Annotated in this window: 111 protein-coding genes, 1 tRNA gene and 1 pseudogene (1 of these 113 running past the window's edge); 43 read left to right on the plus strand and 70 right to left on the minus strand. The window is 44.7% G+C overall.

The genetic code is table 11. The annotated features are described in order from the left end of the window. Positions 1–486: 486 nt before the first annotated feature. Both B158_RS0100005 and tyrS read right to left on the minus strand, forming a co-directional pair. Positions 487–1,860, minus strand: coding sequence for a S8 family peptidase (locus B158_RS0100005; protein ID WP_018623259.1), 1,374 nt, complete (start codon positions 1,858–1,860; stop codon positions 487–489). Positions 1,861–2,044: 184 nt separating this feature from the next. Then, complete coding sequence (gene tyrS, locus B158_RS0100010; RefSeq protein ID WP_018623260.1) at positions 2,045–3,241, minus strand: tyrosine--tRNA ligase; 1,197 nt, start codon at positions 3,239–3,241, stop codon at positions 2,045–2,047. A 367-nt stretch (positions 3,242–3,608) separates the two neighbouring features. Between tyrS and B158_RS0100015 the strand changes: the two genes are divergently transcribed. From B158_RS0100015 to B158_RS13195, 3 genes are all read left to right on the plus strand, one after another. After that, a complete protein-coding gene (locus tag B158_RS0100015) occupies positions 3,609–4,988 on the plus strand; it encodes a peptidoglycan DD-metalloendopeptidase family protein (RefSeq protein ID WP_228127046.1) in 1,380 nt (459 codons plus the stop codon). 6 nt (positions 4,989–4,994) lie between these two features. Then, positions 4,995–6,101 carry an anhydro-N-acetylmuramic acid kinase gene (locus B158_RS0100020; protein ID WP_018623262.1) on the plus strand — a complete coding sequence of 369 codons (1,107 nt, stop codon included), beginning with the start codon at positions 4,995–4,997 and terminating at the stop codon, positions 6,099–6,101. 80 nt (positions 6,102–6,181) lie between these two features. Continuing rightward, the gene (locus B158_RS13195; protein ID WP_018623263.1) at positions 6,182–7,309 is read left to right on the plus strand and encodes a GGDEF domain-containing protein; all 1,128 of its coding nucleotides are present in this window, start codon (positions 6,182–6,184) and stop codon (positions 7,307–7,309) included. Positions 7,310–7,344: 35 nt separating this feature from the next. Here B158_RS13195 and erpA read toward each other — a convergent pair whose 3' ends face one another. The 3 genes from erpA to B158_RS0100040 all read right to left on the minus strand — a co-directional run bounded on the left by erpA (position 7,345) and on the right by B158_RS0100040 (position 9,041). Continuing rightward, complete coding sequence (gene erpA, locus B158_RS0100030; protein ID WP_018623264.1) at positions 7,345–7,671, minus strand: iron-sulfur cluster insertion protein ErpA; 327 nt, start codon at positions 7,669–7,671, stop codon at positions 7,345–7,347. A gap of 142 nt (positions 7,672–7,813) precedes the next feature. Continuing rightward, the gene (locus tag B158_RS0100035; RefSeq protein ID WP_018623265.1) at positions 7,814–8,299 is read right to left on the minus strand and encodes a bactofilin family protein; all 486 of its coding nucleotides are present in this window, start codon (positions 8,297–8,299) and stop codon (positions 7,814–7,816) included. After that, a complete protein-coding gene (locus B158_RS0100040) occupies positions 8,289–9,041 on the minus strand; it encodes a DUF6776 family protein (protein ID WP_018623266.1) in 753 nt (250 codons plus the stop codon). Before B158_RS0100040 ends, B158_RS0100035 begins: the two co-directional genes overlap by 11 nt. Positions 9,042–9,204: 163 nt before the next feature. Here B158_RS0100040 and B158_RS12765 point away from each other — a divergent pair, with 163 nt between their 5' ends. Further along, the gene (locus B158_RS12765) at positions 9,205–10,980 is read left to right on the plus strand and encodes a chloride channel protein (RefSeq protein ID WP_018623267.1); all 1,776 of its coding nucleotides are present in this window, start codon (positions 9,205–9,207) and stop codon (positions 10,978–10,980) included. Positions 10,981–10,990: 10 nt separating this feature from the next. Next, positions 10,991–11,410, plus strand: a complete 420-nt coding sequence (locus tag B158_RS0100050; protein WP_026309152.1) for a CopD family protein — start codon at positions 10,991–10,993, stop codon at positions 11,408–11,410. Here the strand turns inward: B158_RS0100050 and B158_RS0100055 are convergent. From B158_RS0100055 to B158_RS0100075, 5 genes are all read right to left on the minus strand, one after another. Next, positions 11,346–12,191 (minus strand): DUF817 domain-containing protein, encoded by an 846-nt coding sequence (locus B158_RS0100055; RefSeq protein WP_018623268.1) that lies wholly within the window; start codon positions 12,189–12,191, stop codon positions 11,346–11,348. The genes B158_RS0100050 and B158_RS0100055 overlap by 65 nt on opposite strands. Before the next feature lie 90 nt (positions 12,192–12,281). After that, positions 12,282–13,613 (minus strand): peptide-methionine (S)-S-oxide reductase MsrA, encoded by a 1,332-nt coding sequence (gene msrA, locus B158_RS0100060; protein WP_018623269.1) that lies wholly within the window; start codon positions 13,611–13,613, stop codon positions 12,282–12,284. 161 nt (positions 13,614–13,774) lie between these two features. Beyond that, a complete protein-coding gene (locus B158_RS0100065) occupies positions 13,775–14,104 on the minus strand; it encodes a YbjQ family protein (RefSeq protein ID WP_018623270.1) in 330 nt (109 codons plus the stop codon). Positions 14,105–14,119: 15 nt separating this feature from the next. Next, entirely contained in the window at positions 14,120–14,557 is a 438-nt protein-coding gene (locus tag B158_RS0100070) for an anti-sigma factor family protein (protein ID WP_018623271.1), read from the minus strand. Continuing rightward, entirely contained in the window at positions 14,544–15,044 is a 501-nt protein-coding gene (locus tag B158_RS0100075; RefSeq protein ID WP_018623272.1) for an RNA polymerase sigma factor, read from the minus strand. The genes B158_RS0100070 and B158_RS0100075 overlap by 14 nt, the downstream gene beginning before the upstream one ends. 193 nt (positions 15,045–15,237) lie before the next feature. On the opposite strand from B158_RS0100075, the gene yghU reads away from it, so the two are divergent. The 4 genes from yghU to B158_RS12770 are packed head-to-tail and all read left to right on the plus strand — an operon-like array spanning position 15,238 to position 18,355. After that, positions 15,238–16,107, plus strand: coding sequence for a glutathione-dependent disulfide-bond oxidoreductase (yghU, locus tag B158_RS0100080; RefSeq protein WP_018623273.1), 870 nt, complete (start codon positions 15,238–15,240; stop codon positions 16,105–16,107). A 14-nt stretch (positions 16,108–16,121) separates the two neighbouring features. Continuing rightward, positions 16,122–16,745, plus strand: coding sequence for a DUF2238 domain-containing protein (locus tag B158_RS0100085; RefSeq protein ID WP_018623274.1), 624 nt, complete (start codon positions 16,122–16,124; stop codon positions 16,743–16,745). A gap of 51 nt (positions 16,746–16,796) precedes the next feature. Then, positions 16,797–17,519: a HipA family kinase gene (locus B158_RS0100090; protein WP_018623275.1), complete on the plus strand. Its 723-nt coding sequence runs from the start codon at positions 16,797–16,799 to the stop codon at positions 17,517–17,519. After that, positions 17,516–18,355 (plus strand): DUF3037 domain-containing protein, encoded by an 840-nt coding sequence (locus tag B158_RS12770; RefSeq protein WP_018623277.1) that lies wholly within the window; start codon positions 17,516–17,518, stop codon positions 18,353–18,355. Before B158_RS0100090 ends, B158_RS12770 begins: the two co-directional genes overlap by 4 nt. Before the next feature lie 66 nt (positions 18,356–18,421). Here B158_RS12770 and B158_RS0100100 read toward each other — a convergent pair whose 3' ends face one another. Then, on the minus strand, positions 18,422–18,610 hold the full coding sequence (locus tag B158_RS0100100) for a rubredoxin (protein ID WP_156823026.1): 189 nt from the start codon (positions 18,608–18,610) through the stop codon (positions 18,422–18,424). 123 nt (positions 18,611–18,733) lie between these two features. Between B158_RS0100100 and B158_RS0100105 the strand changes: the two genes are divergently transcribed. Further along, positions 18,734–19,795 (plus strand): aspartate carbamoyltransferase, encoded by a 1,062-nt coding sequence (locus B158_RS0100105; RefSeq protein ID WP_018623280.1) that lies wholly within the window; start codon positions 18,734–18,736, stop codon positions 19,793–19,795. Between the two features lie 35 nt (positions 19,796–19,830). Further along, on the plus strand, positions 19,831–21,105 hold the full coding sequence (hemL, locus tag B158_RS0100110) for a glutamate-1-semialdehyde 2,1-aminomutase (protein WP_018623281.1): 1,275 nt from the start codon (positions 19,831–19,833) through the stop codon (positions 21,103–21,105). A gap of 111 nt (positions 21,106–21,216) precedes the next feature. On the opposite strand, the gene B158_RS0100115 is transcribed toward hemL, so the two are convergent. Then, positions 21,217–22,176 carry a zinc ribbon domain-containing protein gene (locus tag B158_RS0100115; protein WP_018623283.1) on the minus strand — a complete coding sequence of 320 codons (960 nt, stop codon included), beginning with the start codon at positions 22,174–22,176 and terminating at the stop codon, positions 21,217–21,219. Positions 22,177–22,352: 176 nt separating this feature from the next. Between B158_RS0100115 and B158_RS0100120 the strand changes: the two genes are divergently transcribed. Together B158_RS0100120 and B158_RS0100125 are read left to right on the plus strand one after the other, a co-directional pair. Next, positions 22,353–23,144, plus strand: a complete 792-nt coding sequence (locus B158_RS0100120; RefSeq protein ID WP_018623284.1) for an SDR family oxidoreductase — start codon at positions 22,353–22,355, stop codon at positions 23,142–23,144. A gap of 19 nt (positions 23,145–23,163) precedes the next feature. Then, a complete protein-coding gene (locus B158_RS0100125) occupies positions 23,164–24,606 on the plus strand; it encodes an aldehyde dehydrogenase (RefSeq protein WP_018623285.1) in 1,443 nt (480 codons plus the stop codon). 80 nt (positions 24,607–24,686) lie between these two features. On the opposite strand, the gene B158_RS0100130 is transcribed toward B158_RS0100125, so the two are convergent. From B158_RS0100130 to B158_RS0100140, 3 genes are all read right to left on the minus strand, one after another. Beyond that, complete coding sequence (locus tag B158_RS0100130) at positions 24,687–25,796, minus strand: CARDB domain-containing protein (protein WP_018623286.1); 1,110 nt, start codon at positions 25,794–25,796, stop codon at positions 24,687–24,689. Positions 25,797–25,820: 24 nt separating this feature from the next. After that, positions 25,821–26,585, minus strand: a complete 765-nt coding sequence (locus B158_RS0100135) for a hypothetical protein (RefSeq protein ID WP_018623287.1) — start codon at positions 26,583–26,585, stop codon at positions 25,821–25,823. Between the two features lie 282 nt (positions 26,586–26,867). Then, positions 26,868–28,781 (minus strand): DUF885 domain-containing protein, encoded by a 1,914-nt coding sequence (locus B158_RS0100140; RefSeq protein WP_018623288.1) that lies wholly within the window; start codon positions 28,779–28,781, stop codon positions 26,868–26,870. A gap of 237 nt (positions 28,782–29,018) precedes the next feature. Between B158_RS0100140 and B158_RS0100145 the strand changes: the two genes are divergently transcribed. The 8 genes from B158_RS0100145 (at position 29,019) to B158_RS0100180 (ending at position 36,393) form a co-directional block, all read left to right on the plus strand. Then, entirely contained in the window at positions 29,019–29,504 is a 486-nt protein-coding gene (locus B158_RS0100145) for a YajQ family cyclic di-GMP-binding protein (protein WP_018623289.1), read from the plus strand. A 309-nt stretch (positions 29,505–29,813) separates the two neighbouring features. Next, positions 29,814–30,236 carry a RidA family protein gene (locus tag B158_RS0100150; RefSeq protein ID WP_018623290.1) on the plus strand — a complete coding sequence of 141 codons (423 nt, stop codon included), beginning with the start codon at positions 29,814–29,816 and terminating at the stop codon, positions 30,234–30,236. A gap of 11 nt (positions 30,237–30,247) precedes the next feature. Next, positions 30,248–30,790 carry a 3-hydroxyanthranilate 3,4-dioxygenase gene (locus B158_RS0100155; protein WP_018623291.1) on the plus strand — a complete coding sequence of 181 codons (543 nt, stop codon included), beginning with the start codon at positions 30,248–30,250 and terminating at the stop codon, positions 30,788–30,790. Positions 30,791–30,793: 3 nt separating this feature from the next. Next, positions 30,794–31,810, plus strand: coding sequence for an amidohydrolase family protein (locus B158_RS0100160; protein WP_018623292.1), 1,017 nt, complete (start codon positions 30,794–30,796; stop codon positions 31,808–31,810). Next, complete coding sequence (locus tag B158_RS0100165; protein ID WP_018623293.1) at positions 31,810–32,649, plus strand: cyclase family protein; 840 nt, start codon at positions 31,810–31,812, stop codon at positions 32,647–32,649. The genes B158_RS0100160 and B158_RS0100165 overlap by 1 nt, the downstream gene beginning before the upstream one ends. Positions 32,650–32,684: 35 nt before the next feature. Next, positions 32,685–33,962 (plus strand): kynureninase, encoded by a 1,278-nt coding sequence (gene kynU, locus B158_RS0100170; RefSeq protein ID WP_018623294.1) that lies wholly within the window; start codon positions 32,685–32,687, stop codon positions 33,960–33,962. Between the two features lie 8 nt (positions 33,963–33,970). Continuing rightward, entirely contained in the window at positions 33,971–35,350 is a 1,380-nt protein-coding gene (locus tag B158_RS0100175) for an FAD-dependent oxidoreductase (RefSeq protein WP_018623295.1), read from the plus strand. Next, complete coding sequence (locus tag B158_RS0100180; RefSeq protein ID WP_018623296.1) at positions 35,347–36,393, plus strand: M28 family peptidase; 1,047 nt, start codon at positions 35,347–35,349, stop codon at positions 36,391–36,393. The genes B158_RS0100175 and B158_RS0100180 overlap by 4 nt, the downstream gene beginning before the upstream one ends. Before the next feature lie 67 nt (positions 36,394–36,460). Here the strand turns inward: B158_RS0100180 and B158_RS0100185 are convergent, their stop codons facing one another. Together B158_RS0100185 and mrcB are read right to left on the minus strand one after the other, a co-directional pair. After that, positions 36,461–36,889: an HIT domain-containing protein gene (locus B158_RS0100185; protein WP_018623297.1), complete on the minus strand. Its 429-nt coding sequence runs from the start codon at positions 36,887–36,889 to the stop codon at positions 36,461–36,463. A gap of 23 nt (positions 36,890–36,912) precedes the next feature. Further along, complete coding sequence (mrcB, locus tag B158_RS0100190; protein ID WP_018623298.1) at positions 36,913–39,234, minus strand: penicillin-binding protein 1B; 2,322 nt, start codon at positions 39,232–39,234, stop codon at positions 36,913–36,915. Between the two features lie 61 nt (positions 39,235–39,295). Here mrcB and thpR point away from each other — a divergent pair, with 61 nt between their 5' ends. After that, the gene (gene thpR, locus B158_RS0100195) at positions 39,296–39,877 is read left to right on the plus strand and encodes an RNA 2',3'-cyclic phosphodiesterase (RefSeq protein WP_018623299.1); all 582 of its coding nucleotides are present in this window, start codon (positions 39,296–39,298) and stop codon (positions 39,875–39,877) included. Positions 39,878–39,906: 29 nt separating this feature from the next. Here the strand turns inward: thpR and B158_RS0100200 are convergent, their stop codons facing one another. The 4 genes from B158_RS0100200 to B158_RS0100215 are packed head-to-tail and all read right to left on the minus strand — an operon-like array spanning position 39,907 to position 43,235. Beyond that, positions 39,907–41,715: a tetratricopeptide repeat-containing diguanylate cyclase gene (locus tag B158_RS0100200; protein WP_018623300.1), complete on the minus strand. Its 1,809-nt coding sequence runs from the start codon at positions 41,713–41,715 to the stop codon at positions 39,907–39,909. Then, entirely contained in the window at positions 41,681–41,929 is a 249-nt protein-coding gene (locus B158_RS0100205; protein WP_018623301.1) for a hypothetical protein, read from the minus strand. Before B158_RS0100205 ends, B158_RS0100200 begins: the two co-directional genes overlap by 35 nt. Before the next feature lie 40 nt (positions 41,930–41,969). Beyond that, entirely contained in the window at positions 41,970–42,680 is a 711-nt protein-coding gene (locus B158_RS0100210) for an SAM-dependent methyltransferase (protein ID WP_228127084.1), read from the minus strand. 30 nt (positions 42,681–42,710) lie between these two features. Continuing rightward, positions 42,711–43,235, minus strand: a complete 525-nt coding sequence (locus B158_RS0100215) for a GNAT family N-acetyltransferase (protein ID WP_018623303.1) — start codon at positions 43,233–43,235, stop codon at positions 42,711–42,713. Between the two features lie 411 nt (positions 43,236–43,646). On the opposite strand from B158_RS0100215, the pseudogene B158_RS13660 reads away from it, so the two are divergent. Further along, positions 43,647–44,015: pseudogene (locus B158_RS13660) on the plus strand (GNAT family N-acetyltransferase); the annotation flags it as partial. A 17-nt stretch (positions 44,016–44,032) separates the two neighbouring features. Here the strand turns inward: B158_RS13660 and B158_RS0100230 are convergent. The 5 genes from B158_RS0100230 to ribA all read right to left on the minus strand — a co-directional run bounded on the left by B158_RS0100230 (position 44,033) and on the right by ribA (position 47,692). Continuing rightward, positions 44,033–44,236, minus strand: a complete 204-nt coding sequence (locus tag B158_RS0100230) for a hypothetical protein (RefSeq protein ID WP_018623306.1) — start codon at positions 44,234–44,236, stop codon at positions 44,033–44,035. Positions 44,237–44,295: 59 nt separating this feature from the next. Continuing rightward, on the minus strand, positions 44,296–45,111 hold the full coding sequence (locus B158_RS0100235) for an SAM-dependent methyltransferase (RefSeq protein ID WP_018623307.1): 816 nt from the start codon (positions 45,109–45,111) through the stop codon (positions 44,296–44,298). 44 nt (positions 45,112–45,155) lie between these two features. Then, entirely contained in the window at positions 45,156–45,695 is a 540-nt protein-coding gene (locus tag B158_RS0100240) for a GNAT family N-acetyltransferase (protein WP_018623308.1), read from the minus strand. Between the two features lie 82 nt (positions 45,696–45,777). Beyond that, a complete protein-coding gene (pepB, locus tag B158_RS0100245; protein ID WP_018623309.1) occupies positions 45,778–47,046 on the minus strand; it encodes an aminopeptidase PepB in 1,269 nt (422 codons plus the stop codon). Positions 47,047–47,110: 64 nt separating this feature from the next. After that, complete coding sequence (gene ribA / locus B158_RS0100250) at positions 47,111–47,692, minus strand: GTP cyclohydrolase II (protein ID WP_018623310.1); 582 nt, start codon at positions 47,690–47,692, stop codon at positions 47,111–47,113. A gap of 109 nt (positions 47,693–47,801) precedes the next feature. Here ribA and B158_RS0100255 point away from each other — a divergent pair, with 109 nt between their 5' ends. After that, positions 47,802–48,371, plus strand: coding sequence for a hypothetical protein (locus tag B158_RS0100255; protein ID WP_156823027.1), 570 nt, complete (start codon positions 47,802–47,804; stop codon positions 48,369–48,371). Positions 48,372–48,418: 47 nt separating this feature from the next. Then, positions 48,419–48,952, plus strand: coding sequence for a DUF2059 domain-containing protein (locus tag B158_RS0100260; protein ID WP_018623312.1), 534 nt, complete (start codon positions 48,419–48,421; stop codon positions 48,950–48,952). 42 nt (positions 48,953–48,994) lie between these two features. Here B158_RS0100260 and B158_RS0100265 read toward each other — a convergent pair whose 3' ends face one another. Continuing rightward, positions 48,995–49,813: an alpha/beta hydrolase gene (locus B158_RS0100265; protein ID WP_018623313.1), complete on the minus strand. Its 819-nt coding sequence runs from the start codon at positions 49,811–49,813 to the stop codon at positions 48,995–48,997. A 102-nt stretch (positions 49,814–49,915) separates the two neighbouring features. On the opposite strand from B158_RS0100265, the gene B158_RS0100270 reads away from it, so the two are divergent. From B158_RS0100270 to acs, 11 genes are all read left to right on the plus strand, one after another. Then, positions 49,916–50,233 (plus strand): Rieske (2Fe-2S) protein, encoded by a 318-nt coding sequence (locus B158_RS0100270; RefSeq protein ID WP_018623314.1) that lies wholly within the window; start codon positions 49,916–49,918, stop codon positions 50,231–50,233. 160 nt (positions 50,234–50,393) lie between these two features. Continuing rightward, positions 50,394–53,075 carry a sensor domain-containing phosphodiesterase gene (locus B158_RS0100275; protein ID WP_228127047.1) on the plus strand — a complete coding sequence of 894 codons (2,682 nt, stop codon included), beginning with the start codon at positions 50,394–50,396 and terminating at the stop codon, positions 53,073–53,075. A gap of 10 nt (positions 53,076–53,085) precedes the next feature. Then, a complete protein-coding gene (gene sfsA, locus B158_RS0100280) occupies positions 53,086–53,811 on the plus strand; it encodes a DNA/RNA nuclease SfsA (RefSeq protein WP_018623316.1) in 726 nt (241 codons plus the stop codon). 213 nt (positions 53,812–54,024) lie between these two features. After that, positions 54,025–54,471, plus strand: coding sequence for an RNA polymerase-binding protein DksA (gene dksA, locus B158_RS0100285; RefSeq protein WP_018623317.1), 447 nt, complete (start codon positions 54,025–54,027; stop codon positions 54,469–54,471). 59 nt (positions 54,472–54,530) lie between these two features. Further along, a complete protein-coding gene (gluQRS, locus tag B158_RS0100290) occupies positions 54,531–55,406 on the plus strand; it encodes a tRNA glutamyl-Q(34) synthetase GluQRS (protein ID WP_018623318.1) in 876 nt (291 codons plus the stop codon). Positions 55,407–55,457: 51 nt separating this feature from the next. Next, entirely contained in the window at positions 55,458–56,828 is a 1,371-nt protein-coding gene (pcnB, locus tag B158_RS0100295; protein ID WP_018623319.1) for a polynucleotide adenylyltransferase PcnB, read from the plus strand. Between the two features lie 11 nt (positions 56,829–56,839). Further along, complete coding sequence (gene folK / locus B158_RS12780) at positions 56,840–57,373, plus strand: 2-amino-4-hydroxy-6-hydroxymethyldihydropteridine diphosphokinase (RefSeq protein ID WP_018623320.1); 534 nt, start codon at positions 56,840–56,842, stop codon at positions 57,371–57,373. A 39-nt stretch (positions 57,374–57,412) separates the two neighbouring features. After that, a complete protein-coding gene (locus B158_RS0100305; RefSeq protein WP_018623321.1) occupies positions 57,413–58,066 on the plus strand; it encodes a deoxynucleoside kinase in 654 nt (217 codons plus the stop codon). A 14-nt stretch (positions 58,067–58,080) separates the two neighbouring features. Next, positions 58,081–58,875 (plus strand): 3-methyl-2-oxobutanoate hydroxymethyltransferase, encoded by a 795-nt coding sequence (gene panB, locus B158_RS0100310; RefSeq protein WP_018623322.1) that lies wholly within the window; start codon positions 58,081–58,083, stop codon positions 58,873–58,875. 15 nt (positions 58,876–58,890) lie between these two features. Then, entirely contained in the window at positions 58,891–59,736 is an 846-nt protein-coding gene (gene panC / locus B158_RS0100315) for a pantoate--beta-alanine ligase (RefSeq protein ID WP_018623323.1), read from the plus strand. Between the two features lie 143 nt (positions 59,737–59,879). Continuing rightward, the gene (acs, locus tag B158_RS0100320; RefSeq protein WP_018623324.1) at positions 59,880–61,814 is read left to right on the plus strand and encodes an acetate--CoA ligase; all 1,935 of its coding nucleotides are present in this window, start codon (positions 59,880–59,882) and stop codon (positions 61,812–61,814) included. Positions 61,815–61,878: 64 nt separating this feature from the next. Here the strand turns inward: acs and B158_RS0100325 are convergent, their stop codons facing one another. Both B158_RS0100325 and B158_RS0100330 read right to left on the minus strand, forming a co-directional pair. After that, complete coding sequence (locus B158_RS0100325; protein WP_018623325.1) at positions 61,879–62,751, minus strand: DUF1853 family protein; 873 nt, start codon at positions 62,749–62,751, stop codon at positions 61,879–61,881. Between the two features lie 164 nt (positions 62,752–62,915). After that, positions 62,916–63,422, minus strand: a complete 507-nt coding sequence (locus tag B158_RS0100330) for a Spy/CpxP family protein refolding chaperone (RefSeq protein ID WP_018623326.1) — start codon at positions 63,420–63,422, stop codon at positions 62,916–62,918. 223 nt (positions 63,423–63,645) lie between these two features. Between B158_RS0100330 and B158_RS0100335 the strand changes: the two genes are divergently transcribed. Next, on the plus strand, positions 63,646–64,344 hold the full coding sequence (locus B158_RS0100335) for a response regulator transcription factor (RefSeq protein WP_018623327.1): 699 nt from the start codon (positions 63,646–63,648) through the stop codon (positions 64,342–64,344). After that, positions 64,325–65,728 (plus strand): ATP-binding protein, encoded by a 1,404-nt coding sequence (locus B158_RS0100340; RefSeq protein ID WP_018623328.1) that lies wholly within the window; start codon positions 64,325–64,327, stop codon positions 65,726–65,728. The genes B158_RS0100335 and B158_RS0100340 overlap by 20 nt, the downstream gene beginning before the upstream one ends. On the opposite strand, the gene B158_RS0100345 is transcribed toward B158_RS0100340, so the two are convergent. Both B158_RS0100345 and B158_RS0100350 read right to left on the minus strand, forming a co-directional pair. Continuing rightward, positions 65,725–66,372, minus strand: coding sequence for a LysE family translocator (locus B158_RS0100345; protein WP_033413759.1), 648 nt, complete (start codon positions 66,370–66,372; stop codon positions 65,725–65,727). The two genes, B158_RS0100340 and B158_RS0100345, sit on opposite strands and share 4 nt — an antisense overlap. Before the next feature lie 17 nt (positions 66,373–66,389). Further along, positions 66,390–67,151, minus strand: a complete 762-nt coding sequence (locus B158_RS0100350) for a DedA family protein (protein WP_018623330.1) — start codon at positions 67,149–67,151, stop codon at positions 66,390–66,392. Positions 67,152–67,280: 129 nt separating this feature from the next. Between B158_RS0100350 and B158_RS0100355 the strand changes: the two genes are divergently transcribed. Beyond that, positions 67,281–67,727: a hypothetical protein gene (locus B158_RS0100355; RefSeq protein ID WP_018623331.1), complete on the plus strand. Its 447-nt coding sequence runs from the start codon at positions 67,281–67,283 to the stop codon at positions 67,725–67,727. 75 nt (positions 67,728–67,802) lie between these two features. Here B158_RS0100355 and B158_RS0100360 read toward each other — a convergent pair whose 3' ends face one another. Continuing rightward, positions 67,803–68,372: an ACT domain-containing protein gene (locus B158_RS0100360; RefSeq protein WP_018623332.1), complete on the minus strand. Its 570-nt coding sequence runs from the start codon at positions 68,370–68,372 to the stop codon at positions 67,803–67,805. Positions 68,373–68,558: 186 nt separating this feature from the next. On the opposite strand from B158_RS0100360, the gene B158_RS0100365 reads away from it, so the two are divergent. Further along, positions 68,559–69,359: a M48 family metallopeptidase gene (locus B158_RS0100365; protein WP_018623333.1), complete on the plus strand. Its 801-nt coding sequence runs from the start codon at positions 68,559–68,561 to the stop codon at positions 69,357–69,359. A gap of 33 nt (positions 69,360–69,392) precedes the next feature. Here the strand turns inward: B158_RS0100365 and B158_RS0100370 are convergent, their stop codons facing one another. The 25 genes from B158_RS0100370 to B158_RS0100505 form a co-directional block, all read right to left on the minus strand. Next, entirely contained in the window at positions 69,393–70,055 is a 663-nt protein-coding gene (locus B158_RS0100370) for a glutathione S-transferase family protein (RefSeq protein ID WP_018623334.1), read from the minus strand. Positions 70,056–70,188: 133 nt separating this feature from the next. Next, a complete protein-coding gene (locus B158_RS0100375; RefSeq protein ID WP_018623335.1) occupies positions 70,189–70,671 on the minus strand; it encodes an FKBP-type peptidyl-prolyl cis-trans isomerase in 483 nt (160 codons plus the stop codon). Between the two features lie 210 nt (positions 70,672–70,881). Further along, positions 70,882–71,802, minus strand: coding sequence for a lipoyl synthase (gene lipA, locus B158_RS0100380; RefSeq protein ID WP_051082503.1), 921 nt, complete (start codon positions 71,800–71,802; stop codon positions 70,882–70,884). Between the two features lie 111 nt (positions 71,803–71,913). Continuing rightward, positions 71,914–72,588, minus strand: a complete 675-nt coding sequence (gene lipB, locus B158_RS0100385; protein WP_018623337.1) for a lipoyl(octanoyl) transferase LipB — start codon at positions 72,586–72,588, stop codon at positions 71,914–71,916. A 15-nt stretch (positions 72,589–72,603) separates the two neighbouring features. Next, positions 72,604–72,873, minus strand: coding sequence for a YbeD family protein (locus B158_RS0100390; RefSeq protein WP_018623338.1), 270 nt, complete (start codon positions 72,871–72,873; stop codon positions 72,604–72,606). Continuing rightward, positions 72,870–73,769 carry a D-amino acid aminotransferase gene (locus B158_RS0100395; protein WP_018623339.1) on the minus strand — a complete coding sequence of 300 codons (900 nt, stop codon included), beginning with the start codon at positions 73,767–73,769 and terminating at the stop codon, positions 72,870–72,872. The genes B158_RS0100390 and B158_RS0100395 overlap by 4 nt, the downstream gene beginning before the upstream one ends. 35 nt (positions 73,770–73,804) lie before the next feature. Further along, positions 73,805–74,974: a D-alanyl-D-alanine carboxypeptidase family protein gene (locus tag B158_RS0100400; protein WP_018623340.1), complete on the minus strand. Its 1,170-nt coding sequence runs from the start codon at positions 74,972–74,974 to the stop codon at positions 73,805–73,807. Between the two features lie 27 nt (positions 74,975–75,001). Next, positions 75,002–75,904, minus strand: a complete 903-nt coding sequence (locus B158_RS0100405) for a septal ring lytic transglycosylase RlpA family protein (protein WP_026309160.1) — start codon at positions 75,902–75,904, stop codon at positions 75,002–75,004. A 43-nt stretch (positions 75,905–75,947) separates the two neighbouring features. Beyond that, positions 75,948–76,982, minus strand: a complete 1,035-nt coding sequence (gene mltB, locus B158_RS0100410; RefSeq protein WP_026309161.1) for a lytic murein transglycosylase B — start codon at positions 76,980–76,982, stop codon at positions 75,948–75,950. A gap of 428 nt (positions 76,983–77,410) precedes the next feature. Beyond that, positions 77,411–78,535 carry a rod shape-determining protein RodA gene (gene rodA, locus B158_RS0100415; protein ID WP_018623343.1) on the minus strand — a complete coding sequence of 375 codons (1,125 nt, stop codon included), beginning with the start codon at positions 78,533–78,535 and terminating at the stop codon, positions 77,411–77,413. Continuing rightward, positions 78,519–80,447: a penicillin-binding protein 2 gene (mrdA, locus tag B158_RS0100420; RefSeq protein WP_018623344.1), complete on the minus strand. Its 1,929-nt coding sequence runs from the start codon at positions 80,445–80,447 to the stop codon at positions 78,519–78,521. Before mrdA ends, rodA begins: the two co-directional genes overlap by 17 nt. Before the next feature lie 230 nt (positions 80,448–80,677). Then, positions 80,678–81,148, minus strand: coding sequence for a 23S rRNA (pseudouridine(1915)-N(3))-methyltransferase RlmH (gene rlmH, locus B158_RS0100430; protein ID WP_018623346.1), 471 nt, complete (start codon positions 81,146–81,148; stop codon positions 80,678–80,680). Between the two features lie 7 nt (positions 81,149–81,155). Then, positions 81,156–81,509 (minus strand): ribosome silencing factor, encoded by a 354-nt coding sequence (rsfS, locus tag B158_RS0100435; RefSeq protein WP_018623347.1) that lies wholly within the window; start codon positions 81,507–81,509, stop codon positions 81,156–81,158. Next, positions 81,509–82,183 carry a nicotinate-nucleotide adenylyltransferase gene (gene nadD / locus B158_RS0100440; RefSeq protein ID WP_018623348.1) on the minus strand — a complete coding sequence of 225 codons (675 nt, stop codon included), beginning with the start codon at positions 82,181–82,183 and terminating at the stop codon, positions 81,509–81,511. The genes rsfS and nadD overlap by 1 nt, the downstream gene beginning before the upstream one ends. A gap of 2 nt (positions 82,184–82,185) precedes the next feature. Further along, the gene (gene holA, locus B158_RS0100445; RefSeq protein ID WP_018623349.1) at positions 82,186–83,265 is read right to left on the minus strand and encodes a DNA polymerase III subunit delta; all 1,080 of its coding nucleotides are present in this window, start codon (positions 83,263–83,265) and stop codon (positions 82,186–82,188) included. A gap of 15 nt (positions 83,266–83,280) precedes the next feature. After that, on the minus strand, positions 83,281–83,784 hold the full coding sequence (locus B158_RS0100450) for an LPS-assembly lipoprotein LptE (RefSeq protein ID WP_018623350.1): 504 nt from the start codon (positions 83,782–83,784) through the stop codon (positions 83,281–83,283). 39 nt (positions 83,785–83,823) lie between these two features. Then, positions 83,824–86,457: a leucine--tRNA ligase gene (gene leuS, locus B158_RS0100455; RefSeq protein WP_018623351.1), complete on the minus strand. Its 2,634-nt coding sequence runs from the start codon at positions 86,455–86,457 to the stop codon at positions 83,824–83,826. Between the two features lie 243 nt (positions 86,458–86,700). Further along, a complete protein-coding gene (locus B158_RS0100460; RefSeq protein ID WP_018623352.1) occupies positions 86,701–87,213 on the minus strand; it encodes a hypothetical protein in 513 nt (170 codons plus the stop codon). Between the two features lie 283 nt (positions 87,214–87,496). Then, positions 87,497–87,988 (minus strand): hypothetical protein, encoded by a 492-nt coding sequence (locus B158_RS0100470; protein ID WP_156823028.1) that lies wholly within the window; start codon positions 87,986–87,988, stop codon positions 87,497–87,499. Positions 87,989–88,297: 309 nt separating this feature from the next. Beyond that, positions 88,298–89,815: an apolipoprotein N-acyltransferase gene (gene lnt / locus B158_RS0100475; protein ID WP_018623355.1), complete on the minus strand. Its 1,518-nt coding sequence runs from the start codon at positions 89,813–89,815 to the stop codon at positions 88,298–88,300. Between the two features lie 136 nt (positions 89,816–89,951). Further along, positions 89,952–90,809 carry an HlyC/CorC family transporter gene (locus B158_RS0100480; protein ID WP_018623356.1) on the minus strand — a complete coding sequence of 286 codons (858 nt, stop codon included), beginning with the start codon at positions 90,807–90,809 and terminating at the stop codon, positions 89,952–89,954. Between the two features lie 53 nt (positions 90,810–90,862). Continuing rightward, positions 90,863–91,369 carry an rRNA maturation RNase YbeY gene (gene ybeY, locus B158_RS0100485; protein ID WP_018623357.1) on the minus strand — a complete coding sequence of 169 codons (507 nt, stop codon included), beginning with the start codon at positions 91,367–91,369 and terminating at the stop codon, positions 90,863–90,865. An 8-nt stretch (positions 91,370–91,377) separates the two neighbouring features. Continuing rightward, entirely contained in the window at positions 91,378–92,418 is a 1,041-nt protein-coding gene (locus B158_RS0100490) for a PhoH family protein (protein ID WP_018623358.1), read from the minus strand. Positions 92,419–92,469: 51 nt separating this feature from the next. Beyond that, a complete protein-coding gene (gene miaB, locus B158_RS12785; protein ID WP_018623359.1) occupies positions 92,470–93,810 on the minus strand; it encodes a tRNA (N6-isopentenyl adenosine(37)-C2)-methylthiotransferase MiaB in 1,341 nt (446 codons plus the stop codon). 149 nt (positions 93,811–93,959) lie between these two features. Next, positions 93,960–95,360 (minus strand): sodium:solute symporter family protein, encoded by a 1,401-nt coding sequence (locus B158_RS0100505; RefSeq protein WP_018623360.1) that lies wholly within the window; start codon positions 95,358–95,360, stop codon positions 93,960–93,962. Between the two features lie 195 nt (positions 95,361–95,555). Here B158_RS0100505 and B158_RS0100510 point away from each other — a divergent pair, with 195 nt between their 5' ends. The 3 genes from B158_RS0100510 (at position 95,556) to B158_RS0100520 (ending at position 100,025) form a co-directional block, all read left to right on the plus strand. Beyond that, on the plus strand, positions 95,556–96,170 hold the full coding sequence (locus B158_RS0100510; RefSeq protein ID WP_018623361.1) for a YceI family protein: 615 nt from the start codon (positions 95,556–95,558) through the stop codon (positions 96,168–96,170). Between the two features lie 728 nt (positions 96,171–96,898). Further along, positions 96,899–97,384, plus strand: coding sequence for a hypothetical protein (locus B158_RS0100515; protein WP_018623362.1), 486 nt, complete (start codon positions 96,899–96,901; stop codon positions 97,382–97,384). A 436-nt stretch (positions 97,385–97,820) separates the two neighbouring features. Next, complete coding sequence (locus tag B158_RS0100520; RefSeq protein ID WP_018623363.1) at positions 97,821–100,025, plus strand: M4 family metallopeptidase; 2,205 nt, start codon at positions 97,821–97,823, stop codon at positions 100,023–100,025. Between the two features lie 72 nt (positions 100,026–100,097). Here the strand turns inward: B158_RS0100520 and pnp are convergent, their stop codons facing one another. The 13 genes from pnp to nuoK all read right to left on the minus strand — a co-directional run. Beyond that, the gene (gene pnp, locus B158_RS0100525) at positions 100,098–102,170 is read right to left on the minus strand and encodes a polyribonucleotide nucleotidyltransferase (RefSeq protein WP_051082504.1); all 2,073 of its coding nucleotides are present in this window, start codon (positions 102,168–102,170) and stop codon (positions 100,098–100,100) included. Between the two features lie 132 nt (positions 102,171–102,302). Next, positions 102,303–102,572: a 30S ribosomal protein S15 gene (rpsO, locus tag B158_RS0100530; RefSeq protein ID WP_018623365.1), complete on the minus strand. Its 270-nt coding sequence runs from the start codon at positions 102,570–102,572 to the stop codon at positions 102,303–102,305. Between the two features lie 153 nt (positions 102,573–102,725). Then, positions 102,726–103,280 (minus strand): alpha/beta hydrolase, encoded by a 555-nt coding sequence (locus tag B158_RS0100535; protein WP_018623366.1) that lies wholly within the window; start codon positions 103,278–103,280, stop codon positions 102,726–102,728. A gap of 26 nt (positions 103,281–103,306) precedes the next feature. Further along, positions 103,307–104,233, minus strand: a complete 927-nt coding sequence (truB, locus tag B158_RS0100540; protein ID WP_018623367.1) for a tRNA pseudouridine(55) synthase TruB — start codon at positions 104,231–104,233, stop codon at positions 103,307–103,309. 22 nt (positions 104,234–104,255) lie between these two features. Next, on the minus strand, positions 104,256–104,624 hold the full coding sequence (rbfA, locus tag B158_RS0100545; RefSeq protein ID WP_018623368.1) for a 30S ribosome-binding factor RbfA: 369 nt from the start codon (positions 104,622–104,624) through the stop codon (positions 104,256–104,258). Positions 104,625–104,645: 21 nt separating this feature from the next. Next, entirely contained in the window at positions 104,646–107,279 is a 2,634-nt protein-coding gene (infB, locus tag B158_RS0100550; RefSeq protein ID WP_018623369.1) for a translation initiation factor IF-2, read from the minus strand. 18 nt (positions 107,280–107,297) lie between these two features. After that, on the minus strand, positions 107,298–108,791 hold the full coding sequence (gene nusA, locus B158_RS0100555; RefSeq protein ID WP_018623370.1) for a transcription termination factor NusA: 1,494 nt from the start codon (positions 108,789–108,791) through the stop codon (positions 107,298–107,300). A 43-nt stretch (positions 108,792–108,834) separates the two neighbouring features. Then, positions 108,835–109,287, minus strand: coding sequence for a ribosome maturation factor RimP (gene rimP, locus B158_RS0100560; protein ID WP_018623371.1), 453 nt, complete (start codon positions 109,285–109,287; stop codon positions 108,835–108,837). Between the two features lie 462 nt (positions 109,288–109,749). Then, a tRNA-Met gene (locus B158_RS0100570) sits at positions 109,750–109,826 on the minus strand. Positions 109,827–110,150: 324 nt separating this feature from the next. Beyond that, positions 110,151–111,581 (minus strand): NADH-quinone oxidoreductase subunit NuoN, encoded by a 1,431-nt coding sequence (nuoN, locus tag B158_RS0100575; protein ID WP_018623373.1) that lies wholly within the window; start codon positions 111,579–111,581, stop codon positions 110,151–110,153. Continuing rightward, positions 111,578–113,095 (minus strand): NADH-quinone oxidoreductase subunit M, encoded by a 1,518-nt coding sequence (locus B158_RS0100580; protein WP_018623374.1) that lies wholly within the window; start codon positions 113,093–113,095, stop codon positions 111,578–111,580. The genes nuoN and B158_RS0100580 overlap by 4 nt, the downstream gene beginning before the upstream one ends. Before the next feature lie 67 nt (positions 113,096–113,162). Further along, positions 113,163–115,181 (minus strand): NADH-quinone oxidoreductase subunit L, encoded by a 2,019-nt coding sequence (gene nuoL / locus B158_RS0100585; protein ID WP_018623375.1) that lies wholly within the window; start codon positions 115,179–115,181, stop codon positions 113,163–113,165. Next, positions 115,181–115,343: the 3' portion of an NADH-quinone oxidoreductase subunit NuoK gene (nuoK, locus tag B158_RS0100590; RefSeq protein ID WP_018623376.1), read on the minus strand. It continues 140 nt past the right edge of the window; the window shows 163 of its 303 coding nt (coding positions 141–303); its start codon lies off the right edge, out of view — the gene reads right to left on this strand; its stop codon occupies positions 115,181–115,183. The genes nuoL and nuoK overlap by 1 nt, the downstream gene beginning before the upstream one ends.

Here is a 115,343-nt window from a genome sequence, read left to right on the forward strand (position 1 = left end):
ACAAATTGTCTTATCTTCTCTGTTAAAGAACGTCTTGGCGAAGAACCTGCTCCGCTCAAGTGGGCGCACATTATATATCGCCCCAACCTCCTGTCAACATCTTTTGATAATCTTTTTTAACTTTCTGTTAAACAAACAATTATCAACCATTTCGCTCCTTCGAAATGCCCCCGAGTTTCCTCAGAGCCGGCGCGCATTATAGAGCGCCATAACTTCCTGTCAACACCTTTTCAAAAACTTTTTTCTACGCTTCTGAAACCTTCCTTCCTGGACTTCCCTTCCGCGACTTCTGCCTCGAAAGTGGTGCGCATTATAAGCACCATTTCCCACTTCGCAAGCTCTTTTTGAATGTTTTTTTAAATTTATTTTTAAACGCCTGTTTTATGTTCAATATGTCTATAAATCAGACTGTTATCGTTTATTTTTAATACAATCATTAAAAAAGGCCACCGAAGTGGCCTCTATCATTAATTACTGACAACTATTTTAATAACCTGATGACGCTCTTCCGTGACCTGATTCATCGTCCTTACCTGGTTGATTGATGTCATCCGCTCGTTTCATAAGCTCACGCTCAACTTCCACAGGCGACATTTCACCGCCATTTTCACTGATGATTAACGCAGCAACTCCTGCAACGTGTGGCGATGCCATACTCGTTCCAGCATTCCACCCCCAGCCTGTTGGCGTTGTGCTCAGTACCATATCGTATACATAACATGGGAAGCCTGGTATTACTGGCCCATTACAAGGAGCCGTTCCGTATGTGAAGGCTAAATCATAGTTCCCACCAGGGCCTGCGATATCTATACCACTTTTACCATAGTTAGAGTAGCTAGCCATCACATCCAGGTTTGTAGAATTATCCAGGCCCCAACCAACCGGACCGAGAGATGAAACCGAGATTACATGATTACCTTCCGCTGGGAACGCCTTCAATGAAGCATCATGATTCAGATCGCGGGCGTCGTTACCTGCTGAGGAGATAATGACACTCCCTTTCTTATTCACATACTGAGTAACGCGATTTAAAGCGGTAAACAATTCAGCGCAATCTTTAGCAGGGAAATGGTCTTCACCAAAAGTACAGTTTCGTGGAATATCTGCACCCAGACTCATATTGATCACATCTGCATCAATGTCAGCGGCATAAACCATTCCTTGGAAGATAGAAGAGAATGGCCCGCTACCTGAAATACCTGATAAGACCTTCACCGTAACAATTTCCGCTTCAGGTGCAACTCCAATGGTACCAAATGCGTTATCGGCAGCAGCAATTGTCCCTGCTACATGGGTTCCGTGCGAACCGGCCGGACTGTTATAAGCTTCGCCATTAATAAACGAGGCGCTTAAAGCTGTATTCAGATTAGGGGCAAGATCAGGGTGCGTTGACATAATCCCACTATCTAATACCGCCACTCTTACGCCTTGGCCTTTAACACCCGCTTGCCATGCTTCTGGAGCATTTACAGCGTCGTGCCCCCATTGCAAATCAAAATAAAAGTCATCATCGCCAGACGTAGGTGGATTGATTGACTGATCTTCAAAACTAATTTCTGGCATACCTTGCTCATTTGGACTTACATATTGAAGCTCAATATCAGCGAAGGTACTTTGAATTTTTGCGTTACTACTAAGTCGCTCGCGTATATCTGTATTGTCACTTTCGATCATCAGCATGCCGACTTGAGGAAGCTGTCCGGTAACAGTCGCGCCCTGCGCTTCGATTTCCTGAATCAATACAGAATCCAGCTTATTTCCTTTGGTCATTACAATGTAGGACTGAGCTAATAGAGTCGAGGGTAAAGCAAGAGAGGCGCCCAACAGTGCCAGGCCAGAGAGTTTAAATTTATTTTTCATTGAATGTTCTCCAACATTATTATTTCCTTTAATCCGTGTTGCCCCATGCAACTCAGCTAGCCTATAAAATACTCATGTCTTATTGAATACTTGCTGTACCATTTTTGGGACACTAAATACAAAAAAGCCCGCTATTTGCGAGCTTCTTGTAAAAGTCTTTGACGGAAAACGATATAAATGTGAACTAGATCAAGGTTACATAGGCAATCTTTTTCTTGCCTGCCTGAATTAAGTATTTACCCGCCTTTAACATTAATGATGGTTCAACAACTTCCCAGTCCACTTTAACACGGCCATTCTTTAACATATCTTTGGCCTGCGCTGAATTTGCCGCCAGACCAGCTCGATTGATAATGGCACCAATAGGGAATTGTTCTGCACCATCCATATCAACCTCAACCTCAGGCGTTCCTTCCGGAACTTCGCCTTCCTTAATAATGTTACCAGCTGCATTATGTGCATTATCAGCGGCCTCTTTATCATGGAAGCGCTCGATAATTTCTTTTGCCAGCTCTATCTTAATATCTCGAGGATTAGCACCCTGCTCTACCTGCATCTTAAGTTCTTCTATTTCTGCCAGCGGACGGAATGACAATAATTCAAAGTAGCGCCACATCATGCTATCTGGAATGGACAGCAGTTTCTGATACATAACACCAGGCGCTTCAGTGATACCAACATAATTGCCCAGTGATTTGGACATCTTCTGCACACCATCAAGCCCTTCTAATAATGGCATCATCAGAACCGTTTGCGGGCGTTGTCCATAATGCTTCTGTAATTCACGCCCCATTAATAAATTGAAGCGCTGGTCTGTACCACCTAATTCAACATCTGACTCCAGGGCAACAGAGTCATATCCCTGAACTAATGGGTATAGGAATTCATGAATGGCGATAGGCTGCTCATTGCCATAGCGCTTTTTAAAATCATCACGCTCTAGCATTCTGGCAACAGTGGTATGAGAAGCCAGTTTAATCATGCCGGCAGCACCCAGCTTTTCACACCATTCAGAATTAAATGCAATGGTAGTTTTGTCTGGGTCAAGAATCTTAAAAACCTGCTCTTTGTACGTCTCAGCGTTAGCAAGTACTTCTTCACGGGTAAGAGGTTTACGAGTGGCATTTTTACCGGTTGGGTCACCGATCATGCCAGTGAAGTCTCCAATCAGAAAAATGATCTCATGGCCTAATTGCTGAAATTGACGCAACTTGTTAATTAAGACGGTATGCCCCAAATGCAGATCAGGTGCCGTCGGGTCAAATCCAGCCTTAATTTTCAATGGCTTGCCAGTTTTCAGCTTTTCAAGCAACTCGTCTTCTAACAGAATTTCTTCGGCGCCTCGCTTAATTTCAGCGAAAGCCGCTTGAACATCAGTCATTGTCTCGTATTTCCTCTATTTGCAATGGGCTCAAAGATACACGAAAACCTCAAGGATGCAACGAATTTGCGCTTTCAAGAACACGCGACCTGGTTCACAAAATATCGTCTTTTTCACAATTTTCGATCTTGGATCAAAAAAACAGGCCGTTTTTATCATTTTACATTGACCAAAACACCCATTATGGTTAAGGTTATTGCGCAAAATCTGTTCAACCAACTTCTTAACTAATGCGATGATTAACCGAGATTACAAAGGCTTTCAGAAAAGCAAACCACTCTTTTCCCGCAAAAAAACGCGTCGAAAGGGCATTTTGCTATTTTCTGCCACTTTTATCGCTCTTTTAGCAGTGACCAGCTATATTAAAATGACTCCAGGAGAAGAGTCAGAGCAACAAACCACTTCACAAGATACTGAAATCCTTCAATTAAACCTTTCATCGGATGAAACAGAAATTAACCAACCAGTAGAACTGGCTTCTGCTGGCGAACAGTCAGTGGGCGAGCTTTCACTGACCGAAGTGGCTTTAAAGGCCAGCCGTGAGAATCCGGCTTTAGCAAATCAAACGCAAGAAGAAGTTGTTGCACCTGAGCCACAGGAACCACAAATTAAGTGGGAATCTTTGACCGTAGAAAGCGGTGATAGTCTTGCCAAAATCTTTAAGCGCAAAGGCTATAGCCCCTCTGATTTGCACTATATGATGCAAAGTGACGAGCAAATCGAAATTCTTAAAAAGATACGTCCGGGCCATACCTTAGAGTTCGCCAGTAATGATGACAGCAGTTTCCTTGGACTTCGCTATCCTTATAGTGTTAGTGAAACCCTCCAGGTTACTAAACTAGCTGATAAAGAGTTTGATGTTGCCATCGACGAAAAAGAGATTGAATTCAAAACCCGTTTCGCCACAGCTACAATTACGAGTAGTTTTTATATGGCTGGTAAAGACGCAGGATTGCCTGATGGCGTGATTATGGAGCTGGCGGGCGTATTCGAATACGACATCGATTTTGCACTAGAAATACGTAAAGACGACAGCTTCTCAGTTCTTTACGAAGAAAAGTACGTAGATGGTGAGAAGGTTGGCTATGGCAATATTCTTTCAGCAGAGTTTACCAACCAGGGTGACAACTTTGCAGCTGTTCGCTATACCGACCTGAATGATCGTACTGCTTATTATACGCCGGAAGGTAAAGCACTGCGTAAGTCATTCTTGCGTGCTCCATTACAGTTCAATTATGTCAGCTCGAACTTCAACCCAAATCGTTTCCATCCAATTCAAAAGCGTGTAAAACCACACCGTGGTGTTGATTACCGCGCGCCTATTGGAACTCCTGTTCGAGCCTCTGGCGATGGCCGTGTTACCCATTCGGCTTATAATAAATACAATGGAAACTATGTGTTCATTAAGCACGGCAACAATATTACAACTAAATACTTACACTTCTCCAAACGTGCTGTTAAGCCCGGCGAGAGGGTAAAACAAGGCCAAATTATTGGCTACGTTGGTTCAACCGGTATGTCACAGGCACCACACTTGCATTATGAATTTGTGGTGAATGGTGTTCATCGTAATCCTCGAACCGTAAAGCTTCCGCATGCGGCTCCTGTACCTAGGGAAGAAATGGAACGCTTCAGAGAACAAAGCAAACCATTATTGGCGCAACTTGAAACCGAGCGTACAACCTATTTCGCACGCTTGAATGACGAGCCAGGCGCGAGCAACAACAACGGAAAACTTCAAAAGTAATTATTAATGGCCTTATATATTGGCTTGATGTCGGGCACCAGTGTCGACGCGATAGATGCGGTGCTCTGCGACATTGATAACTCCTCCGCAAATCCGATCCAGCTTCTTCATACTAAAAGCGTCCCTTTTCCTAAGGTTATTCAGCAGCAGATACATTCTTTAAGTAATGCAGAATACGCTCATGACCCGATTGAAGAAATGGCCTTGCTTGATCGAGAGCTGGGTGAGCTATTCGCTGAGTCTGTCGATGACCTGCTTAAAGATAGCGGTCATATAAAGAATGACATCCTAGCAATAGGCAGTCATGGACAAACCATTCGCCATCGTCCTGATGCCTATCACCCTTTTTCCATCCAGATCGGCAATCCTCATACCATTGCCGCTCGAACCGGCATAACGACAGTAGCTGATTTTCGCACTCGGGATATGGTGTATGGTGGTCAAGGTGCTCCCTTAGTCCCCGCTTTCCACCAGGCAATTTTTCATGAACCAGAGCAAGATAGAGTAATTGTTAATTTAGGCGGTATTGCTAATATCACTTATTTACCCGCTCAAGGAGAAGTTCTTGGTTATGATACAGGGCCTGCCAATACTGTAATGGATCAGTGGATTGGACTTCATCAGCATAAAAGCTTTGATGAAAATGGTCAGTGGGCTTCACAGGGAAAAGTTATACCGGAACTTTTGCAGGAATTACTAAGTGACGATTACTTTGCTCAGTCCTACCCAAAAAGTACCGGGCGAGAACACTTTAATTTAACTTGGCTTAAGCAGTTTGACGTAGATTCTTACGCGCCCGAGGATGTTCAGGCAACTTTACTGGAACTCACAGCAAAAACAGTTAGCCAGGCAATTCAGCAGCACACAACAGATGCCACTGTCATACTGTGTGGCGGCGGCGCTTATAACTCTGCTTTAGTAGACAATCTGCAACAGAATCTGAAAGGTTTTACTATCCAAACGTCTCAGGAATTTGGGATAGCTCCAGACTGGATTGAAGCCATGGCTTTTGCCTGGCTGGCGCACCGCTGCCTTAACCGGCTATCCGGCAATTTGCCTGCAGTCACCGGTGCAAAAAGGCCTACTATCCTTGGCGCGATATTCTCGCCTTAAACTATTCCCATAAAGTTTTATTTGCCTATTTATTAGTATTATTGCATATTGGTAATGCAAATTTGCATTAAGTGGCCAATATGTCAGACAAAAGCCTTTCTCCTATCGCCATCAAGTGGCAACTGATACTCGATCAATCCATGGATCGTCTGATCATTCTTTTGGCTTTATGCACAGTTCCCGCAGTTATCAGCTCCTTAGCTCGAATTCCTGAAATGGGCTTCCAACCCTCTATGCTGTTTCATATTGTCGTTGGACTACTGATGATAATCATCGCAGTGTTCCGCAATATCCTGTCATTTCATGTTAAAACCAACGTCGTTTTGACATTAAGCGTCACCATCAGTGTTGTAGGCTTATGGGACTGGGGGTTAGTGGGTAATGGATTCGTCTGGATGTTATTAAGTGCCAGCTTATTTGCATTAATTTATGGGAGTCGCGCAGTATTTATCTTTAATGCCTTGTTCATTGCTTACTCAGCAGTTGTAGCCTATCTGTATATCAATGGTAACTTGTCAGTACCAGTATCGCAGAGCCAGTATTCTCAATCTTTAAGCGCATGGAGTACCGCTATCATTGGCGCTGCAATGCCACTTATCATTGTAAGCTACGCAATTATCGCTCTTGTCAAAAAAGCAGGATTACTCATTATTGCACTTGAGGATCAAAAGCAGCAGGCCACTCATCTGGCGGAACGGGACCCATTGACAGGGCTGTATAATTTACGTGTTCTGAATAACCGCCTGGAGCACGCCATCAATCTGGCTCAAAGACAGCCCATGCAAATATATTTATTAAATATCGATTTGGATGACTTTAAACGGATAAATGATCAATATGGCCATGCCGCTGGCGATGTTGCTCTGGAGTATGTTGCGAAAACTCTGGTTAAAGTCACCAGAGAATCAGATACCGTTTGTCGAGTTGGCGGTGACGAGTTTTTGATACTGATTGATACAGCTCTAGAAGTCCCAGTCAAACAGATTGTATACCGAATTCGCCATGAACTATCGACACAGATTACTTTTGAGGGTCATACCTTTCCAATCGAGGCCAGTATCGGAGTTGCTGAGTATAACCATAACAGTCATGAGGAAATCAGTAGCGACCGCATGATACGTCTGGCAGATCAGGCTATGTATAAAGAAAAAGCTTCTCGAAAACTAAAAAAGCTGAGCCAGGGGAAACCTGATCCAGCTTTACAATAATCTAACTTTGATTATGAAATGATGTAGCTTATGAGCTACACGGAGAAAGAAGACCCGCAGCCGCAGGTTGTTTTTGCCTGAGGGTTGCTGATAATAAAACGAGAGCCCTGCAAACCTTCTGTATAGTCTACCTCTGAGCCCATTAAGTACTGAAAGCTCAACGCATCAATCAGAATTTTAACGCCATCCTGCTCGATCGCCATGTCGTTATCATTCTGCTTCTCGTCAAAAGTAAAGCCATATTGGAAGCCTGAACAGCCACCACCGGTGACAAACACTCGCAGTTTTAACTGATCGTTCTGCTCTTCCTCAATCAACTGCTTCACTTTACGACTTGCAGCTTCTGTAACTGTAATTGACATTCAAATTTACCTAAACACATTGATGTATCCATTATACCCGAATATGGGGGCCTTACTTCAAGATCTCAATAGAATAGCTGTTATGTAAAAATCAGACATAAAAAAACGCTCGCCATGGGCAAGCGTTTTATCGCTAACGAAATCAGGCTCTTACAGCTTCATTATCGTCAGAATGCATGGAATTTTCAGATTTTTCTTCATCTGAAGACTCTTTGCTGACCTTCGGTTTTGAAACTACTTCGCTATGATCAGGCTTGTGTTCCAATGCATGCGGTTCACCAAGATTGACCATCTTGCCATTCACGGTTGCACCCGCATTCATTTCCATAACCTTGTAGTACAGGTCACCATTCACTTTTGCGCCAGGTTTTAGCTCTACTTTCTGTGATACGCGAACATCACCGTCAACCTGCCCAAAAATAATCACATAAGGTGACTCAATATTACCCTCAATTCTGCCATGAACCCCTACCGACAAAACTGACTTCTCGTGATTTGTGCCGTGAATATCACCTTCAATCACTCCATCGACAAACAAAGCGCCCTCAAAAGTCAGGTCGCCCTTGATGCTGGTTCCTTCCGCGATCAGTGTATCCACATTGTGTGATTTACTTTTATTACCCCACATTATTGTCTTCTACCTCATTTGGAGATTGCTGTTGAGAATCGATTTGCCATGGATAATCCTGCAATACCGTTTCACCACCTCGTCCAGAAGACGTTACCTGCACCCGAACCAGCTCAGGTACAAAACCTTCCGGAATGTTAAAGGTTCCTCTGTGGCTGCCCACATAACGGAACTTAAATTCAGTATCTTGCTGAGACAGGGCTTCTAACTCCTTTAAACTGTAGCTCTTCTGCTCACCATTTTCTTTACCTACTAAGGTAATAGAGAAAGAACCAGATACGTCACGTTGCTGCTGTCCTGCCTGTATCAGCATCAATCGAAAGTTAAATTGATTAACGTTTCCTGCTACAGACTCCCACACAAAGCTGGCTATTTGCAAGCCACTTTCTACAGCATTGGGATCGAATATACGTAAAAAAGCCTGCTTCTCTTTTTCCAGGTTGTGGATCTGAGTATTCAGCTTCTGAATTTCTTTTTTCAGTTCTGCAGTAACCTGATGCTCAACCTGATACTGCTGTTGCCAATGTATCAGGCTGTTGTTGGATTCTTCGAGCTGAGCACGCATATTTCCAAGACGCTCATTAGCAGAACCGAAGCCTCTGTACTGGCGCTCGCTGAGCCAGTAACCGAGACCAATTGCACCTAATAAAATGATCAGCATAAAAGCCGACCAACTCCAGTACCAGCTGGCTTTGCGGCGTTTACGAATAATGTAGTCTGGCTGATGGGAATCTTTAGTCATAAATCGTTGAAATCATTTGTTCTTGCGGCTGCATTTTCTTATTATGTAACTAATTGAATACAATGGCTAATTTTTTTAGCCGAAGCCGAAGCGACGATAGTTTGCGATTAAAGCAAATTTATTCATCGCAGGAAACAAAACTTATCACAAACTCACAACGCCAATGACACTGATCGACCGCTTACGATTACGACTTGGGGGCTTTGACGCATTAGCCCTTATGGCGGTTATTGGTTTGATCTGCGGTCTTCTGGCTGGTGGTTCTAATATCCTGTTCCGTCTCTTCACAGAGAGTTCTTTAGTTCTTTGGGCAACCGACCCGGACACTAAAACTGATTACGAAACCATGGATTGGCTGTATCGACTGTTGCTACCAACTATTGGTGGCCTCATCGTGGGTATACTCCTTCAACAATTGAAACCTGAAAACCGTCAGGTTGGTGTTTCGCACGTTCTCGAACGCATGGCTTACCACCAGGGACACCTGCCACCGAAAAATGCCTTTGTACAATTCGCCCTGGGTGGATTGACTATTGCTTCAGGCCAGTCTGTAGGTCGTGAAGGCCCGGGGATTCACTTAGGTTCCGCCTCGGCCAGCTGGGTTGGACAAAAACTCAAGCTACCAAATAACAGCACCCGCATTCTGGTTGGCTGTGGTTGTGCCGCCGCCATCTCTGCAAACTTTAACACGCCACTTGCCGGGGTGATTTTCGCCATGGAAATCATCATCATGGAATACGCGGTGGCCAGCTTTATTCCTATTATTCTGGCTTCAGTTGCCGGCGCGATCTTAACCCGCCTGGTATTTGGTGATGGTGCTTCGTTTGACGTTCCTTCGAAACTTGATATCCAGTCGCTGTGGGAAATGCCCTACTTTCTGTTAGTAGGTTTTGCCGGTGGCGTATTAGCCAGTATTTTCATTATTGCGACCCGTAAAGTCAGGCAAGTGTCGCGCGAGTGGCCTGTATGGCTCAAAACAACCGTTGCGGGGACCAGTGTCGGCATCATCGCAATCGGCATACCGCAAGTCATGGGTATTGGCTATGACTCGGTTAACAGCGCCTTGCAAGGTGAGCTAGCGCTGACCATTCTCGTATTAGCTTTGGTTGGAAAACTTATTGCTACCATTATCTGTTCCGGTTTATCGCTACCGGGCGGTGTTATCGGCCCAGCTTTGTTTTTAGGCGCCATGCTCGGTGGCGTCATGGGTAACGTTGGTGGCGAGTTATTCCCAGACCACGCCAGTTATACCGGTTTCTACGCCATGATAGGTATGGCAACGGTTATGGGCGCAGTTCTACAGGCACCGCTAGCTGCCCTGATGGCATTATTGGAGTTGACCAATAACCCCAACATTATTTTCCCCGGCATGTTCTCAATCGTAATCGGCAACCTGGTCGTAACCCAGCTGTTCAAGCAGCAGTCATTCTGGGAAACCCAGATGACCGACCGAGGTCTCGACTTGCGCGTCAGCCCTATCAAGCAGGTATTACGCAGTATTGGTGTTGCCGGCGTGATGTCACGCAGTATGGCAACCCTTAACTTCCGCTCCACACCTGATGAAATTCAGGTAGCGCTCAAAGACAAGCCGCGCTGGGTTCTGGTTATGGAAGATGAGCATGTGACTTCGTTGATGGTAGCCAGTGATCTGGTTCGCTATATGATGGAGCGGGAAGAAAAACAGCGGGAAGAAACTCCAAAACCTGACTCAGAACAAAAACGTAAGGTGATTAATCTGTTAAAAATACCAGCCAATCGTCAGGATTTGGTTTCGGTAAACCTTCAGGCAACATTGGAAGAAGCTTTCGATAAGATGGAACAGGCAAAAATGTCAGCCGCTTATGTATACCGGATCACACACGACGGGCAAGAGCGTATTTATGGTGTTATTACTCGCGATATGATTACCGACCAATACGTTTATACACATAAACCTTAAGGCTTAACGCATGCTGTGGATTAAAACATTTCATATCTTTTTTATGGTCGCCTGGTTTGCAGGAATATTTTATCTTCCTAGAATTTTCGTTAATCTGGCTATGACAGAAAACGATGGCGCCTTCAATCAGCTCAATATCATGGCACGCAAGCTGTATCGGTTTATTACTCCCTTCATGGTATTAACAGTTATCTTCGGACTTTGGCTCGCTTCTTATAACTGGAGTTACTACATGAGTTCAGGCTGGTTCCACGCCAAGATGACTTTAATTGTCCTGCTGATTATCTATCATTTCATTTGCGGCATGTATCAAAAGCAATTTGCCGACGGCACCTGCAACAAAAGTCACACCTATTTTCGCGTCTTTAACGAGTTGCCGGTTCTGATTCTGCTAGGGGCTCTAATTCTGGCGATTGTAAAACCGTTTTAGCTAACGGTTGTTTTATACGATTCACCAAAGTTACCAAAACAAAACTCAATAACATCAATAAATACCATGAAGACAGCTTGGCAAGTGGCACCATTTGCCAAGCTTCTTTTTGATTTGGATAAAGCCAGATATTGGCATAAGTCGCGATATTTTCAGCAAACCAGATGAACAGTGCTACCAGAAACCAGCCAAATAGCAGCGGCATTTTGCGATGGGTTTTGATCACCTTGAAATGAATCTGAGTGGTTAAGAAAAGATAGAAAGTTATAGCGAGTATTAACCAACGTAAGTCATACCAATAGTGATGAGTAAAGAAGTTGATATAGACTGCCATGACCAAAATGACCGTTGTCCATTTTGGTGGATAATTACTGTATCGGAAATCAAAGATTCGCCATACGCGAGCCAAATAACTGCCCACCGCACTGTACATAAAGCCGGTAAATAGCGGCACATTGGCAATACCGAATATGAATTCTTCAGGATAGTGCCAGGACTGTATGGCATCGGAAGTTTTAAAAAGCTCCATCACCGTTGCTACCAGGTGAAAAACGATGATGACCAGGGCTTCTTTCCAGGTTTCGAGCTTAAATGCCAGCATAAACACTTGAAAAGCGATGGCAGCCAGAAATATAAAGTCGTAGCGATGCAGACCTTCGATGGGATACCAGTATTTGGTCACCAGCATCACCGCCAGCAGGAAACCACCGAACATACAGGCGTAGGCCTGCTTCAAGCCAAATACAAAGAACTCGTGTATAAATTGTTTAAACTTATTCATTCGATAGCTCATCCCCACGCTAATGGAATGATACTACCGAATTAAGACGACAAAATCCTGCGTAATTATGGCCAAATCTGTTAATAGCTGTTACAGCTCGGATCTTGGCACAAACTCCAGGACTGCGGCATTGATGCAGTATCGCTTCTTACCATTCGGGCCATCATCGAAGACATGCCCCAGGTGGATACCAGTTGAAGCAGAGCGTAGCTCTGTGCGTTGCATGCCAAAACTATTATCTTCATGGTAGGTCACCGAGCCATCAACCGGCTTGGTAAAGGATAACCAGCCGGTACCTGAATTAAATCGATCACGGGTATCGAATAATGGCTGCCCACTGAGCTTGTCGACAAAAACTCCATCCGGTGTATCTTTGAAAATCTCATATTGCTTACAGAAACGTCCATCAGTTCCTTTCTGGAAAGCCACATTAAAGGCTTCCGAATCACCTAGCTTGAAATAGCCAAGGGCCTTGTAGAACTCTTTAGCGGATAAATAGCCTTGGTAACCCAGCGCTTCTTTACCGTTTTCCAAAAACAGAATCGTCGGTGTTGCCCAGGTTGGCGTTTTGATCTCAAGTCCATCCAATTGCGAGGCATAACGAAACGTCATTGGAATGGTTCCCTGATAATCATTTGCCACGTCTTTTTTGAATTTCTCGCAATAAGGACAATAATCTTGCGAATCTACAATCACAATCTGTTTGCCTGTAAGCAATGAAGAATTATCCACTTTTTCAGATTCAGGCTTGCTATCGAATGTCACACCAGTAGAAAAATCCGGGCAATAACCATTGGGGTTTTTTCGTAAATAATCCTGATGATAGTCTTCAGCAGGATGGAACTGATCAAGTGGCTTAATCACCGTCACAATTTTTCCATAACCCGCTTTGCTCATCAGCACCTGAAATTCGTCTTTTAAGCGATTGGCAATTTTTGCCTGTTCAGGACTATTTGTCAGAATGGTTGAGCGGTACTGAGTGCCAACATCATTGCCTTGACGGTTTAACTGAGTCGGATCATGCGATTCAAAATAATCCTTAATAATGGTCTCTAGGCTAATTTGCTGCGGGTTAAAGGTCACTTTGACCACTTCGGCATAATTGTCGGGGTTAAATTTATGTTTTGCTTTGGTGATTTCTGCGTAGGTAGGCTCATGACCACGGCCATCGGCGTAACCAACTTCTGCATCGATAACACCCGGTAATGCTTCAAGACGCTTTTCCGCACCCCAGAAGCACCCTTCACCCAGCACAATGGTATCCACCTGCTTGGTAGCAGGCATATCTTGCTCAAGATTTGCAGGTTTTTCTTTATCAATGAAAGGTTGCTTGGATAAGCTTGCTGATTGAGCTCGCATCATCACAAAAGCCAGGCCAGCTACGACCAGCACCGTGATAATAAAAATTACAATATTTTTCATCTAACTCACACCATTATTCGGGGATGGATTTAGTATGCACAACAACTAATGAAAATTTAGTCAAAATTCTCAGCAGCCATCAGTACACAGTGAGTTAGATGAACTTAACGCGGAAATGTTACATAGAGTTTAGTTATGAATTCATGCCTATGCTCTATAGGCTACTCTTTCTCCATCACCACCGCGGTACCAAAAGCCAACAACTCTGCGGCCATGCTGGCGATCATTGAGGTTTCAAAGCGCACGCCGATCACTGCATTGGCACCCAACATTCTGGCTTCATCGCACATACGGTCGATGGCCTGTTCGCGGCTCTCTGCCATTAGCTTGGTATACTCCTGCACTTCACCACCAACCAGGTTACGCAGTCCTGCCATAATGTCTTTGCCGACATGTCTTGTACGTACTGAGTTTCCACGCGCTAAACCAATCACTTTAGTCACTTTATAGCCAGGAACCTGCTCTAATGTATAAACGTCGATATTACTCATAGTCTTGTCCTTCTTTTAAAATTTTACGTTTTTGTATTTGTCTGTTTTTAATGCAATCAATCGCTGGCGCAGAACACTGCCTAACAACAGCAATACTCCCGCCTCGATCAAAAAGACGCCTGCTTTAACCCAAAATGGCACTGACGGTTCAGTGTAAAAAGTAAATAACTGCCACACCATAAAACCGGCAAAGCCTAAAATTAAAATAAACCAGCCAATGATCGCCATGCCTTTTGCTACTGGCTCTTTCATAATCTTATCCAATTGTGCCTCCTCGCATTCAGGGTACTGCAAGTTACCCATCTCCTGCTTAATCGCCAATAAATCGTCATAGACAGCTCGGCATTGGTCGCATGACTCAAGATGCACGCGCACTCGTTGTCGATCCTGCTGGTTCAGTTCATGATCGATATAACCGCTGATAAGTTCCTGGGTTTTATCACACAGATTCATGATTCACCTCGTTTAATTCGTGTTTCAAAAGTTCGCGTAATGCCATTCGTGCCCGATGCAATCTCGACATCACAGTACCCGTTGGAATCGCCAGAATTTCTGCAATGTCTTCATAGCTATTACCGTGATAATCGCGCAAGACAATCAGTTCACGTTGCATGACCGGAAGTGCACTGAGCGCCTGCATCAATCGCGTTTTGATTTGCAACTGCTCAAGCTGCATTTCGGGTGATTGACTCGAGGTACTTTGCTGTTCAGTATCCAGCTCATCTTCTCGCGACAGCTGTCGAATGCGATCAATCGCAGCATTACGCACGACCCGGTAAAGCCATTTCTGCAAGTCGATACCGCCTTTAGGCGCCTTTGGATGAGCCAACGCCTTTTCAACACTGGCCTGCACCACATCTTCAGCATCACTCTGGTTACCCAAAAGCTGCACTGCAAAAATTAGGGCTTTGCGACTGTAATCAATCAATTCCTGCGACAATGACTTTACCCTCTTGTTGTCGTTCTCAGTGGTTTAACGAGGAACTATCTTTTTTATTCCATGATTTTTTCTCTTTTATACCATGACTGGCACGCATATCCATTATTTCAGGGACTTGTTTGGTATTAATGATATTGCAATGGCATTATGCTAGCTTTATACCAATACTGATAAATATTGTCTGGAGCATACTATGAGCAATACTTCCGACTATACCCCACCCAAAGTCTGGCAATGGGAAAAAGAAAGCGGCGGCAAATTTGCCAAGATCAATCGTCCAGTATCCGGGCCAACTCATGCTAAAGATTTACCGGTAGGCAAACATCCACTTCAGCTGTATTCATTGGCGACGCCCAACGGCGTTAAAATTACCATTATGCTGGAAGAGCTTCTCACCAAAGGCATCACAGAAGCAGAATACGATGCCCATTTGATTGATATCAGCGAAGGCGATCAGTTCAGCAGTGGTTTTGTGCAGGTTAATCCCAACTCGAAAATACCGGCGATGGTTGATCACAGTACAAACCCATCCACTCGAATTTTTGAATCAGGTGCGATTCTTTTATATCTGGCTGAAAAATTCGATGCCTTCCTACCGAGCAAACCCGAGCAACGAGCAGAACTACTCTCTTGGTTGTTCTGGCAAGTGGGAAGCGCGCCCTATCTCGGTGGCGGCTTTGGCCATTTCTACAAATACGCGCCAATAAAGATCGAATACTGTATCGATCGATTCACCATGGAGGTGAAACGCCAGTTAGATGTGCTGGATAAACGCCTGGCCAATAACGCCTATATTTGCGGTGATGAATACACGATTGCTGATATGGCGATCTGGCCCTGGTACGGCAGTCTGGTATTAAATGAAGTGTATGAAGCTGCCGAGTTTTTGCAGGCGGACACTTACAAACATGTCATGCGCTGGGCCAAAGAAATCGCCAAGCGCGATGCGGTTAAACGTGGTCGCATGGTCAATCGCACCTGGGGCGAACCGCACGAGCAGCTGCACGAGCGCCATGATGCTAAAGACTTTGATACCAATACCGAAGACAAGAAAAGCGATTAAGGAAGGAACCGGCCATGCAGAATAATAAATTAGCGATCAGCATCTGGATTAGTATCTTCATGGCCGTTCTCATTTGGTCAGGGATAGGCCCCAAGGATCGAGTGACCTGGATGATGGAAGTCGCGCCAGCAGTTATTGGTTTTATCGCATTGGCCATCACTTACAAACGATTTCCACTGACGCCTTTGCTGTATGTTTTAATTTTAATTCACAGCATCATACTTATTGTCGGTGGTCACTATACTTATGCGGAAGTGCCTTTGTTTGATGATATGAAGCAATGGTTCGGCTGGGAGCGCAACAACTACGACAAGCTCGGGCATTTTGTGCAAGGGTTTGTACCAGCCATCATTGCGCGCGAACTGATGATACGGCTTAATGTCTTTAATAGCGCCAAATGGCGAACCTTTTTTATCATCAGTTTCTGTCTCGGATTCAGCGCCTTTTACGAACTGATTGAATGGTGGGTCGCCCTGCTTTCCGATCAGGCCGCTGAAGCCTTCCTCGGCACTCAGGGCTACGTCTGGGATACCCAGTCTGATATGTGGTGGTGTTTACTCGGTGCCGTTGTGGCATTGGTCAGTTTAAGCAAGTGGCATGATAAACAGTTGGGAAGATTACTATCTTGTAAGGTTTAACTATAAGTGATAGCTTTATTTACAGTTTAACCTTTATATTAAGGATGCCCGTTGTTAGAAGTTGTTGAAATAATAAAACAAATGGAGCAGGGTTATACAAAACCTTATCTTTGCCAAGCTGACAACCAAGAAGAATATGTCGTTAAGGGAGCAAGTGCCAATGGGAAAGGTAGGATATGCGAATGGATTGCTGGTCACTTAGGAAAGAAGCTAGACCTTCCAATACCCGAATTTGAAATCATTGATGTTCCAGAGTATCTCATTAGTGGTGATACTGACTTAATTATTGAAATGGGCGTTGGACCGGCGTTTGCCTCAAAATACATCCCTTTTACCCAAGAAATAAACCATACGCTTTTGGCATCAATGCGCGCTGATCAGCTTAGAGATATATTTATATTTGATTATTGGATTAAAAATGAAGACCGTAAGTTTACTAGGCACGGAGGCAACCCCAATCTTCTGGTCGACCTTTCCAATCAAAGCCTAATAGTTTTTGACCATAATCATGCCTTTGACCCAGAATTCAACCTTGAGGACTTCAAATCCGAACACATTGGTCGAAATCACTGGTTTCAAGAGCAGATGGATTTACTTGTAATTGAAGAGTTAAAAGCTAAAATGCGTAGCGCTTTGACGCATTTAGATGATATTTTAGATAATATACCTCGGGAGTGGTTTAGTTGTAGTACTGTAACCTCCTCTTTACTTGACACGATTAGAGCAAACTTAGAATACTTTGAAGACAATCAATTTTGGGAGGCATTACAATGAGATACGCTTGCAAGTATGCCGTAATTAAATTCCAACCCTATGCAGAAACTGAAGAGTTTGCCAACGTGGGGATAGTGGTATTTTGTCCAAAAAACAACTACTTCGACTTCAAAATAGCGCCAAAGAAATTTTCTAGGGTTACAAATTTCTTTGAAGACTTAGAAGGTAAAGTCTTCAAGTACACATTAGACATGCTTAAAACTGAATTAGAGCATATTCAGAATTTCTTCTATTCTCTAGGTCAAAAGCGTAACGAGCAATTCTTTGATGAAGTTACTCGCTTAAGAGAATCTGTTGTTAGGTATAGCAACATAAAGGTTGTTGGGACAGATAACCCAGAGCTATTACTTAATAAGTTATATGATAGATATGTAGGTCGAAACTTCCTCACTAAAGAGTACCGAGAACAAATTATGGTAAAAACCATAAAGCAAGAGTTCAAATCTAAAAATATTGGTATTAATTACACTGAGAAGCTATTAACAACACAGCTACGTAATGTAAGACTGCCTTTAGTTGCAGAGTTAGAAGAAAAGCACTTTAAGGCCATTAAGCCTCTTGCATTTACAGAGAAAAAAACCACTCAAATAATTGAGCATGGTGAATTATGGTTCAACAAAATCAAGTGGCTTTTGAAAGAAGATGTTTTGAATCCAGATGATATACTTTTGCCTATTGAAGGCCCTCAAGAAAAAGGCCTTACCAAGAAAGCTTTCAATGAAATAGTCCAGGAATTGAAACAGTTAGATATTAATATTGTTAATTACTCAGATACAAAAGCTATTATTAACTTCGCGACCAGTCAGAAAAAACCCGCTCCCTATATCGTTCACTAGAATCTTCCACCATAAAAAAAGCCTCCGATTGGAGGCTTTTAAATTCATATTTGTCTAAAGGATCGCTTATAGACTTTTCTTGAACTCGTCGGTCATCAACTCAAAATCTTCTTTACCAACACCGCAATCCGGGCAGTACCAGTCCTCTGGCACATCTTCCCAACGGGTTCCAGGCGCAATGCCGTCTTCTTCCCAGCCAAGCTCTTCGTCATAAATAAAGTCACACACCAGGCAACGGTATTTTCTATATTCCACCAGCTAAACCTCTCGAATCTCTATCTGTATGGGGTTTTCAGGCCCACATTGTAAGCATTTTGCGCTGAATTGCTAGCAACTGAGGGGACAAATAGGCCAAAGATACACCAATTGGGTAACTTCATGTTAGAATTGCGCCAACTTAAAAGTCATAACAAACATTTGGGTGCACGCATGGTTTTTCAAGGCCAACATATTCTCTCCATTGACCAACTAGACCGCGAGGCGGTTGAGCGAATCCTTCAAGTTGCTGATTTAATGCACCCATACGTGGCTCGCGAAAAAAGCTGTCGTATTCTGGATGGTGCGGTTCTGGCCAACATGTTCTTCGAGCCAAGCACGCGCACCCGCATCAGCTTCGGTACAGCCTTTAATCTGCTGGGCGGCCATGTCCGCGAGACCGTGGGGATGTCGACTTCTTCACTGGCCAAAGGCGAATCGCTATATGACACAGCGCAAGTACTATCAACTTACGCCGACGTAGTTGCCATGCGCCACCCACAAGCTGGGTCAGTGTCAGAATTTGCCGCTGGCAGTAAAATCCCGGTGATTAATGGCGGTGACGGGCCGAATGAACATCCGACTCAGGCTCTACTTGATATTTACACCATTTTTAACGAGCTGAACCGCATTCAAAAAGGCACTGAAAATTTGCGCATCGCCATGATGGGCGACTTGAAAAACGGCCGCACGGTCCACTCACTGACCCAATTATTGTGCGTCTTCCCGAATGTCGATTTTACCTTCGTCGCACCTAATGCTTTAGCCATGCCAGAAAAAGTGTTGGCGGTTTGCGATAAGCATAATCATCGCGTCACCATCACTGAAAGCCTCGAAGACGGCCTGCAAGGTCAGGATGTGATTTATCAGACCCGCATTCAGGAAGAGCGCTTTGAAACGCAACGCGAAGCGGATTTGTATCGCGGCAAGTACCGCCTCAATCAATCTGCATACGAGCAGTTCTGCGATCCGAACACCATCATCATGCATCCTCTACCGCGCGACTCACGTCCGGAAGCCAATGAACTGAGCGATGACATGAATGATAATCCTAACCTGGCCATCTTCCGCCAGGCTTATTTTGGCGTCAAAGTGCGCATGGCTTTATTTGCCCTGGTACTGGGCGTCGAAGACAAGCTCAGCCAATTTGAAGCGCCAGTCACCTGGCACTCAAACAAGCTTTAGTCTTTTGTTTTTCATTTCTTATTATCGGAACGACTATGACCACATCAGATCAATTATTTAATCGCGCCAAGCAACACATTCCTGGCGGCGTCAACTCTCCTGTTCGTGCCTTCAACGGCGTTGGTGGCACTCCGATTTTCTTCAAGTCTGCGAACGGTGCTTACTTCACCTCTGCCGACAATAAACATTACGTTGATTACGTCGGCTCATGGGGGCCAATGATTCTAGGCCACAATCATCCAGCAATTTTAGAGGCGGTGATTAAAGCTGCCGAACGCGGCCTGAGCTATGGTGCGCCGACCGAAGTCGAAGCTGAAATGGCGGAAAAGATCTGCGAATTGATCCCATCGATTGAAATGGTACGCATGGTGAACTCTGGTACCGAAGCGACCATGAGTGCGATTCGTTTGGCGCGTGGTTATACCCGTCGCGACAAGATCATCAAATTTGAAGGCTGTTACCATGGCCATGCCGACTGTTTGCTGGTTAAAGCTGGTTCTGGCGCATTAACTCTTGGCGAACCAACCTCACCGGGTGTACCTGCTGATTTTGCCAAACACACGCTAACTGCTGAGTTCAATAATCTCGACAGCGTGAAAGCTCTATTGTCAGAGTTTGGCGACGACGTGGCCTGTATTATCGTTGAGCCAATCGCCGGTAACATGAACTGTATTCCGCCAGTACCCGGTTTCCTCGAAGGCCTACGCGAACTGTGTGACCAACACGGCGCCGTGCTGATTTTCGATGAAGTGATGACTGGATTCAGAATGGGCGTGGACGGCGCACAAGGTTATTACAACATCAAACCAGACATGACCTGCTTAGGCAAAGTCATAGGTGGCGGTATGCCCGTCGGCGCATTCGGCGGTAAACGCGAAATCTTTGAACAACTGGCACCACTCGGCCCTGTCTATCAGGCCGGTACCCTTTCCGGTAACCCAGTGGCCATGGCCGCAGGTCTTGCAGCCTTAAACGAATTATCAAAGCCAGACTTCTACCAGCCTCTGTTCAACTACACCGAACAACTGGTCGACGGCATGCGTTCAATCGCTCACGAAGCCAGCATCCCATTCACCACCAATCATGTTGGCTCCATGTTCGGCTTCTTCTTCAACGACGCAGAAACCGTCACCAGCTATCAACAAGTGGCCAACGGTGATCTGGAACGCTTCAAACAGTTCTACCACGCCATGCTAGACCAACACATCTACCTGGCTCCCTCCGCCTTCGAAGCCGGTTTCGTCTCCGCCGCACACGGCGAAAAAGAGCTCGACCTGACCTTGAGTGCCATGCGAAAAGCATTAGCTTAAGCCCATAAAAAATCCCGCAGCAATGCGGGATTTTTTTTACTCAATAATTTCCAATAAATGATTAACTGTAGAGTGCGTCGCGAAACAGCCTAAGTTAATTAACTTCACTAATCATAAGAGCATAAAAATTGCTATGAATAGAATTATTGTAAAAGCGATACTCCCATAAAGATCACTTCTATTTTTTTTCCCGTCTCCCTCTTTATTATCTTTTGAATTCAAATCTACACTTATTCTTCCAACACTCTGTACACCATCATCCTGAAAACTTTCGACCCAGTTTGGTTCGTAATCCCCAATGACGAATCTATTTATATTTTTTATATTTGGTTTTATGCCTATGGCTACTTCTTTAAATGTCCCATTTATTTCTTCATAATTAGTCCTATACTCCCAGTTATTATCTTCCCTTGGATCAATTGTTCTTGGCAACTTCTCCAAAGTTTCAAGAACTCTTTTCCGACTAAGGATTGGGCAAAGTTCATTTTCCTTTATCGCAGACTCTAGTTCATCTTTGATTCGATCTTTATCAATATGCCAAACACCTGATTTATCAAATTCACCATAATCAAGCCAGCCTCCTCCCCATTCATAGATTGGCATGTTTAATCTTTTACAGCCCCAAATATTAACCTCATAGTCCCTCTCTCCAAAACAATACTGTTGGGGGTTGTAGGCTTTCTGCCTGCTTCTAAAGCATCCAACGCCATAATATGTAAGTTCCTTCTTAGTTGCTGTGTGTCCATTGATCAACATCTTTGATGATTTCCATCCACCAACTAAGTCATATAAATTAATAATTAGGTCCACTTCAGTTATTGGTAATACGACACTGTGCATTGCAGACTTTCCATCTCCTTTTACAGAGTAAGATGGAATATTTTTACTAATACTAACTGCCTTGCTGAAATTCTGGGAAGAACTATATGCGAAAGAAATTTCAACATTTGCGATATTATTGTCTGTAACGGGTATATTAACTCTGTCAGCATCAGTCACAGGGTCTCCGCACTGAGGGCAGAACTTTGAACCTTCAGTTATTCCCGCACTACACTTATCACACACCAACATAAACACCCCTTAAGACATTAAGTACCTGTTCCTAATATTTCATAATAATTAGCTTATTATTAATTGCAATCACCAATACTTGCCATTATTGAAGGTCACTTGAGCCCACCAAACCGATTAAAATCCCCGGCGAAATATGCTTAAATGCTTCTTTTTACAGAATTCGATGATTTCCTATGATGAATTTAGATTTAACGGGTAAGAATGCTTTGGTCTGTGGCTCAAGTCAGGGCATGGGTAAGGCGATTGCGGAGCAGTTGGCATCGCAAGGTGCGTCGGTGATTCTTCTGGCACGCAATAAGGCGAAGCTTGAGGCGGTTCTTGAGGGATTGGATAAGTCCAAAGGTCAGAAGCACGTGGTGCTGGTGGCGGATTTTGCCTACCCTGAACAGGTTAAGGCGACGGTTTTTGAGTTTTTGAAGAGTGGGCGTCTGGTTGAGATTCTGGTCAACAATACTGGCGGACCGGCACCGGGTCCGGCTAACTCGGCGGAAACGGAAGATTTCCTGGCGGCGTTTAATCAGCACCTGATCTGTAATCATGAGTTGATGAAGCTACTAACGCCGGGCATGAAGGAAGCGCAATACGGTCGTATTATTAATGTGATTTCAACGTCGGTTAAGCAGCCTTTGCATGGTCTCGGCGTGTCGAACACGGTACGCGGTGCAGTGGCTAACTGGGCGAAGACGCTAGCCAACGAGCTGGGCCAATTCAATATCACGGTCAATAATGTATTGCCCGGCGCGACCAATACGGTTCGCCTGGAAGCGATAATCCAGAACAAGGCGAAGAAGCAAGGCGTTTCCATCGAAGAGATGGAAGAAGAAGAAAAGTCGATTATTCCGATGCGTCGTTTCGGCGAACCAGAAGAATTCGCCAATGCGGTTGCCTTTTTAGCGTCACCAGCTGCGGCTTATATCACGGGTATCAATTTGCCAGTTGATGGCGGACGCACCAGCTGTCTGTAATCAGCTCTAGAGAACCACTATGCAAATCATCAAGAACTACGTTAATGGCCAATTGCTCGATCCGTTTGCCGGTCAGTACATTGATAATGTTGAGCCGGCCACCGGGCAGGTTTATAGCAAAATCCCAAACTCGGATGAGCACGATTTAGAGCAGGCGGTTGTTGCCGCCGAACATGCTCAAAAAGACTGGGCCAATACCTCAGTTGAAAAGCGTGCAGCTATTTTGTGTCGCCTGGCGGATATCATCGACGCCAATGCTGATATGCTGGCGGAAGCTGAAGCAATCGATAACGGTAAGCCGATAACGCTGGCCAAAAATGTCGATATTTATCGTGCCTCGGCCAACATCCGTTTTTTTGCCCAGGCCATTACTCAGTTCTCCAGTGAAAGTCATGCCATGGAAGATGTTGCGATCAACTACACGCTGCGTGATCCGATTGGTGTGGTTGGTTGTATTTCTCCATGGAACTTACCACTGTATCTTTTCACCTGGAAAATCGCGCCAGCATTGGCCAGCGGCAATGCCGTGATTGCCAAGCCATCGGAAATCACACCGATGACGGCGTTCCTGTTTTCCAAGCTGTGCATCGAAGCAGGTTTGCCTGATGGAGTGTTAAATATTCTGCATGGCACTGGCCCTAGCATTGGCGGCCCGTTGACCACTCACCCGAAAATCAAGGCGCTCAGCTTTACTGGTGGTACAGCAACCGGTGCTCAGATTACCAAAGTGACGGCAGGTATGTTCAAGAAACTGTCTCTCGAACTGGGTGGCAAAAACCCAACCTTGGTGTTTGCCGACTGTGACTTTGAAGACACCGTAAATAATGTGGTCCGCGCGGCCTTTTCGAATCAAGGGCAGATTTGTTTGTGTGGTTCTCGAATTTATATTGAGCGCCCTATTTATGAAAAGTTTAAGCTGGCTTTCGTAGAGAAAGTCCAACAAATCAAAATTGGCGATCCGCTCCAAACTGATACTCAACACGGCGCTTTGGTTTCTAAAGCACACATGGAAAAAGTACTGTCTTATATTGAACTGGCGCAGGAAGAAGGCGGTACTATTTTGACGGGTGGCAACCAGGTGACATTAGAAGGTCGTTGCGAAAATGGTTTCTTTGTCGAGCCTACCGTCATTGAAGGCCTAACCAATCACTGTCGTACCAATCAAGAAGAAATCTTTGGTCCGGTATGCACCATCATGCCGTTTGATACTGACGACGAAGCGATCATACTCGCAAATGGTACAGAATATGGTTTGGCTTCGAGTGTCTGGACCAATGATTTAAAACGTGCCCATCGAGTGGCCAAGGAAATCGAAGCGGGCATTGTCTGGATCAACTGCTGGTTGCTACGCGATTTGCGCACTCCTTTTGGCGGCGTTAAAAGTTCAGGAGTCGGACGCGAGGGTGGATTAGAAGCCTTACGCTTTTTCACCGAAGCCAAGAATGTGTGCGTAAAGTATTAACTCTTTCAAGCCTCGTATAAAAACTTTGTTCCACAAAAAAGCCCCATTAATTGGGGCTTTTTCTTACCTGCAATAAACGATTAATTTACACGAATCGGAATGTAAGTTGCGTTATTGCTTTCTTCTACTTCCGCGATGGTGTTGTTCGGATCTAACAAACCACCTAAGAAGTAGTTTTGACCAGAATTCAACGTTGATGGGATGGTTACCGTTCTAGTTGAAGTATAAACACTACCTTCTGGTTGTAGTGCAAATGAGGTGCTTGCAATTAGCGTATCTGCAGTACTGATGAAATTATTGGTTGAAACATAATAGTAAATCGTTGGTGCCTGACCTGATTCTCCATTATTTTCATAGGTTAATTCCATACGAACCTGCTGGCCTTTGCTGACGTTGTAGCGACGTTCGCCATTTACGGTTGTGTAAGGCAGTTCAACACCCGAAGTGTTATACAACTTAGTACGAATGTGTGAGCTATAGGCACCGCTCGCACCACTGTATTTCCAATGGACTAAACCGACGTCCTGCACGTTACCTGCGTTATTACCATACAACTGACGTAGACCATAGTTAGCATCTTCGCCCATATAGGCTAACGCATACACATAGTTACGATGGATATGATCCCAGTCCTGACCCATGATGCTGTAGCGACCATTTTCATGGCCTAAGCCAGCGCCATGACCAAACTCATGCAACGCAGTGGTTTTGAATGGGCGTTCTGCACCACCATATGGAATCATATCTTCAGCACGACCACGAATACCGTATTCAACACCAGGAGTATAGTTCACGGTGTTTTTGAACACGATGTCAGCTTCGGTAATTTTATTGGTCCAGCCAAAGAACCAGCTGCATGAACTCCAGGTATAAGCTACTGCTGGCGCACTGATGCTGCTTGACCACCAGACTTCATTCTGGCCGTTATTCATGCCTACTGATGTATCATCATATTGCATTGAAAAACGGATTTTACTCGGGTTCTTGTTGAACTGAGTTATCACATGACCCAGCGCTGTGCGGTAGTCATTTCCTGATGGGAAACCTACTGAGCTGGCTCGGAAAGTAACACTGTTGGTGTTCCATTTTTTGTATACACCATTACATGAGGTGTCTAAAGTTGCTGCTTCAGTTTTCATACCAAGAAATGATGCAGCGATTACGCTAGAGATTAAAATTAATTTCTTCATTGTACTTCCTCCGTGAAGTCAAAATTATTGATGGTCAACATCGTCAATGATGTCTTGAGCTGACTGCTTTGCTCGAGCAGGGACCGCTGGCGCTGGCATTGCAACTGGCACCGCCGCTGAGAATCGCTGAGCAATACTTGCGCTCTTGATTTCTTTGGCTGGCTTGCCTTTCATCGCAGACTGAACGGCTTTCTTAAACTGCTGAACCGATGCACCTTTTGCCTGAGCTTGTGCAGGCAATGTCTTGCCGGCAATTTCGCCCTGCTGATCATCCATCGCTACTGGGCGCTGCGCCTTTTCAGCTGACTTTCCGATTTGCACAGGTTTGCCGCTTTCAGTAAAGACTTCACCACTTTTTACTTTGAAGAAACCTTCTGAACAGCGAACCAATGGACATTGGCCATCATCTTTCTCGGCTAGCATGAGAATGTTCTCTTCACCAAGATTGAACTCAGGAACATTGGATACTTCAAGCACATCATACTGAGTGTCACTGATTTTTTTGATGCCGCCAATAAAGCGTAGTGTTACCTGGCGACCATTTTGGCGACCTTGAAAATCATCTTCGATTTGATAGGTCACGAAGGTATGAGGAATGCCTTCCACAGAGTCCTTGTAGTCAATATTAACAACTTTTCCCTGAACAATGTGTTGAGCTTCTTTTGCGAGTGATTCAATTCCTTTCGAATCATTCATTGATGCCATGGTGGGTAGTGATGCCAATGTTAGAGCAGAAAAAACTGCACCTAGCACTGCACTTTTTTTTGTCATTAAGTGGTTTTGTTTCATAAAACATACTCCTTGTTGATTAATCGCTTATTCCATATAAGCAGGAGTTATATTATGAATTTTGCTGGCCTTGACAATATGCCAAAACCTGTAACTTATTGATTTTCATATTTGCATTGGATTTTTGATGGGTTTTCAGCGATTGCGGGTTCAATTGTGAGAAATCGCTTACACCAGAACGGCGGATTTGCTATGGGTTTATACTGACGGGTTATCCGTAAATATATTTATAGTAAAAAAAGGCGGCCACTTTGGGCCGCCCTTCCATCTGCTTAATACCGCTTAATACTTTGGCTTGTTGCTTTCAATCCAGGCATCTATTTTATCATTAAGTACCGACATCGGAACGGCACCACCGAGTAATACCAGATCATGGAACTCCTTGATGTCGAATGCTTCGCCAAGTTCTTCCTTAGCTCTTTCGCGTTGTTCAACGATATTCAACATCCCGAGTTTGTATCCTAAAGCCTGTCCGGGCCAAACCATATAGCGTTCAATTTCTGAGACAACACTCGATTGAGCGGTACCGGTTTTTTCAGCCATATACTGTATCGCTTGTTCACGAGTCCACTTCTTGTGGTGCAAACCAGTATCAACAACCAATCTTACGGCACGGAATAGTTCTGCCTTTAAACGCCCCAGATCGCCATAAGGGTCATCTTTATACATGCCCATTTCCCAGGCCACTAACTCAGAATACAAAGCCCAGCCTTCAACATAGGCATTATAAGGAGCAATGCGTCTAATCAGCGGTAGGCTTTCTTGCGCCATGTTCAATGCAATCTGCCAGTGATGTCCTGGGTTCGCTTCATGGTAGGTCAAGGTCTTAAGATCAAACTTAGGATTAGCTTTCATGTCCTTCAGGTTGATCCAGTAAATGCCAGGTTCGGAGCCATCTAATGGCGGCGGTGTATATTGGCCACCTGGCGCACCGTCCTGTCTTTCAACCGGTATACGGCGAATTTCAACGTCGTATGGAGGGATGGTCGCGAAACGTGTTGGCATCAGCTCGTTAATATCTGCCAACATACCGTTGAGGTCATCCAATAATTTCTGGCGGCCTTCATCCGAGTCTTCATAAATAAATCGATCTTCGTCATTGAGCGCCGCCATACGCTCGCCGACAGTACCCTGGTCATAGCCTTCTGATATTAGGATCGCATCCATTTCTGCACTGATGCGTTCGACTTCATCCAGACCAATTTGATGAACCTCCTCAGGTGTCAGCTCGGTATCGCCCAGCTCACTAACGGCATAACGATAAAACTCGGATCCATTCGGTTGAGCCCAGATGCCAGATTCTTCCGACGCCTTTTCCAGCAAACCTTCCATCACCATTGCTAGATTTTTGTAAGCTGGATAAATGGTCGTTTTAGTGATGCTGACCGCATCAAACATCATCTTTTCTTTTTGCTCAGCGGGGATATCCAGTTTGTCCAGCTTGTTCTGCAAATTGGTCACCAGGGCATGCTTTTCTGGTTCTGCGGCAACAAAGCCATTGAGGAAGTTTAGCGCACCATTGATGATGACTTTCGGCGGGATCCAGCCTTTCTCTGCATCGGCCAGTACTTTAGATTTGACACTTTCAATCATATCGCCGAACTGCTCCATTCTGGCGATATAGTCTTTGGCGTTTTGCTCATTCTTAATCGGATGATTGTTTTGCAGCAGATTCGGGACATCAATGGCTGGACCATTAATCTGGCTGACGATAAAGGGAGAGTGGCCCATCCAGCCATCAATAAAGCCAATATCAAATTGTTTTTCGCCTGAGTAATAATGCGCCAAATCGATAACGACCTTCCGGTTCTCTTCGCCCTGAATGGTGTCTGACTTAAGGTCGGCTAACTGATCGGCGTAATGGCGTAAGCTCTGGCGTAATGCCTTTTCGGCAGCAGGCGAGTAATCTGGTAACTTATCCTGATAGTAGCCACCAGCAACCTCCTGACTAACACCATACATGGTTGCATCCATGGGGCGAGCAGCAAATAGAGTAGTTGTAATTTTATCAAACAGCATCTCTGGCGAAGCTTCTGATTGCTTATGCGCCTGCTCCTTGGAAACGGCTGTATTGACCTGTTGTTGGTTCGCCTGTTCCTGTTGCTCTTCTTCCTGCTGGCATCCGACACTAAGCAAAGCGGCGCTGACCAACAGACTGGCCATAGTTTTACGATTGACTCGTTTCGTGAAAGACATAACCTACACCCTTTATATTGTTTGTGTGAGACGATTATTAACAATAATCCGACAAAAGTCACATCGAGCAGTTCAGGGTTTGAGCTTATCTTTTCTACATCCTGTAAAGCAGGTCACAGTTGACTGCCTATCTGTCCAAAAAGCATTTTGCACAGACTGGTCTGTTACAACCTCTGGCCTGCTACTGTTTTTGGCTTATAATAGCGGCTATTCTTTATTTGATAGACAGGATTAACCATGCCTTCCTTTGATATTGTTTCTGAAGTGGATAAACACGAAATTACCAATACCGTCGACAATGCAAACCGTGAGCTTTCAACCCGTTTTGATTTTCGTGGTGTTGATGCCAGCTTTGAGCAGACCGGTGATAGCATCAAAATCACTGCAGAAGCTGAATTTCAGGTCGAACAGATGATCGACATCTTATATAAGGCTTGTGTTAAGCGTGATATCGATACCAATGCGCTTGATATCAGTGAAGACGCCACTCACTCCGGTAAAACCTTCTATAAAACGGCCAGCTTTAAGCAGGGAATTGAGAAAGATGTGGCTAAGAAGATTGTTAAGCTGATTAAAGATTCTAAATTAAAGGTTCAGGCAGCGATTCAGGGTGAAGAGCTACGGGTTACCGGGAAAAAACGTGATGACCTGCAACAGGTTATGGCTCTGGTCAGACAGGCTGAGCTTGGCCAGCCGTTCCAGTTTAAGAATTTCAGAGATTAAAAGGCCTATAGGGCAGGTACAATCACCTGTCCAATGCCTTGCCTATTATGGCCTTTTCGGCTATAAAAGAGCCCATGCATTACTTCCCACATCAAAAAACATCAGGATTTATCTTTGCCCACCAGGGTGGTTGCAAATGGATCCTCGATTGAATACGCATTCCTTTCTTGCGCGGATTGCGCGCACCCGTATTTCCTAGTATTTTCGTTTAACTACATCACTATTATTTCTAGCTTTACTGTTACCAACTTGGTGTAACCTATTGAAAGTTTGTATAAGTCTAGCTAGCTATTGTCAGTTGAGGTTTTTATGAGTGAGAAATTTGTTTCTTCAACAGCCCCTGAACCTGTTGGTCTCTATCCCCATGCACGTCGCGTTGGGCATCTACTATTTTTGTCAGGCGTTGGACCGCGAAAAAAAGGCAGCAAAGATATACCCGGCGTCACCCTTGATGATGAAGGTAATATTGTTGACTACTGTATCGAAACTCAGTGTCGTAGCGTGTTTGAAAATGTTCGTGCTATTTTGCAGGACTCGGGCTCAAGCTGGGATCAGCTAGTAGATGTTCAGGTCTTTCTGACCAACATGAAAGACGACTTTAAAACCTACAATAAAGTCTACGCTGAATATTTTGCGGACAATCAACCTTGCCGTACGACTATTGAAATCAGTTCACTACCCACTCCGATTGCGATTGAGTTGAAATGCATCGCGACTATTTACGATGATTAAGGGGAATCGCTATGAGTGATAAAACTTTAACTCCGGTTCCGCCATTTAATTTTCAGAAATGGATTGATGAGAACCGCCATTTATTGCAGCCACCTGTTTGTAACAAGCAGGTTTTTGAGCAGGATGATTTTATTGTCATGGTCGTGGGCGGTCCTAATGGTCGTCGTGATTATCATTATGATGAGGGGCCAGAGTTTTTCTATCAGTTAGAGGGTGAGATGGAGTTGCGCACCATTCAAAATGGTGAGCGTGTCAATTATCCGATCAAGGCCGGTGAAATCTTTTTGTTACCACCGAAAGTACCACATTCTCCGGTTCGTTTTGAAAACTCAATTGGGCTGGTAGTAGAACGTAAAAGATTAGGCCATGAGAAAGATGGCTTGATGTGGTTCTGCGAAAACTGCGATACAAAATTGTATGAAGAGTATTTTCACCTAACCAATGTGGAAAAAGATTTTCTACCAGTCTTTGAGCGCTTCCTGGAAAGCGAAGAGCATCGTACCTGCAGCAACTGCGGTACGGTCATGCCAAAACAAAACAAACTGGATCTTTAATTTATGTCTGATTTGAAGATTGATATCCATACCCACATTCTTCCGAAAAATTGGCCGGACTTAAAAGAAAGATACGGCTATGGCGGCTTTGTGCAACTGGAACATCATAAGTGCGACTGTGCGCGGATGATGGTGGATGGAAAGTTCTTCCGTGAAGTTCAGGAAAACTGCTGGTCACCCGAAGTTCGTATGAAAGATTGTGATCATCATGGCGTGCATGTGCAGGTTCTTTCTACTGTGCCGATTATGTTTAACTACTGGGCCAAGCCAGAAGACACGCTCGACTTATCACGTTTTCTCAATGACCATATTGCAGAAGTCGTCGAGCGCTACCCTACCCGATTTGTCGGACTCGGCACACTGCCCATGCAGTCACCCAAGCTTGCAATTCAGGAGTTAGAACGTTGCGTTAAGGAACTTGGTTTAGCTGGTGTCCAGATTGGCTCACATATCAATGACTGGAACCTGAGCGACGAGAATCTGTTTGATGTTTTCGCTGCCGCGGAAGAATTAGGTGCTGCGGTATTCGTTCACCCATGGGATATGGTCGGCAAAGAGAAGATGCAGAAATATTGGATGCCCTGGTTAGTAGGCATGCCTGCAGAAAGTTCTCTGGCGATTTGCTCGATGATTTTTGGCGGTGTGTTAGAGCGCCTGCCAAACTTACGCATCGCTTTTGCACATGGCGGTGGCAGTTTCCCTGCAACTCTGGGTCGTATTGAACACGCCTACGATGTTCGCCCTGATCTGATGCGAGTTGATAACCCGCATCATCCACGGAAATACCTGGAACAAATTTATCTCGATACTTTAGTGCATGATCCAAAAATGCTGGAGTATCTGGTGGATTTAATGGGACCTCATAAACTCGCTTTGGGCACTGACTACCCATTCCCATTAGGTGAATTAGAACCTGGCAAACTGATCGAGTCCATGGAGTACGATAAAGCGATTTCTGATCGATTGCTTCATGGAACAGCGCTTGAGTGGCTCAACCTTGAGAAGGGGCGCTTCGTTTAATGAGCAAGTTTAATTTAACTACTGAGTTTCTTGGCAACCGCTATCGGGTGGACACTGAACATCCGCACTCGATTGCAATTGCCCTGAACTTTGATGGAAAGCAGCCCAATCACTTTGGTGCAGAATTAGCAAAGAGACAACCGCTTAAGGCGGGTAGTTTCATTGGTGACACCACCAAGGGTGGAAGTTGTAATGTTGACTCGATTCAATTGGTTCCGCATTGTAACGGTACCCATACAGAATCGGTTCACCATATCTGTGACCAGAAGGTTTCTGTGGGCACTATTTTCAACAATAGTTTAAGCATTGCCTGTTTGATCAGTATTGAACCCAAACTGGCAAAGGAAACAAACGATAGTTACCGACCGGCACTTGACGACACCGATAAAGTTATCGACAAATCATTGCTTCAATCAGCTTTAAGTAACGAGATGCTAAGCAATATTGAAAGCCTCGTTGTACGCTGCATGCCGAATCATGAAGTGAAAAAATCATGCCGTTACGACGAAACAAACCAGCCTCCTTTCTTTACACAGGAAGCGATGCAGTTATTAGCATCAAGTAACATTAAACACTTATTAGTTGATTTTCCTTCAGTGGATAAAATGTATGATGATGGGCATTTAACCAATCATCACATCTACTGGAATCTAGAAGCCGACAGCCATCAACTGACCGACCAAGCTCGTTGCGATAGAACGATTACCGAAATGGTCTTTGTACCTGATGAGGTTAACGATGGTATTTACTGTCTGAATTTGCAAATACCTGCATTTGAGTTGGATGCTGCACCAAGCCGTCCTATTCTTTACCCCTTGATTGATTGCTCGAACAATTAAATTTTGAGTAATAAAAGTATTAAGAAGAAAATATTATGACTGACATTTTTTCAATCGATTACGCGCGTCAACTGGATCAGCAAGATCCTATTAGTAGAATGCGCGAGCAGTTTCACATCCCAAAACAAGACAATGGTGATGATGAGATATATTTGTGTGGTAATTCTCTTGGCTTACAACCCAAGCGAACCCAGGAATACCTCAACTATGAATTAAGCCAGTGGCAAAAGCTTGGCGTTAAAGGGCACTTTTCCGGTGATTTTCCCTGGATGCCTTACCATGAATTTTTAACCGAAGAATCTGCGAAGTTGGTTGGTGCAAAAAACTCTGAAGTGGTTTGCATGAACTCATTAACTGCAAACCTGCATTTCATGATGGTTAGCTTTTATCGACCAACAGCCACTCGAAATAAGATTCTCATCGAGGACCATGCCTTTCCTTCTGATCATTATGCGGTTGAATCACAGGTTCGCTATCATGGCTTTGATCCAGACCAGGCGATGCTGTTAGCAAAACCACGCGAAGGTGAAGAGACATTACGCACTGAAGACCTACTAAACCTGATTGAACTGCATGGTGAAGAAATTGCTCTTATCATGCTGCCCGGAGTCCAGTATTACACCGGTCAGGTTCTGGATATGAAAGCCATTACTCAAGCTGGTCATGCTAAAGGCTGTAAAGTCGGTTTCGATTTAGCCCACGCTACCGGCAACATCCCAATGCACCTGCATGACTGGGATGTAGACTTCGCTGCCTGGTGTTCATATAAATACTTAAATTCAGGACCAGGCTCAGTCGCAGGCTGCTTTGTTCATGAAAAGCATCATACCAATATGGAACTGCCACGTTTTGCGGGCTGGTGGGGACATGACAAAGACTCACGCTTTAAAATGGAGAACCATTTTATTCCGATGAAAAGTGCCGAAGCCTGGCAACTTTCGAATCCTCCGATTCTGTCGTTAGCAGCCATTCGCGCCTCGTTAGATACGATTAAAGACGCAGGCGGCATTCAGGCATTGCGCGACAAGTCATTAAAGCTGTCTCGTTATTTGCGCGATCTTCTGGAGCAGGAATTGGCAGATGAAATTAATATTCTTACGCCAGCTGATGAGAAGGCTTCAGGATGCCAATTATCCTTAACAGTTAACCTTCACGGCTTAGATGGTAAAACCGTATTTGATCGTATCGAAGCGGCTGGCGTAACCTGTGACTTCAGACACCCCAATGTTATTCGTGTAGCGCCGGTACCATTGTACAATTCTTTTGAAGATGCTTACCGTTTTGTCACCATTTTAAAAGACAGTCTGAAGTGAGGCCTGCCATGAGTGCTAAACAAGATAAACATATTACATTAATTGGTGCGGGACTGGTTGGCTCATTGGCCAGTATTTATCTCGGACTGCGCGGCTATAAAGTCGATGTTTATGAGAAGTTGCCCGATATCCGCCTTGAAGATATTCCTGCCGGTCGCTCGATTAACCTGGCATTAGCCAATCGTGGCATTCGCCCTTTGCAGCAGGTTGGTATCATGGATAAGGTTGAAAAGTTACTTATCCCCATGAAAGGCCGTATGCTGCATGATGAGCAAGGTGAACTGCAATTTCAGTCCTATGGTCAGCGACCTGAAGAAGTCATCTATTCAGTTTCACGAGCCGGCCTGGTCAGTCTATTACGAGACGAGGCTGAAGCTACCGGCAATGTCACATTCCACTTTAAACATCCGCTGGTTGATATCGATTTCGACAAGCAGAGCTTTACTGTTGAAGATGCCATGACTGGCGAACAACAATCGTTAAATTATGATGTTCTGTTAGCCACCGATGGCGCGGGCTCCCCTGTTCGTCAGTTTATGGAAGCAGAGAAAGTCGGTCATTTCAGTTCAAAGTTGCTCGAGCATAACTACAAAGAGTTAACCATCCCCGCCGACCAGGCTGGTAACTTTCAAATTGAAAAAGAAGCACTGCACATCTGGCCGCGCGGCGGCTACATGGTTATTGCGCTGCCGAATCTTGATGGTTCATTTACGGTTACTCTGTTTATGCCAACCAACAATGGTGAAGCTAGCTTTGCTAACTTAAATACTCCTGAAAAGGTCGATAACTTCTTCAAACAGTACTTCAAAGATGCTTATGACCTCATTCCGAATTTAACCGAGCTGTTTTTTGAAAACCCAACAGGTGTGTTGGGTACGGTACGCAGCGATAAGTGGTTCCATGGTAATGCGCTAATTTTTGGTGATGCAGCCCATGCAATTGTGCCTTTCCATGGTCAGGGCATGAACTGTGGCTTCGAAGATTGCGCTGAGCTTAACTCATTACTAAATCAGTTTGATGATGATTGGCACAAAGTCTTCCCGGCATTTAATGAAGCACGTCGTGATAATGCCAATGCCATTGCGGATATGGCGCTCGATAATTACATCGAAATGCGTGATTCGGTACGTGACCCCAAGTTCCATCTCAAAAAGTCTATTGCCTTTGAATTAGAGAATCGCTTCCCTGAACAGTTTATTCCACGCTATTCAATGGTCATGTTCCACCATATCCCTTATGCTCAGGCGCAAAGCCGCGGAGTGATTCAGGCAAACATTTTGCAACAACTTGCTAAAGATACTGAAACCCTGGATAAGGTAGACTGGCAACTTGCAACTCAGCTGGTTGAAGACCAGTTAACCGTATTACCGAAGGATTATTTACAATGAAATCATTTCTAATACCCGGTCTGCTGGTGCTATCCGGCTTATCACTTTCTACCCATGTCGCTGCCAATAATGTCCCTCAGTCCGCTCAAGAGGCGCGCGTTGAGCATGCTCAGGAATGGATAAACTTTCTTGCCAGCGACGAGCTAAAGGGCCGAAAAACGGGTACCCCAGAAATGAAAAAGGTTCACGCTTGGCTTGAACAGCGTTTCACAGCGATTGGCCTGAAAACTCTACCTGATACTGATTCTTATCGTCAGGAGTTTTCCTTTGAGGTTAAAGGCGAGTCGATTGATGGTGTCAATTACATCGGTTACCTGGATTGCCAATGCGATAACGATAAATACATCATGATTGGTGCTCATTATGATCACGTCGGTCAGAACCCTGCTCTGGAAGGTGATATTACCTTTAATGGTGCGGATGACGATGCCAGTGGTGTCGTTGCCAGTTTGGTGATCGCCGAACTTCTTTCACAAAAAGAATCCCTGCCTTTTCATATTATTATCGCAGCATGGGATGCCGAAGAAATGGGACTCTTGGGATCAAAGCATTTTGCTGAAAATCCAATGGTTCCGTTGGATCAAATCGAAACAGGCATCATGTTTGAGTTGGTGGGCACCCCAGTTGAAGAGCACCCCAAAAGTGCTTGGATGACCGGTAATCAATATTCCAATCTACTGGAATTATTGCAGGATGAGTTCGCAAAGGCAGGCTGGTCGCTGGATGCCGATCCATTCGCTCAGATGGGCTTATTCATGCGCTCGGACAATGCTCCTTTTGCTCTGATGGACATGACTAGAGAAAAAGCAGAGCAGGTATTTAAGCACGGTCAGCAGGCTGATATTACCGGCATTCCTATGCATGCCATTTCGGTATGGAGAGGTCAGGATCATTATCATCAGGTGCATGACGAAGCTGAAATTATTGATGTGCCAAACCTGGTTGCTCTATCGGAAGTCATTGCTAAAGCAATTGCCAATCTACCATCGGACACCAAGGTCGTCTGGAAGGAGAATCCGCACTTTAAGTTTTCGAGACCTTAATTTCTTTCACTCAAATAGGTTGGGTTAGAGATTCCACATCGTAACCCAACCTCTATCTTTACTCGTTCTATACTTCCTTAAAACCAAAGTTTCCTTTCAATTCCGCCAATAGCGGACTGACTTCTTTTATCAATTCATTTTCACCATAATGAATGGGCTTTTTTACCCCCCAAATCGGTCCTGGCCAGGCAGGATCGTCCTTATAACGTGCAATGTGATGTATGTGCAATTGAGGAACCATGTTTCCCAGAGCTGCCACATTCATCTTGTCCGCTTTAAACATTTTTGTCATTGCTTCTGCCAAAAAGTTCGACTCTTCCATGGCATTGATTTGCTGCGCCACGGTCAATTGGTATAGCTCCCGAATATCATTAACACGGGGCACCAGTATTGCCCATGGGTACTGCTTGTCATTCATCCATAATAATTTACATAAATTGAAATTGCCCAGTTCAACTGTGTCCTGGGCTAATGTGTCATGCAAAATAAAGCTCATTAAAATTCCTTACTGTTGCGACCTTATTGTTGAGACAAAGTGGGCTGGCAGTCAGCAGTTGCTTTCGGGGCAGTACCTCGCAGATAAGGTACACTGACTGCATTTTGACAGTCATCCGTTGCTAACAAGCCGCTGCGATAATCCACCAGCTTCCACTCAATATTGTCGTGATAGCCTATATCAATTGGCGCTGTGTTAATGCCAGCAAACAGGTCTGTGAAAACCGGTAGAGCTGCTGTTGAACCAGTTATATTCGCATCCTTGTTATCATCTCGCCCTACCCAGACAACCGCCAGATGTTCGCCAGACAGGCCAACAAACCACGAGTCTTTCAAATCATTAGTGGTGCCGGTTTTTCCTGCAAACGAGGTGAATGGATTAGAACGACGAAGGTACTTAGCGGTACCCTCCTCTACAGCAAGTTGCATGGCTGCCTTGACCAGATAAACATTTAATTCGCTGGCAACTCTTTCAGCGGTAACCGGGTAACGCTCCAGCAATTGTCCACTATTATCGGTAACGGCAATGATTGATGATGGTTTAATACGCATCCCATTGCTGGCTATCGATTGGTAAAGCTGTAATAGCTCAAGAGGTGTTAGTTCAAGGACGCCAAGTGGTAAAGCATCCAATGGACGTACTTCTTTTTCAACACCGGACTTTTCCACAAAGTCAGCCAGTCTTTGAATCCCAACTTCCTGACCTAAGCGTGCCATCGCTACGTTATAGGATTCGCTCAGTGCACGATAAAGTGGCACCATGCCATGGAAATTACGATCAAAGTTTTGCGGCTCCCACATAGTCCCATCTCTTTGTTCCAAAGATAATGGGAAGTCACTGATATTCGATGAAAGATTGTAATCTGGATTCTGTTCCAGAGCCGCCAACATGACAAAGGGTTTAATCACCGAACCAATTTGGCGTCTGGCATCTATTGCTCGGTTATAACCGGCAAACCCTGCCTTGCGATCACCAATTACCGCCAGAATATGTCCGCTCTGACTGTCACTTATGATGGCTGCCGCCTGCAGAGTTCCTTCTTCCTGCTGTCTTTGTTTTTCAACTTGGTTAACGGACTCTTCAACCGTTTTCTCGCTGTACATCTGAATCACAGGGTCAAGTGTGGTAAAAACATTCAGCCCTTCTGAATTTAGCTCATCATCCGAGTAAGAGTCCTGCAATTGACGACGAACCAGGTCCATAAAGGCAGGCACGTTGGACAAATGAATACTCGGTTTTCTAACCAGTGAGAGAGTCGTCTGCTTTTCCTGCTTGAGTTCGCGCTCAGTTAAAGTACCGGACTGATGCATCAGTTCCAGCACCAGGTTGCGTCGTTTCATGGCATTTTCAGGATGGCGTCTTGGGTCATATACCGAAGGGCCTTTTAGGATTGCCACCAGTAGAGCCGATTGGGCAGGCGTTAAGTTCTCAACGTCTTTATCGAAAAAGAAACGACTGGCAAGACCAACCCCATGAATGGCTCGTGGGCCATCTTGACCGAAATACACCTCGTTGAAGTACGCTTCCAGAATTTCATCTTTCTCATAATGAACTTCCAGCAATACCGACATTACCGCTTCTCTGAACTTGCGCCACAAACTGCGCTCGTTAGTCAGGAAGTAATTTTTCACCAGCTGCTGAGTCAAGGTGCTGCCGCCCTGAGTCCCGCCATCTGAAGTGATGTTGTGCCATAACGCTCGAGCAATTGCTTTCGGCGATACACCACTGTGCTCATAGAAATCCCGATCTTCTGTAATGATCAGTGCCTTAATCAGATGTTCTGGGATTTGCTCCAACTTAACGAGGATACGATCCTCCAGTCGGTTAGGGTAAATCTGCCCTATCAATAAAGGATCAAGCCTTGCCATCTGTAATGGCTCACCCAATACGTGATCTTTCAGCTGGTTGACACGACCATTGCGCAGGCTAAAGGCAATCTGCCGAGCAGGTTGCGTCTCATCCCAAAAGACGAATGGACGAACATGAATATAGTAATAATCACCGTATTGCTCGTAATCCCCAGCGCGGGTTGCTTTAACTGCCTTACGATAGCCTAGAAGCTCCAATTCCTGTTCAAGGCGAGTTGGTGTCAATGACTTGCCATTCATCAATTCCAGTGGCTGAGCATAAACTTTAGCCGGTAATTGCCAGCGGTTGTCTTTAAATTGGCGCTGGATCACCATGTCGCAGTAAATCACAAAGGCAATAAACAGCGCCGTGAAGATCAGGCTTCCACGCCAAAACACCTTTTTCCAAGGTATTTTGCGCCAGAAACTTTGCTTTACTTGCTTTGACTGCTTCTTCTTAGAGGTTTTTGCGCTTTTCTTTACAGGTTTTTTAGCCATTTTACTTTATCGGTATTAATCTCGTGACTATGATAGTAACAAATTCAAGCCAACTAATGTTATGCCATCTATAGCAAAATCTGACAAAAATATGGCTCGTCTATTCTTTGCCATAGACCTACCCCAGGAACTGAAAAACCAGCTTGAGCTGCTACAGAAGATGTGTCCTTTTTCCGGACGCCCCGTCAGCCCTCATAATTTTCATATAACGCTACTGTTCTTAGGAGAGGTTTCTCGACACCAACTGGAGGATATTCTGGAGGCTATTGAAATCCCTGCCATTAAACCGTTCCAGATTGAATTAAACCAATTTGCCTACTTTCCAAAAGCCGAAGTAGGTTGCCTTGAAGTCGCTCCCAGCAAACAGCTAATAGAGTTGCATCAGCATATTAATCGCAACCTGAAACAGGCTGGTATTCATATTAAACAATCGAGCAAGCCTTTCAGGCCTCATATCACACTGTTCCGAGATGCTACAGTTCAGTCAGAAATTACGCAGACTGTAGATTTTGAGCTTGGAGTGGATCACTTCTGTCTAATGGAATCGCAATTTAATCAGAAAGGTGTTTATTACGAGGTTATTGAAGAGTGGCCGACTTATGAGCCGACCATCAAAGAGCAGTTTTTTGGTATTAAAGATTAATCAGTTTCACTCAGGACAAAATTGACACATCAAGATATCAACTGCTCAAACTCTTTAACAAAGCTATCCACCACCACAATTTGGTTACGACCTTTGCTTTTAGCGCTGTACATAGCCTTGTCGGCATCGGCAATTAATTCCATCAAATCATAACCGGATAATTGCGTGCTGGTGACCCCAAAGCTGGCTGAAATATCAAACCGATAACCGGTTTCTGTTGTATCTACCTGCGAGATTGCTTTACGGCAAATTTCTGCCAGTTGCTGAGCTTTTTTCAGATTACAGGCCGGCAGGAAAATCGCAAACTCTTCACCACCCAAACGACCCGCAAGATCATTCTGCCGACAACTGGTTTTGACCACTTCAGCGGTTTTCTGTAATACCCAATCGCCCACCAGGTGACCATACTTATCATTAATGGATTTAAAATAGTCCATGTCGAATAGTATAAAACCAACATCCTGCTTTTCCTGCTCACTTCTCTGCAGGATCGCTTTTGCCGTTTCATAAAAGTGGTGACGCGAACTGAGACCGGTTAATTGATCAGTTTGCGATTGTTTGCGTAAACGAATTTGATTTCTCTTTATGCGATAAGTCCAGAAAGCAAGCGTTCCAAGTAAAACCAGAGCCAAAGCCAGAACCAGACGATTATTAACCGCTTCTTTCTTAGCCAAGTCCTGTTCTAATTTAAGTAAAAGGTTTTGTTGATTTAATTGCTCAATTTTTTGCTGCTTGCTTTCTGTCTCATGCTCGACTAACTGGTATGCCAACTGTTTCGATGATTGATCATTCTTATATCGGTTAATTTTCACCAAATACTCTTCCAGAAACTCTAAGGCCTGATCCAGCTGACCTCTTTCTTTTAGCAACTGAGAGTTTAGATAATATGCTTCTAATAGCCAGGTTGTTACCGTATCTCTGTTATTTTTTTCAGCGGTTTCAATTGCCTTGTTAGCATAAAGTTGAGCTGCTGAGCGGTCCCCAAGGGCACTCAAACTTAAAGCATTTAAAGTGTAGTACCCTGTTGTTAGATAACTGTATCCCAATTCCTCAACAACTTTTAGCTGACTATTTATTTCTTCACTAGCCTCTTTATATTCCCCACTTCTGATCATGTCTGCTAACCAGTAAAACTTTGCAGAGAGGGCGTAGACCGGTTCCTTTTCAGAACAGTTTTGATACGAATACTCGAGAAAGTCAGCTTCTTGCGCATCTATTTTAGATAGTTCATACCAGGTTTGAGCCTTTACAGCAGCAAGCAAGCATTTGTCTTTTAAGCCCGCAACAGTATCATCAATCTGAGTTAAATGACTTAAAGTCTGCTCTGCCAGCTCGTACTGACCTACTTCATTATAAACAATAGCTGCCACCTGATAGATATGATTACGTAGTGAGTCTTCTTGATCATTAGCGCTAGCCAGCACATTTTTTATCAGCTCAAGCGCCGCAGCATAGTCCTTATTTAGCACTTGCAAGTTGGCCAAGGCTAACTTGGTTCTAATGACTAATGGGTTATGGGCTCTACTGGCAATGACCTTATGATAATATCCAATTGCCTGTTCTGAGTTCCCTTTTAATGCTGCTGCATATCCTAATAAATAATTTCTTAGTGCTTCATTTTCTTCATCGGGCAACTGAAGCCCTGCGACATAATCTATCTGCTCGAGGAACTGCTGAGGATTTGTAGTTCGTAAGTGGTTAGCAATTTTCAGTTCTTCAATATAAGTAATCTCAGTGGCCTTTAATAAACCACCGAGAATACCGACAAGAATTATGGAAAATTTTGAAATCGAACGTGTGATGCTACGCGATTTTAATTTCTTCTTCCCTGGAGTCATCCTCTGAAGTGTCCTCATCATCTTCTGCAGGTGCTAAAATCACTGCAACATTGGTATTAGCCCCTAATAAACTTTCCAGTTTAGTAATATCTCTTTGTGCAATTGCTTCTGCTAGTTCTTGCTCAAAGCCCAAAGCCGTTAATTCAGAAACTGATTGTGACTGTTCTGAAGTAAGGTTAGCAATAGTTTCGATAAGTTGTAAATTGTGGCTCATTTTAATCTCCTTTAAGTGTTGATAAGACCATTAGTTACAATCATTTATTCCTTACTGGTGGTATGACAAGCGTTGTTTCCAGGCTGGTCTCAACATTTGCTAATTGTTGTAATTGTAATTTTTCTATTCTTGATTCTTTAAATAATACTGCTGCTGATTCATAAAGAATAACTTCATGGCTTTCAGGGTAAATTGCAGTCAGTTTCTTTTTAAGTGCTTCTAGCTTTTCTTTTGTTGTCTCAAATTGAGTGAGTTCCTGATCCCCTGCAATCCCTATCTGCCAAAGTATTAAATACGCACTTGGCTCAATATTCTTATTATGAATCATATACTGCGTTGTTTCATAATGCTGACAGCCGAACTTGCCGGGGTCAATAGCTAAATCAGCATATAGGCAGTCTTCTGCCGATATTCCCGGCTCCATATGAGCTTCAAAGCCTTCTTTTCTAGCTGTTTCAATAACTCGATGGGGAGCAAGTGCAAATACCCCTGGATGTCCGTAAAAAGCCGCACAGACATTTTTGCCGGCTCTAACTTCCTGCATAATTGCAGCAATCATTTGTTTATAGGTTTCGAGACGTGACTTGCCCTGCTCATAATATTGCCCTAAGTCATGAATATTGGGGTTAAGCTCCTTTATCCAGCTTCCCATCAAGCTACTTGCAACGGCCATGAATACAATATCTGCCTGCTCAATTTGCTGTTTTGAAATGGGTGTCATGTGCACCATGAGCTTTATTCCCGTTCCCACACAAACCAGCCTACCTTTCTTATTCAAAACTCATCCCCAATTCTTATTCTCAAACACCCAGTAGCCATAGTCATCATCATTCTTATAATTCTCGAATCCCATACTTTTGACCATGTTGATACTGATATCGTTTTTATGTTTTATACGGCCATATAACTCATCGATTTGCAGCTGGTTTAAAATATCTTTCGTTAAACCCCTAATAGCTTCTTTTGCAATTCCCCGGGCGACAGCCTGTTTTGCTAAAATAACCCCCAGCTCCCAGTTACCATTAAAAATACTTCTTTGGCTAATTCCTATTAAACCCAGCTTTATATTCTGTGTTTTGTTTATGATAACCCACAACATGCTGTTTGATGGATTCTGACCTGAAGCAGCTATGTCCTTTTTGAATCTTTCCATAGCCTGGTTATCACTCAAAGCATCACCAATATGTTGCATCGTCTCCGAGTCTGTAAACAGTGAAACATAAAACTGCTGATCGGACTCGGTGACTAACCTCATACGTAACTGGGTGCTTTCAAATGATGCAATGCTACTTTCGCTACTAACCATTGGCTACGTGTATAGTTCTTATTTCCCCAAACACTCCTGATAATACCCATCAACTGTTTGAATAACCACCACTTTATTATGTTTAATTCGGTCACTATCTGAACATAAACAAACTTTTACATAAACAATGCTTGCTTCAGAAAAACTATTTACATTTTTACGGCTGTACCATAAAGTTTGCAGCCTATCCTATAGACCAGATTAGACACCCTCTTGATGGCGTTACAATTTGAAAGTAAGCATTTCGACTATAAACCAACATCTACTGATGATGGAGATTTATTTACGAAAATATACACTAACGCAGAACTTATGAAGTATGTTGCACCACCTCTTTCATATGAAGAGGTCACAAAACTTTATCAGGCAAGCCTTGTATAATGGTCCTTTCAATCAGGTAAATTACTTAATTTTGTTATCCATTGTAAGAAAACTGGCCATAAAATCGGTCTTTGCGGTGTAAAAACTTCGGATAGTTATACTAAGCAAGGACATATAGGAGTAATGTTACTTACACAGTACCAGTCTAAGGGCTTCGGAACAGAAATACTTATTGCTTTAAGTGCTTTTTGTTTTAACTCACTGGGCTATCATAAACTTCTAGGCCCACCAGTCCCCGGAAATACTAAGTCAATAAATATGCTGTTAAATGCAGGTTATCAGAAGGAAGCAGTTTTAAGAGATAATTGGTTCATAGATGGACAGTATATAGATACACCTCTATATACATTAATTGAAACAGATTTCAGGAAACAGTTTACCTCTGAGCTATTTAAATAACTCAGAGGTAAATATTATTAGGCTTCAGGTGTAAGCAGTAAAAGCTTATGATCTTGGCCATTTGTTGGCTCTAGCAGTAATAGCTTAGAGCAACTTTGCATTTCTTGTTCTTCAGTAACACCATATAGCTCAAGTACTGCTTCTGGGTTATTTTTATAAACTCTTTTTAGCTCAGAGTTAGTCGCTAAATCAGTTAACATCTTTACAATTTTAGTATCCATTTTATCCTCTCTTTTTTATAACCAGTCATTAATACTATATGTAAGTGACAGGTTGTCAATTAACACTCTGTAGTATTTTTGTAGCTCTCTACGGTCAATCCGAAGTGTTTTAAGCCCTCTTCATCCAACTCTAATTTATGCAAGGGAGGTATAACCATTGTGCTACTCATACTTAATTCTTTATCTGGTAAGCTACTTAGCGGGAATCGTTCAATTCTTGCTTCTTGGGTAGGTAAAAACGGAGCCTCATATATAATCACTTCGTGAGATAATGGATACCAGCGGTTCAAATAGGACACAGTTTTTTCAAGGTTGCTTCTTGAGGTACTAAAAGATTGTAGTGTCCACTCTCCTGCAAGACCAATTTGCCACAAAATCACATATGAATATAAGTCTAAGTCATGCTTATAAAATAGGAATTGAGTGGTCTCGTAACCCTGACAACCGCTCGCCCCTGGATCTATCCCTAAATCAGCAAATAAACAGTCTTCTGCTGATATACCAGGCTCCATAAAAGCATCATAACCTAGTGCTTGTAATTGCCTGATAGCTTCATGAGGTGCCCATGCAAATACTCCTGGATGTCCATAAAAAGCACCAACTACTTTTTTCCCCGACTTTACTTCATTGACGATAGCCGAGACCATATCTTTATATGTTTCTTTTCTCGACCTATCCTCTGAATATAAGTTTTGCAAACTTACAAAGTTAGAATTCAGCTCACTAATCCAGCTCTCTGCAATTGGATCTGGCAAAACACCGAATACAATATCAGCCTCTTCAATGTAGCTTTTTGCTATAAGCGTAATTTGCCCCGCCAATTGGATACCTGTTCCCACGCAAACTAAAGAGCCTCTGCTAGTTTCCTCTCTCATTATCTCCTACCCCCTTTATAAAAACACACTGTAAACAGCGAGCGTTAAAGCTTTATTGCATTATTTACAGATATCATTTTTTTGAATTTCGCTCTTTCTAAATACCAAATTTGATTATGCTGGTCTTTAGTGTTGCCAGCATACTCAAACCCTAATTTTAGAACAGATTTTTGACAAGGGATATTTCTTGCTGGAATTGTTCCTAATACTTTTTGGAGGGGGTAATGGTCAAAAACATTTGTTAACAAGTCCGACATAATTTTGGTTCCATAACCTTTTCCTATGCTAGGTAAAGATAAAACTGCTCCTATTTCCCATAAGCTATCTACCTTTGTCAAACCTACAAACCCAAGAGGCTCAATTGCATTCTCTACAAACCAAATATATCTCTTTTTTTCATCTTTAGCTCGCTCACTAATTTTATCTTCAAATAGCTCCTCCGCCTCTTCTTGTGAAAAAGGACGGCATATGTATCTCATAACTTCAGGGTTTGAATAGAGACTTACAAAAAATGATTTATCTACATCTTCAAGAAATCGGTACTTTAAATCTCTGCTCTCGAACTTTTCTAATGACTCGAACATTCGGATGGTTAATTTATTGTTTGATATAGCCTAGCACAAAAAAGGGAGCCAATGGCTCCCTTTTTCCCAAACACAATTTAGTTTATTTCAACAATTTGGCGGCGATGGTTCTAAAACCATGACCGGTTCCGCCTGCTGAGAAATAGGCGGTTGGATTGTCGTTATAGGCTCCAGCAAGATCAACATGAATCCAGCCTTTGCCATCATTCGGCACAAAGCGTGACAGGAAGCCAGCGGCATTGCTGGCACCACCCGGGCCACCACCTTTGACAGCGCGGCTGTTAGCTGTGTCAGCAAAATTGGATGGGCATTTAGCTGCATGGAACGGCTCCAAAGGTAATGGCCAGTGACGCTCATTTTCACTTTTTGCGACATTTAGATAGTCATTGCGCTCTTCATCGTCAAGAGCGAACACGGCATTATAGTCTTCGCCGACGGCGGTAACGGCTGCACCAGTAAGCGTTGCTGCATCAATAATCAGAGGCGCGCCAGTTTGACCGGCTAGCAATAAGCCATCCGCCAGAACCAATCGACCTTCCGCATCGGTGTTATGAATCTCAACCGAAATACCGTTAGGGTATGTAATGATGTCACCCAGCTTGTAAGCATGACCACTGATCAAGTTTTCCGCACAGCAAAGATACAGATGAACCGGCTTATCAAGACCACGCAAAATAGCTAACGCCAAACCAGCGGTGACCGTCGCTGCACCACCCATATCTGCTTTCATGTGCAGCATGCCGGCACTTTGCTTAATACTGTAACCGCCGCTGTCAAAAGTAATGCCTTTACCGACTAATGCCGCCACAGGAGCCGAACTGTCGTTCTTAGGATCAAACTCAAGCTTAAGGATTGCTGGTGGTCGGGTGCTGCCACGTCCTACTTCCCAGGTTCCTACATGACCTTGCTTTTCAAGATCCTGACCGGAGACAATTTGATAGCGCACATTGTCAGGTGCCAGACTTTGAATAAAGTCGGCAGCTTCCTGTGCCAGAACCTGTGGAGCTAGCACTTCTGGGGTCTCATTAACCATGGAGCGCATCCAGCGGCTGACCTGCATACGTGCTTCAAGTTCTTTATTGTCATCATCAGACAGCTCAGCAAAATCGATCTGGACATCAATTTTTGGATCATAAGCACCCTGGAAAAAAGCCCATTGCTGCTCAAGCTCCCACTCGCCTTCAAGAGTGAAGAAAGAAAGTCCCTGACTGACCAGTTTACGGGCTGCCATTTGTACCAGGTCAGAACCTTCCGCGTGAATGGTTACTGCATCTTCTTTGTAGCTTAATAATGCACCTTCGCCCCATTGCGCCGGCGCGCTATCTGTTGATAACAAAACTTTTAAAGTCATACCAATCCTTAATTAAGTTGTTTGTCTAGTGACACTGGCTGTTAGCAGTAGCTAAAGGAAGCGTCTAGAACAAATGCCCCAGTTTCGATTGCTTAGTTGAAAGGTAATCTTCGTTATGAGGGTTATGACCATATTTGAGTGGAACCCGCTCTACCACATCAATGCCAGCATCTATCATCGAGCTGACCTTACGCGGGTTATTGGTCATCAAACGAATTTTCTGTATACCCAACTTATCCAGCGCATCTGAAGCAACCTTAAAGTCGCGTTCATCAGCACCAAAGCCTAAATGCTCATTAGCCTGTACTGTGTCCATACCCTGATCTTGCAGAGAATAGGCACGAATCTTATTGGTCAAACCAATACCACGACCTTCCTGACGCAAATATAACAAGACACCTGCGCCCTCTTCCGCGATTTTCTGCAACGCCGCTTTTAACTGAAAACCACAGTCACAGCGCAGGCTGAATAGAGCGTCACCGGTTAAACACTCAGAGTGAATACGCGCTAACACTGGCTGCTTGGTTTCCCATTCGCCAAATGTCAGTGCAACATGCTCTTTACCATCTTCAGCCTCAAGCGCATGGATCGTGAAATCGCCCCAAGGGGTGGGTAAGCGTGCGCTCAGGCTATCTTTATGCGTCATTAAACCGTCTTCCGGGGTATTTAATTGAATGAAACCGCCATTTTACACCATGTTCAAAGCAGAAACAGCATGATAATATGTTATGTCGACTATAAAGGATGAAAATACAGTGAAATTAAAATATTTATTTTTGGTCAGCTTTTTTCTGACTGCTTGCGCTACCACTCAAAACCAGAGCGATACCAATTTTTCAAACTCATATAACGATTCTATTGAATTACCTCAGGACCCTCACTCTCAGGCCATTATTGATATCCTTAGAGTAATGAGTATTCCACAGATTGCCCGCGTTGCCATGAACAAAAAACTGGCTGAAGATGAAACTCAAAACCTATCTCCAGAATACATTCAATGCATTAATGAGCAACTGACTGACAATCAAGTATACGCTCTAATGCTCCCCGTTTATAAAAATAACATTGACCAGGAAAGCGCTATTAAATTAGCCGAGTTTTATACCGGAACCACTGGTCAGAAAATATCGACCATTCTCAAGATTAAGCTCGGAGAGTCCTTACCTCAGCCCAGCATCACGCAAGATGATGTCCTTGCCATGGCAAAGTATCGCCCTCTTCTTGAAGAGCTGAAAAAGCCCGAGCTGCAAGAGCAGGCAAGGGTTGCAGGCTATAACCTTGGAATACAAATGGGGCTGCAGTGTGCTGCCACAGGATCAATTTAGTTTTCTGCTCTAATATTAAATATTAATACCTTTACAGGGGACACTTTATGAAACTTACTCAAACTCTGGCTTTGCTTCTATTTTCTATTGTAACTTCGACGGCATCATTTGCTAATGACCGAGGTCAATCTGATGATGCTCATACTCAGGCCGTTATCGATATATTGGATGCTATAGATACTCCCAATATTACTCGCCGAGCCATGATGAGCTCATTCGCGCAGGATACATCAGGCGATATCACCGACGAGTTTGCTAATTGCGTTAATGATAATCTGACTGATGAAATGTTGTATGACATGTTTATTCCTGTCTATACATCAAATCTCGATCATAATACGGCGGTCAGACTGAGTGAATTTTTCAAAACTGAAACCGGCAAAAAATTCGGTATCATTGTTCGCATTCAGACAGGTGAAGACCTTCCAATGCCAAACATGACTGCTGAAGACATGAACGTTTACTCACAGTATGAAAACGATATTCTAAGCCTTGGCAACGAACAACTGGTCGCAGATGCGGAAGCAGCCGGTATGGAAATGGGTATGCAGCTTGGTCTGGATTGCGCTATGGGACAGTAGTCATCATCGCAACTTTTAAAAGCCGGGGTTACCCGGCTTTTTTTATTCTTTAAAAACTACTGATTTTAAGAACTGCTCCAACTCCTTCCAGAACTCGTCCCAATCCCCAGGTGTATCCGCATGTGCAGTCTCATACACTTTATGCGTGGCATCTTCCCTAACTGTCAGCAACTTATTTAAAGCATCAATTGGCACAGTTTTATCTGCCTTTCCGTGAATCAGATAGACCATCCCCTTGTATTCCGATAGCGCCTTCACGTTGTCAAACGGATGCTGAACCAGAAAAGCGGGTAGCAGGCGTTTGTAGGCAAGATCCACAATACTTGAGTATGTGGACATCAGGACAATGGCAATCGGGTTATGCTTTGGTACCAGGGTCAGCACCGCTCCCCCGCCCATCGAACGCCCCAACAGAACAATCCGATTTTTATCAAGCTGTTCCTGCTTTTCTACCCACTCATAGGCCAGATTCATGGTTTCTGAAATACTGTCAAAGCTGGGGCTTCCATCACAGCGCCCATAACCCGGATACTCCACCAGCACCACGGCATAACCATGCTCTCGCATGTAATCAACACGCGGCGCCCAGTCGTCGATGATATTACCATTGCCATGCGCCACCATTAGTACCGGAAAAGGCTGCTTAAAATTTTGTAGTGGTGGCAAATAAGCAACCTCAAATTCTCCCTGGGAAAATTCAAGACGATGAATCTCACCACCGGCATCTTCTATCAAAGCAGGATCAGAAGGTGGTAGTTCATGTACTGGGAATAACATTCTGTGCTGAATAAAGTAGAAAGCAAGCAGATACAGAAGGTAGGTAACAAGAGGGATTGTAATGAACCAGAGTAAGGTTGTCATAGAGCTCCAATAAGCTTTTTATTGCGTCTGTTTTTTATACTGTTAGAATCAAATCATTCTAACAGAGCCCAATCATTTTTTAACGCTTAGAGTAATACTAGTATGTCACACATTTGCTTAGTTACCGACATTAAAGACGGCCAGGCCAAAGCCTTTCCCTACAAAGATCGCGATTTGATCGTGGTGCGTCGAGGGCTCAATGTTTATGGTTACGTCAATCGCTGCCCACATGCCGGTACTGATTTGAATTGGCAGGATGACCAGTTTATGACAGACGACGAGCAATATCTGATGTGCTTTACTCATGGCGCTTTATTTGAGCCGGAAACTGGCAAGTGTGTTGCAGGCCCATGTGCCGGAGCCCATCTCGGAGAAGTTCCACTGGAAGTGGAAAACGGAAAAGTCTATCTGGCAGAATAGTCTCGGTACCTCACCCCAATCAATGAAGTGACTATCTCCACAACCTCTAATATGGGGCGGTTTCGTTGCAAAATGTAACAGCCCTATTGCAATCTTAATCAATATTTTTAATACTACTTTTTGTGAAACAATTCACAAAAGTTAATGGTAGGGGAATATATTGAGCATACACGCACTCATAGCGTTTACATCTAGCTTCTCTTCATCATGGCTACCACTCATATTAATCATGATGCTAGCAGCAGGTCTTGTTATATCCATTTTCTTATGGCGCAAGGCAAGTGACGAATCCATAGCGACAAAAAATCTACTTAATGCCCAATATCGAACCCTAAACTCAGTCGTAAAGTTTAAATCTCTTGAAGACAAGCTTGACGACATCTGCTCCCTCATAGAAAGTCAGATAGACGATGCACTCAGCTCTGTAATGCTTGCTGATGATGCTGGAGAAACTCTCAAACCTATTGCCTCGCCACAGCTTCCACAGAGCTTCTTGCAGGCACTGGACGGCTTGCCCATTTCTGAAAATATAGGAGCTTGTGGCTCGGCCGCGGCTACGGGCAAAGCAGTAATAGTAGATGACATGCTTAAAGATAGTCGCTTTGATGAGTTTCATGATCTTATTCATGGCTACGATTTAAGAGCCTGCTGGTCACATCCTATTTTTTCCAGTGAAAGTAAAAAACCAGTAGGCACTTTCGCTCTTTATTTCAGAAAGCCCCGCTCACCTAAAGAAGGTGAGCTTGACCTCATTCTTCGAAGTCGTGATCTTGCCGCATTGATCATTGAGCAGCATCAACAAAGATTAAAGCGCGAAAGATTTGAGCAACACAATCGCTCCCTTTTTACTCACAACCCTGAAGCAGTATTCACCTTCGACCTGGAAGGTCGCTTTACCAGTGTCAATAAAGCTGCTTGTGAATTAATGAAATGTAGCCAGGATGATTTACTTGGTCAGCATTATAGCGTGGCCGTGATTGAGCAAGATCTGGCTAGAACCAATGAGCATTTTTATGCCGCTAGACGCGGAATACCTCAGCGATACGAAATTTGCACCCCTGATATGCAGGGAAATATTCATTATCTTCACATTACCAATATGCCTATTATTATTGATGGTGAAGTGACCGGTGTTCACGGCATTGCTCTTGACATGACCCGAGAAAAGCAACATGAAGAACGAGCGAAAATACTTGAGCGCAGCGTTGAATCAAGTACCCATGGCCTCCTGATCAGTGACGCTCGAGCTGATGATTATCCCACGATATATGCCAATCAGGCATTTGAAGAAATCACAGGTTATAGTCAAGAAGATATACTGGGTAAAAACTGTCGAATGTTACAAGGTCCAGATACCGACCAAAAAACACGAAAAGCTATTAAAAAGGCATTGCAGAACAATGAGGAAATCTCCACTGTAATAAAGAACTATAAAAAAGATGGTACTCCTTTCTGGAACGAGCTGCTGATTTCCCCAGTTAAAGATGCTCACGGAAAAGTAACCCACTTTATTGGTCTGCAGAATGATATTACCGAGCGAATTCAGCGCCAGGAAGCATTAGAATTCAATGCTTCACACGATCCATTAACCCACCTTAAGAATCGTTCCGCTTTGGAACGATATTTGATGGAGTGGGTAAAGAGCAACGATAACTCCCACAATATCTATATTCTCTTTATTGACCTCGATGGTTTTAAGCCAATCAATGATAGCTTAGGACATGAGTTCGGAGATCAGGTGCTGGTTGAAACAGCTCAACGCCTCAATAACGAAATTGTTGAGCCAAACATGTTGGCCAGGTTTGGTGGTGATGAATTTGTTGCCGTGATTCAGGATCTAACTGACCACGAGCAAGTCGAAGTGTTAGCACGCAAACTATTAACGATAGTCGGTGAGTCCTACAAAGTTGATGATATTGAGGTTTCGCTATCAGCAGCAATTGGTATTGCCTCCAGTGAAGAAAGCTTCAAGCACCCTATGGAACTGATTCAGCGTGCTGACATTGCGATGTACGAAGCCAAGAAGCGTGGTGGCAGCTATATCTATTGGCACAGCGCTGAACTGAATACCAATATTGATCAGCAGGTTGCTATTCGAGCACAACTGCAGGACGCCATCCAAAACAATCAGTTTGAATTATTCTATCAACCGATCATGAGTCATGATAATAAAATAGGTGGCGTTGAGGCTCTAATTCGTTGGAAGCACCCGATTAAAGGCTATATTTCTCCAGCAGAGTTTATCCCCGTTGCAGAAAGAACAGGACAAATTATCCCTATCAGCGAATGGGTACTTAACCAGGCTTGCAAAGACGTTAAGGACTTGAAAACTCTCGGTGTGAACTCAGTCTCTGTAAACTTCTCACCGATCCAATTCTATCGTGAAGACTTCATCGAAAAGATTGCCGAGACCCTAAAAACACACTCCATACAGCCTGGTGACATCACTGTGGAAATCACCGAAAACGTCTTAGTCCACGATACGGCTCACATTACAGTTCTGCTCCAGGAATTACGCCATCTTGGGTTGGATGTGGCGATTGATGACTTTGGCAGCGGCTTTGCCAGTTTGCGTTATCTCAATATGCTGCCTGTCAATAAACTCAAGATTGATCGCTCCTTTACCGGCAACATTCATCAGAATGCTCATAACGCTGCAATTACTCGAGGCATCTTAGGCATGACCACTGAAATGAAGATCGAAGTGGTCGCTGAAGGCGTTGAAACTGACGAAGAGTATCAATACCTTCGCGAGCATAAATGTGACTTTATGCAGGGCTATTTATTCTGCCGCCCCATACCAATAAAAGAACTGATAGAATGGGTGCAAAATCGTCACTAATACTCTTGTAATGAAATTCTCTCCACCGCTTGAAAAAGCAACGCTAAAAAAACGCTACAAACGATTCCTGGCTGATGTTCACAATAAAGAACATGGTGACTTTACGGCTCATTGCCCCAATACTGGCTCGATGAAAAACTGCTGGCATGAAGGCGATACCGTCTGGTTGCTGGACTCAGAAAATCCCAAACGTAAATATCGTTACACCTGGGTTATTGATGAAACTGCTGATGGTGATTTGATTTGTATTAACACTCATCTGGCCAATCAAATTGTGATGGAGGGGATTGCTGAAAACACAATCAAGCAACTTAAGGGTTATGATTCTGTCAGACAAGAAGTTAAGTATGGCGATGAGAAAAGTCGTATTGACCTGTTACTCGAAGACAACAAGAAGCCTGACTGTTATGTAGAAATCAAAACGGTCACTCTTCTGGAGCAGGGAAAACAGTTTAATTCAGGCGCTGGTTTCTTTCCTGATGCAGTCAGCACCCGCGGGCAAAAGCACCTGCGTGAACTGATGGTAATGGTTGAACAGGGTTATCGTGCAGTGCTGTTCTTTCTTGTTCAACATACAGGGATCAAGACAGTCAGCCCAGCAGCGCATATTGACCCGCAATATGCTAAGTTATTAGATCAAGCTGCTACTGCAGGGGTTGAAATTATTGCCTATAACACCCATATCAGCTCCGCTGAAATATATTTAGGTAACGAACTACCCGTTATTATTCCCTGAATTTTCAGTCGGTTAAGTAACAAGTTAGGTTATAAAAGCTTATTTTTTGCACTTTTTTAACGTAATTTGTACAGATTAGGCTTTTCAATTGCCAATCATAGGGATAATATCCCTGTTTCACTTTTTCAAAGTGAGCCCTTAAGAAGCTTGCTTTTTTTGCCAAGTGCGCGCCGTGAGGCGCCTGGTTTTAATACGAAATGGAGCGTTGCTTAGATGCCACGTAAACAATCAGCTACAAATAGCACCCTCGAGAAATTAGGCCTGAAGCCTTATAAAGAGAAAAAAGGCGAAGAGTATATGAATGATGCTCAGTATGAGCATTTTCGTAACATTCTGACGGCATGGAAAAAACAATTGATGGAAGAAGTTGATCGTACTGTGCACCATATGCAAGACGAAGCAGCAAACTTCCCGGATCCGGTTGACCGCGCAGCTCAGGAAGAAGAATTTTCTCTTGAATTGCGAACTCGTGATCGTGAGCGCAAGTTGTTGAAGAAAATTATTCAATCACTAAACAAGATCGATGACGAAGAGTACGGTTACTGCGAATCTTGCGGCATCGAAATTGGTATTCGTCGTCTTGAGGCTCGCCCTACCGCAGAACTTTGCATTGACTGCAAAACTCTCGCAGAAATCAAAGAAAAACAATACGGTAGTTAATTGGTCGGGGCAGACATTTGGTCTGCCCTTTTCATATCTATCTATCCCTTGTCTCATTTATGGCAGGACGTTTTGCTCCCTCACCTTCAGGCCCACTTCATTTCGGCTCGCTGATAGCAGCTGTCGGCAGCTATCTGATTGCAAAGTCACGTTCCAGCAAATGGCTGGTTCGAATCGAAGATATTGATCCGCCGCGTGAAGTTCCTGGTGCCAGCGATTTGATTTTGCGCCAACTCGAGGCGTTTGGTTTACACTGGGACGATACAGTTTTGTATCAAAGTCAACGTCTCGAACGCTACTCTGAAATCATTGAGCAATTAAAGTCACAAGATTTGGTCTACGCCTGTAACTGTACCCGCAAAAAAATTAAATCTATCAGCCATAATGGGCTCTATCCCAATATTTGCGCCAACAAAAACCTCAGTTTTACTGGTGAGGTCGCGATTAAATTACGTCATGGCCATGGGGACTACAGTTTTATCGATAAAATTCAGGGGCCGTGTCGCTTCTCGCCAGAAATTGATCATGAAGACTTCACTATCCGGCGTAAAGATGGTCTTATTGCCTATCAATTAGCGGTTGTGGTGGATGATATTGAGCAGGGTATTGATCATGTAGTGCGCGGTTGCGATTTGCTGGACTCAACACCTCGTCAGTTAAGACTATATGAAGTATTGAGCAGCTCACCCCCTGACTGGTATCACCTGCCACTGGCCATTAATTCCGATGGCAATAAATTATCCAAACAAAACCATGCCCCAGCCATTGATGGCCAGCAAGCTTCGCACCTACTTTGCCTGGCATTGGAGTTTCTCGGGCATCCGATTGCGAGAGAACTGCAAGGCGACTCCCCCGAAAACATTCTCAAGCTTGCCGTTAATCACTTCCGTCTTGAGCAAATCCCCGCAGAACAACAAATCCTTTATTTAGATTAATTAGCTAGGCGCTTGTGCTATGATCGCCCCATACTGTCAAATTCACACTTTATGAGTTCAATAATTAAGTCCGTCAAACGTTGGTTTGCCAGCCCGGCCGTTGAATCGTCCGGCTCGAGTAACCGCACACAAATCATCTCACGTGATCAACATTCGATCTCGCGTAAAGATATCAGCGAGAATGCCCTCAAGGTTCTTTATCGGTTAAGCAATGCTGGTTATGAGTCCTTTCTGGTAGGCGGTGGCGTGCGCGACTTATTGCTTGGGCTTCACCCCAAAGACTTCGATATCGCGACCAATGCAACGCCTGAGCAAGTTAAGGAACTCTTCCGCAACTGCCGTATTGTTGGTCGCCGTTTTCGATTAGCCCATATTTTATTTGGCCGTGATGTAATCGAAGTGGCCACCTTCCGGGCACACTGTGATGACAACATCCAGCAGGCCAAAGAAGGCATGATTCTGCGCGATAATGTTTATGGCGATATTGAAGAAGACGCCATCCGTCGTGACTTCACCATCAATGCGCTTTACTACAATATCAAAGATTTCTCGGTATACGACTACTGCGATGGCCTGTCGGATTTAAGGAAACGTCAATTACGCATGATTGGCGACCCCGAAACCCGCTACCGCGAAGACCCGGTTCGCATGTTGCGCGTGGTTCGACTGGCCTGCAAACTGGATTTATCGATTGAACCCAAAACACTTAAACCGGTTTCGGAACTGTCTTATCTGCTTGAGCAGGTACCAGCAGCCCGGCTATGGGAAGAATACCGCAAACTGTTTTTGGCTGGTGCTGGCAAACTGACGTTCGAGAAACTACGCGAATACGGCCTGTTCCATGCCCTTTTTCCTGCAACTGATCGTTCGCTCAAGCATGACGATACAGCTCAGGCGCAACAAACAGAGCAATTGATCCTTGATGCATTGGAAAATACTGATACCCGTATTGCTACCGAACAAACGGTCAATCCAGCCTTCCTGATGGCGGTAATGCTGTGGCAGCCTTTGCTTGAGAGCACCGAAGCTCTGCAACAGAAAGGCAATAACTTTAATGATGCTTTTTTCAAAAGCATGGCTCGCGTTCTCAACGCGCAAAGTCAACATATCTCTATCCCACGTCGTTACGCGCTGGTGATTCGTGATATCTGGAGTATGCAGCTACGCCTGCCAGCTCATCATGGCAAAAAGGCCTGGAGTATTTTCGAGCACCCGCGTTTCCGTGCCGCATACGATTTCCTGTTATTGCGTTCGCAGTCCGATCCGCGACAGCTGGAACTAGCCAATTGGTGGACCAAATTTCAGGATGCTGACGCTAACGCCCGTCGCCAGATGCTGCAGCAGACAGGTGGTGGCAAGAAACGTAGACGTCGCAAACCGCGCAATCCTAAACGTCAACAAGCAAGCAAGAACCGTCATTAATCAGGACTGTCATGGAAAGTCACCCGATTACCAAGCGCTCCATCGCATATATTGGTCTTGGCAGCAATTTGCAGCAACCTATTGAGCAAATTGAACGAGCATTGTTGGCGCTCGATCAACTACCCGGTAGCTATCTTTTAAGTTACTCCAGCCTGTATCGAAGTGCTCCTATGGGCCCACAGGATCAGCCACCCTTTATCAATGCAGTGGCCAAGCTGGCAACCCGCTTTGCTCCACTGGAATTGCTCGATCAACTGCAAGCGATTGAAAATCAACAGGGAAGAATTCGAGAGCAACGTTGGGGGGCACGCACATTAGATTTGGATCTGTTGCTCTACGATCATACAATCATGCAAACGGATCGCTTAACCCTGCCTCATTACGGTATCAAGGACAGGGATTTTGTACTGAAGCCATTAATAGAACTAAGTCCTGAAATGTCGCTTCCCGATGGTAGCCTGGTTAAAGACTTATTAGAAAACTGCCCGCAGTACGATCTAGTGGCCTTAAAATATGATAAGAACCATCATTGGCATTCTGAGTAAGCTTGGGCCAAACAATGCCTCTGAATTAGGAGTATTTGAGTGAGTGTAAACATATCCATTCCACATAATTTCATAGCGGTTGAAGGCCCAATTGGGGTGGGCAAAACCACGCTTGCTCGCAAACTGTCCGAAGTGTTGAGTAGTGATCTGATACTGGAGGAAGCGGAAGAGAATCCATTTCTTGAGCGGTTTTATCAGGACCCTAAATCGGGTGCCCTGCCAACTCAGCTTTACTTCTTATTCCAGCGCGTACGCCAGCTACAGGATGTCCGTCAATCCGATATGTTCAGCCCAGTTAGAGTAGCTGACTATTTAATGGAAAAAGATCGACTGTTTGCTCGCTCGACACTCGATCAGGATGAATTGCGCCTGTACGAGCAGGTGTACCAGAATCTAACCATTGATGCGCCCAAACCAGACCTGGTAATTTATCTGCAGGCTTCTGTTCCAGTGCTACTGGACCGTATCAAAAAGCGTGGCCGTGTTGCAGAAAATCCTGTGACTAAAGAATATCTGCAAACCATTTGTGATGCCTATACCGATTTCTTTTATTATTATGATGAGTCACCCTTATTGATTGTTAATGCTTCCGGAATTGACCTGGTTGAGAACGAAGCAGACTTTAATATGCTACTCGATCAGATTAAAAGCACTACCACTGGACGTAACTACTTTAATCCTCATCCAGCGTAACCCGAGATTGAATCATGAAAACTCTTACCATTAGCGATATTGAACAACTGAAGCAGCAAGGTGAAAAATTCAGCTGCATTACCGCCTATGATGCCACTTTTGCCAGTGTTATTTCAGATGCGGGTGTCGATATGATTTTGGTTGGAGACTCACTGGGTAACGTCATTCAGGGGCAGAAGACCACTGTACCGGTGACCGTTGAGGACATGGAGTACCATATTGCCTGCGTCGCTCGTGGTAACAAGCGCTGCCTGATTGTGGGTGATATGCCCTACATGAGTTACGCCACACCAGAGCAGGCCTACCATACGGCAGCACTGATCATGCAGGCTGGTGCGCACATGGTTAAGCTGGAAGGTGGCGACTGGTTGCATGACACTATTGAGGGACTGACACAACGCGGCATCCCGGTCTGTGCTCACTTGGGGCTTACCCCTCAGTCAGTGGATGCGCTGGGTGGTTTTAAGGTGCAGGGGCGTGATTCGAAACAGGCTGAACAAATGCTGGCTGATGCCAAGGCTCTAGAGCAGGCCGGCGCTCGCATGCTTGTTCTGGAGTGTGTACCGCAGGGACTGGCCAAACAGATAGCAGAAAGTCTGACCATTCCAGTGATGGGTATTGGCGCTGGCGTCGATGTTGATGGTCAGGTGTTGGTGCTTCATGACATGCTCGGAATTTCTCCTTTTCAGGCCAAATTTGTGCGCAACTTCATGGCTGACGCCAAAGGCGATATCAAGGCAGCCTTCGAGCTGTATCACAATGAAGTTCGTGCTAAAAACTTTCCTGCAGCTGAGCACTCTTTCGACTAAGGACTGGCTTCAATAATGATCGTTGTAAACTCTGTTCAAACCCTGCGTCGTCTTATTCAAACCCACCGTGATATGGGTCATCGGATTGGCTTTGTCCCAACCATGGGCAATTTGCATGCCGGACATTTAAGTCTGGTTGAAACTGCCAAGAAGCATGCTGATATTGTTGTGGTCAGTATCTTTGTTAATCCCACTCAGTTTGGCCCGAATGAAGACTTCGACGCTTATCCGCGTACTTTTGAGCAGGATCAGGCTTTGCTGGAACAGGAAGGCGCCGATATTGTCTTTGCACCTGAGGTTGCAGAGGTCTATCCAAATTGGCCTAACCTGACTAAAGTTCAGGTCGCCGAACTAGGCAATAACCATTGTGGCGCATCTCGCCCCGGTCACTTTGATGGTGTCACAACCGTTGTCAGCAAACTGTTTAATATGGTGCGGCCTGATTGCGCTGTTTTCGGTCAGAAAGACTTTCAGCAGCTGGCGATTATTAAACGTATGACCAGTGATCTGAACTTTGACATTGAGATTATTGGCGCGCCGATAGTGCGCGAAGTCAATGGTCTTGCCATGAGTTCACGCAATGGCTACTTAAGTAACGAACAAAAAGAGCACGCCTCTTTTATCTACCAGACCCTAAATTGGCTAAAGCAACAAATTGATAATGGCGAGCGCGACTATCGAGCACTGGAGAACGCCGCTGCACAACGATTAGCAGAGCAGGACTTCAAACCTGATTATGTCAATATAGCTCGCCAGGATAATCTTGAACTGGCTGAGAATGAAGATAGGGAGCTGGTCATATTGATTGCAGCATTTATGGGTAAGGTGAGATTGATTGATAACGTTACTTTATCGCTCTAATGTTTTGAGTTTCATCTATAAAAGCTCATAGTTTCAAATAGTTAATTACAATTATTACAACTGATAACCACTATTCCTGTCTAACTCTTTAACGCTTTTGATTTTTGTTTTATGCTGGTCTGATAAATGATTAGGAGCCAGTTATGTCTGATTCAAAAACCTATCCAATAAAACAATTCAGCACACATACCCCACACATTGATGAAGAAAAATATTTGCGCATGTACCAACAATCGGTACAGGAACCGGAGAAGTTCTGGTCGCGTATGGCGCACGAGTTTATTGACTGGTTTGAACCATGGAAAACGGTAAAAAACGTTGATTACAAAACTGCTTCGATTAAATGGTTTGAAGGCGGCAAATTAAACGTCAGTTATAACTGTATTGATCGCCACTTAAAAGACAAGGCCGATCATACCGCCATCATCTGGGAAGGCGATGAGCCGGATCAGCAGCGTTACATCAGTTATCAGGAGCTGCATGACGAAGTCTGTAAAATGGCTAATGCACTGAAAAGTCGCGGTGTTAAAAAAGGCGATCGTGTCTGCATCTATATGCCGATGATTCCTGAAGTTGGCTTTGCCATGCTGGCTTGCGCCCGTATCGGTGCCATACACTCAGTAGTCTTTGGTGGTTTCTCACCTGAAGCCTTAAAAAGTCGTATTCTTGACAGTGATTGCCGCGTAGTCATCACAGCTGATGCAGGTGTTCGTGGTGGCAAAACGGTTCCTCTTAAAGCCAATACCGATAAAGCACTTCAGCACTGTCCTGACGTACACAGCGTTTTTGTGGTTAAGCATCGCCTGGCCGATATTGATTGGCATGCTGAGCGCGACATTGACTACAACGAACTCAAAAAAGAGATGGAGTCAGAGTGTCCCGTGGAAACCATGGACGCAGAAGATCCGCTCTTTATTCTGTATACCTCCGGTTCGACCGGAAAACCGAAAGGAGTGTTGCACACCAGCGGCGGCTACCTATTGCATGTAGCCATGACCCATAAGTATATCTTTGATTATCACGATGGCGATATCTACTGGTGCACTGCCGATGCCGGCTGGATTACTGGTCACTCCTATATTTTTTATGGACCATTGGCCAACGGTGCAACCACCTTGGTATTCGAAGGAGTACCCAGTTACCCGACACCGTCTCGCTTCTGGCAAGTGGTCGACAAGCACAAGGTCAATATTTTCTACACCGCCCCAACTGCCATACGCGCCTTGATGGCCGTCGGTGATGATGCCGTTAAGTCCACATCACGCAAGTCACTGCGTCTGCTGGGTTCGGTTGGTGAGCCGATCAATGTCGAAGCTTGGGAATGGTATTACAAAGTTGTCGGTGACGAGCGCTGCCCTATCGTTGATACTTGGTGGCAAACAGAAACCGGAGGTATTCTGATTTCGCCATTGCCTGGAGCAACGCCTTTAAAGCCCGGCTCTGCCACTCGTCCTTTCTTTGGTGTTCAACCGGCGATTCTTGATCAGGATGGCAATGAACTTGACGGTAAAGCGAGCGGTTATCTGGTTATGAAAGATTCATGGCCAGGCCAGATGCGTTCAGTCTATGGTGATCATGATCGCTTCTTCCAGACCTATTTCTCGCAATATTCAGGCTATTACTTCACTGGCGATGGTGCCAATCGCGATGAAGATGGTTACTACTGGATCACTGGTCGCGTTGACGATGTTTTAAATGTTTCAGGACACCGTATGGGAACTGCGGAAGTTGAGAATGCATTAGATCTGCACCCTCTAGTCGCAGAGTCAGCTGTCGTTGGCTATCCTCACGATATCAAAGGACAAGGAATTTATGCTTTTGTCATCTTCAAAAATGGTGTCGAGTTTAATGACGAAATCAAGCAGCAGCTGATTGATATCATAACTGAAGAGATAGGCCCGATTGCTAAGCCCGATAAGATTCAATGGGCTCCCGATCTACCCAAGACCCGCTCGGGAAAAATTATGCGCCGCATCCTGCGAAAAATCGCCGAGAATCAGGTCGATAGTATTGGTGATACTTCTACTCTCGCTGATCCATCAGTGGTACAGCACCTGATTGATAATCGACTGCACTAGAAAATCAATTCAAAAAAGCCCTGATGTTTCATCAGGGCTCTTCTATATCCCGCTTATGCTAGGCCTAGTCCAGAGTTAATACTCTTTGTCTGGCTCTTTGTAACCACTCATCGGTAACAACGAAGCCTCGTACCACCTCTTTTCCATTTTGCATGCCCACAATGGTAGCCAATTGCTCCTGATTAAGTCGGCCCAACTTTTTTACCTCTGGATAATCATTTTCGGTCAACTCCGAGAGCCAGTACATGCGTGGCAACTGATACCATTCGAAATTATTCTGCTCTCGATAACTGTTAAACTCCTCATGGGTTGCCCAGAATCCTTTCAAATGATCAGTCGCAACTTCTGCAGGATGGGTGTAGGTTTGATTCAAGAAATTTTGTATTGCATAGAATAAGCGTCCACGTGTCAGTAACGCTGACTGGTCTATAACCAGCTGCTGCTGTTCCAACCACGCTTTAACTTCTACTTTGCTAGAGAGAGCAAGCTGATGACTGAGCAAGCGTTTAAATTTTCGGTCAAAACGATCACGTAGGTTAGGCCCAACCCAGTTAGCCATCTCTTCACCGCTACCGATTTGCAGATAGAACTTTACTGCCAGTTCGCAATGCACAGTCTCTTTTGCATGGTGACTCTCTATAATTGAGTCGAATTCGCCGAGCGTTTGCTTATTGATGATGACCTGCTGGTTTGAACGTATCAGTTCATAAGATGGATTAGAACGAATCAGATGATGCCAAAGCTGTTCGAAATATACGCCTAGCCTGTGTGTGGGTTCAAATCTAAAAGAATCGCTCTCACCCACTACGTTAACTAGTAACTGATTAGCGTTAAGCAGGTTGCCACTATGTAATTCATTGACTGATGCAACTGATAAAAAGTCAGGGCTGTTAATCAGCCAATCTAAATCCGCTTGAATACGATGTTTATCCTGCATTGGATGAGACCTTCACGAAGTAGCTTTTATGATAACAAAAAAAAGCCACCCGAAGGTGGCTAACATTTCAGAGAGGTTCTGAAATAACGTTAGTGTCGAAAAGCTGGTATTTTTTTGAGGGGCTAAATACCAGCCTGTAACACTAAGGGGGAGTCGTTTAGCGATTACTTTTTATTGTCCTTTTTCCGCTCTTGAGCCTGTTCATGCATATCCTCGCGCATTTCTTTGCGCATCTCGTACATTTCCATACGCAGTTCCTTCATTTTTGCACGCTGTTCTTCGTTAAGAAGTTTTTGTACTTCCATATAATGTTGATGCCTTCCTGCCATCATCTCTGCTCTGATATCGGCCTGCTTACGCAAATTGCTTTGTAACTTGCCTTTATCCAAAGTATCTTGCTGCATCATATGACGCTGTTGCTGCATTAATTCCATCATCTGTTCCTGATGAGCTTTGACGGCTTCCTTTCGCTGCTCGTACAGCTTGTCAATTTTCGCTCGTTGCTCATCATTAACACCTAACTTCTCCATCATCATCTGATGCTGTTGCATGGAATGCTCTTTATGCATTCCACCATGGCTTCGCTCATGATTTCCTGCATCAGCACTGACACTCAGCATCAAGGCTGATGTTGCCAGTACTAATCCCATTAATGATTTATTCAATAACATAGTCTACTCCTAACCCATTTCCTGATTTGCTGTTAACTTAATTCTTCCGCGGAAGAATGCTTTTGCAAATTGATAGTACTCACTATAGACTTCTTTTAACTCCAAAAGTTTGAATTAATAACGGTTTTTGCGTAAAGCTTCTGTAAAAGCCACTGACCAAACTTTACACTTTCACTTTCTAGCGCGTGCTAAAATCCTTACACGCCAATAGGTTAGGTTAGCTATGCCAAAACTATTACTAGCAGATGATGACATTGAGCTGTGCCAACTCCTTCAGGAATACCTGACTCAGGAAGGCTTTGATATTGCTCTCGCGCATGATGGTGCAACCGCTGCCAAATTAATTCTTGATCACAGTTTTGATCTCATGGTGCTTGATGTGATGCTGCCCAATATGAATGGGTTTGATGTTTTAAAAACAGTACGCAAAGAATCTCAGGTGCCCATTTTGATGTTAACGGCGCGAGGCGATGAAATTGACAGAATTGTTGGTTTGGAATTAGGTGCAGATGATTACATTGCTAAGCCTTGTAATCCACGCGAACTGACCGCGCGAATCCGCACAATCCTGAGACGCACAGAAAATGTCTACAGCACTAAACAAAAGAAGCTGCAATCAGTTCATCTTGGTGATGTGTATATTAATCCCGCTTCACGTGAAGTCTTATTGAATAATGAAGTCGTCAAGCTAACTGCTACCGAATTCGATATCCTTTATTTGTTAATGAACAACGCAGGAACTTTAGTTAGCCGCGATGATTTATCGGAGAGCTGTCTTGGTCGAACATTGGAAGCCTATGATCGAAGTATTGACATGCACATTAGTAATTTACGTCGCAAACTGGGCCCTGATTCAAAAGGCGATGAACGCATCAAAACAGTTCGCGGTGTAGGCTATCAGTATGTTGCCCTGGATTCGTAATCTCGTTCGCCCCAGTCTGTTCTGGAAGATTTTTCTCTGGTTCTGGCTGGCAACACTGATTACCCTGACCAGTGTCATCTTTTTATATAGTCTAACCGGTCAAGATAATAAACTGGTCCCGGCTTCTGATGAAGAAGCCAAGCAGTTACGGCAGGCAGCCATCAATATTCAGTTACGCAAAATCATTGACGAATATCAGACTGGTCGATTACTTACGCTTAACCGTGTCCCTGACGATCTCAACAACACCTTTATTATTGATAAAAATGGTGAAGATCTTACCGGAAAAGAAGTTCCTGATGTTCTCTATCATTTAAGCTCCTTTTATCGCAATCGTAATACACCGGCCATGGTGATTGTAGATAATGAGGCCTTCATTGGTCCTGAAGTTGTCTTCAATCGCGGCAATTACTATTTACTATTTCTACGTGAAAAAAGTCCTCATCAATTCACCACCGTAGTCTCTTATCTTTATCACTCGATATCAACCTGGCATTTGCTCATTGCACTTGGTATCAGTGCACTGGTTTGTATTGCCCTGACCTGGTACCTGACTCGCCCAATTCATCAATTACAAAAGACTACGCAGGCTTTCGCTCGCGGTGACCTCAGTGCGCGCGCTCAACGCTATCTAGGTAAACGTCAGGATGAATTTGCTGATTTGGCAGAAGACTTTGACTTAATGGCTGAGCGTATTGAACGAATTATTCATTCCCAAAAACGATTACTCAGCGATGTGTCACATGAGCTACGCTCACCATTAACTCGCATGCAGATTGCCGCAAGCCTGGCCCAAAAAAGCGCAAATTCGGATTCTCGTACTCACATCGACCGCATAGAACTTGAAGTTGAACGTCTCGATGAAATGATTGGCGAACTTCTGCAAATGGCTGCCCTTGAAAGAGGCCACGTCAATGAAGACCGCGCCAACTTCATGCTCAACGATTTACTTGATGTGATTGTTGAAGATGCTAAGTTTGAGGCAGAGGCACATAACAAAACCGTGGATTACCACACTGACGGTGATATTGCTTTTAATGGTTATTACAGCCTACTTGCACGCGCCATAGAGAATGTTCTAAGGAATGCCATTCGACACACTCCTGACGATACCTGTGTCACTGTCGCAACTTCAGAGTCACAGCTTGGTGTTGAAATTAAAATTTGTGACTCTGGACATGGCGTCAATGAAGAGCATCTTAAGAAAATTTTTGATGCTTTTTATCGGCCAACCGATGCCAGAGAGAGAACTTCAGGTGGAGCCGGTCTTGGCCTGGCAATTGCCAAAAGAGGCGTTGAAGCCAATGGCGGCACTATTACTGCTTACAACCAGCAAGGTTCTGGATTGTGCGTTGTTATACAGCTACCCAAAGCTCGCGTCTAATTTACCGTTGAAAACAACAGCAGAATTGCCAGAATTATCAGGAACGCTCCCAGAATTCTATCTATCCAGTGACCAAAATTAGCAAAAAACTGGCGTACTTTCTGTTGCGTTAACATGAGCGACAGGAAGACAAACCATGCACCCGTCATAACAGACATCCAGATTCCGTAAAGAGCCTGTACTGCCATTGGAGTTTCTGCACTGACAATCGTAGTAAATAAAGAAAGGAAGAACAGAGTAGCTTTAGGATTTAGCACATTAGTGATAAAGCCCTGTCTGAATGCTTTGGTGCTGGTCATAGTATCGCGACTGACCGGCTTAAAATCCTTAACCTCGGCTTTTTGAACTCGAATTGCCTGCCAGCCTATGTAAAGCAGGTAAGCCGCGCCTGCGACCTTAATGCTGGTGAAAAGCCACAGAGTATCCCGAATTAATAAACCTATACCAAGCACGGCATAAGTAACATGTACTAAAATCGCCAGGCCAATACCGATACTGGTTAAAATTGCAAAGCGACGACCAAAAACCAAACTTTGGCGCATTACAATGGCGAAATCGGGCCCAGGACTGGCAACCGCCAAGGCATGAGCGGATGCCATTAACAAAAATTCCTGCCAGTAGTTTGTGATTAATTCGTTTAGCATTTTTTTAATGGTAGAAATTAAATGATAAGGTTCCAGATCTTACTGGCCAGCTGTAGCATCAGGCTGCCGTAACTTGAAACAATCAGAAAGACGATTACACCTGAAAAAACACCCAGTGCCAAAAGATTATTGATGTGTCGCTTCAAGGACAGAGTTGTGTGATGCTTTCTGGCTCGATGATGATCAATCATAAAACGCCCCAGTAGCCACAGACAAATTGCCATGATGACAAGACTGCCCACCAGAACCCAGACCTGAGTTTTCTCAAAAGTCAGTGCAGCTCCCAGAACGACTCCCGGCATTAAATACACTGGGGCCCAGATGACAGTAGCAATCACAATTGCAGTAATGAATTTTTTTGGCGGCATGTCGAGCACACCGGCAATCAATGCAATCACAGCTCGAATTGGACCTATGAATTGACCAACAAGTACTCCCGCAAAGCCATGGCGTTGAAAGAAGTCTTCTGCTGTATGCAGCATTTTCTGATGACGCTGTATCCATCCCCAATGATGGACTTTATCCTGAAAGTGGTAACCAAACCAATAGGATACGATCTGACCACTGGCAGCACCCAAAAAGCTACAAAATGCAACCAGCCAGAAGTTTAAAGTCCCACCGCCGATTAAGCTGCCAACTCCAACCAACAGTAACCATCCAGGCACAGCAAGTCCGACTATGGCCAAAGATTCTAAAAAGGCAATTAGAAATACAGCCGCGCCAGCCAGGTGTGGGTGATTGGAGATCCAATCTAATATGTCATTTACAATTGCTTCCATCGGCGCTAATGATGACGAATGTTCTTATAAATGTCGATAACTAATCATACCTAAGCTACGTCTAATTGCACTTGCTTGTTATCTACAGGTCGTTTATCTTCAACAAACACTCAAAAACTTCTCACGATTATGAGCAGCCCTTACCAAACTATCATTCAACAGCGTCAACCAAGTGACGTTGAAATTTTTCATAATGTTCACCCCGACGTAAAACCCCCTTGCCTGACAGTTGAGGAAATGGGTCTTTCTCATCAGGATGTTAACGATTACCGTTCCGCTGGAGAGCTCATAAAAAGCCTTGCCAAAACCATTCATACCTGGCGTCAACACATGCCTAAAGATGCGGAACCAACAATTGTAGCCATGCTTAATGGGGGTTTACAGATTCATGTTACCCGACTGGTACAGGAGTCTTTTCATGGGATTAGAATTGAAGGAACTGCCGGCGGCAATCCGTGTATGGTCCTGACTCATCAAAATAACGTTGAACTACTATGCTATGTGCAGCAAGTTGCTGAGGAAGAACCGAAGCAAAGAATAGGCTTTATTATTGATGGTCAGGAAATTGAAGAGTAGCCCTTTTTAAAACAAAAACATTAAGTAAAAAAATAGCGCCAGTAGGCGCTATTTTTTATATTTAACATTATTGCCTCAAATGGCTTCTTTAATATCTTCCTCTTCATCCAGCATATTCAGATAGAAGCCTTCCGCTTCAGCCACAGCCAGTAACTCCCTCTCAACCATTTCAACATCTATCACATGATCAGTAGAAACTTTCATTTGTACAGCATAGCCCTGCCGATTCGGCATTGCATCTGTAGCAATACTATCCACTCGCAAGTGATTACGAGAAAGGATTCGGAGTAACTCAATACTTGCAGCCTGATGTTTAATACCCCAGGCATCAATTTCAAACACAATATTTTCTGGGTCAAATGGATAAGATGACTGGCAATCTTCCATGCTATGAAACTCAAATCTCAGCTTTGCTGATTCGAGACTTTCAAGGCAGGCAACAAAGGGCTTCAGATACATGCCATTAAGTGAAATTGCGAAAAGACCTGTGAAATGATCTTTAACTCGATTGAAACGAGAGACTTCGACTGAACCCTTAAAGCGATGTAGGATTTCGGTAACTGTGGTGATTATTTCAGGGTGATCGGAACCGGCCACCTTTAAGATTAGCTTCTTATCCAACTTTAATGTGTTTTGCGCATTCATCAAAATGCTCCATATATTGCGTTAGCGCTTATAAAAAACTACTACAAGTGCTAAATTCTGACAAGAAGAGCTGGTTAAAATTCACACAATTCTGCTGGTTTTGTTAAACAGTGCATATTTGTACAATACTTTACATATAGCTTTATATTAGAATGCAGCTAACTAACTGTATTAAAAGGAGTTTGCATGAAACCTCTTATCTCTGCCTGCCTTACCTTGACTCTATTTGCCTGCGCCACCTCCCCAACCGGCAGGAGTCAGCTGACTTTATTTCCAGAGTCTCAAATGGCACAAATGGGCACTTCTACATTTACCTCAATGCAACAAAGCCAGAAAATGGACACTAATCCGCGCAACGCAACCTATGTTAATTGTGTTGTTAATGCCTTAATACCTGAGCTTAATGCATTAGCACCAGGCATGCGCTCCACTCAGTGGGAAGTTAAAGTGTTTGCCGACGATGCACCCAACGCTTTCGCACTTCCAGGTGGAAAAATTGGCGTTCATACGGGCATGTTAAAAGTTGCCGAGAATCAACATCAGCTCGCTTCAGTCATAGGTCATGAAGTGGGGCATGTCTGGGCTAAGCACAGTAATGAACGTGTTTCGCAGGGATTTCTGACTCAGTCAGGAATGCAGTTGGCTGCAGTAGCCGCAGGTGACATGACCTCTGAAAAACAGCAACTCCTTGGCTTACTCGGTGTTGGTGCCCAAGTGGGTGTTATTCTTCCGTTTAGTCGTAAACATGAATCGGAAGCCGATGAAATTGGACTTGAACTAATGGCTAGAGCTGGCTTTGATCCTCGTCAAAGCGTTGAACTATGGAAAAATATGCAGAAAGCGGGAAGCGGCTCCACACCGGAGTTTTTGTCAACCCACCCAGGTGTCGATACCCGGATACGTGATCTGAATGCGAGAATGGATCGTGCCATCAAGATTTACCAGCAGGCACAGGCTTCGGGTAAACGCCCCAACTGTCGTCTTTAAAATTAGAGTATTCCAGGCAAAAAAAAGCGGACCTTATTGGTCCGCTAGATATCCACCTCTTTCGTATATGGACTCCATATACAAATCTTCAAAATCTTTGACCACCGATTTTTTGACTTCCGGCAACGATAACAAATTCTCACGCCATTTTTGAATTTTCTTATAATCGCTGACCGTGTCCACGCCAGTATTATCGGCGAGAATTTTCGAACGCATCAGGAATGGAGCAAAAGAACTGTCAACCAGGCTGAATTCCTTACCATCGAAGAAGCCTTGATTACCAATTCGTTTTTCCAGATGAGCTAATTTCTTGTTCAAGTCTTCTTCAATCTTAACAAAGGTTTCTTCACGACGCGCCTGAGTTAATTGGAACTGAATATTATTAATGCTACTGCTGAATTCAATCCAGGCTCTATGCTCTGCCTTTTCCAGTGGATCGGTTGGCAACATTGGCTTGCCATGAGTCTCATCAAGATATTCGTTGATTACTGAAGACTCAAACAGCACCGTATCCTTGATGCGCAGCAAAGGTACTTTGCCTAATGGTGATATTTCAAGAAACCAGTCAGGCTTTCGTTCCAGAGAAATATATTCAATGGTGTAATCAATTTTTTTGTGCAGCAATGTGATTACCGAACGCTGCACGAACGGGCACAATTTATGGCTGACTAATATTGGTTGTTCTAGAGCACTCATATTGTCCACTCAGACTTGATAACTAGTCGTAATGTAAATCGTTCTTTTTAGAAAAGCAACAACAAGGTCGTCACAAAATCACATCTCTTTCAGATACAAAAAAGGCCTTCATTAGAAGGCCTTCTTATTTGTCTTAGTGGTCATGACCACCAGGTCCATGTACATGGCCATGTGACAACTCTTCTTCGCTCGCATCACGTACTTCAACAACCTTCACATCAAAAACTAAAGGTACGCCAGCTAATGGGTGGTTACCGTCAACGGTTACCGTCTCGCCTTCAACCTTAGTTACTGTGATAAGTTGTGGGCCTTGTGGTGACTCAGCATGAAACTGCATGCCAGGCTCAATTTTTTCAACGCCCTGGAAAGCCTGTGCAGGCACTTCCTTGATTAAATCATCATGACGCTGGCCATATGCATCTTCAGGTTGAACATTAACCGATAGCTCGTCATCAACTTTCTTACCGGCTAAAGCATTTTCAAGACCAGGAATAATGTTGCGATGACCATGCAGGTAAGCTAATGGCTCATTCCCTTCTGATGTATCGACTAATACACCCTCTTCTGTTTTCACTGTGTATTCAATCAATACGACTTTGTTCTCTTCAATTTGCATAATCATCTCTCTTACTTTCTAGGTACATTGATGAAGCCACAAACTACCGGCTTCAAACTTTCAAAAACTTTTGTTCAATTTGTCTCTGCTTAAAGTGAGGATTTTTGCTCTAGAGCAAGGCATTTGAATTTTGGACTTGAGGGAGCGTATATAAAATACGTGACCGAGTACAAAATTCAAATAACACAGCTATAGAGTAAAAAGACCACTTTAAGAGACTTTCTCGCCTGCCGCCTGCATATCCGCGTGATACGACGATCTCACCATCGGTCCACTGGCCACATTGGTGAAGCCCATCTCTTCTGCTATTTTGCCTAGTTCATCGAACTCTTTCGGCGGCATGAATCGCATGACCGGATGATGGTATTTACTGGGCTGCAGATATTGACCAAGGGTCAACATTTCAACGCCATGCGCGCGAAGATCCTTCATCACTTCGATAATTTCTTCGTTGGTTTCACCCAGACCAATCATTAAACCTGACTTGGTCGGGATTCCCGGATAGCGTTCTTTAAATTGCTTTAATAAGTCCAATGACCATTGATAGTCTGCACCAGGACGCGCCTGTTTATACAATCTCGGCACGGTTTCCAGGTTGTGGTTAAAGACGTCGGGAAGACCATCTGCCATCAAGTCCAAGGCAACTTCCATACGACCTCTAAAATCAGGTACTAATACTTCTACTTTAAGGCCAGGATTTTGTTCTTTCGCCACACGAACACACTCAGTGATATGGGCAGAGCCTCCATCACGCAGATCGTCACGATCGACGGATGTAATCACCACATATTTCAAGCCCATCGATTTTACTGAATCGGCCAGATTTTGCGGCTCTTCCGGATCAAGCGCCAGTGGACGACCATGTGCCACATCGCAGAATGGACAACGACGCGTACAGATATCACCCATGATCATGAAGGTTGCGGTACCGTGACCAAAACACTCGGGTAGATTCGGGCATGAAGCTTCTTCACAAACTGTGTGAAGCTTGTTATTACGTAGCATGTCCTTAATCTTGGTGATTTGATTACCGTTAGGCAGGCGCACACGAATCCAGTCTGGTTTACGCGGCATCTCTTCGGTTGGCATAATTTTTACCGGAATACGGGCCATTTTATCTTCAGCACGCATTTTTTGGCCGGGTACGACCTTTTTCGCCTTAGCAGCAATCTTACCTGTAACATTGCTGCTAACTGTTTGATTCGTTTGGTTTTTTACCGGTTCAGAATTTGACATTCACTATTACTCAATGGATTCGCTGATTGGCTCAGGCAACCCGGTCATTTCCAGGCGCTTAGTATAGCCCAATTTGTCGCATAATTGATCGATCAGATCGGGTTTCACTCGCTCCAGGTTGTCCGGACCACCTTTCTCGACTATCTGAGTCATCTGCATGCCCTGATAGCCGCAAGGGTTGATACGGGAAAATGGCTCCAGGTCCATATTCACATTCAAGGCCAGTCCATGGAAGGACTTACCTTTTCGAATTCTTAAGCCCAATGAGCAGATTTTCTGGTCATCAGAGTAGACTCCAGGTGCATCAGAGCGTGGGTAAGCTTCGATACCGTAGAGCGCCAACATGTCAACGATGGCATTTTCGATGCCAGATACCAAGTCTCTGGGGCCCATGTTTTTACGCCGCAAATCGATCATAAAATAAGCAACTTGCTGGCCGGGGCCATGGTAAGTAACTTGTCCGCCGCGGTCAACCTGAACAACCGGAATTTCTCCAGGAAATAGTAGATGCTCGGCCTTGCCGGCCTGACCTTGGGTAAATACCGGATCGTGCTCTACCAGCCAGATTTCATCAGTAGTAGTATCGTCACGGTTATCGGTAAACTGCTGCATCCGCTTCCAGACTGGAACATAGGTTTCATGCCCCAGTTCTCGGATGATTACTGTGGATTGGTCGCTCATTATCTGCTTGATGCCTTATAAAGTCATTTTTACGCCTTCAACAGTGAAGACTTCGCGGTACATGGCATCAACTTGCTCTTTGCTCTCAACCACAACCATGAATGACAGAGAAACATAATTGCCGTCACGGCTGAGTTTGCTGGCAGGAGAATAATCATTGGGCGCATGACGGTTTACAACTTCCGCAACTTCCATATCGACGCCGTCACGGTTAATAGCCATGACTTTAAAACAAATTTCACAGGGAAATTGCCATAACTCATCACGATCATAATTTTGCGTCATAACGCTATTTCACCTTCGGTATTACTATCAATTTCGCCACGGTACAGCTGTACTTTAAGTTGCTGATAGTGGTCATACATTTGCCGCCAGACAGGGCCTGCAGTGCCATCACCAATGGTAACATCATTTAGCCGGGTAACTGGGCGGATTTCTTTGGTGGAGCTGGTTAACCAGATTTCATCAGCCTGCAACAGCTCATGCTCGGGAATCAGCCTCTGTTCGGTTAGTATACCGTGCTGCTCTGCCAGCCATAACAGGAAATCTCGTGTTATTCCTGGAAGTAGGTGCTCACTTAGCGGCGGCGTGATAATGACGCCATCTCGAACAATGAACAGATTACTTGAGGTTGCCTCGAAGGCTACTCCACCTCGTACCAATATGGTGTCATTTGCGCCACATTCAAGGGCCTGTTGCTTGAGCATACAATTAGCCAACAAGGTAATGGCTTTTATATCGCACCGTTGCCAGCGAATATCTTCAGCGGTTATCACCGAAATCCCCTGCAAATCCTTATCGCTAGGTACTGCCTGTACCTCTGGCAACGCCGTGATCATGGCAAAAATGGTTGGGTTTGGATTTGCCGGGAAATCATGGTTACGTTCGGGATATGCACCGCGAGTGATCTGCAGATAGATGGATGCATTATTCAATGAGTTCTGTTCAATCAGCTGATGGCAAATATTAGCCCAATCCTGCAAGGTCTGCTCCATCGGCAAACGTATGCCTCGCAAACTGTTTTCCAACCGAGCAATGTGCTGCTTAAAGCGAAATAGCCTGCCTGCATAGACAGGGATGACTTCATATACCCCGTCGCCAAATAAAAAGCCCCGGTCAAGTGCCGGGACTTTTGCTTCTTCAATGGCTAATAACTGTCCGTTAAGATAGGCTATGGACACATCCAACTCCCTGAATTTAAACTAATAATATAATCCTAGTGGAACCAAAGTTTCATCGAATCCCACATACGGCCAAAAAAGCCAGCCTCTTCAACATTATCCAGTGCAACCAGAGGCATGCGTTTAACCTCTTCATCACCGATCTTAAAGAACACCTCACCCACTACCTGACCGCGACGGATCGGCGCAATCAATTGCGATTGGATGGTGTAATTGGCCTGAATCTGATCTTTCTGGCTTTTTAACAATGTCAATGCGGCATCTTGAGCCAAACCAACCTTAACTTCTTCTTCCTCACCTTTCCAAACACGAGCTGTTCGCAAGCTCTGACCAGCTTTAAATGGCTTGATGTTAGTGTAGAAACGGAATCCATAATTAAGTAACTTACGAGTTTCGCTAGCTCGCTCCGCCTCACTATCAGTACCCATGACCACAGAAATCAGGCGCATACCTTCTTTTTCTGCTGATGAAACCAGACAATAGCCAGCTTCTTCGGTGTGGCCCGTTTTAAGACCATCAACATTCAAAGTTGGGTCACTTAGTAATTCATTACGGTTACGTTGCTTAATGCCGTTATAGGTAAACTCCTGCTCGGCATAGATGGCGTAGTCTTCCGGGAAGTCTCTGATTAGAGCTCGCGCCAGAATGGCTAAGTCCCGTGCCGTAGTGACATGCCCTTCAGCTGGCCAGCCAGTACTGTTCTCAAAATGGGTATCTTTCATGCCAAGTTTTGCTGCATATTGATTCATCAAATCCGCAAAGGCATCTTCAGTGCCGGCAATATGTTCAGCCATGGCTATACTGGCATCGTTACCGGACTGGATAATGATTCCGCGATAAAGATCTTCAACCGTAACGTATTTATTGACCTCAATAAACATCAAAGAACCGCCTTTAAGCTTCGGGTTTTGCGCCCAGGCGTTCTCACTGATCAATACTTTATCGTCTAAATTTAAATTTCCTTTGTGCAGCTCATCACCAATGATATAGCTGGTCATCATTTTGGTTAAGCTGGCAGGTGGTAACTTCTGATCAGCATTATCCTGCATGATGATCTGGCCAGTGTCATAATCCATCAGCAAATACGAACGAGCATCTACATTTGGTTTACCCGGTTGAATTGCCGCTACCGCAGCATTGGTGGTAAAGACAGAAATGAATGCAATAGCAAATAATAATTTTAGAGTTTTTTCTTGAAAAGACATTGGCTTAACAATCCCAGAATTTTAAGTTTATTCAGTAACAACTTTAGGAGTACCAAAATTGTACTCATTTAATTGGCGTAAAATATTTTCAGCGGTACGGGCATCGCGCAAAGGTCCAATACGAACTCTTTGCAGCGTCTGACCATTAACATCAACACCGCTGATTGATATTGGCTGACCAAAATGATCACGTAGACGAGCTGCTAAAGTATCTGCTCTTAGAGGATCAGCAAAGGCGCCCACTTGCACAAATAGCTGAGCATTGTCTTTCTGCTCATCCATCGGTGGCAATTCTAATTCACCCGCCTGGGCCAATTGCGCTGCATTGACTTGACCGGCATTGCGTGGGGAGGCTAAAACCTCAACTTCAACTCGAGCCGTACCCTGATCCATATAGCCCAGCTTTTTAGCAGCGGCATAGGACAGGTCAATAATTCGGTTTTTCTTGAAAGGCCCGCGGTCATTAATTTTAACGATAACCGACTGACCATTATCCAGATTGGTTACCCGCGCGTAGCTGGGTAGTGGCAGGGTTTTATGAGCAGCGGTAAATTGGTACATATCGTAGACTTCACCAGATGAAGTTCGACGACCATGAAACTTTTGGCCATACCAGCTGGCAACACCTGCATCCTTATAACCATTACCAGAATCCATCACGTGGTAGACCACACCATCCACTTCATAATAAGGAGGATTACCTAAGCCACTTTTTTCCTCAACTCTTGGTGTCGGCTCTGAGATAGGCCCACTGGTGAACGGTCTTTTTGTTCCATCAGGGGCATAGTCAGGACGCAGCCGATCAGCTGGGCTACCATATTCATACTCATACTCTTCTGCTGGTGGCGTGGTGGTACATGCCGAAACCAATAGCAGTCCCAATCCAGCCAGCATCACTTTGCTTGAAGTTATTACAGTATTTGAGGTCATTTTAACTTTCACGCGAGTTCTCAATATTCATTAATTCAATAGACTACTTTGCTTCGACCAGATTTTGCTTGGCATGTTCCACAGCATCTTTAATTTCAAGACTCAACTGATGAACTGCCATGGCATATAAAGGGCTACGATTATAACGAGTAATCACATAAAAGTTGTTAAAGCCTAGCCAATATTCTTCTTTGCTTTCTTGTTTAAAGGCATAAATACCTGCGATATCGTTGTCCTCGAGTGGCCCCTGGTATTCAAGGCCCGCCGATTTCATCTCGCCAAGAGTAAACTGTGGTTTAAGCGAATCATTGCGGAACTGCGCAACTAGCTTAGCTTCCGGAGTTGGCAAGAATTGTGCTACCGGCTCACCCATTCGCCAGCCATGGACGTGGAAATAATTGGCCACACTGCCAACCGCATCTTCAACATTATCAAACAGGTTAATATTACCGTCGCCGTCAAAATCGACTGCGTAGTGACGATAGGAAGTGGGAATGAACTGACCCATACCCATGGCGCCAGCATATGAACCTTTCGGTTCTGCCAAATCCCAGCCCTGCTCACGAGCCAGTACAAAATACTCTTCTAACTCACCAGCAAAAAATGCACCGCGCTTTGGGTAATGAAATGCCAAGGTCGCGATGGCATCAACTACCGGAAAACTCCCCATGACTCTGCCATAGCGAGTTTCGACGCCGATAATCGCAGTAATGATTTCGGCCGGTACCTGATACTTTTCTTCTGCTCGCATCAGAATATCTTCGTGTTCCAGCCAGAACTGAACACCCTGCTTAATACGTTTCTGTTCTATAAAAATTGGGCGATATTCATACCAGTCCTTACTTTCGGCTGGTCGGCTAATGGCATCCAATATGGACTGACGGACTTCTACTTTATCCAGAATCATCTGAACATAGTCTTCAGTGAAGCCATGTTTCTTATGCATATAACTGGCAAATGCTTTTGCGTCGGTTGGGGCTTTATCCAGCTCCGAATTGGCTTGCGCCATCATGCCGGAAAACGCACAGGAGCAAGCTAAAACTAGTGTTCCGATTGTCTTTTTTATATTTGTTCTCATAAAGCCTCGCTTCAAATTTTCTCTATAGTTTCAGACTTAACTGGCCTATTTCTAGTCTGTAAGTTTTATTTTCAAACAAATTTAAACGCATTAGTAATACTATGTTCATTAAGTTTATATCCCTTTTAGATACTTTTTCGCTCCTTAGCGAGTTACTTTTCTTGCGTGGTCAAGAAAAGTAACCAAAAGAAGACCACCCGTATATTGAGGTCACGCTTCGCGTGACTACCTGCGCCACTACCAAAATACTTAACGCACCAGAATTTACATCACATCCTTGTGCTGAAAATTCTTATCAAAATCATCCACGATTTTGATTGCTATATTTTGTACATGTCTTAGCTCAATATAAATGGGCTAATTGGTGCTTCCTGTAATCTCGAAGTATCCTTACACCTCTGAAATACACAGCTTGTCAAACTAACACACTAGGTTGAATGCAGTCGTCGATGGGTCTGGATCGACATCAAAATACCAAAGGCAGCCATCAAGGTAACAATTGACGTACCACCATAACTGATTAACGGTAATGGTAGCCCGACCACTGGTAACAAACCACTGACCATGCCTATATTTACAAAAATATAGATAAAGAAAGTTAAAATAAGTGCTGCACCCAGTAGTCGACTGAAGGTTTCCTGTCCTTGCAGACTGATATAAATACCTCGGACAATAACAAACGCATATAGTGCCAATAAAAGCACAATGCCTACCAAGCCAAACTCTTCGCCGATAACAGCAAAAATAAAATCAGTATGTCGCTCGGGTAGAAATTCTAGCTGAGACTGAGTTCCGTTTAACCATCCTTTGCCATAAATGCCGCCGGAGCCAATAGCTATCTGTGATTGAATGATGTGATAACCCGCACCCAGTGGGTCGCGTTCAGGGTTAAGGAATGTCAGCACTCGACCTTTCTGATAGTCATGCATGACAAAGAACCACATAATAGGAATTAGAACACCAGCCAGTAAAATGGCACCGAGGATATATCGCCAGCGTATCCCGGCAAAGAACACCACAAATAAACCGGATGCACCGATCAATAACGAAGTGCCGAGATCAGGCTGTAGCATGATCAGAACCACAGGCGTAAAGACCAGTACCAGACTTCCCACCGTCTGTAGGAACGTTGGTGGCAGCGCCTTTTCAGCAAAATACCAGGCAACCATTAGCGGCACAGCCAGCTTCATGATCTCTGATGGCTGAAAGCGAATACCAATATCAATCCAACGCTGCGCGCCCTTACTTGTTTCACCAAACAAAAGAACCGCTATCAAAAACAGAACCCCAACCGCATACAGAGCAGGAGCCCATTGGCGAAAAGTTCTGGGCTCAAACTGCGCCAACACAAACATCACAACTAGTCCCGCGGCGAAACGCACAGCCTGACGCTTTACCAGCCCAATACTCTCACCGCCTGCACTATAAACGGCCAGTAAACTGAAACACATCAGTGCGATAATGCCTAACAACAGCGGTGCATCAATGTGCCAGCGCCACAGTAAACTGTAACGCTCCTTATGGCTGTTTGCGGTACTACTGAGCAGAGCCATTATTCACCACCTCGGTTTCAGTTGTTTGCTCACTTTCCTGATGTTGCTCGATTAAATACTGCTCTATCAAGTAATAGTCCATAAGCTTGCGCGCAATTGGGGCAGCATTACTACCGCCGCCACCAGCGTTTTCCATTACGACCGCTATTGCAATTTTAGGATTTTCGTAAGGCGCATATCCAATAAAGAGCGCGTTATCGTGGAATTTTTCTGCCAGAGTCTCAGCATCATACTCTTCTTCTTCGCCAAGACTTTTAACCTGCGCGGTTCCCGTTTTTCCAGCAGCAATATATTCCGCTCCCTGAAAAGCTGTGCGCGCAGTACCCTTAGCCCCAGTAACCACATCGCGCATACTTTCCTTAACCAGATCGAGCCATCGGCCATCACCAATTTCAATCTGATGATAAGCCATCACCGGCACATTCTGTTCATGGATATTACCTTCCACAAACTTTCGCACCAGCTGTAGCTGATAGCGAATTCCATCATTGGCGATAACCGCCGTTGCATTAGCAAGTTGTAAAGGTGTTACCGTCCAGTAACCCTGACCAATACCGATATTGACAGTATCACCGTTATACCAGGGCTCTTTACGCGCAGTCCGCTTCCATTCACGCGACGGAAGAATACCGATTTTTTCCTCTTCCATATCTATGCCAGTTTTCTGACCAAAGCCAAACTGCAACATGCCTTCATGAATACGGTCGATTCCGATTCTGACAGCCAGGTCGTAAAAGAAGGTATCACAGGACTCGATGATGGAGTCAACCACATCCATATAAGGCGCATGCCCCCAGCGTTTCCAGTCCCGATAGCGACGATCATTATTAGGTAATGAAAACCAGCCGGGATCACGAATTTTCGTTTCTGGCGTGATGACACCTTCCTTTAATCCAAGCCAGGCCAAGTGTGGCTTGATGGTTGATGCCGGAGAGTAGGTTCCCTGCACTGCTCTATTATAAAGAGGCCTCTCGGGCGTTAAGAGCTTCCTATACTCTTCACCGGAGATACCACCTGTAAACAGATTAGGGTCATACCCAGGCTGACTGACCATTGCCAGTACGCCACCCGTTGCAGGCTCAATTGCAACAATCGCCCCACGAGCACCGACTTCTTTCATCAACTCAGTAGCTTTGCGTTGCAAACCTAGATCGAGGTGGAGATGAATATCCATTCCGGCAACTGGCTCATCGCGTTCCAGTACGCGAATGATACGTCCTCGCACATCGGTCTCAACGCGCTGACTGCCCACTTCGCCATGCAATATGCTTTCGTAATAGCGCTCCAGGCCAAGTTTGCCAATTTTGGAGGTGGCTGCATAACGTAAACGAGTTTCTTCATCCATGGCTTCAAGTTCTTCGACGTTAATGGCCCCCATACGCCCAAGGACATGTACCAGATCGCCTTTGTAGGGGTAATAGCGCTCCAGACGCGCTTCGAGACTGGCCCCTGGATACATATGCTGTACTACGGAAAACTTGGCGACTTCTTCTTCGGTGAGATTGGATTTGAGGACGTAAGAATTAAATTTGGGGCGGAACTTGATCTGCTCTAGAAACTTTAAAACCTGCTCATCGCTAATAGTTAAAACATTACGCAGTTCTTGAACCAGTTTGGGTAGATCTCTGGTTTGCTCAGGAGTAATTTCAAGAGTGAAAATCGAGCGGTTCTGCGCCAGCAATTTACCATCACGATCATAGATAAGGCCACGAACCGGAGCGACAGATTGGATACTGATACGATTGTTTTCAGACTGGGTCTGGTACTTCTGATAATCCAGAACCTGAAGCTTGAACTGACGGCTGATCAGAACCACCATCAGAATAAATACGATAAACAAAGCCACAATACAGCGCGCGAAAAACATAGACGTTTCGCGACCAACATCTTTTATGGCTTGTCGTTTATACATACCTTATGGACTGACACCCATCGAAATAATTTCATAGTCCCTGCATTTAATTCAGATTGACTGATCCATTCAATCTTAGTTTTGACCTTTTCTTTTTCAGGCTTATTCTCTGTGAGATCCATTCACTTTAAGACTTACTCCATGTGCCACTTATTCCCTGTGCCACTTACTCCCTGTGCCACTTATTCCCTGTGATACTTATTCCCTATGATACTTATTCCCTGTGATACTTATTCCCTGTGATAAGGATGATTCACTGTCACCGACCAGGCGCGGTAGAGTGACTCAGCGACGATAATCCTGACTAAAGGATGCGGGAATGTCAAAGCCGATAAAGACCACTTTTGATTTGCGCGTGCCAGACATTCTTCCGACAGACCTTCCGGCCCGCCGACCAATAAAACCAGGTTTGGGTAATGTTGTTGCCAATGCTCTATTTGCTGCGCAAGCTGAGAAGTAGAAAAGGTTTTACCTTTAACATCCAGTGCGACCACCCAGTCGCTGGACTGGATCTGTGATAACAGTGCCTTGCCTTCCTTTTCAGTAATTCGACTGATATCGGCGTTCTTGCCACGCTTCTCAGCTGCAACCTCGACCAACTCTAATTTAAAGTCGTTAGGAAATCGTTTGGCGTATTCCTGGAATCCCTGCTCTACCCAGGCTGGCATTTTCTGGCCAACCGTTAATAAACGAACCTGCATGGTTTGCTTAACTGGTGGCAGTTGTGCGGGCTTCTTTCCAGTTAGGATCCCACAGTTTTTCCAACTGATAAAAATCTCGCGTTTGCGGCATCATGATATGCGCCACAACATCGCCCAGATCAACTAGCACCCATTCAGCCACATCATCACCTTCAACCCCTAGAGGCTGAACACCTTCATCTTTAACGCTGGATACAAGATTATGGGCGACGGATTTGACGTGACGGCTGGATGTGCCGCTGGCAATGATCATGTAATCGGTCACCGAACTGAGACCTTTCACATTGAGAACTTTAATATCTTTGGCTTTACTGTCTTCTAACTGGTCAACAACCAGATCTTTCAATTGCTCCGCTTGCATTAATTACCTTTGGGTGAATGTGCTTGATAGCCATAGAGGCCATGCCGTTGAATATAGTCTAGTATAACATCAGGCAATAGAAAACGCGGCGAAAATCCGCTTTTTATTTGCTCACGAATATAGGTTGAGGAAATATCCAGCTGGGGCATCTCACAAAAACCAATTTTTCCGCAGGAATAATCTGCTAAATCTTCTGGCTTACTGACACGGTGCTGTTGATAAAGTTCGGCCACTGGCCCCTGTTGCGGTAGCTCACTGCTGGGGCGTCCCACCACTAGAATATTGCATAAATCCAGCAGTTCCTGCCAATGATACCAACTGTCCAGTTTAGCAAACGCGTCGGTTCCCATTAGGAAAATCAATGGGTTATCGCCAACTTCCAAACGTAGATGGCGCAATGTCACGACGCTGTAACTGGGCTCTTCTCGCTCCAACTCGCGGCTATCGAGTGCCAGGTGAGGAGTGGTTTGCAGTATCAGATTGAGCATCTCAATGCGTTGCTCGGTAGTTGCGCCTGGTGTTGGTCGATGGGGCGGATAGGCCGCAGGCATCAGTGAAACCTGCGCTTCGGGAAAGCGATTGAGCATTTCCTGAGCCATGCGTAAATGGCCAAGATGAACCGGATCAAATGTGCCACCAAGAATGATATGAACCATACCGCAACTGGTATTCATAACTATTTCATTCCTAATGACTTTTTCAAATCAGATAAACCCTGCTCTGGGCTAACTTTTGGCTTGGCTGACGGAACACTGTTACCACGCAATGGATTACAATTAGTCATCAGACAAACCACATGTGCCAGCTCCTGCCAGACATCGGCATCTGCCTGTCCTTTCGCCGATTTATCAAGATAGGTCAGGCGCTGCACCAGTGCATACCACTTTTTGACGCTGCCCTTACTCATGGCCGCCTGCAATAATTTCTGACGCTTTGGCCAGACTCGCTGGCTCTGCATGATATTGGCCAGGGTTTCGCCCTGCGCTATCTGCTCGGCCCAGTCTGCCAATAACTGACACTCGCGTAGTAACTGATTAATCGGCACCAGCGGATAAACACCTTCCGCCTGCAATGTCGCCAGCATGCGTAATGCCCGATCAGTCTGGCCAGCAAGACAGGCATCAGACAACTCATACACCGAGTACCGGGCGTTGTCACCAACATACTCTTTAATATTATCAGAGCTTACTGGCTGCCCATCAGATAACAGCGATAACATCTGCAGATCCTGCTTAGCCGCTAAAAGGTTGCCCTCACAGCGCTCAATCAAAGTGGCTAAGGCATCAGGTTCAAGCGCCACACCGAGACTGCGTGCGCGAGTCGATAGCCAGCTACCCAGACGCTCTGCAGGAACCGGCCAGGCTTCAATCACCAGCCCCTTTTGTTCAACGGTTTTATACCAGGCTAGACGTTTTTCGGAGGACAGTTTTGGCGCAGTGATTAACAGAACATCCTGCGGCTCACTGTTAATAAAGGATTGGATAAATTCGCCATGCGCTTTTTTTATGCTTTTATCAAAGCGCCATTCGAGCAGTCGGCTCTCGGCGAATAATGACATGGTGCCAGCCTGATCGTTCAGCGGATTACTACTACCCGCTTCTTCAATAACTTGTCGTTCGAGCAAGCCCTGCTGTTTGCAGTAGGCGCGAATGGCGTCTACCGCCTCCATCTTCTGCAATGGTTCATCCCCAGCAACCAGATAAACCGGATACAGTGTATTAAGGTTCTTTTCCAGCTGTTCGGGATAGATTTTCACGCTTAACGATGTCTCCTAGCGACTCACAGTTCCGGCAATCTGCAACAGTAAACGACCGATCACTTCTTCATGCATATCGGCAATCAGACGTTGCTGCTCACGCTCCTGACCTGACTCTAGATTACGCTCATAGGCAAACTCACGACGACTGGTCATGCGTTGCATTTCCGGCTCCTGTTCAGAAACCATCTCAGGCGTTAGCATCTGGTATTCCAGGGTAAAAATTAATTCCAGTTCAGCGGCACGCCCTAAACTATCGCGTGCGACGGTGCGACGCTCAACGCCATAATTCACAATCGCCAACTGCAATTCTGATAGCTCAGGCTGCTTCACCAGTTCAGCACCCTGATAGGCAAGCCGCTGTTGCAGGCGACGCTCAAATTCAGCACTCATGTCCTGACTAATGAGCCATACTTTAGTGTTCGACAGTTCGGCACCCTGTCCACGCAACTGGAAACCGCAGGCACTCAGACCAATGATTGTAATCATGAGTATCAAACAGAGATTCAAACGCTTCATCAATATCTTCCTTTGGTTTCCTTTAGTACCGACTCTCTACTAATTAGCAACAATGTTCACCAGTTTACCCGGCACCACAATCACTTTGCGAACCGTGTTGTCGCCAATAAATTTCTGTACATGCTCATCGGCCATCGCCAGTTTTTCAACGTCATCTTTGCTGGCATCAGCGGCAACCGTGATCTTGGCACGAACCTTGCCGTTAACCTGCACAATTATCAGCTTCTCATCCTGCACCATGGCAGATTTATCAGCAGTTGGCCACTGTGCATCAACTACATCAACACGTTCTTCGCCAACCAGTGAACCCAGTGCTTGCCATAAAATGGTACAAATATGCGGCACGATCGGCGCCAGCATCAGAACAGCTGCATCTAAGGCTTCCTGCACGACGGCACGATCCTGCTCACTCGATTCTTCTGCCTTACTGACATGATTGAGTAATTCCATCACCGCGGCAATTGCTGTATTAAATGTATAGCGACGTGCATAGTCATCGCTGACTTTAGCAATCGTTTCATGCGTTTTGCGACGAAGTGCTTTCTGATCATTATTCAGGTTTGCCACATCCAGTTTAGCAACCGATCCTTTCTGCTGATGGCTTTGCACCAGTTTCCAGAAACGACGCAGGAAGCGTAGGGAGCCTTCAACCGCAGAATCCTGCCACTCCAACGCCTGATCCGGTGGTGAAGCAAACATGGTATACAGACGCATAGTGTCCGCACCATACTCATCGACCATTGACTGCGGGTCGATACCGTTGTTCTTCGACTTCGACATTTTAGTCATGCCGGCATGAGTTACGTCACGACCTTCGCTATCCACCGCTTTGGTAATGCGTCCTTTGTCATCACGCTCAACTACTTCCACTTCAAGCGGTGAGACCCAATGACGCGCACCTTTGTCGTCGGTGTAGTAGAACGCATCGGCCAAGACCATGCCCTGACACAACAACTGTTTGGCCGGCTCATCAGAATTCACAAGCCCTGCATCGCGCAATAATTTGTGGAAGAAACGGAAATACATCAGGTGCATGGTGGCATGCTCAATACCGCCAATGTATTGATCCACTGGCAACCAGTAATTGGCCTGCTCAGGGTTCAACATGCCTTCGTCATAACCAGTGCTGGTATAACGTGCGTAGTACCAGCTCGACTCCATGAAGGTATCAAAGGTATCAGTTTCACGAACACCCTCAACGCCATCAACAATCGCTTTCTTCCACTCTTCATCAGTGTTCAATGGGCTGGTCACGCCATCCATCACCACATCTTCCGGCAAACGCACCGGCAACTGATCTTCCGGTGCAGGAACCACTGAACCGTCCGGCATATTAATCATCGGAATTGGCGCGCCCCAATAACGCTGACGGGAAACACCCCAGTCACGCAGACGATAGTTAACCGTCTTTTTGCCTTTGCCTTCAGCTTCTAATTTGGCGGTAATGGCAGCAAATGCTTTTTCAAAATCCAAACCATCGAATTCGCCTGAATTAAACAGAATGCCTTTCTCGGTATGCGCCTGCTCGCTGATATCCAATTCAGAACCATCTGCAGGTTTAACCACAGGTGCAATATCAATGCCGTATTTGGTCGCGAATTCATAATCACGTTGGTCATGACCCGGAACCGCCATCACTGCGCCCGTTCCATAATCCATCAAGACAAAGTTAGCGACCCATACTGGGACTTTCTTGCCACTCAATGGATGAATCGCATAAATTCCGGTTGGCATACCTTTCTTTTCCATGGTCGCCATTTCCGCTTCAGAAACCTTGCTGTGTTTACATTCATCAACGAATGCTGCCAGCTCAGGATTATTCTGAGCAGCTTTAGTTGCCAATGGATGGGCGGCAGCTACCGCCAGATAAGTGACGCCGTAGAGCGTATCCGGACGCGTGGTGTAAACATGCAATGGTTCAACCCCATCGCCATTATCGCTCTCGACAGAGAACTCAACTTCCACACCTTCCGAGCGACCGATCCAGTTACGTTGCATGGTCTTAACCATATCAGGCCAGCCATCCAGTTTATCCAGATCATTCAACAGCTCTTCAGCATAGGCGGTGATTTTAATAAACCACTGCGGAATTTCTTTCTGCTCAACCGGCGTATCACAGCGCCAGCAGGCACCATCAACCACCTGCTCATTAGCAAGAACCGTCTGGTCATTCGGACACCAGTTAACCGATGATGTCTTCTTGTAAACCAGACCCTTCTCATACAACTTGGTGAAGAACCACTGCTCCCAGCGATAGTACTCCGGCTTACAGGTCGCCAGCTCACGATCCCAGTCGTAGGCAAAGCCTAGCATTTTAAGCTGGCCTTTCATGTATTCGATATTTTCATAGGTCCAGGGCGCAGGCGAGGCCTTATTCTTTACCGCCGCATTCTCCGCAGGCAAACCAAAGGCATCCCAACCAATCGGCTGCAACACATTCTTGCCCTGCATCCGCTGGAAACGCGAAATCACATCACCAATGGTATAGTTGCGCACGTGACCCATGTGCAGACGGCCACTTGGATAGGGAAACATGCTCAGGCAGTAATACTTCTCACGGGAAGCATCTTCCACCGCTTTAAAAGTCTTATTCTGTTCCCACTTTTGCTGGATTTTTCCTTCAATTTCAGAAGGTTGATAATGTTCTGGTAGAGATTGTTCTGATAGTTGCATTGCTTGCGGATTCTTGAATTAATGACTCGTTTCAGGCCCATTGCCACGGCCCACCGACACAAGCCTCTAAGGATACCTGAGTGACCCAATCGCAACAAGCGCAAATCCCAGCAAAATAAAGGTTTTATGAGGGGTATGGAGGGGTTTGAGGATATAAGCCTATGGGGAGTCGGCTTATATTTGATACTCTCGAGTTTCAAAGACCCTTTAGATATATAAACTATGTAATTGGACTTTAAACTGCTAGATCTTCCGCCCTCTGTACTTAGAAGCCGCTTCGTAAAACTTCATCAACTCTTTTATGGTTTCTTCTGGTATTTTATCAATAGTCTTATAGCAAAACTCTCCGGCTGCTTCACCGTAAAACTCTTTAATACCTTCTTCTAGATGCAGTATTAATCCCAAATCTTTACTTAAAAACAACACTCCGTAAACACTGACTGTCCGATCTGTGCATTTAAGAATATTTTCATCAAAACCATCAAATGGAAGCAGTTTTAGAGAAAGTGGAGTATCCATGTTGGGGTTATCTAAATTCTCTACCTGTTCTTTATCAATATAGAGTCTTGGTGAGCTTCCAAAAAAATCATCTTGATGAACATATCCTGCTAAGTGAACCCTTTGCCCTGCAAACTCTCGTGGATTCTCTAGCACATCCTTTAAACTTACCAATCGATGATCATCAGTCCTACCATCCTTGCATGATGACGCCAGAAATAATGAGAAAATTAATATAGTTTGGATTAGTTTTAACATTGTTTATTACCCATAAATTCTATATCAGTCTTTAGCTCTCAGTTTCTTTTTTAAAAAGACTTTTACTATTATCTGTTTAATTAATTCAACTACAATACATGTTAAACCAAAATAAAATATATTATACACCTCATCATAGCTGACCTGAAAAAACTCAGTGAGAACTATAGTTACTACTGTATATACAACCAAACCCCAATATATACTGTTAGTTAAAATTGATTTTAATTTCATCTTCTACGGTCGAACCCACTGAGGATAATAAATTTTCTAAAGACTCAAACTAACTATTATCAAGCCCCAATATTGCAAGCTTTAGAGCAGCTTCCAGTGCTTCAATTCTTGCCTGCTGTGTTTTGTTTCCTGAGAAATCACCAAAGGAATTGTAAAACTGGCTTTCTCCACGACCAGTGAAAGTTCCAGCATCAGTTTTAAGCTTTAGGGTTATTTGTATTTTGAACCTTCCCGTATCCGTTACTGTATTATTCAAAACCTCTTCAAGTAAAACATTTTTATTAACACTACAACCATCAACTTTTTGAGCTTGTATCAATTGCTCAGGTCTGAAAGAAAAAGCAATATCTCCTTTATACACGCCTCGTTCCGGTTTGTAACGCTTATAAAAAACATCAACCTCTTCTTGTTCGAATTTCAAGCAAGAGTTGATTTTAATGAATCCAGATTGATCAACAGCTTGCAAATTATCAGGTGCTTTAAAGGTCGAACATGAAGGCAGAAGCCAAACCATAGTGCATATTATGAATCTCTTAATCATTTCATTTAGTGCCCCTTATAATTATTAAAGTATGCATGGCAAATTAATGGGGCAGAGTCTTATGAATAACCCTGCTTATTATTTTTCTCTATACTTTATAGAGATTACTAAAGCTACTAGCAGCAAGAGAAACATAAAGCTACGAATAGAAAGGTGAAGATAATAACGAAACGGATCACTGGACAATGCAATTTCTCTCGTACTTCTCATGGACTCTATCTCTCCATGTAGAACTGCACTAATAACCATCCATCCGTAAAATAGAAATAGCACAAGTAAAATCAATATTCGTATCATTCTCTACCTAAACTACCTTTTCCTTAAAGCAAATGCTGCAATAATTAATAACATCACCAATACCAACAAACTCCAATACCCATACTCTCTAAACCAGGTGTTGCGGTTTTCTAGCAGGAAGGCGCCGGCAAGTTCGTTGCTTTGGAAGCGGTCGATTTTGTTGATGACGCGACCTTTATCGTCAATGATTGCGGTGATGCCGTTGTTGGTGCCGCGGATGACTGGGAGGCCTGTTTCGATGGCGCGCATTTTGGCAATTTGGAAGTGCTGTATTGGGCCCCATGATTTTCCGAACCAGGTATCATTGCTAATGGTAACGATGGCTTTGAATTGATCTTGGTCGGTGCTGGTGGCTAATTGCTGCATCAATCCTGAGAATGCAATTTCATAACAAATTGCAGGAATGTAATCTGCTTTTTCTGTTTTCAATGCGGTTTGCTGGCTGCTACCTGGTGTGAAACTGGACATGGGCAAATCAAAGAAATCTATCATGCCGCGAATCCAAGCACCAAGGGGAACATATTCACCAAATGGCACCAGTTGTTGCTTTTGGTAGTCACCTTGATCACTGCCGAGCATTTTGATGCCTGCGTAATATTCGTCGCGGGTTTCTAGCATCGGAATACCGGTTATAAATTGGCTGCCACTGCTTTTTGCCAGCTCATCCAATTCATACAAAATGCCGGGAACCTGACTATCAAATGCTGGGATTGCTGCTTCTGGCCAGACAATAAGATCTGCGCCCCAATAGTGCTCGGTCTGATCAAACAGTCCTTTTACGATTGGGGTGAAGTAGTTTCGATCCCACTTTTTGTGCTGATCGATATTGGGTTGAATTAAAGCGATGGTCAGTGTTTTCTGCTGAGTCGTTTCTTTCTTAACCTGGTAGAGACTTGCGCTGGTTCCAACCATCATAAGTATGACCAGAACCATTATCGAACTGGTTCGTGTTTTTTTATTGTCATAAGTCAACGCCACAGCGACCAGACATGAAATTACGACCAGTAATAAAGTTACGCCATGCACACCAACCAGACTGGCCACGCCAAGCAGCGGACCTGATGTCTGGGTATAACCTAGATAGAGCCATGGGAAACTGACAAAACCGGAGCCACGCGCGATATCTAAAATTAACCAAATCGTGGCGAAGAAAATAATCTGTGTTATCAGGCTATAACGATTAATAAAGCGGGCATTAAGCCAGCCTAATAGCACAAAGAACAATGACAGAATGGCGATAAATATAATGGTCAGAAATACCGCCAGTGGTGGCGCTGCATTTCCAAAGGTATTGATAGAAACATATACCCAGGAAACACCAACACCAAAGTAACCAAGCCCAAAGCTAAATCCAAGAGCCATAGAGTATTTACGGGTTTGCCCGTTCAGTAGCCACCAGATTGCAGCCACCGAGAATATCGAAATGGGCCACCATTCCAGTGGTGCAAAACCCAGTGGATAGAGCGCTCCTGCGATAAGTGCCACCGTTAGCCCCAGCCAGCCGGTTGGACTTTTGAGCATGGTTATCATTGTTTATCTCTTTGTTGTTATTTAATGAAGCTAAATTTAACGCACAGTTACTTCAAAGAACAAGGCCGCCCTCAGCTGAGGTCGGCCCATGGATTCCCGCCTACGCGGGAATGACAATACTTAAGAATTTATTAATTTAAGCTTCGACTGGTGCTTCTACCAAAGGCTTGACCCTCAGCAAATGCACCCGCCTTTGATCAGCGTTTAGCACCGTGAACTCAAAATTACCCATTTCAATGGTTTCATTTCGTTCAGGCATATGACCAAATTTATTGACCAGCAAACCGCCAATGGTATCGAACTCCTGATCTGGAAACTCGGCACCTAAACGATCATTGAAATCGCTGATTTCAGTTTGCGCTTTGACCGTGTATTCGCCATTGGTATGTAATTTGATATTGGTTTCTTCTTCATCAACATCAAACTCATCTTCAATGTCGCCGACAATCTGTTCCAGTACGTCTTCAATCGTAACCAGTCCAGATACACAGCCATATTCATCGACCACGATGGCCATGTGATTTCGCTTGGAACGGAATTCGGTTAACAGCACATCCAGGCGTTTACTTTCAGGAATGATATAAGCCGGACGTAAGATGTCCTTAATATCAAAAGCTGCGCGCTCGCCATTATCAGCAAAAGCGTAACTCAAGAGCTCTTTCGCTAGCATGATGCCTTCAATATCATCACGATTTTCACCGACCACAGGATAGCGAGAATGGCGCGAGTCCTTAACGATAGGAATAATTTCATCCAAGCTCATGTCTTCTTGAATGACGGCCATTTGCGAACGAGGAATCATGATGTCGCGTACTTGCATCTCTGCAACCTGCAACACCCCTTCCATCATGGATAAAGAATCGGGTTTGATCAGCTTATCGTCTTTCGCAGTTCTTAATAGATCCACCAACTGCTGACGATCTTGTGGTTCAGATGTGAAAATATCGGTTAATCGTTGAAGTAAGCTTCTCGACGGAGGTTTGTCGTCGCTCATAGCGTTTTATCTTGTCCTCATATTGCCCAAAAAAATACGTATTAGCGGAATTGCTAATCACGCACCTGATAGGGGTCTTCAACCCCCAGTTGCGCCAGAATGTCGACTTCCAGAGCCTCCATTTCCTGCGCCTCAAACTCTTTTATATGATCGTACCCCAGCAAATGCAAGCCCCCATGGACCACCATATGTGCCCAGTGTGAACCCAGCGTTTTTTTCTGCTCGGCAGCCTCTTTCTCTACGACCTCAGCACATATCGCTAAATCGCCTAAAATAGACACTTCCAGCCCTTCGATACCTTCCGGCATTTCAAATGGAAAGGACAAAACATTTGTTGGTTTATTCTTACCACGATAATCGTTGTTTAGCGCCTGGCTTTCCGCTGGTTCGACAATGCGAACCGTTATATCAAAAGGCTTCGCCAACGCTTTGGCACGACCCTTGGTCTCGGATTCAATGGCAAACGCTATGGCAAGCCATTGTTCGAAATCAGTAGCGTCAGGCAAGTTAGATGCCTTACAGGCAACCTGCAATTCCAGATTAAATAGGGGGTGGTTCATCTTAGCGCTTAATCGTTACTGTCTGATGACGATTGTTTATCGGCCTGCTTCTGCTCAGCTTTGGCGCGTCGAGCTTCTTCGCTGACATCGAAACTTTCATAGGCCTGTACGATACGTTGCACCACCGGATGACGCACCACATCTTTAGATTGGAAGAAGGTAAAACTGATACCATCCACTTTCTGCAGAATGTCGATCACGTGGCGTAAACCCGAACGCTGCCCGCGTGGCAAATCCACCTGAGTGATATCACCAGTAATCACAGCTTTGGAATTAAAACCAATACGGGTCAGGAACATTTTCATCTGCTCAGGCGTGGTGTTCTGACTTTCGTCGAGAATGATAAAGGCATCATTTAATGTACGGCCACGCATGTATGCCAGTGGCGCCACTTCAATCACACTTCGCTCCATCAGTTTGGCCACTTTTTCAAAGCCAAACATTTCATACAATGCGTCATAAAGTGGACGCAAATAAGGATCGACTTTTTGCGCCAGGTCACCGGGCAGGAAGCCTAAACGCTCACCAGCTTCTACCGCTGGGCGCGTTAACAGAATCCTGCGAACCTGCTGCTTTTCCCAGGCATCGACCGCACTGGCAACAGCCAGATAGGTTTTACCGGTGCCGGCTGGGCCGATACCAAAACTGATATCGTGGTGCTTGATGGCCTGTATATACTGCTTCTGGTTCGGACTGCGGGGTTTAATTAAACCGCGCTTGGTCATCAACTTGACGTCTTCACCCTGCACTTTATTGCCTTCCAACGATTCAATATCCGCAGAAGCTTCCTGAATCGCCAAATGCACATCCGCGCTATCAACACTGCGTTTCTTTTCAGTGTCTTTATACACGGACTCAATCACCTGACGAGCAGCTACTACATGCACACCTTCGCCAATCACATTAACCTGATTGCCGCGAATATTTACTTCTACGCCAAGCCGGCGCTCGATATGTTTAAGGTGTTCATCAAGATAACCGCACAAAGCTGACAATCGATTGTTGTCAGCTGGCAGTAATTCAAACGTTTGGTTGGTAAGTTGTGACAAGAACTATCCTTTGATGTTGAGATGCGTGTGTTTAAGCAACGGCATGGCTAATTAGTGAATCAGACCGTCCGCAACAAAATCACCACGCAATGAATTTGGGAATGCGTCAGTGATAGTCACTTCAGCAAACTTGCCGATCAGGCTATGCGGGCCAACGAAGTTGACGATACGATTATTCTCAGTACGACCACGAAGCTCCATCGGATCTTTCTTAGATGGACCTTCAACCAACACTTTCTGTGTAGTCCCGATCATATTGCGGCTGATTGAAAATGCCTGCTGATTAATGCGTTGCTGCAAAATCGACAGACGCTGTTTCTTCACTTCCATTGGCGTGTCATCAACGATATCTGCCGCAGGAGTACCAGGACGTGCGCTGTAAATAAAACTGAAGGAATGATCGTAGCCAATGTCAGCAATCAGGTTCATAGTATCTTCGAAATCCTGATCGGACTCGCCTGGGAAGCCAATAATAAAGTCTGACGACATAGAAATGTCGGGACGAATCTGACGCAGCTTACGAATCTTTGATTTGTATTCCAGCGCCGTATGACCACGCTTCATCATGGCCAATACACGATCCGAACCACTTTGAACAGGCAAGTGTAAATGGCTGACCAGCTCTGGCACTTCGGCATACACCTGAATTAAACGCTCTGAAAATTCTACTGGATGCGAAGTGGTATAACGAATGCGATCAATCCCATCGATTGCCGCAACGTAAGTGATTAATTCTGCTAAATCGGCAGTATGACCTTCGTGCGTGACACCGCGATAGGCGTTTACATTCTGACCCAACAAGTTAATTTCACGCACGCCCTGCTCCGCCAGTTGGGCACACTCTGCCAACACATCATCAAACGGGCGACTCACTTCTTCACCACGGGTGTATGGCACCACGCAGAACGAGCAATACTTTGAACAACCTTCCATCACCGACACAAAGGCCGTTGGCCCTTCTGCTCTCGGCTCAGGTAGGCGGTCAAATTTTTCAATTTCAGGGAAGCTGACATCAACCACGGCTTTTTTCTGACCGCTGGCTTCTTTAATCATTTCGGGGAGACGGTGCAAAGTTTGCGGGCCGAAAATGACATCCACATAAGGTGCACGTTGACGAATCGCTTCACCTTCCTGCGAGGCCACACAGCCGCCAACACCGATGATCAGATCCGGGTTAGTTTCTTTTAGGTTTTTCCACTGACCCAGCTGAGAAAATACCTTCTCCTGGGCTTTTTCACGGATTGAGCAGGTATTGAGTAGCACCACATCCGCTTCTTCAGCAGAGGCCGCCGCTTCCAAACCATGAGTTTTATTCAGTAGATCCGACATACGTGACGAATCGTACTCGTTCATCTGACAACCCCAGGTTTTGATAAATAACTTTTTGCTCATGCTCTCAATCACCGCTTTTTGGCTCAAAGGCCTTAAAATCAATAAGATAAAACCAGGCTGGTAAGCTCTTGTGCGTACCAGCCAGCATAAAATGGGCGCGAATTATACCATTAGCAAAAGGGCATTAGCCAGTGGCGACTGGCTATTTTTTAGGCAGTCTGAAAACCCTTTGCCGGTCCTGAAAAATGTCTCTCTATCAAGGCTGCAATGATATAGACACCAAAGCCGGTTAACAGAGAAATAAAGAATGGGGTCGCCCAACCGAAGACGAATTCTCCCAGAATCCAGATAGTCGCTGCGCTGACCAAGGTCAAACCTGCGGTAATTTCACCACCGAAGCGGGTAAAGAGACCAAAAGTACCCACTACAAAAACACCTGCACTACCAAATGCTGAAGCAGTCACCACCAGGTCATAGACTCCTTTGGCGTGTAACGCAATGTAGTAAGCAAGGCTACCAAGCACCACAATGCCTATACGTGCAAATAGTACTTTTTGACGCTCGCTGACCTCATGGTTACGTTTACTCAGTGGCACTACGATGTTGTGCGAAAGCAATGAACTGGAAGCCAATAACGCACTGTCAACCGTGGAAAGAATTGCCGAAACTAAAGCACCTGCAAAAAGAATGTAGAAGATCGTTGGCAGGTAAGATTTGGCAAGCTCTGGAAGTAGCTGTTCCGAGTCAGCCAGGTTTGGCATCAAATTCAGGCCTACCAGCCCTAAATAAACAGGGATCAGTCCCACTACTAAATACAGGCTGGCACCTTTCAGGGTAGAGCTACGGGCTTCTTCAGCACTACGACAAGCAAGCACCCGCGTGATCAACTCCTGAGTCAAGACTGAACCAAATATCGGAATGGCCCAAGCTTCAAATTTTTGCAGCAAGGTAGAGTCTTCAGAGACAAAACTGAAACGTGCCGGATCCACGCTGGTTAAACTGGCATTCGGATCACCGCTGGCAAAGACAAATATACCGAGTAACACCAGACCCAAAATCAGGAAACCGGCTTGAATCACATCGGTCACAGCTACCGCCAATAAACCACCGAGCATGGTGTAAATGATGACTACAGAAGCCGCAATGGTAATGGCATACTCGACCTGTAACCCAGAAAGCGACGAAAGAATTTGTCCGAAAGCTCTAATTTGAGCAGCTGCCCACAACATTGAAGCAGGCACCAAAATAATCACGACCAGCTTTTCGATACGCACCGAGTAGCGTTGACGGAATAAGTCAGCAAAGGTGATAAACTTTCGCTTCCACAGTGGCATGGCAAACACAATACCCATCAGAAACAGGCACAGCGAAAAACCAAAGGGATCAGCGGTACCGCCTGATAACCCGTTCTCATAGATGGATGATGCTGCCCCGATACAAGTTTCTGCACCAAACCAGGTGGCAAAAATAGTAAATACAGCCAGTCCGGGATTTAAACGTCGTCCCGCCAACAGAAAATCCGTTTCATTCTTGGGCTTACGCGAAGCCCACAAGCCCACTGCAAACTGTACAAGAACAAAAAAGATTACCCCGAGAACTACTATATTCATCGTCTGTCTGGTCTACCTGTGTCAGAAGTTGGCTAACTGTCTAAAAGTTAGGCACTAAAGTTCGCAAAATTAATCCTTTTTTGGTGAAAACTCCAGATTTTTTTCACATCCCGTTTGCTAGAGTTTGATGCTTAACCTACCATTGTTACAGTTTGGTATTTAATAGAAGACACTCTACCTCATAGGAGAAACCGTATGACTAAGGCTTTATTGACTAAAGCAGTGATTACTCTGGGAGCTATTTTTGCCCTACAGAGCTCTCCATCTATAGCATCTGAAGGCAAAGAATGGACTGTCGATAATGAAACATCACACCTTCACTTTGTATCAGTGAAAAATAATACCATTGGTGAAGTCAGTACCTTTGAAACACTTAAAGGACACCTAAGCGGCAACGGTCAGTTTGCATTAGAAATTCTACTCGACAGTGTTAATACGGGTATCGAAATTCGTGACCAGCGTATGAAGGAACATTTGTTCGATAGCAAAACCAATGTTGCCTTTATCGTCAATGGCAGCTTTGACTTGGCAAAAATTGAAGACCAAAAAGCTGGCAACAGTTCGCAGCATACTCTTGAAGCCACGATTCAGTTGGGCAGTGAAACCGTTGACATCAAAGCACCGGTTACCATTCAGACTTTGGCAGATGATCAATTACGAGTAACTTCAGTTAAACCTGTCGTAATTACTACCAGCAGTCTTAAACTAGACAGCGGCGTTGATAAATTGAAATCCCTTGCTGGTTTAAGAAGCATTGATCGAGTTGTGCCTGTGACTTTCGATTTGTATTTAAAACCGAAGAGTGAGTAGGCTCTTTCGTACTACTTGCTAGGAAGTATAGTTGTAATTTATGTTATTCACCACGGGCACTTCCTGCGGTCGCCCGCGAAAGCGGGTGACTGCAAGGAATGCCCTCGGGTAAATCCATGCTCTCATTATTTCCATTCCTATACTTTCTGTTTCGCTCTTCAGCGAGCTCCTTTTACGGAATACGTCACTGTATTCCGCTAAAGCCAGCGTCGCTTCACTCCGCTGTTCAAATTTGTTCCAGACAAATTTGTCTTGCTCCAAGTAACCACAAAATCGTCAGGAACGATTTTGAATAGCGAAGCTAGCCCGAAGGGTGAAGCACAGGGATGTGCTTCATAAAAGAAACGACACCCCGTGATTGAGGTTTTACTTCGTTCAACTACCTTCGTCTTCGCCAAGCCACTTAACGCATCGTAAAATACGCTCCATCTCCCTAAAGGGATTTCCTTCGGTCACTTGCCCGAATTTTACTATTCAAAACTTCCTGTTTTGAATTGCTATGTCTTGGCTACTTCTCAGCTCAATCAAAGGGGGCATTGGTGCTATCTTTAAATTGTATTACTCTTCTTCAACTTATAACCTACATCTAAACTCTTTCACCCCTGCCTTTTTTCTGCCAGATTTATCCATAACCGGACTTTTTTAACTTCTTTTCTCTCCACACTGTTGCGCTTTAATAACACCATCGAAAGACAAAACTTAAAACATTAATTTGATGGAGAAGCAACATGAAAACTATTTCCTTTAAACGTATTTTTATCGCAACACTTATCGTTTCAGTTTTTTCTGCAGCAGCAGCCGTTGAAGCAAGCGAATTAGATCAAGCTCCTGCCGGTGTGGTTAATTACACTATTAATGATGAATCTTTTTACTTAGTAGCGGACTCTTCTGAACAGCAGGTAACAACGGATGGTGAGTTAACTCAAATTACATTAACTGAAACTTTCAGCAATCAAACCGAGCAGATGATTATTGCAGAATACCAGCCAGCGTTACCGAACCCCGCGGCCTTGGTGAATTACGAAGTAACGGTTGATTCTGACCTGGGATGCGAACCAGCAAGTGCTGACAACCTGGTTATTGTTCCTGGACAATCGGTAACCGTCACTGTGACCTACAATCTGGTTGAAACTCAGCTTGTCAGTTTCCACAGCACTTTACCGACTCTGTATGCCGAAGAAGTTGTAGCGCCGCAGGTTGCATCGTCTTACTAATTAGAGACCTTAATAGTCATAGCCTAAACCCCCAACCACATATGGAGCTTTAACCAAGGGCCAGGAAGCCCACCCCCACAGCTAGAAACGACTCCTACTCTCTCCTCCGAAGCTGTGCTTAGCGCCGAAAGGCGCTTTTTTTTATGGTCTTATACTAAATAAAACTAATGCATATTTGGGAATGTTAGTCGATTGTATCGCAACTCAAACCTCCCCATCGTCACATCAACTATTAATAACTCATCACAAGAATACATAAGTCTACATTGTACGTCATATTTGCAATTGTTCAGTTATCGGTCAGTTGCTAGCTTGCTATTCGCTGCTGAAAAAATATTCACACACTAAGGGGAATAGATTGTCTTATTACAACAAAGATGAGCAGCAGCATTCATAATTTTTTCTTATTCTAAATAGTTATATTGAAGGAGATTCAATGAACACAATCCATAAATTCGCGCTCAGTGCTTTGTCACTTTGCGTCATGGCTTCTGTTGGCCAGGCGGCAGAGCGAAAGTCGTTGCGTGATAATTCGAGCCTGCAAAGTGCGATTGCTCAACAACAGAGTATTCCATCCAGCCTGGCAGCCAATGCATCGCAGCTGGTGGGTCTTTCAGCTCAGGAAAGCCTCAAACCACGTAAGTCCTATCAAAACAATAATGGCACGGTAACTACTCGTTACCAGCAATATTTTAAGGGTGTCCCGGTGATTGGTGACGATATCGTCATTACCAGCAATAGTGGCGGAATTTCCAGTTTTGCTCATGGTGCAGTATTGCAAGGTATCGGTCTGGATATTAATGACGTTTCACCTAAGCTTTCAGCAAAACGTGCCCTGTCTATTGCTAAAGGTCATCAACAGATGTCGTTGCTTTCTAGCAAAGCTCCTGTTTATGAGAATGAAATGTCAGAGCTGGCAATCTGGCAGGATCCTGATGGCATTGCCCGCCTGGTTTACTCAGTAAGTTTTGTTGCTCACGCTGATCAGCCCTCGCGCCCGCAAATGTTTATTGACGCCAAGACTGGGGAAGTCATTCATTCTTATGACAATCTACAAACTGCCAATGGTACCGGCCCTGGCGGCAACCAGAAAACTGGCCGCTATGTCTATGGCACTGATTTTGGTTATCTGGATGTGGCTCAATCAGGCAGCACCTGTAGCATGACCAGCAGTAATGTCGATACCATCAATATGAATAATTCGACGTCTGGTGGCAGCATTCACAGTTTTACTTGCCCGGAAAATACCGTTAAAGAAATAAACGGTGCCTACTCGCCATTAAATGATGGTCATTACTTCGGTAATGTTGTCTTCAATATGTTCAGCGACTGGTTTAACGCAGCGCCATTAACTCAGAAGCTTCGTGTTCGTGTTCACTATGGCAACAACTACGAAAATGCTTTCTGGGATGGTCAGCAAATGACCTTTGGTGATGGAGCCTCGACATTTTACCCTTTGGTATCCCTCGACGTTATGGCCCACGAAGTCAGTCACGGTTTTACTCAACAAAATTCCAATCTGGTTTACAGCGGTAAATCTGGTGGCCTGAATGAGTCTTACTCGGATATGTCTGGTGAAGCTGCCGAATATTATATGAATGGCTCTAATGATTTCCTGGTTGGCGAACAGATTTTCAAAGGCAATGGTGCGCTGCGTTATATGAACAATCCTCCTCAGGATAATCGTTCGATTGATCATCAGTCAGATTTCACCTCTGGCATGGACGTTCACCACAGCTCCGGTGTTTATAACAAAGCATTCTATTTATTGGCGACAACTTCTGGCTGGGATACCAAAAAGGCTTTTGAAGTTTATACGTTAGCAAACCGTAATTACTGGACATCGAATACTAATTGGGATGATGCCGGTGATGGTGTTCTCGATGCAGCCTGTGATCTAGGTTATGACGTCAACGATGTTCAGGCGACATTAGTTGCAGTGGGTGTTAGCAGTAATGTTAGTCCAGGTCGAGAGTGTGGACAGGATGATGATCCCACCGATCCTGGTGATAATGAACTTGAAAATGGCATTCCCAAGACAGGCCTTGCTGCTTCCACAGGTACAGATCTTGGATTTGTGATGTCAGTACCTAATGGCGCATCCAATATCCAGTTTGCTATTAGTGGCGGTTCTGGTGATGCTGACCTGTACGTCAAGAAAGGCAGCATGCCGACAGACTCCAGCTATGATTGTCGCCCATACCGTAACGGTAACAGTGAAAGCTGTAGTGTCAATGGTGGCGGTACCTACTACGTACGGGTTAAAGCTTATTCAAGCTTCTCAAACGTAACCTTAGTCGGTAGCTATAATGAAGTCAGTGATCCTGGCCCACAACCAGTGGATCGCACCATCAGCAATATTTCTGTCGCGCAAAATGGCTGGGCTAACTACACCCAGGAACTGGGTGAAGGCTACAGTAACCTGACAGTGACCATTACCGGTGGCTCAGGTGACGCTGATCTTTATGTCCGTCGCGGCTCTGCACCGACAACTTCAAACTATGACTGCCGCCCATATAAGTGGGGTAATGAAGAGGTCTGTACCTTCAGTGCACCTCAATCAGGAACCTGGTATATCGGTATTCGCGGCTATAATGCTTCGTCTGGCGTAACGCTTAGAATTGAAGCTACACCTCAATAAGTTGACATTGCAGGTAACAAAAAAGGGAGCCTAGGCTCCCTTTCTTTATCAGTTCAACTGATCTTGCAAAAATTACTCAGCGTTAGCTGGAGCTTCTTCTTGCGCAGGTGGATCAATTAAAGCTTTCATACTTAAACGGATACGGTTCTGACGATCCACTTCCAGTACTTTAACTTTAACAACATCACCTTCTTTCAAGTAGTCAGTTACTTTATTCACACGCTCATGAGCGATTTGTGAAATATGAACCAGACCATCGCGTCCAGGAGTGATTTCAACGAAAGCACCGAAGTCCGCAAGACGAACCACTTTACCTTCAAACTCCATGCCCGCTTCAATTGGCATAGTCATCAACTTGATGCGACGCACTGCTTCTGCAGCACCTTCTGCATCAGATGAAGCCACTTTTACCGTACCGTCATCTTCGATTTCAATGGTAGCGCCAGTTTCTTCGGTCAGGGCGCGAATGGTTGAACCACCTTTACCGATGACTTCTGAAATTTTGTCTACTGGGATCTTTATGGCAGTAATACGTGGTGCATATTGAGAGATGTCATCACGTGGCTTGTCGATTGCCTGATTCATTACACTCAAGATATGAAGACGGCCGCCTTTTGCTTGATGCAATGCCTGCTCCATAATTTCCTGAGTGATGCCTTCGATCTTGATGTCCATCTGTAGTGCTGTGATACCGTCTTGAGTACCCGCTACTTTAAAGTCCATATCACCCAAGTGATCTTCATCACCAAGGATGTCTGATAAGACAACAAAGTTATCAGCTTCTTTAACCAGACCCATGGCAATACCAGCTACTGGAGCTTTCATTGGTACGCCCGCATCCATCAATGCTAGTGAAGTACCACATACTGATGCCATTGAGCTTGAGCCGTTAGATTCAGTAATTTCTGATACCACACGGATAGTGTATGGGAATTCAGCAATACCTGGAACCATCGCTGCAACACCGCGCTTAGCCAAACGACCGTGACCAATTTCACGACGCTTTGGTGAGCCCATGAAACCAGTTTCACCTACACAGTATGGAGGGAAGTTATAGTGCAACATAAAGTGATCTTTTGACTCACCCATGATGCTGTCTTTTATCTGTGCGTCACGCTCTGTACCCAAGGTCGCGAAAACCATGGCCTGAGTTTCACCACGCGTAAAGATTGCTGAACCGTGTGTGCGAGGGAAAACGCCAGTGCGAATATCCAATGCACGAACCATATCTGGGTCACGGCCATCAATACGTGGCTTACCAGAAATAATGCGCGTGCGAACTACTTCTTTTTCAATCGCGTGGAACACGTCTTTAACTTCATCGGCTGAAGGCTGACCTTCTTCGTCGCCCGCTAACGCTTCTACACAAGCATCGGTTAATTCACCAATCTTGGCATAACGCTCAGCTTTATCAGCAATTTGATAAGCTTCTTCGATTGCTGCAAAAGAATGATTTTTTACAGCATCGTGTAGAGAAACATTTTTCTCAGGAGCTGACCATTCCCATTTAGGTTTAGCAGCTTCTGCAGCAAATTCTTTAATCGCTTTGATTGCTACCTGAGATTCCTGATGACCATACATTACCGCACCAAGCATAACGCTTTCAGGTAATTCATCAGCTTCTGACTCAACCATCAACACAGCACTTTCTGTACCGGCAACCATCAAGTCCAATTTTGAATTTTTCAGTTGAGTTACCGATGGGTTTAATACGTATTCGCCATCAATGTAACCCACTTGTGCTGCACCGACAGGACCGTTAAACGGAATGCCTGAAATTTCTAAAGCAGCTGAAGCACCTAACATGGCAACCACCTCGGTTGGCACATCCTGATTAATCGAAACAATCGTAATAACGATTTGTACTTCGTTAACAAAACCCTCAGGGAATAGAGGACGCAAAGGACGGTCAATCAGGCGAGCGATTAAAGTCTCTTCATCTGAAGGACGCGCTTCACGCTTCAAGAAACCGCCTGGGATTTTACCCGCTGCGTATGTTTTCTCAGTATAGTTTACTGTTAAAGGGAAGAAATCCTGACCTTCTTTGGCTTCTTTCTTACCAGTTACAGCAACAAAAGCTGTTGTTCCTTCGCAGTCAATAACTACTGCACCAGTCGCTTGACGAGCAACACGACCCGTTTCCATCGTGACCGTACGGCCACCGTATTCAAATGATTTTTTTGTATATTCCACAGTATTTTCCTATTTAAGTTTCAACACTTTCAGAACCCACATCGTCTGAAAGCAAAAAGGGGCCTAAAGGCCCCTTTATTCTTTTTAGCGACGCAGACCTAATTTCTTAATGAGGTCAGAGTAGCGGTCTTGATCTTTACGTTTCAAATAATCAAGCAACTTACGACGCTGGCTAACCATACGCAACAAGCCACGACGTGAGTGGTGGTCATGCTTATGCACTTTAAAGTGATCTTGCAAATGGTTAATTTGCGCAGTCAATAACGCTACTTGAACTTCAGGAGAACCAGTATCGCCTTCACCGCGTGCGTGTTCTTTTACAATTTCAGCTTTCGCTTCAGGACTTAGTGACATATTTTTACTCCAAATTTCAGGGACTTGCCCAAGTTTTTAAACAAGACAGGCCAATCACTAATTCAGCCAGTCAAATGAATGCGGGATTTTACCTTAGTCACTCACCATTCAGCAAGCGATAAAGCGCCAAATCGCCCGTTTTTATTGAGATTTTTACTGATTTACCGCATCTTTTAGCGGCAATTCAATTGTGGACTCGATGAAGCATTGTCGAAGAAACTGCTCAAAGCAAGATTCTGTTTCTGGGAGCTTCTCACGTAAGCGGTGTCCACCGTCGAAAATATGCAGGTTTGCACCAGCTGCCTGGGCAAATTTAATCACGTTTGCCACTGGCACTATGTCATCTTTCCAACCATGAACAATAGTTACCGGACATTTTACCTTTTCAAGCTCTGCTTCCGCGTAGCCATCCAGGTAAATTGCAGGAGATATTAAAAACATACCCAACGGGTGATTTTCAATACCAGCCACCGCAGAAACATAACCGCCCATGCTGGTTCCCACCAGAATATAAGGGCGTTGTAAATTTGCCAAATGATTGTTTAACTTATTCACGCGTTCATTGGTAGGCAGACGGCGGTAATCCAGTGATTCCACCTCAAATCCCATGCGCTCGGCAATCTTCGACAGTGCCTGGATACGACTTCCTTTCGGACCACTAACTTTACCGTGAGAGAAAATTACCAGTGGTTTTACAATTTCAGTCATTACCCTAAATCCTTCTTTTTCATTTTTTATACACTCGCCTCATCGGTTCTGATTAGGCGGCTTGGTGCAACTTTGCCATCATCATTGATAACACCTACACCAATAAATTGATCATCATGCAATAGGCCAACACTGCCATCAATTGGCACTCCGGCAATCTGCACCGCCTGGCCTAACCGAATATAATAGGCTTCATCATCCGTTAATTGAACGAGCGGCATATGGCTTAATGCCTGCTCAACGGGAAGTAACAGCTCATCCATTTCCAGCTTGGCATCAACCTGCTTTAATTCTTCTAGATGCGCCAGGGTGACAGTCTGTCCAAGATTAAAGTCCCCAACTGCAGTGCGACGTAATTCTAACACATGTGCACCACAACCCAGCTCATCACCAATATCTTCGACCAGATTTCGTACATAAGTTCCCTTTGAACAATGTACATCCAGCACAAATTCGTCATCGCTAAAAGTCACCAGCTCAAGTGAGTAAATATCCACTTCGCGTGCGTCCCTTTCAACTTCAATACCTTTACGAGCCAACTTATAAAGAGGCACACCATCTTTCTTTAAGGCTGAATACATCGATGGAACCTGGCTGATAGTACCTTTAAATTGTTGCAGTACTTTGACAAGTTGCTCTTCTGTTACATCAACTGGTTTGCTTTCGATGACTTCGCCTTCGCGATCAGCTGTGGTGGTCTTTTCACCCAGCTTTGCAGTTACACGATATTTCTTATCGGCATTGAGCAGATATTGCGAAAACTTGGTGGCCTCGCCAAAGCAAATGGGTAACACACCGGTAGCAATTGGATCCAATGCACCTGTGTGGCCAGCTTTTGCTGCGAAATACAAAAACTTGGCTTGTTGCAGTGCTTTATTGGAAGTAATGTCGGTGGGTTTATCCAATAGCAGGATGCCCGTAATATCGCGACCGCGTTTACGACGTCTGCCCATGGTCTTTCTCCGGAAATCTAAACTATGATTTTTTCGACTCGTCTTCTGAAATGGCCTTTTCAATCAAGGATGACATTCTTTGGCCTTCGACAATCGACTTATCAAATAAAAAGCGCAGGCTTGGAACACTACGCATACGGATGGATTTTGCTAATTGAGAACGTAGGAAACCAGCAGCGCCAGAAAGAACTTCCAACGCCTGCTTAATCTCCTGCTCATCATCTTTACCTAAAAAAGTCACAAACACTTTCGCATTCTGAAGATCACTGGTGACCTCTACTGCAGAGACAGTGACTATTCCCAATCGAGGGTCTTTCACTTCTCGTTGAAGCAATACCGCCAACTCACGTTGGATTTGATCAGCAACTCTTTGTGCGCGTGCTTGTGACATTTTTATCTACCCAATTACCAATTATAGAGTACGTTGAACTTCAACAATCTGGAATACCTCGATCTTGTCACCAGGCTTCACATCATTGTAGTTCTTAACGCCGATACCACATTCCATACCATTACGAACTTCGTTCACGTCATCTTTGAAACGGCGTAGCGATTCCAGCTCGCCCTCATAGATAACAACGTCATCACGTAATACACGGATTGGGTTGTGACGCTTAACAACACCTTCAACTACCATACAGCCAGCAATGGCGCCCAACTTAGGCGACTTAAAGACATCACGCACCTCTGCCAGGCCAATAATTTCCTGACGCGATTCTGGTGATAACATACCACCAAGTGCCGCCTTAACTTCTTCAATTGCTTCGTAAATTACACTGTAATAACGGATTTCAACTGCTTCTTTTTCCGCTAACTTACGAGATGCCGAATCTGCACGAACGTTAAAGCCGATGATGATGGCATTGGAAGCTGCAGCTAGAGAAACATCAGTTTCCTTAATACCGCCTACTCCACTTGATATGACTTTGACTTCAACTTCTTCAGTAGCCAAATCAACCAATGACTTGTTCAAGGCTTCAACCGAACCCTGTACGTCTGCTTTAATGATAACGTTGAGCTGTTGTGTTTCCTCATCGTTACCCATGTTGGCAAACATATTTTCAAGTTTAGCTTTCTGCTGACGCGCCTGGAATTCTTCACGCTGTTTTTGCTCACGACGATCTGCAATTTCACGTGCAGTCCGTTCATCAGCAACCACAGTTGCCTCATCACCAGCCACCGGTACGCCCGACAGGCCTAGAACCTCAACCGGAATTGATGGGCCTGCCGACTCAATTGATTCACCATTTTCGTCTAGCAATGCACGGACACGACCATAGTGTGTACCAGCCAATAGGATGTCGCCTTTCCTCAACTGACCTTTCTGAACTAGGATAGATGCAACTGCACCACGACCTTTATCAAGTCGAGCTTCAATGACGAAACCTTTCGCAGCTCCTTCATCAGAGGCTTTCAATTCTAATACTTCAGACTGAAGTAGAATTGAGTCGAGCAAATCGTCAACGCCCTGACCACTTTTCGCGGATACGTGAACGAACTGTACGTCACCGCCCCAATCTTCTGGGATAACATCGTGTTGTGACAATTCATTCTTCACACGATCCGGATCAGCTTCTTCTTTATCAATCTTGTTTACCGCAACAATCATTGGTACGCCGGCTGCTTTAGCATGCTGTACTGCTTCAACAGTTTGGGGCATTACACCATCATCGGCTGCAACAATAAGAACGACAATATCGGTCACTTCCGCACCACGTGCACGCATTGCGGTAAACGCTGCGTGACCAGGAGTATCAAGGAAGGTAATCATGCCTTTATCAGTTTCAACATGATAAGCACCGATATGCTGAGTAATACCACCCGCTTCGCCTGATGCAACGTGACTGGCACGAATGTAATCCAGTAGCGATGTTTTACCGTGGTCAACGTGACCCATGATGGTAACAACTGGCGCGCGTGGTTTAGTTTCACCCGTTTCATCGTGCGCTTCCGATAAGGCTTTCTCTTCCATCTCGTTTTCATTAACGAGCACAGGCTTATGCCCCATCTCTTCAACGATCAAGCTTGCCGTTTCCTGATCAAGCGACTGGTTGATAGTGGCCATAACGCCCACTTTCATCATTGCTTTCATGAGTTCCGGAGCTTTAACTGTCATGGCTTTTGCAAGCTCACCAACAGTGATGGTTTCCGGAATTTCTACTTCATGAATGATTGTATCTGTTGGTTTCTTGAAACCGTGTTTTTTCATAGCTTCTGGTGCCTGATATACTTTCTGTTCAATCACTACACCGCGCTTACTGTCTTCAATTGCACCTGCAACCAGGTCCACATCTGAAGTTTTCTTTTTACCTTTCTTACGTTTCTTTTTGCGATGCCCGCTCTTCTCTTCAAAGTCAGCTATAGACATTGGCTTAACTGGACCTTTAGGCTTGCTAGGCTTTTTAACAACAACTTCTTCATCGTCATCATCGTCAAAGCGTGACTTTGATTTTGGCTTAGCCTTTGATGGCTTACCTTGCTTGTCGTCCTTTTTCTCTTCACGTGCCGGCTCAGTTTTTTTCGCTGGCTTTTCTTCTGGCTCGCTGTCCTCTTCGCCCTGCTTAGCTTCTTGAGCTTTCTGTTTAGCCTCTTCTTCAGCCTTGCGCTTGGCTTCCTCTTCTGCCTGACGCTTAGCTTCCTCTTCTGCCTTACGCTTGGCTTCCTCTTCTGCCTTACGCTTAGCTTCTTCTTGCGCTTTACGCTCAGCTTCTTCTTCCGCCGCTAACTTGGCTAACTCTTCACTGGAACGTTTTACATAGGTGCGTTTTTTCTTTACTGCAACCTGTACTGATTTTTTCTTACCCTCAGCACTCGTCACACTTAAAGTGCTCTTTTGAGTACGATTAAGCGTAATTTTTTTCGGGCCAGTACTTTCAGAACCACCGTGGCTTTTTTGCAAATAAGCCAATAAAGACTTTTTCTGCTCATCCGTAATGGCATCTTCGGGACCTTTAACTTTTATTCCAGCTGCCGACAATTGCTCCATGAGTTTTTCAACTGGAGTTTTGACGGTTTCAGCCAGATCTTTTACTGTAATTTTCGACATTCGCTATCCCCCGCTATATTATTCCTGCTCCTCGAACCAAGGAGCACGCGCGGTCATAATCAACTTCGCGGCACGCTCTTCATCAAGTTCATCGATTTCTACAAGCTCATCCACTGACTGCTCTGCTAAATCTTCCATCGTTACAATGCCTTTGCTCGCAAGAACAAACGCCAGGTGACGATCCATACCTTCCATATTTAATAAATCTTCTGCTGGCTCAGCTTCTTCCAGCTGTTCTTCACTTGCTATCGCTTTTGTTAATAACACATCTTTGGCGCGTGACTTCAAAGCTTCCACAAGATCTTCATCGAAACCTTCGATTTCAAGCATTTCAGATTGCGGTACATAGGCAACTTCTTCAAGAGTGGTGAAGCCTTCTTGAACCAGTATGTCCGCCAAATCTTCATCAACACCTAGATCCGCCACAAACATTGATACAATTGACTCAGTTTCTGACTGATTCTTAGTTGCAAAATCTTCCTCAGTCATGACATTTAATTCCCAGCCGGTTAATTCACTGGCTAGACGAATGTTCTGTCCATTTCGACCAATGGCCTGCGCTAGCTGGTCTTCACTCACAGCAATATCCATGCTACGAGAATCTTCATCAACAACGATTGAAACCACTTCTGCAGGAGCCATAGCATTAATCACATACTGGGCTGGATTGTCATCATAAAGCACGATATCAATACGCTCGCCATTTAACTCGCCAGTAACAGCCTGCACACGGGCGCCACGCATACCAACACAGGCACCAACAGGATCAATACGCTTGTCATTTGTTTTAACAGCAACTTTAGCGCGTGAACCTGGGTCACGGGCAGCACCCTTAATTTCAATAACTTCTTCGCCGATTTCCGGAACTTCAATACGGAAAAGCTCTTCCAACATTTCTGGACGAGTACGGCTCACAAATAATTGTGGGCCACGGTTTTCAGTACTGATGGCATATAACAAACCACGTACACGATCGCCGGCTCGAACTGTCTCGCGCGGCATCATTTCTTCTCTCTGGATAACCGCTTCAGCGTTATTACCCAAATCAATGAAGATATAGTCGCGCGTTACTTTTTTCACAACACCTGTGACTAGCTCGCCGACTTTGTCGCGGAAAGCTTCAACAGTTTTTGCACGCTCAGCTTCACGAACTTTCTGTACGATAACCTGTTTTGCGGTTTGCGCAGCAATACGACCGAACTCAATCGACTCGATCTGCTCTTCAACGTAATCTCCTAATTGGATCTCAGGATCTTCAACTTGAGCAGCTGACAATGTTGTTTCTGTTAAAGGATCTTCAACCGCATCATCGGCTACCACTGTCCAACGACGGTATGTATCGTAATCCCCTGTATCGCGATCAATATCAACACGTACGTCAATATCAACGCCATGCTTTTTCTTTGTGGCAGTGGCCAAGGCAGCTTCAATAGCGCCAAAAATGACTTCAGGCTGTACATCCTTCTCATTGGATACAGCTTCAACCACTAACAAAATTTCTTTATTGCTCATACGTGTTAACCTTTAATCAATACCTGATCTTCATCAATTAAGACTAAAACTTAGGGATCAAATGCGCTTTATCAACCTGCTGGCAATTGATCTCATAAACTTCACCATCGACTCGAAGCGACAAAACTCCCGCCTCAACCTGCTCGATAGTCCCTTTAAACTTGCGTCGGCCATTTAATGGCACTGACAGTTTCACTTCAGTGTCTTCACCCACATAACGGGCAAATTGCTGCTCATTAAACAATGGGCGGTCCATTCCTGGTGATGAAATCTCCAGGTTGTAGAGTCCCTTAATAGGGTCTTCTACATCGAGAACACCACTCACCTGATGGCTCACTTCAGCACAGTCATCCACTGAAATACCATTTTCGTGATCAATAAACACCCGCAATATCGAGTGCTTGCCTTGAGAAAGGTACTCTAAGCCCCAGAACTCAAAGCCAGCTGCTTCAACTGCAGGGCGGATAATATTTTCTAAATCAGCATTTCTAGCCATCAGTAACTCTATAACTATTTGCTTTTACAAGCTTTTTTTACATACAAAAATGGGCCTAAAAAGGCCCATCAGCAAAATGATTCATGTGATGGGTCAAAGGCAGCGCCATTGCCCACTTGAGCTTCAATCTAAAAAACAGCTCAGAAAAAATAAGGCCCCTATGAAGGGGCCTTATTATTATATTCATCAATAAAGCTCAGTCAATTTATATTCTCTGAGCAAATTAAGGAACTTATGCCCTTAACTTAAAAGTGGTAGCAGGGGCTGGATTTATACCAACGACCTTCAGCGGCTGCGCCGAAAGAAAAGCTGAGACCGACATCGTCGGGCACCTACCAATTGCTTTTCTCTTAAATNTGGTAGCGGGGGCTGGATTTATACCAACGACCTTCAGCGGCTGCGCCGAAAGAAAAGCTGAGACCGACATCGTCGGGCACCTACCAATTGCTTTTCTCTTAAATTTGGTAGCGGGGGCTGGATTTGAACCAACGACCTTCGGGTTATGAGCCCGACGAGCTACCAGGCTGCTCCACCCCGCATCAATACTTTCTTGAGAACAAACTTATGAGCTTCTGGTAATACTCACAAGCCTCAGGTCGTGCGACCTTCGCCTCTTGCAGTTTGGAGTCCTACAATTACTAAGCTACTCCATACCGCATCAATTCTTTTCGACACTTATAAATATCTGGTCTTATTTATAAGTTGGGATTTTCTTGAAAATTTCAAGTTAGCTCCCAATCGACAGAGCGGCATTATACGCATTTATAATGTTTTGACAAGGGCCATGCAGATTTATATTCACTATCTTTTCCATAGCACCTGAATTTGCTCAAATTACTTACAAGGATTCAGGTGCTTTAGCCTTAGAGGTACTGAAAAGCCTGACGGCAAACCTCAAGAAGCTGTGCTGGAAACAGGCCCAGCGCAACCACTGCAACGCCTGTAATTCCGAGTGCTAAACGCAGACCACGTTCTGCTTTAACCTTAATTTCGCTCTCAGGGGCATCAAAGAATATGACTTTTACCACTTTTAGGTAATAGAAGAGTCCCACCACCGACATCACTGCTGCCAGTACTGCTAACCAGACTAAATCAACATCGAGTACCGCTCGAATGACCTCAAGCTTTGCCCAGAAACCAACGAATGGAGGAATACCCGCCATCGACAGAAACAAGAAGCTAATTAACAGGCCACCCCATGGGTTGCGTTGTCCCAGTCCTTTTAACTCACTAATTAATTCAACTTCCTGCTTGCCTTTAGCCAGGTAAATCAAACAGCCGAACCCACCCAGAGACATGATGGCGTAGGTAATAATATAAAAGAATGAGGCAGAATAACCGGCGCCTGTGCCCGCGATGATGCCCAGCAGGAAATAACCTACATGAGCAATCGCAGAATAGGCTAGCAGTCGTTTGATGTTATCCTGTGCCAGCGCCACCAGGTTACCTATTACTATCGACAATGTAGCCATGATGATCAGCATTCCCTGCCAGTCAATCAATACCTGTTCAAAGCCATAACCTAAGATTCGTATAACCAGTGCAAAAGCTGCAATTTTTGGCGCTGAGGCAATAAAGGCAGTGACTGAAGTTGGCGCACCATGATAAACATCTGGTACCCACATCTGGAACGGCACAGCTCCAAACTTAAAAGCCATCGCAACCACCATAAAGACCAGACCAAAGCGCAGCGTCAGACTTGCCTGATGGGTTTCTAGATAGAGCGCAATATCGGTGATGTGTATTTTGCCTGTAACCCCATAGACCATGGACATTCCATATAACAGGAAGCCACTAGCAATCGCACCCATCACAAAATATTTGACGGCAGCTTCCGAGGCCAGAGTTGAGTGTCTGTGCATGGCAACTAATGCGTATAAACTGAGCGATAACAGCTCAAGCCCAAGATACAGAGTCAGCAGGCTGCCACCTCCAGCCAGTACCATCATGCCAAGTACGGCAAAGAGATGAAGGATAAAATATTCACCGCGCAAGATGGGTCGCTGCAAAATATAAGGGCGCGCAAACATCATGCCTACCATGCTTAAAGCAATGACGCTGACTTTAACAATACCCGCCATGGGGTCGAGAATAAAATGACGTTGATAGAGGTGGTACTGCAAGTCCGGAAACTGGGCAATCACCATGACTCCAGTAATCAACAGGCTAAGCTGCGCCAGGCGATAGGTTTGCAAGCGGTCAAAGTCTTTTGAAAATACATCAATCAACAGCAGAATACAGGTTGCTGTTAATAAAAACAGTTCCGGCAACATCGGCATCAAATCAATGTTCATCCAAGCCCCCCGATTTTAGTCAATGTTGCTGATTCAATAATTTTTTCAAGGCTTGGCTGCATAATTTCGATCAATGGTTGCGGGTAGACACCCAGGGCAATAATCAGTATCGCCAAAGTAAATAGCACCAAACGCTCGCGCTTGGTGACATCCTCAAGTCGTGCAACCGCTTCACTGGCAGTCTTACCAAAGATGACACGCTTATAAACCCACAGGCTATAGGCTGCCGCCAGAATCAGTGTCAGCGCTGCCACCATCGCAATTCGCCAGTCCGCCTGGAACGAGGCAATAATGACAAAAAATTCGCCCACAAAACCCGATGTGCCAGGTAATCCCGCATTTGCCAGAATAAATAACATTAGCAAGGATGCGAAAATCGGCATCGAATTTACTACCCCACCATAATCAGCAATCTCACGACTATGCATGCGGTCGTACAATACACCAATCGAGAAGAATAGAGCACCTGAAACAAGGCCATGTGAAATCATTTGCACCATGGCTCCCTGCAAGGCCATTGACTGTGCCTGACTGGCAGTCAGGTAAACAATAATGAAGGTGCCAAGCGTGACAAACCCCATGTGCGCAATCGACGAGTAGGCAATTAGCTTTTTCATATCTTTTTGAGCTAATGCCACCAGGCCGACATATACAATCGCAATCAGGGAGAACAGAATAATCCAGTATGCATACTCAGCCACTGCGTCAGGAGTTACTGGCAAGCTGAATCTCAGGAAGCCATAACCGCCCATTTTCAGCATAATCGCAGCCAGTATCACCGACCCGCCAGTTGGTGCCTCAACATGCGCATCCGGTAGCCAGGTATGCACTGGGAACATTGGAATTTTTACTGCAAAAGCCAACAGAAAGGCAAAGAAAATCCATTTCTGCTCGGTGAGTGACAAGGGTAGATTCTGCAAGTCATAAATGGCAAAGCTATCAGCTTCACGGCCCATATAGATCAGCGCCACCAGCATGAAAATTGAACCAAAAAATGTAAACAGGAAAAATTTTACGGTGGCATAAACACGATTAGGACCACCCCAGATTCCTATCAACAGGAACATGGGAATCAACATGGCTTCCCAGAAAACATAGAACAGAATCGCATCCTGTGCTGCAAACACCCCATTCATAAGTCCAGTTAGCATCAGCACGGCTGCAAAGTATTGTGACTGACGCTTTTTGATTGCTGCTGTCGCACTGATAAGCACCAACAAACCAATGAGACTGGTCAGAACTATAAGTGGTAGTGATATGCCATCAATCGCCAAGGCATAGTGAATATTTAGCGAAGGAATCCATCGATTGTTTTCCATAAACTGCATCTGGGCAGTATCAGTAGCAAATGCCCAGCCCAGCCAACAGCTCAAGAATAAAGTTAGGATGCCGAGAAACAGACCAAGTCGCTGGCTAACCGCCAGTAAACGGTCTCCGGGACCAAACATAATCACCAGTCCACCGATTACGGGAATCCATATCAACAAACTGAGGATGGGGAGTTGTTCTAACATAGTGTATTACTCTTCATCCTTTTAAATTGTTGGTTTGAAAATTGATGACGCATCACAATGTCCCACATTAATTTCGCAGCATCAGCCACAATAGAAGTGCTATCAGTCCAAGCACCATGACCAGTGCATAATGGTACAAATAACCAGTTTGCAGCTTGCGTAACTTTTTGCCGATACGGCCTACGGTCTGAGCACCACTGTTAACGATTCCATCATCGATGACAGCTTTATCTCCGTATTGCCAAAGCATGTCGCCCAGGGAGTATGTGCCCTTAGCGAAAATTTTCTGATTAATTTCGTCAAAATAATATTTTTTCTGTAACAGCTGATTCACTGGACTCAGGATTTTTCCAGCTGCCATTCCCCATCCCGGTTTCAACCAGATAAATATCACCGCAATAATGACACCAAGCATCATCAACCAGAATACAGGTGTCATGAAGCCATGCATGGCAAAACTCATGGCGCCAGTAAACTCTTCACGAAAAGCCTGCATGGTATCGTGGCCTGTCAGCACCGTTATTGACTCAGCAAAATAATTACCATCCAACATCGGTTGAGTCATGATCCAGCCAATCACCAGGGATGGTACCGCTAAGGCTATTAATGGCCAGGTAATGACTCGTGGTGACTCGGTGATCTGGTTTAAGTGTTCGTCATCCAGTGCGCTTTTGCCATGGAACACCACCAGTAACATGCGAATGCTATATAGCGCCGTCACTACCACTCCAACCATCACTGCAAAATAGGCAAAACTGGCGGCAGGTCCTTGCGCGTTAGCGGTAGCCATAATGATGGCATCCTTTGAGTAGAAGCCAGCGAAAAATGGCGTACCGATTAGTGCCAGAGTTCCTATTAAGGTGGTCCAGTAGGTCAAAGGTAAACGCTTATAGAGACCACCCATTTTTCGAATATTCTGTTCGTGATGCAGGGCTACAATAACGGAGCCAGCTCCGAGGAACAGCAGCGCCTTAAAAAAGGCGTGCGTAAATAAATGGAAAATTGCCGCTGAGTAGGCGGAAACTCCAAGCGCAACAACCATGTAACCCAATTGAGATAAAGTGGAATAGGCAATAATCCGTTTAATATCGTTCTGGACAATGGCTACCAGCCCCATAAATAAAGCCGTGATAGCGCCGATTATGGTTACCACCATTAAGGCCGTTTCCGAGAACTCGAATAGTGGTGACATACGCGCCACCATGAAGACGCCAGCGGTTACCATCGTCGCTGCATGAATCAAGGCAGAAATTGGAGTTGGGCCTTCCATCGAGTCCGGTAGCCAAACATGCAAGGGAACCTGCGCCGATTTACCCATGGCACCAATAAACAGACAGATACAGATGAAGGTAATAATTGGCCAGCTGGTATCACCCCAGGCCACAAAACTTCCATCAAGACTCATCAGCCCCAGCGCATTTTCAGCACTGCGTTCACTGATTTGCATAATCTCTTCAGCCTGCCCCATGGTTTTAAAAATAGGAGCATAATCAAAAGTACCGAAGAGTAGGAAAATCGCCCCAATGCCAAGGATAAAACCAAAGTCACCGACCCGATTAACCAAAAAAGCCTTCATATTGGCAAAAATTGCCGTTTCTTTCTGATACCAGAAACCGATTAATAGATAGGACACCAGACCAACCGCTTCCCAGCCAAAGAACAACTGCAGGAAATTATTGGCCATCACCAGCATCAGCATCGAGAAAGTAAACAGTGAGATATAACTGAAGAAGCGCTGATAACCATCGTCATCATGCATATAACCAATCGAATAGATGTGCACCATCAGACTGACGAAAGTAACCACCACCATCATCAGCGCACTTAAGCTATCAATCATAAATCCAATCTGTATTGATAGCTCCGAAAAGCTGGCCCAATGATAAACCGTCATATCAACGGGTTCGGCGTTACCATAGAGATAACCCCAGAAGACTCTGAGTGACAGAATGAATGATACCGCAACACCCAGTATCGTTAACCGATGCGTTAATCGCTTACCCAGCCGCTTGCCTAACAGGCCTGCCAATATGGCTCCAAGCAACGGAGCCAGCACAATGATTAATAGCTGGGTCTGCATGCTCATTAGCCTTTTAACTCCCTAAGCTCTTCAACGTCGATATCTTTGTTACTGCGGAACAACACAACCAGAATGGCTAGACCAATCGCCGCCTCCGCTGCAGCGACTGTCAAAATGAAGAACACAAAGATCTGGCCAACCTCATCATTTAAGTAGCGCGAAAAAGCA

The organism is Kangiella aquimarina DSM 16071, assembly GCF_000374105.1.
GTDB lineage: Bacteria > Pseudomonadota > Gammaproteobacteria > Enterobacterales > Kangiellaceae > Kangiella > Kangiella aquimarina.

Bases quoted from the DNA above. Each gene is read 5' to 3' on its own strand.
- B158_RS0100005 (WP_018623259.1), bottom strand. From the start codon at position 1,860: ATGAAAAATAAATTTAAACTCTCTGGCCTGGCACTGTTGGGCGCCTCT.
- tyrS (WP_018623260.1), bottom strand. From the start codon at position 3,241: ATGACTGATGTTCAAGCGGCTTTCGCTGAAATTAAGCGAGGCGCCGAA.
- B158_RS0100015 (WP_228127046.1), top strand. From the start codon at position 3,609: ATGACTCCAGGAGAAGAGTCAGAGCAACAAACCACTTCACAAGATACT.
- B158_RS0100020 (WP_018623262.1), top strand. From the start codon at position 4,995: ATGGCCTTATATATTGGCTTGATGTCGGGCACCAGTGTCGACGCGATA.
- B158_RS13195 (WP_018623263.1), top strand. From the start codon at position 6,182: ATGTCAGACAAAAGCCTTTCTCCTATCGCCATCAAGTGGCAACTGATA.
- erpA (WP_018623264.1), bottom strand. From the start codon at position 7,671: ATGTCAATTACAGTTACAGAAGCTGCAAGTCGTAAAGTGAAGCAGTTG.
- B158_RS0100035 (WP_018623265.1), bottom strand. From the start codon at position 8,299: ATGTGGGGTAATAAAAGTAAATCACACAATGTGGATACACTGATCGCG.
- B158_RS0100040 (WP_018623266.1), bottom strand. From the start codon at position 9,041: ATGACTAAAGATTCCCATCAGCCAGACTACATTATTCGTAAACGCCGC.
- B158_RS12765 (WP_018623267.1), top strand. From the start codon at position 9,205: ATGACACTGATCGACCGCTTACGATTACGACTTGGGGGCTTTGACGCA.
- B158_RS0100050 (WP_026309152.1), top strand. From the start codon at position 10,991: ATGCTGTGGATTAAAACATTTCATATCTTTTTTATGGTCGCCTGGTTT.
- B158_RS0100055 (WP_018623268.1), bottom strand. From the start codon at position 12,191: ATGAATAAGTTTAAACAATTTATACACGAGTTCTTTGTATTTGGCTTG.
- msrA (WP_018623269.1), bottom strand. From the start codon at position 13,613: ATGAAAAATATTGTAATTTTTATTATCACGGTGCTGGTCGTAGCTGGC.
- B158_RS0100065 (WP_018623270.1), bottom strand. From the start codon at position 14,104: ATGAGTAATATCGACGTTTATACATTAGAGCAGGTTCCTGGCTATAAA.
- B158_RS0100070 (WP_018623271.1), bottom strand. From the start codon at position 14,557: ATGAATCTGTGTGATAAAACCCAGGAACTTATCAGCGGTTATATCGAT.
- yghU (WP_018623273.1), top strand. From the start codon at position 15,238: ATGAGCAATACTTCCGACTATACCCCACCCAAAGTCTGGCAATGGGAA.
- B158_RS0100085 (WP_018623274.1), top strand. From the start codon at position 16,122: ATGCAGAATAATAAATTAGCGATCAGCATCTGGATTAGTATCTTCATG.
- B158_RS12770 (WP_018623277.1), top strand. From the start codon at position 17,516: ATGAGATACGCTTGCAAGTATGCCGTAATTAAATTCCAACCCTATGCA.
- B158_RS0100105 (WP_018623280.1), top strand. From the start codon at position 18,734: ATGTTAGAATTGCGCCAACTTAAAAGTCATAACAAACATTTGGGTGCA.
- hemL (WP_018623281.1), top strand. From the start codon at position 19,831: ATGACCACATCAGATCAATTATTTAATCGCGCCAAGCAACACATTCCT.
- B158_RS0100115 (WP_018623283.1), bottom strand. From the start codon at position 22,176: ATGTTGGTGTGTGATAAGTGTAGTGCGGGAATAACTGAAGGTTCAAAG.
- B158_RS0100120 (WP_018623284.1), top strand. From the start codon at position 22,353: ATGATGAATTTAGATTTAACGGGTAAGAATGCTTTGGTCTGTGGCTCA.
- B158_RS0100125 (WP_018623285.1), top strand. From the start codon at position 23,164: ATGCAAATCATCAAGAACTACGTTAATGGCCAATTGCTCGATCCGTTT.
- B158_RS0100130 (WP_018623286.1), bottom strand. From the start codon at position 25,796: ATGAAGAAATTAATTTTAATCTCTAGCGTAATCGCTGCATCATTTCTT.
- B158_RS0100135 (WP_018623287.1), bottom strand. From the start codon at position 26,585: ATGAAACAAAACCACTTAATGACAAAAAAAAGTGCAGTGCTAGGTGCA.
- B158_RS0100140 (WP_018623288.1), bottom strand. From the start codon at position 28,781: ATGTCTTTCACGAAACGAGTCAATCGTAAAACTATGGCCAGTCTGTTG.
- B158_RS0100145 (WP_018623289.1), top strand. From the start codon at position 29,019: ATGCCTTCCTTTGATATTGTTTCTGAAGTGGATAAACACGAAATTACC.
- B158_RS0100150 (WP_018623290.1), top strand. From the start codon at position 29,814: ATGAGTGAGAAATTTGTTTCTTCAACAGCCCCTGAACCTGTTGGTCTC.
- B158_RS0100155 (WP_018623291.1), top strand. From the start codon at position 30,248: ATGAGTGATAAAACTTTAACTCCGGTTCCGCCATTTAATTTTCAGAAA.
- B158_RS0100160 (WP_018623292.1), top strand. From the start codon at position 30,794: ATGTCTGATTTGAAGATTGATATCCATACCCACATTCTTCCGAAAAAT.
- B158_RS0100165 (WP_018623293.1), top strand. From the start codon at position 31,810: ATGAGCAAGTTTAATTTAACTACTGAGTTTCTTGGCAACCGCTATCGG.
- kynU (WP_018623294.1), top strand. From the start codon at position 32,685: ATGACTGACATTTTTTCAATCGATTACGCGCGTCAACTGGATCAGCAA.
- B158_RS0100175 (WP_018623295.1), top strand. From the start codon at position 33,971: ATGAGTGCTAAACAAGATAAACATATTACATTAATTGGTGCGGGACTG.
- B158_RS0100180 (WP_018623296.1), top strand. From the start codon at position 35,347: ATGAAATCATTTCTAATACCCGGTCTGCTGGTGCTATCCGGCTTATCA.
- B158_RS0100185 (WP_018623297.1), bottom strand. From the start codon at position 36,889: ATGAGCTTTATTTTGCATGACACATTAGCCCAGGACACAGTTGAACTG.
- mrcB (WP_018623298.1), bottom strand. From the start codon at position 39,234: ATGGCTAAAAAACCTGTAAAGAAAAGCGCAAAAACCTCTAAGAAGAAG.
- thpR (WP_018623299.1), top strand. From the start codon at position 39,296: ATGCCATCTATAGCAAAATCTGACAAAAATATGGCTCGTCTATTCTTT.
- B158_RS0100200 (WP_018623300.1), bottom strand. From the start codon at position 41,715: ATGACTCCAGGGAAGAAGAAATTAAAATCGCGTAGCATCACACGTTCG.
- B158_RS0100205 (WP_018623301.1), bottom strand. From the start codon at position 41,929: ATGAGCCACAATTTACAACTTATCGAAACTATTGCTAACCTTACTTCA.
- B158_RS0100215 (WP_018623303.1), bottom strand. From the start codon at position 43,235: ATGGTTAGTAGCGAAAGTAGCATTGCATCATTTGAAAGCACCCAGTTA.
- B158_RS0100230 (WP_018623306.1), bottom strand. From the start codon at position 44,236: ATGGATACTAAAATTGTAAAGATGTTAACTGATTTAGCGACTAACTCT.
- B158_RS0100235 (WP_018623307.1), bottom strand. From the start codon at position 45,111: ATGAGAGAGGAAACTAGCAGAGGCTCTTTAGTTTGCGTGGGAACAGGT.
- B158_RS0100240 (WP_018623308.1), bottom strand. From the start codon at position 45,695: ATGTTCGAGTCATTAGAAAAGTTCGAGAGCAGAGATTTAAAGTACCGA.
- pepB (WP_018623309.1), bottom strand. From the start codon at position 47,046: ATGACTTTAAAAGTTTTGTTATCAACAGATAGCGCGCCGGCGCAATGG.
- ribA (WP_018623310.1), bottom strand. From the start codon at position 47,692: ATGACGCATAAAGATAGCCTGAGCGCACGCTTACCCACCCCTTGGGGC.
- B158_RS0100260 (WP_018623312.1), top strand. From the start codon at position 48,419: ATGAAACTTACTCAAACTCTGGCTTTGCTTCTATTTTCTATTGTAACT.
- B158_RS0100265 (WP_018623313.1), bottom strand. From the start codon at position 49,813: ATGACAACCTTACTCTGGTTCATTACAATCCCTCTTGTTACCTACCTT.
- B158_RS0100270 (WP_018623314.1), top strand. From the start codon at position 49,916: ATGTCACACATTTGCTTAGTTACCGACATTAAAGACGGCCAGGCCAAA.
- sfsA (WP_018623316.1), top strand. From the start codon at position 53,086: ATGAAATTCTCTCCACCGCTTGAAAAAGCAACGCTAAAAAAACGCTAC.
- dksA (WP_018623317.1), top strand. From the start codon at position 54,025: ATGCCACGTAAACAATCAGCTACAAATAGCACCCTCGAGAAATTAGGC.
- gluQRS (WP_018623318.1), top strand. From the start codon at position 54,531: ATGGCAGGACGTTTTGCTCCCTCACCTTCAGGCCCACTTCATTTCGGC.
- pcnB (WP_018623319.1), top strand. From the start codon at position 55,458: ATGAGTTCAATAATTAAGTCCGTCAAACGTTGGTTTGCCAGCCCGGCC.
- folK (WP_018623320.1), top strand. From the start codon at position 56,840: ATGGAAAGTCACCCGATTACCAAGCGCTCCATCGCATATATTGGTCTT.
- panB (WP_018623322.1), top strand. From the start codon at position 58,081: ATGAAAACTCTTACCATTAGCGATATTGAACAACTGAAGCAGCAAGGT.
- panC (WP_018623323.1), top strand. From the start codon at position 58,891: ATGATCGTTGTAAACTCTGTTCAAACCCTGCGTCGTCTTATTCAAACC.
- acs (WP_018623324.1), top strand. From the start codon at position 59,880: ATGTCTGATTCAAAAACCTATCCAATAAAACAATTCAGCACACATACC.
- B158_RS0100325 (WP_018623325.1), bottom strand. From the start codon at position 62,751: ATGCAGGATAAACATCGTATTCAAGCGGATTTAGATTGGCTGATTAAC.
- B158_RS0100330 (WP_018623326.1), bottom strand. From the start codon at position 63,422: ATGTTATTGAATAAATCATTAATGGGATTAGTACTGGCAACATCAGCC.
- B158_RS0100335 (WP_018623327.1), top strand. From the start codon at position 63,646: ATGCCAAAACTATTACTAGCAGATGATGACATTGAGCTGTGCCAACTC.
- B158_RS0100340 (WP_018623328.1), top strand. From the start codon at position 64,325: ATGTTGCCCTGGATTCGTAATCTCGTTCGCCCCAGTCTGTTCTGGAAG.
- B158_RS0100345 (WP_033413759.1), bottom strand. From the start codon at position 66,372: ATGCTAAACGAATTAATCACAAACTACTGGCAGGAATTTTTGTTAATG.
- B158_RS0100350 (WP_018623330.1), bottom strand. From the start codon at position 67,151: ATGGAAGCAATTGTAAATGACATATTAGATTGGATCTCCAATCACCCA.
- B158_RS0100355 (WP_018623331.1), top strand. From the start codon at position 67,281: ATGAGCAGCCCTTACCAAACTATCATTCAACAGCGTCAACCAAGTGAC.
- B158_RS0100360 (WP_018623332.1), bottom strand. From the start codon at position 68,372: ATGAATGCGCAAAACACATTAAAGTTGGATAAGAAGCTAATCTTAAAG.
- B158_RS0100365 (WP_018623333.1), top strand. From the start codon at position 68,559: ATGAAACCTCTTATCTCTGCCTGCCTTACCTTGACTCTATTTGCCTGC.
- B158_RS0100370 (WP_018623334.1), bottom strand. From the start codon at position 70,055: ATGAGTGCTCTAGAACAACCAATATTAGTCAGCCATAAATTGTGCCCG.
- B158_RS0100375 (WP_018623335.1), bottom strand. From the start codon at position 70,671: ATGCAAATTGAAGAGAACAAAGTCGTATTGATTGAATACACAGTGAAA.
- lipA (WP_051082503.1), bottom strand. From the start codon at position 71,802: ATGCGTGCTGAAGATAAAATGGCCCGTATTCCGGTAAAAATTATGCCA.
- lipB (WP_018623337.1), bottom strand. From the start codon at position 72,588: ATGAGCGACCAATCCACAGTAATCATCCGAGAACTGGGGCATGAAACC.
- B158_RS0100390 (WP_018623338.1), bottom strand. From the start codon at position 72,873: ATGACGCAAAATTATGATCGTGATGAGTTATGGCAATTTCCCTGTGAA.
- B158_RS0100400 (WP_018623340.1), bottom strand. From the start codon at position 74,974: ATGTCTTTTCAAGAAAAAACTCTAAAATTATTATTTGCTATTGCATTC.
- B158_RS0100405 (WP_026309160.1), bottom strand. From the start codon at position 75,904: ATGACCTCAAATACTGTAATAACTTCAAGCAAAGTGATGCTGGCTGGA.
- mltB (WP_026309161.1), bottom strand. From the start codon at position 76,982: ATGAGAACAAATATAAAAAAGACAATCGGAACACTAGTTTTAGCTTGC.
- rodA (WP_018623343.1), bottom strand. From the start codon at position 78,535: ATGGCTCTGCTCAGTAGTACCGCAAACAGCCATAAGGAGCGTTACAGT.
- mrdA (WP_018623344.1), bottom strand. From the start codon at position 80,447: ATGTATAAACGACAAGCCATAAAAGATGTTGGTCGCGAAACGTCTATG.
- rlmH (WP_018623346.1), bottom strand. From the start codon at position 81,148: ATGCAGGTTCGTTTATTAACGGTTGGCCAGAAAATGCCAGCCTGGGTA.
- rsfS (WP_018623347.1), bottom strand. From the start codon at position 81,509: ATGCAAGCGGAGCAATTGAAAGATCTGGTTGTTGACCAGTTAGAAGAC.
- nadD (WP_018623348.1), bottom strand. From the start codon at position 82,183: ATGAATACCAGTTGCGGTATGGTTCATATCATTCTTGGTGGCACATTT.
- B158_RS0100450 (WP_018623350.1), bottom strand. From the start codon at position 83,784: ATGAAGCGTTTGAATCTCTGTTTGATACTCATGATTACAATCATTGGT.
- leuS (WP_018623351.1), bottom strand. From the start codon at position 86,457: ATGCAACTATCAGAACAATCTCTACCAGAACATTATCAACCTTCTGAA.
- B158_RS0100460 (WP_018623352.1), bottom strand. From the start codon at position 87,213: ATGTTAAAACTAATCCAAACTATATTAATTTTCTCATTATTTCTGGCG.
- B158_RS0100470 (WP_156823028.1), bottom strand. From the start codon at position 87,988: ATGATTAAGAGATTCATAATATGCACTATGGTTTGGCTTCTGCCTTCA.
- lnt (WP_018623355.1), bottom strand. From the start codon at position 89,815: ATGATAACCATGCTCAAAAGTCCAACCGGCTGGCTGGGGCTAACGGTG.
- B158_RS0100480 (WP_018623356.1), bottom strand. From the start codon at position 90,809: ATGAGCGACGACAAACCTCCGTCGAGAAGCTTACTTCAACGATTAACC.
- ybeY (WP_018623357.1), bottom strand. From the start codon at position 91,369: ATGAACCACCCCCTATTTAATCTGGAATTGCAGGTTGCCTGTAAGGCA.
- miaB (WP_018623359.1), bottom strand. From the start codon at position 93,810: ATGAGCAAAAAGTTATTTATCAAAACCTGGGGTTGTCAGATGAACGAG.
- B158_RS0100505 (WP_018623360.1), bottom strand. From the start codon at position 95,360: ATGAATATAGTAGTTCTCGGGGTAATCTTTTTTGTTCTTGTACAGTTT.
- B158_RS0100510 (WP_018623361.1), top strand. From the start codon at position 95,556: ATGACTAAGGCTTTATTGACTAAAGCAGTGATTACTCTGGGAGCTATT.
- B158_RS0100515 (WP_018623362.1), top strand. From the start codon at position 96,899: ATGAAAACTATTTCCTTTAAACGTATTTTTATCGCAACACTTATCGTT.
- B158_RS0100520 (WP_018623363.1), top strand. From the start codon at position 97,821: ATGAACACAATCCATAAATTCGCGCTCAGTGCTTTGTCACTTTGCGTC.
- pnp (WP_051082504.1), bottom strand. From the start codon at position 102,170: ATGGAAACGGGTCGTGTTGCTCGTCAAGCGACTGGTGCAGTAGTTATT.
- rpsO (WP_018623365.1), bottom strand. From the start codon at position 102,572: ATGTCACTAAGTCCTGAAGCGAAAGCTGAAATTGTAAAAGAACACGCA.
- B158_RS0100535 (WP_018623366.1), bottom strand. From the start codon at position 103,280: ATGACTGAAATTGTAAAACCACTGGTAATTTTCTCTCACGGTAAAGTT.
- truB (WP_018623367.1), bottom strand. From the start codon at position 104,233: ATGGGCAGACGTCGTAAACGCGGTCGCGATATTACGGGCATCCTGCTA.
- rbfA (WP_018623368.1), bottom strand. From the start codon at position 104,624: ATGTCACAAGCACGCGCACAAAGAGTTGCTGATCAAATCCAACGTGAG.
- infB (WP_018623369.1), bottom strand. From the start codon at position 107,279: ATGTCGAAAATTACAGTAAAAGATCTGGCTGAAACCGTCAAAACTCCA.
- nusA (WP_018623370.1), bottom strand. From the start codon at position 108,791: ATGAGCAATAAAGAAATTTTGTTAGTGGTTGAAGCTGTATCCAATGAG.
- rimP (WP_018623371.1), bottom strand. From the start codon at position 109,287: ATGGCTAGAAATGCTGATTTAGAAAATATTATCCGCCCTGCAGTTGAA.
- nuoN (WP_018623373.1), bottom strand. From the start codon at position 111,581: ATGAACATTGATTTGATGCCGATGTTGCCGGAACTGTTTTTATTAACA.
- B158_RS0100580 (WP_018623374.1), bottom strand. From the start codon at position 113,095: ATGTTAGAACAACTCCCCATCCTCAGTTTGTTGATATGGATTCCCGTA.
- nuoL (WP_018623375.1), bottom strand. From the start codon at position 115,181: ATGAGCATGCAGACCCAGCTATTAATCATTGTGCTGGCTCCGTTGCTT.